This window comes from Agathobaculum sp. Marseille-P7918 (genome assembly GCF_900625105.1).
GTDB lineage: Bacteria > Bacillota > Clostridia > Oscillospirales > Butyricicoccaceae > Agathobaculum.
This window is the reverse complement of the sequence record NZ_UYYD01000002.1, coordinates 57,672-170,850: the sequence shown is the minus strand read 5'-3', so window position 1 is coordinate 170,850 and position 113,179 is coordinate 57,672. Positions and strand designations below refer to the sequence as shown.

Annotated in this window: 113 protein-coding genes, 1 tRNA gene and 1 riboswitch (2 of these 115 only partly in view); of the genes, 74 read left to right on the top strand and 40 right to left on the bottom strand. The window is 59.4% G+C overall.

The features are described 5' to 3' along the window. The 7 genes from EJL02_RS04345 to EJL02_RS04315 all read left to right on the top strand — a co-directional run. Positions 1-394 carry the 3' portion of a valine--tRNA ligase gene (locus EJL02_RS04345; protein ID WP_125115193.1) on the top strand. 2,228 nt of this gene lie to the left of the window's left edge, so 394 of the gene's 2,622 nt are visible here — the last part of the coding sequence; its start codon lies off the left edge, out of view; its stop codon occupies positions 392-394. A 164-nt stretch (positions 395-558) separates the two neighbouring features. After that, a complete protein-coding gene (locus EJL02_RS04340; protein WP_125115192.1) occupies positions 559-1,428 on the top strand; it encodes a hypothetical protein in 870 nt (289 codons plus the stop codon). Between the two features lie 99 nt (positions 1,429-1,527). Then, positions 1,528-2,832: a bifunctional folylpolyglutamate synthase/dihydrofolate synthase gene (locus EJL02_RS04335; RefSeq protein WP_164510283.1), complete on the top strand. Its 1,305-nt coding sequence runs from the start codon at positions 1,528-1,530 to the stop codon at positions 2,830-2,832. Positions 2,833-2,918: 86 nt separating this feature from the next. Beyond that, positions 2,919-3,236: an anti-sigma factor antagonist gene (locus tag EJL02_RS04330; protein ID WP_125115190.1), complete on the top strand. Its 318-nt coding sequence runs from the start codon at positions 2,919-2,921 to the stop codon at positions 3,234-3,236. 22 nt (positions 3,237-3,258) lie between these two features. Beyond that, on the top strand, positions 3,259-3,675 hold the full coding sequence (gene spoIIAB, locus EJL02_RS04325; RefSeq protein WP_125115549.1) for an anti-sigma F factor: 417 nt from the start codon (positions 3,259-3,261) through the stop codon (positions 3,673-3,675). Beyond that, positions 3,672-4,379 (top strand): sigma-70 family RNA polymerase sigma factor, encoded by a 708-nt coding sequence (locus tag EJL02_RS04320; protein ID WP_243114400.1) that lies wholly within the window; start codon positions 3,672-3,674, stop codon positions 4,377-4,379. Before spoIIAB ends, EJL02_RS04320 begins: the two co-directional genes overlap by 4 nt. Positions 4,380-4,490: 111 nt before the next feature. Next, positions 4,491-4,934 carry a DUF5391 family protein gene (locus EJL02_RS04315; RefSeq protein ID WP_125115189.1) on the top strand — a complete coding sequence of 148 codons (444 nt, stop codon included), beginning with the start codon at positions 4,491-4,493 and terminating at the stop codon, positions 4,932-4,934. 57 nt (positions 4,935-4,991) lie between these two features. Here the strand turns inward: EJL02_RS04315 and EJL02_RS04310 are convergent, their stop codons facing one another. The 6 genes from EJL02_RS04310 to EJL02_RS14125 form a co-directional block, all read right to left on the bottom strand. Beyond that, entirely contained in the window at positions 4,992-7,397 is a 2,406-nt protein-coding gene (locus tag EJL02_RS04310; protein ID WP_125115188.1) for an ATP-dependent helicase, read from the bottom strand. Between the two features lie 115 nt (positions 7,398-7,512). Then, positions 7,513-8,340 carry a nucleoside recognition domain-containing protein gene (locus tag EJL02_RS04305; RefSeq protein ID WP_243114399.1) on the bottom strand — a complete coding sequence of 276 codons (828 nt, stop codon included), beginning with the start codon at positions 8,338-8,340 and terminating at the stop codon, positions 7,513-7,515. Positions 8,341-8,382: 42 nt separating this feature from the next. Beyond that, complete coding sequence (msrB, locus tag EJL02_RS04300) at positions 8,383-9,504, bottom strand: peptide-methionine (R)-S-oxide reductase MsrB (protein WP_125115186.1); 1,122 nt, start codon at positions 9,502-9,504, stop codon at positions 8,383-8,385. 39 nt (positions 9,505-9,543) lie between these two features. Continuing rightward, the gene (locus EJL02_RS04295) at positions 9,544-10,134 is read right to left on the bottom strand and encodes a TlpA disulfide reductase family protein (RefSeq protein WP_206426953.1); all 591 of its coding nucleotides are present in this window, start codon (positions 10,132-10,134) and stop codon (positions 9,544-9,546) included. Then, the gene (locus EJL02_RS04290; RefSeq protein WP_125115184.1) at positions 10,131-11,075 is read right to left on the bottom strand and encodes a 4Fe-4S binding protein; all 945 of its coding nucleotides are present in this window, start codon (positions 11,073-11,075) and stop codon (positions 10,131-10,133) included. Before EJL02_RS04290 ends, EJL02_RS04295 begins: the two co-directional genes overlap by 4 nt. After that, positions 11,068-11,214, bottom strand: a complete 147-nt coding sequence (locus EJL02_RS14125; RefSeq protein WP_164510271.1) for a CD1871A family CXXC motif-containing protein — start codon at positions 11,212-11,214, stop codon at positions 11,068-11,070. The genes EJL02_RS04290 and EJL02_RS14125 overlap by 8 nt, the downstream gene beginning before the upstream one ends. Before the next feature lie 145 nt (positions 11,215-11,359). On the opposite strand from EJL02_RS14125, the gene EJL02_RS04285 reads away from it, so the two are divergent. The 12 genes from EJL02_RS04285 to EJL02_RS04230 all read left to right on the top strand — a co-directional run bounded on the left by EJL02_RS04285 (position 11,360) and on the right by EJL02_RS04230 (position 24,842). Further along, complete coding sequence (locus EJL02_RS04285; RefSeq protein WP_125115183.1) at positions 11,360-12,037, top strand: response regulator transcription factor; 678 nt, start codon at positions 11,360-11,362, stop codon at positions 12,035-12,037. After that, on the top strand, positions 12,034-13,143 hold the full coding sequence (locus EJL02_RS04280; RefSeq protein WP_125115182.1) for a sensor histidine kinase: 1,110 nt from the start codon (positions 12,034-12,036) through the stop codon (positions 13,141-13,143). Before EJL02_RS04285 ends, EJL02_RS04280 begins: the two co-directional genes overlap by 4 nt. Then, positions 13,143-13,427 carry a hypothetical protein gene (locus EJL02_RS04275; RefSeq protein ID WP_125115181.1) on the top strand — a complete coding sequence of 95 codons (285 nt, stop codon included), beginning with the start codon at positions 13,143-13,145 and terminating at the stop codon, positions 13,425-13,427. The genes EJL02_RS04280 and EJL02_RS04275 overlap by 1 nt, the downstream gene beginning before the upstream one ends. A gap of 344 nt (positions 13,428-13,771) precedes the next feature. Further along, positions 13,772-15,076, top strand: coding sequence for an ABC transporter substrate-binding protein (locus tag EJL02_RS04270; protein WP_125115180.1), 1,305 nt, complete (start codon positions 13,772-13,774; stop codon positions 15,074-15,076). Between the two features lie 29 nt (positions 15,077-15,105). Then, entirely contained in the window at positions 15,106-16,020 is a 915-nt protein-coding gene (locus tag EJL02_RS04265; protein WP_125115179.1) for a carbohydrate ABC transporter permease, read from the top strand. 46 nt (positions 16,021-16,066) lie between these two features. Further along, on the top strand, positions 16,067-16,894 hold the full coding sequence (locus tag EJL02_RS04260; protein ID WP_125115178.1) for a carbohydrate ABC transporter permease: 828 nt from the start codon (positions 16,067-16,069) through the stop codon (positions 16,892-16,894). An 11-nt stretch (positions 16,895-16,905) separates the two neighbouring features. Further along, positions 16,906-19,023, top strand: coding sequence for a glycoside hydrolase family 36 protein (locus EJL02_RS04255; RefSeq protein WP_125115177.1), 2,118 nt, complete (start codon positions 16,906-16,908; stop codon positions 19,021-19,023). Further along, positions 19,020-20,024 (top strand): aldo/keto reductase, encoded by a 1,005-nt coding sequence (locus tag EJL02_RS04250; protein ID WP_125115176.1) that lies wholly within the window; start codon positions 19,020-19,022, stop codon positions 20,022-20,024. The genes EJL02_RS04255 and EJL02_RS04250 overlap by 4 nt, the downstream gene beginning before the upstream one ends. A gap of 21 nt (positions 20,025-20,045) precedes the next feature. Beyond that, positions 20,046-21,437 carry an L-fucose/L-arabinose isomerase family protein gene (locus EJL02_RS04245; RefSeq protein WP_125115175.1) on the top strand — a complete coding sequence of 464 codons (1,392 nt, stop codon included), beginning with the start codon at positions 20,046-20,048 and terminating at the stop codon, positions 21,435-21,437. Between the two features lie 21 nt (positions 21,438-21,458). Continuing rightward, positions 21,459-22,478 carry an aldose 1-epimerase family protein gene (locus EJL02_RS04240; RefSeq protein ID WP_243114398.1) on the top strand — a complete coding sequence of 340 codons (1,020 nt, stop codon included), beginning with the start codon at positions 21,459-21,461 and terminating at the stop codon, positions 22,476-22,478. A 6-nt stretch (positions 22,479-22,484) separates the two neighbouring features. Further along, positions 22,485-23,339: a class II fructose-bisphosphate aldolase gene (locus EJL02_RS04235; protein WP_125115174.1), complete on the top strand. Its 855-nt coding sequence runs from the start codon at positions 22,485-22,487 to the stop codon at positions 23,337-23,339. Positions 23,340-23,357: 18 nt separating this feature from the next. Continuing rightward, entirely contained in the window at positions 23,358-24,842 is a 1,485-nt protein-coding gene (locus EJL02_RS04230) for an FGGY-family carbohydrate kinase (RefSeq protein WP_125115173.1), read from the top strand. Here the strand turns inward: EJL02_RS04230 and EJL02_RS04225 are convergent. Next, the gene (locus EJL02_RS04225; protein WP_125115172.1) at positions 24,839-25,687 is read right to left on the bottom strand and encodes a PocR ligand-binding domain-containing protein; all 849 of its coding nucleotides are present in this window, start codon (positions 25,685-25,687) and stop codon (positions 24,839-24,841) included. The two genes, EJL02_RS04230 and EJL02_RS04225, sit on opposite strands and share 4 nt — an antisense overlap. 117 nt (positions 25,688-25,804) lie before the next feature. Here EJL02_RS04225 and EJL02_RS04220 point away from each other — a divergent pair, with 117 nt between their 5' ends. From EJL02_RS04220 to galT, 4 genes are all read left to right on the top strand, one after another. Beyond that, positions 25,805-26,917: an ABC transporter ATP-binding protein gene (locus EJL02_RS04220; protein WP_125115171.1), complete on the top strand. Its 1,113-nt coding sequence runs from the start codon at positions 25,805-25,807 to the stop codon at positions 26,915-26,917. 359 nt (positions 26,918-27,276) lie between these two features. Continuing rightward, positions 27,277-28,560, top strand: a complete 1,284-nt coding sequence (locus tag EJL02_RS04215) for a galactokinase (protein ID WP_125115170.1) — start codon at positions 27,277-27,279, stop codon at positions 28,558-28,560. A 51-nt stretch (positions 28,561-28,611) separates the two neighbouring features. Beyond that, positions 28,612-29,610, top strand: coding sequence for a UDP-glucose 4-epimerase GalE (gene galE / locus EJL02_RS04210; RefSeq protein ID WP_125115169.1), 999 nt, complete (start codon positions 28,612-28,614; stop codon positions 29,608-29,610). A gap of 5 nt (positions 29,611-29,615) precedes the next feature. Then, positions 29,616-31,118 carry a UDP-glucose--hexose-1-phosphate uridylyltransferase gene (gene galT, locus EJL02_RS04205; protein WP_125115168.1) on the top strand — a complete coding sequence of 501 codons (1,503 nt, stop codon included), beginning with the start codon at positions 29,616-29,618 and terminating at the stop codon, positions 31,116-31,118. 263 nt (positions 31,119-31,381) lie between these two features. Here galT and EJL02_RS04200 read toward each other — a convergent pair whose 3' ends face one another. The 4 genes from EJL02_RS04200 to EJL02_RS04185 form a co-directional block, all read right to left on the bottom strand. After that, positions 31,382-32,056, bottom strand: coding sequence for an alpha/beta hydrolase (locus EJL02_RS04200; protein WP_125115167.1), 675 nt, complete (start codon positions 32,054-32,056; stop codon positions 31,382-31,384). Positions 32,057-32,295: 239 nt separating this feature from the next. Beyond that, positions 32,296-32,886: a TetR/AcrR family transcriptional regulator gene (locus EJL02_RS04195; protein WP_125115166.1), complete on the bottom strand. Its 591-nt coding sequence runs from the start codon at positions 32,884-32,886 to the stop codon at positions 32,296-32,298. A 20-nt stretch (positions 32,887-32,906) separates the two neighbouring features. Beyond that, complete coding sequence (locus EJL02_RS04190; protein WP_125115165.1) at positions 32,907-33,263, bottom strand: dihydropteridine reductase; 357 nt, start codon at positions 33,261-33,263, stop codon at positions 32,907-32,909. Continuing rightward, positions 33,260-33,487: a hypothetical protein gene (locus EJL02_RS04185; RefSeq protein ID WP_125115164.1), complete on the bottom strand. Its 228-nt coding sequence runs from the start codon at positions 33,485-33,487 to the stop codon at positions 33,260-33,262. Before EJL02_RS04185 ends, EJL02_RS04190 begins: the two co-directional genes overlap by 4 nt. A 247-nt stretch (positions 33,488-33,734) precedes the next feature. Here EJL02_RS04185 and EJL02_RS04180 point away from each other — a divergent pair, with 247 nt between their 5' ends. Further along, a complete protein-coding gene (locus EJL02_RS04180) occupies positions 33,735-35,345 on the top strand; it encodes a recombinase family protein (RefSeq protein ID WP_125115163.1) in 1,611 nt (536 codons plus the stop codon). A 52-nt stretch (positions 35,346-35,397) separates the two neighbouring features. On the opposite strand, the gene EJL02_RS04175 is transcribed toward EJL02_RS04180, so the two are convergent. The 7 genes from EJL02_RS04175 to EJL02_RS04145 form a co-directional block, all read right to left on the bottom strand. Continuing rightward, a complete protein-coding gene (locus EJL02_RS04175) occupies positions 35,398-37,149 on the bottom strand; it encodes an S-layer homology domain-containing protein (RefSeq protein WP_125115162.1) in 1,752 nt (583 codons plus the stop codon). A gap of 136 nt (positions 37,150-37,285) precedes the next feature. Further along, positions 37,286-38,647, bottom strand: a complete 1,362-nt coding sequence (locus EJL02_RS04170) for an NCS2 family permease (RefSeq protein ID WP_125115161.1) — start codon at positions 38,645-38,647, stop codon at positions 37,286-37,288. A gap of 45 nt (positions 38,648-38,692) precedes the next feature. Next, entirely contained in the window at positions 38,693-39,217 is a 525-nt protein-coding gene (locus tag EJL02_RS04165; RefSeq protein WP_125115160.1) for an adenine phosphoribosyltransferase, read from the bottom strand. Positions 39,218-39,478: 261 nt separating this feature from the next. Then, positions 39,479-40,630 carry a YibE/F family protein gene (locus tag EJL02_RS04160; RefSeq protein WP_243114396.1) on the bottom strand — a complete coding sequence of 384 codons (1,152 nt, stop codon included), beginning with the start codon at positions 40,628-40,630 and terminating at the stop codon, positions 39,479-39,481. 178 nt (positions 40,631-40,808) lie between these two features. Further along, positions 40,809-42,725, bottom strand: a complete 1,917-nt coding sequence (locus EJL02_RS04155; RefSeq protein ID WP_125115159.1) for a purple acid phosphatase family protein — start codon at positions 42,723-42,725, stop codon at positions 40,809-40,811. A 135-nt stretch (positions 42,726-42,860) separates the two neighbouring features. Beyond that, positions 42,861-44,024 carry a FeoB small GTPase domain-containing protein gene (locus EJL02_RS04150; RefSeq protein WP_125115158.1) on the bottom strand — a complete coding sequence of 388 codons (1,164 nt, stop codon included), beginning with the start codon at positions 44,022-44,024 and terminating at the stop codon, positions 42,861-42,863. Beyond that, positions 44,021-44,266 carry a FeoA family protein gene (locus EJL02_RS04145; protein WP_125115157.1) on the bottom strand — a complete coding sequence of 82 codons (246 nt, stop codon included), beginning with the start codon at positions 44,264-44,266 and terminating at the stop codon, positions 44,021-44,023. The genes EJL02_RS04150 and EJL02_RS04145 overlap by 4 nt, the downstream gene beginning before the upstream one ends. Positions 44,267-44,440: 174 nt before the next feature. Between EJL02_RS04145 and EJL02_RS04140 the strand changes: the two genes are divergently transcribed. Then, entirely contained in the window at positions 44,441-44,917 is a 477-nt protein-coding gene (locus tag EJL02_RS04140) for an RNA polymerase sigma factor (protein ID WP_125115156.1), read from the top strand. Then, positions 44,901-45,734: a zf-HC2 domain-containing protein gene (locus EJL02_RS04135; RefSeq protein ID WP_125115155.1), complete on the top strand. Its 834-nt coding sequence runs from the start codon at positions 44,901-44,903 to the stop codon at positions 45,732-45,734. The genes EJL02_RS04140 and EJL02_RS04135 overlap by 17 nt, the downstream gene beginning before the upstream one ends. 53 nt (positions 45,735-45,787) lie before the next feature. On the opposite strand, the gene EJL02_RS14555 is transcribed toward EJL02_RS04135, so the two are convergent. Together EJL02_RS14555 and EJL02_RS04125 are read right to left on the bottom strand one after the other, a co-directional pair. Continuing rightward, positions 45,788-47,056: a 2-hydroxyacyl-CoA dehydratase gene (locus tag EJL02_RS14555; protein ID WP_279221165.1), complete on the bottom strand. Its 1,269-nt coding sequence runs from the start codon at positions 47,054-47,056 to the stop codon at positions 45,788-45,790. Then, entirely contained in the window at positions 47,031-49,994 is a 2,964-nt protein-coding gene (locus EJL02_RS04125) for an acyl-CoA dehydratase activase (protein WP_125115154.1), read from the bottom strand. Before EJL02_RS04125 ends, EJL02_RS14555 begins: the two co-directional genes overlap by 26 nt. A gap of 237 nt (positions 49,995-50,231) precedes the next feature. Further along, positions 50,232-50,335, top strand: a riboswitch (SAM riboswitch). An 81-nt stretch (positions 50,336-50,416) separates the two neighbouring features. On the opposite strand from EJL02_RS04125, the gene metK reads away from it, so the two are divergent. Beyond that, on the top strand, positions 50,417-51,601 hold the full coding sequence (metK, locus tag EJL02_RS04120; RefSeq protein WP_125115153.1) for a methionine adenosyltransferase: 1,185 nt from the start codon (positions 50,417-50,419) through the stop codon (positions 51,599-51,601). A gap of 37 nt (positions 51,602-51,638) precedes the next feature. Next, on the top strand, positions 51,639-52,244 hold the full coding sequence (locus EJL02_RS04115) for a sugar O-acetyltransferase (RefSeq protein WP_125115152.1): 606 nt from the start codon (positions 51,639-51,641) through the stop codon (positions 52,242-52,244). 49 nt (positions 52,245-52,293) lie between these two features. Here the strand turns inward: EJL02_RS04115 and EJL02_RS04110 are convergent, their stop codons facing one another. Next, on the bottom strand, positions 52,294-52,947 hold the full coding sequence (locus tag EJL02_RS04110; RefSeq protein ID WP_125115151.1) for a hypothetical protein: 654 nt from the start codon (positions 52,945-52,947) through the stop codon (positions 52,294-52,296). Further along, positions 52,944-53,279, bottom strand: a complete 336-nt coding sequence (locus EJL02_RS04105) for a PadR family transcriptional regulator (RefSeq protein ID WP_125115150.1) — start codon at positions 53,277-53,279, stop codon at positions 52,944-52,946. Before EJL02_RS04105 ends, EJL02_RS04110 begins: the two co-directional genes overlap by 4 nt. Positions 53,280-53,499: 220 nt before the next feature. Between EJL02_RS04105 and EJL02_RS04100 the strand changes: the two genes are divergently transcribed. After that, positions 53,500-54,381: an aldose 1-epimerase family protein gene (locus EJL02_RS04100; protein WP_164510282.1), complete on the top strand. Its 882-nt coding sequence runs from the start codon at positions 53,500-53,502 to the stop codon at positions 54,379-54,381. A 54-nt stretch (positions 54,382-54,435) separates the two neighbouring features. On the opposite strand, the gene EJL02_RS04095 is transcribed toward EJL02_RS04100, so the two are convergent. Beyond that, entirely contained in the window at positions 54,436-54,900 is a 465-nt protein-coding gene (locus tag EJL02_RS04095; protein WP_125115148.1) for a DUF2798 domain-containing protein, read from the bottom strand. Between the two features lie 267 nt (positions 54,901-55,167). On the opposite strand from EJL02_RS04095, the gene EJL02_RS04090 reads away from it, so the two are divergent. The 3 genes from EJL02_RS04090 to EJL02_RS04080 are packed head-to-tail and all read left to right on the top strand — an operon-like array spanning position 55,168 to position 58,597. Further along, on the top strand, positions 55,168-57,693 hold the full coding sequence (locus EJL02_RS04090) for a heavy metal translocating P-type ATPase (protein ID WP_125115147.1): 2,526 nt from the start codon (positions 55,168-55,170) through the stop codon (positions 57,691-57,693). Further along, positions 57,690-57,956 carry a metal-sensing transcriptional repressor gene (locus EJL02_RS04085; protein WP_125115146.1) on the top strand — a complete coding sequence of 89 codons (267 nt, stop codon included), beginning with the start codon at positions 57,690-57,692 and terminating at the stop codon, positions 57,954-57,956. Before EJL02_RS04090 ends, EJL02_RS04085 begins: the two co-directional genes overlap by 4 nt. Next, positions 57,953-58,597 carry a pentapeptide repeat-containing protein gene (locus tag EJL02_RS04080; protein ID WP_125115145.1) on the top strand — a complete coding sequence of 215 codons (645 nt, stop codon included), beginning with the start codon at positions 57,953-57,955 and terminating at the stop codon, positions 58,595-58,597. Before EJL02_RS04085 ends, EJL02_RS04080 begins: the two co-directional genes overlap by 4 nt. A 50-nt stretch (positions 58,598-58,647) precedes the next feature. On the opposite strand, the gene hisC is transcribed toward EJL02_RS04080, so the two are convergent. After that, positions 58,648-59,703: a histidinol-phosphate transaminase gene (hisC, locus tag EJL02_RS04075; protein WP_125115144.1), complete on the bottom strand. Its 1,056-nt coding sequence runs from the start codon at positions 59,701-59,703 to the stop codon at positions 58,648-58,650. A 131-nt stretch (positions 59,704-59,834) separates the two neighbouring features. Here hisC and EJL02_RS04070 point away from each other — a divergent pair, with 131 nt between their 5' ends. Together EJL02_RS04070 and EJL02_RS04065 are read left to right on the top strand one after the other, a co-directional pair. After that, a complete protein-coding gene (locus EJL02_RS04070) occupies positions 59,835-60,143 on the top strand; it encodes a hypothetical protein (protein WP_125115143.1) in 309 nt (102 codons plus the stop codon). An 18-nt stretch (positions 60,144-60,161) separates the two neighbouring features. Beyond that, positions 60,162-61,412 carry a replication-associated recombination protein A gene (locus EJL02_RS04065; RefSeq protein WP_125115142.1) on the top strand — a complete coding sequence of 417 codons (1,251 nt, stop codon included), beginning with the start codon at positions 60,162-60,164 and terminating at the stop codon, positions 61,410-61,412. A gap of 3 nt (positions 61,413-61,415) precedes the next feature. Here the strand turns inward: EJL02_RS04065 and EJL02_RS04060 are convergent, their stop codons facing one another. Further along, a complete protein-coding gene (locus tag EJL02_RS04060) occupies positions 61,416-62,354 on the bottom strand; it encodes a S1 RNA-binding domain-containing protein (protein ID WP_125115141.1) in 939 nt (312 codons plus the stop codon). Positions 62,355-62,473: 119 nt separating this feature from the next. Between EJL02_RS04060 and EJL02_RS04055 the strand changes: the two genes are divergently transcribed. From EJL02_RS04055 to EJL02_RS04045, 3 genes are read left to right on the top strand one after another with little or no spacing between them, the layout of a single operon-like run. Further along, complete coding sequence (locus tag EJL02_RS04055) at positions 62,474-62,668, top strand: DUF951 domain-containing protein (RefSeq protein ID WP_125115140.1); 195 nt, start codon at positions 62,474-62,476, stop codon at positions 62,666-62,668. Further along, positions 62,662-63,423, top strand: a complete 762-nt coding sequence (udp, locus tag EJL02_RS04050) for a uridine phosphorylase (protein ID WP_125115139.1) — start codon at positions 62,662-62,664, stop codon at positions 63,421-63,423. The genes EJL02_RS04055 and udp overlap by 7 nt, the downstream gene beginning before the upstream one ends. Before the next feature lies 1 nt (position 63,424). Next, positions 63,425-64,819, top strand: coding sequence for an MATE family efflux transporter (locus tag EJL02_RS04045; protein WP_125115138.1), 1,395 nt, complete (start codon positions 63,425-63,427; stop codon positions 64,817-64,819). Positions 64,820-65,007: 188 nt separating this feature from the next. Here EJL02_RS04045 and EJL02_RS04040 read toward each other — a convergent pair whose 3' ends face one another. From EJL02_RS04040 to EJL02_RS04020, 5 genes are all read right to left on the bottom strand, one after another. Beyond that, complete coding sequence (locus EJL02_RS04040) at positions 65,008-66,930, bottom strand: ABC transporter ATP-binding protein (protein WP_125115544.1); 1,923 nt, start codon at positions 66,928-66,930, stop codon at positions 65,008-65,010. A gap of 14 nt (positions 66,931-66,944) precedes the next feature. Further along, positions 66,945-68,675, bottom strand: a complete 1,731-nt coding sequence (locus EJL02_RS04035; protein ID WP_125115137.1) for an ABC transporter ATP-binding protein — start codon at positions 68,673-68,675, stop codon at positions 66,945-66,947. Further along, complete coding sequence (locus EJL02_RS04030) at positions 68,672-69,133, bottom strand: MarR family winged helix-turn-helix transcriptional regulator (RefSeq protein ID WP_125115136.1); 462 nt, start codon at positions 69,131-69,133, stop codon at positions 68,672-68,674. The genes EJL02_RS04035 and EJL02_RS04030 overlap by 4 nt, the downstream gene beginning before the upstream one ends. Before the next feature lie 140 nt (positions 69,134-69,273). Further along, on the bottom strand, positions 69,274-69,780 hold the full coding sequence (locus EJL02_RS04025; RefSeq protein ID WP_125115135.1) for an HD domain-containing protein: 507 nt from the start codon (positions 69,778-69,780) through the stop codon (positions 69,274-69,276). Position 69,781: 1 nt separating this feature from the next. Next, positions 69,782-70,090, bottom strand: a complete 309-nt coding sequence (locus EJL02_RS04020) for an MGMT family protein (RefSeq protein ID WP_125115134.1) — start codon at positions 70,088-70,090, stop codon at positions 69,782-69,784. A gap of 225 nt (positions 70,091-70,315) precedes the next feature. On the opposite strand from EJL02_RS04020, the gene gdhA reads away from it, so the two are divergent. The 17 genes from gdhA (at position 70,316) to EJL02_RS03935 (ending at position 83,342) form a co-directional block, all read left to right on the top strand. Beyond that, on the top strand, positions 70,316-71,659 hold the full coding sequence (gene gdhA, locus EJL02_RS04015) for an NADP-specific glutamate dehydrogenase (protein WP_125115133.1): 1,344 nt from the start codon (positions 70,316-70,318) through the stop codon (positions 71,657-71,659). A 284-nt stretch (positions 71,660-71,943) separates the two neighbouring features. Then, complete coding sequence (locus tag EJL02_RS04010) at positions 71,944-72,663, top strand: M23 family metallopeptidase (protein WP_125115132.1); 720 nt, start codon at positions 71,944-71,946, stop codon at positions 72,661-72,663. Further along, positions 72,660-73,223 carry a peptidase M50 gene (locus tag EJL02_RS04005; protein WP_125115131.1) on the top strand — a complete coding sequence of 188 codons (564 nt, stop codon included), beginning with the start codon at positions 72,660-72,662 and terminating at the stop codon, positions 73,221-73,223. Before EJL02_RS04010 ends, EJL02_RS04005 begins: the two co-directional genes overlap by 4 nt. Positions 73,224-73,263: 40 nt before the next feature. Then, positions 73,264-73,743, top strand: coding sequence for a CarD family transcriptional regulator (locus EJL02_RS04000; RefSeq protein WP_164510281.1), 480 nt, complete (start codon positions 73,264-73,266; stop codon positions 73,741-73,743). A gap of 51 nt (positions 73,744-73,794) precedes the next feature. After that, positions 73,795-74,508 (top strand): 2-C-methyl-D-erythritol 4-phosphate cytidylyltransferase, encoded by a 714-nt coding sequence (gene ispD / locus EJL02_RS03995; protein ID WP_164510280.1) that lies wholly within the window; start codon positions 73,795-73,797, stop codon positions 74,506-74,508. Positions 74,509-74,510: 2 nt separating this feature from the next. Beyond that, positions 74,511-74,987: a 2-C-methyl-D-erythritol 2,4-cyclodiphosphate synthase gene (ispF, locus tag EJL02_RS03990; RefSeq protein ID WP_125115128.1), complete on the top strand. Its 477-nt coding sequence runs from the start codon at positions 74,511-74,513 to the stop codon at positions 74,985-74,987. A gap of 352 nt (positions 74,988-75,339) precedes the next feature. Next, on the top strand, positions 75,340-76,506 hold the full coding sequence (locus EJL02_RS03985) for an ABC transporter substrate-binding protein (RefSeq protein WP_125115127.1): 1,167 nt from the start codon (positions 75,340-75,342) through the stop codon (positions 76,504-76,506). 247 nt (positions 76,507-76,753) lie between these two features. Further along, a complete protein-coding gene (locus EJL02_RS03980; RefSeq protein WP_125115126.1) occupies positions 76,754-77,635 on the top strand; it encodes a branched-chain amino acid ABC transporter permease in 882 nt (293 codons plus the stop codon). A 14-nt stretch (positions 77,636-77,649) separates the two neighbouring features. Then, positions 77,650-78,726 (top strand): branched-chain amino acid ABC transporter permease, encoded by a 1,077-nt coding sequence (locus EJL02_RS03975; RefSeq protein WP_125115125.1) that lies wholly within the window; start codon positions 77,650-77,652, stop codon positions 78,724-78,726. A 2-nt stretch (positions 78,727-78,728) separates the two neighbouring features. Then, positions 78,729-79,487: an ABC transporter ATP-binding protein gene (locus EJL02_RS03970; protein ID WP_125115124.1), complete on the top strand. Its 759-nt coding sequence runs from the start codon at positions 78,729-78,731 to the stop codon at positions 79,485-79,487. A 17-nt stretch (positions 79,488-79,504) separates the two neighbouring features. Further along, entirely contained in the window at positions 79,505-80,212 is a 708-nt protein-coding gene (locus EJL02_RS03965) for an ABC transporter ATP-binding protein (RefSeq protein ID WP_125115123.1), read from the top strand. Between the two features lie 12 nt (positions 80,213-80,224). Then, on the top strand, positions 80,225-80,851 hold the full coding sequence (locus tag EJL02_RS03960; protein WP_125115122.1) for a cytidylate kinase-like family protein: 627 nt from the start codon (positions 80,225-80,227) through the stop codon (positions 80,849-80,851). Between the two features lie 150 nt (positions 80,852-81,001). After that, positions 81,002-81,092: transfer RNA gene (locus EJL02_RS03955), tRNA-Ser, on the top strand. Between the two features lie 368 nt (positions 81,093-81,460). Beyond that, on the top strand, positions 81,461-82,027 hold the full coding sequence (locus EJL02_RS03950; protein ID WP_125115121.1) for an SGNH/GDSL hydrolase family protein: 567 nt from the start codon (positions 81,461-81,463) through the stop codon (positions 82,025-82,027). A 2-nt stretch (positions 82,028-82,029) separates the two neighbouring features. Then, positions 82,030-82,440, top strand: coding sequence for a peptide deformylase (locus tag EJL02_RS03945; RefSeq protein ID WP_125115120.1), 411 nt, complete (start codon positions 82,030-82,032; stop codon positions 82,438-82,440). A 12-nt stretch (positions 82,441-82,452) separates the two neighbouring features. Next, positions 82,453-83,166 (top strand): SDR family oxidoreductase, encoded by a 714-nt coding sequence (locus EJL02_RS03940; protein WP_125115119.1) that lies wholly within the window; start codon positions 82,453-82,455, stop codon positions 83,164-83,166. Next, positions 83,163-83,342 (top strand): flavodoxin domain-containing protein, encoded by a 180-nt coding sequence (locus EJL02_RS03935; protein WP_243114395.1) that lies wholly within the window; start codon positions 83,163-83,165, stop codon positions 83,340-83,342. Before EJL02_RS03940 ends, EJL02_RS03935 begins: the two co-directional genes overlap by 4 nt. A 142-nt stretch (positions 83,343-83,484) precedes the next feature. Here EJL02_RS03935 and EJL02_RS03930 read toward each other — a convergent pair whose 3' ends face one another. Next, the gene (locus EJL02_RS03930; protein ID WP_125115118.1) at positions 83,485-84,030 is read right to left on the bottom strand and encodes a sugar O-acetyltransferase; all 546 of its coding nucleotides are present in this window, start codon (positions 84,028-84,030) and stop codon (positions 83,485-83,487) included. A gap of 22 nt (positions 84,031-84,052) precedes the next feature. Then, positions 84,053-84,826, bottom strand: coding sequence for a DeoR/GlpR family DNA-binding transcription regulator (locus tag EJL02_RS03925; protein WP_125115117.1), 774 nt, complete (start codon positions 84,824-84,826; stop codon positions 84,053-84,055). A gap of 255 nt (positions 84,827-85,081) precedes the next feature. On the opposite strand from EJL02_RS03925, the gene EJL02_RS03920 reads away from it, so the two are divergent. The 8 genes from EJL02_RS03920 to EJL02_RS03885 all read left to right on the top strand — a co-directional run bounded on the left by EJL02_RS03920 (position 85,082) and on the right by EJL02_RS03885 (position 94,033). Beyond that, the gene (locus tag EJL02_RS03920; protein ID WP_125115116.1) at positions 85,082-85,924 is read left to right on the top strand and encodes a class II fructose-bisphosphate aldolase; all 843 of its coding nucleotides are present in this window, start codon (positions 85,082-85,084) and stop codon (positions 85,922-85,924) included. Positions 85,925-85,966: 42 nt separating this feature from the next. Then, positions 85,967-86,980 carry a sugar ABC transporter substrate-binding protein gene (locus EJL02_RS03915; protein WP_164510279.1) on the top strand — a complete coding sequence of 338 codons (1,014 nt, stop codon included), beginning with the start codon at positions 85,967-85,969 and terminating at the stop codon, positions 86,978-86,980. Between the two features lie 72 nt (positions 86,981-87,052). Next, a complete protein-coding gene (locus EJL02_RS03910) occupies positions 87,053-88,570 on the top strand; it encodes a sugar ABC transporter ATP-binding protein (protein ID WP_125115114.1) in 1,518 nt (505 codons plus the stop codon). Positions 88,571-88,579: 9 nt separating this feature from the next. Continuing rightward, positions 88,580-89,527 carry an ABC transporter permease gene (locus EJL02_RS03905; protein ID WP_125115113.1) on the top strand — a complete coding sequence of 316 codons (948 nt, stop codon included), beginning with the start codon at positions 88,580-88,582 and terminating at the stop codon, positions 89,525-89,527. A gap of 18 nt (positions 89,528-89,545) precedes the next feature. After that, positions 89,546-90,367: an N-acyl homoserine lactonase family protein gene (locus EJL02_RS03900; protein ID WP_125115112.1), complete on the top strand. Its 822-nt coding sequence runs from the start codon at positions 89,546-89,548 to the stop codon at positions 90,365-90,367. Between the two features lie 38 nt (positions 90,368-90,405). After that, a complete protein-coding gene (locus EJL02_RS03895) occupies positions 90,406-91,914 on the top strand; it encodes an FGGY-family carbohydrate kinase (RefSeq protein ID WP_164510278.1) in 1,509 nt (502 codons plus the stop codon). After that, complete coding sequence (locus EJL02_RS03890; RefSeq protein WP_125115110.1) at positions 91,911-92,969, top strand: zinc-dependent alcohol dehydrogenase; 1,059 nt, start codon at positions 91,911-91,913, stop codon at positions 92,967-92,969. Before EJL02_RS03895 ends, EJL02_RS03890 begins: the two co-directional genes overlap by 4 nt. A gap of 209 nt (positions 92,970-93,178) precedes the next feature. Continuing rightward, positions 93,179-94,033: an EamA family transporter gene (locus tag EJL02_RS03885; protein WP_125115109.1), complete on the top strand. Its 855-nt coding sequence runs from the start codon at positions 93,179-93,181 to the stop codon at positions 94,031-94,033. 60 nt (positions 94,034-94,093) lie between these two features. On the opposite strand, the gene EJL02_RS03880 is transcribed toward EJL02_RS03885, so the two are convergent. Beyond that, positions 94,094-94,858 (bottom strand): 4Fe-4S binding protein, encoded by a 765-nt coding sequence (locus tag EJL02_RS03880; RefSeq protein WP_125115108.1) that lies wholly within the window; start codon positions 94,856-94,858, stop codon positions 94,094-94,096. 15 nt (positions 94,859-94,873) lie between these two features. Beyond that, complete coding sequence (locus tag EJL02_RS03875; protein ID WP_125115107.1) at positions 94,874-95,875, bottom strand: NADP-dependent oxidoreductase; 1,002 nt, start codon at positions 95,873-95,875, stop codon at positions 94,874-94,876. A gap of 187 nt (positions 95,876-96,062) precedes the next feature. Here EJL02_RS03875 and EJL02_RS03870 point away from each other — a divergent pair, with 187 nt between their 5' ends. Continuing rightward, on the top strand, positions 96,063-96,503 hold the full coding sequence (locus tag EJL02_RS03870) for an Rrf2 family transcriptional regulator (RefSeq protein WP_125115106.1): 441 nt from the start codon (positions 96,063-96,065) through the stop codon (positions 96,501-96,503). Positions 96,504-96,603: 100 nt separating this feature from the next. Here the strand turns inward: EJL02_RS03870 and EJL02_RS03865 are convergent, their stop codons facing one another. The 3 genes from EJL02_RS03865 to EJL02_RS03855 are packed head-to-tail and all read right to left on the bottom strand — an operon-like array spanning position 96,604 to position 99,374. After that, on the bottom strand, positions 96,604-97,248 hold the full coding sequence (locus EJL02_RS03865; RefSeq protein WP_164510277.1) for a GntR family transcriptional regulator: 645 nt from the start codon (positions 97,246-97,248) through the stop codon (positions 96,604-96,606). A 60-nt stretch (positions 97,249-97,308) separates the two neighbouring features. Then, complete coding sequence (locus tag EJL02_RS03860) at positions 97,309-98,247, bottom strand: AEC family transporter (protein ID WP_125115104.1); 939 nt, start codon at positions 98,245-98,247, stop codon at positions 97,309-97,311. After that, entirely contained in the window at positions 98,247-99,374 is a 1,128-nt protein-coding gene (locus EJL02_RS03855) for an iron-containing alcohol dehydrogenase (RefSeq protein WP_125115103.1), read from the bottom strand. Before EJL02_RS03855 ends, EJL02_RS03860 begins: the two co-directional genes overlap by 1 nt. 401 nt (positions 99,375-99,775) lie before the next feature. On the opposite strand from EJL02_RS03855, the gene EJL02_RS03850 reads away from it, so the two are divergent. The 6 genes from EJL02_RS03850 (at position 99,776) to EJL02_RS03825 (ending at position 106,303) form a co-directional block, all read left to right on the top strand. After that, the gene (locus EJL02_RS03850; protein ID WP_164510315.1) at positions 99,776-100,501 is read left to right on the top strand and encodes an amino acid ABC transporter ATP-binding protein; all 726 of its coding nucleotides are present in this window, start codon (positions 99,776-99,778) and stop codon (positions 100,499-100,501) included. A 50-nt stretch (positions 100,502-100,551) separates the two neighbouring features. Beyond that, positions 100,552-101,259 carry an amino acid ABC transporter permease gene (locus tag EJL02_RS03845; RefSeq protein WP_243114394.1) on the top strand — a complete coding sequence of 236 codons (708 nt, stop codon included), beginning with the start codon at positions 100,552-100,554 and terminating at the stop codon, positions 101,257-101,259. Positions 101,260-101,335: 76 nt separating this feature from the next. Then, positions 101,336-102,235 carry a transporter substrate-binding domain-containing protein gene (locus EJL02_RS03840; RefSeq protein WP_164510276.1) on the top strand — a complete coding sequence of 300 codons (900 nt, stop codon included), beginning with the start codon at positions 101,336-101,338 and terminating at the stop codon, positions 102,233-102,235. Positions 102,236-102,331: 96 nt separating this feature from the next. Then, a complete protein-coding gene (locus tag EJL02_RS03835) occupies positions 102,332-103,975 on the top strand; it encodes a M20/M25/M40 family metallo-hydrolase (protein WP_164510275.1) in 1,644 nt (547 codons plus the stop codon). Positions 103,976-103,999: 24 nt separating this feature from the next. Further along, positions 104,000-105,283: an aspartate aminotransferase family protein gene (locus tag EJL02_RS03830; RefSeq protein ID WP_125115100.1), complete on the top strand. Its 1,284-nt coding sequence runs from the start codon at positions 104,000-104,002 to the stop codon at positions 105,281-105,283. A 12-nt stretch (positions 105,284-105,295) separates the two neighbouring features. Next, positions 105,296-106,303 (top strand): NAD(P)-dependent oxidoreductase, encoded by a 1,008-nt coding sequence (locus tag EJL02_RS03825; RefSeq protein WP_125115099.1) that lies wholly within the window; start codon positions 105,296-105,298, stop codon positions 106,301-106,303. Positions 106,304-106,373: 70 nt separating this feature from the next. Here EJL02_RS03825 and EJL02_RS03820 read toward each other — a convergent pair whose 3' ends face one another. Continuing rightward, complete coding sequence (locus EJL02_RS03820; RefSeq protein ID WP_125115098.1) at positions 106,374-107,555, bottom strand: Gfo/Idh/MocA family protein; 1,182 nt, start codon at positions 107,553-107,555, stop codon at positions 106,374-106,376. A 46-nt stretch (positions 107,556-107,601) separates the two neighbouring features. Here EJL02_RS03820 and EJL02_RS03815 point away from each other — a divergent pair, with 46 nt between their 5' ends. The 5 genes from EJL02_RS03815 to EJL02_RS03795 are packed head-to-tail and all read left to right on the top strand — an operon-like array spanning position 107,602 to position 111,722. Next, a complete protein-coding gene (locus tag EJL02_RS03815) occupies positions 107,602-107,928 on the top strand; it encodes a hypothetical protein (RefSeq protein WP_125115097.1) in 327 nt (108 codons plus the stop codon). Between the two features lie 47 nt (positions 107,929-107,975). Next, entirely contained in the window at positions 107,976-108,704 is a 729-nt protein-coding gene (locus tag EJL02_RS03810; RefSeq protein ID WP_125115096.1) for a GDSL-type esterase/lipase family protein, read from the top strand. After that, complete coding sequence (locus tag EJL02_RS03805; protein WP_125115095.1) at positions 108,701-109,174, top strand: DUF4358 domain-containing protein; 474 nt, start codon at positions 108,701-108,703, stop codon at positions 109,172-109,174. Before EJL02_RS03810 ends, EJL02_RS03805 begins: the two co-directional genes overlap by 4 nt. A gap of 13 nt (positions 109,175-109,187) precedes the next feature. Next, positions 109,188-110,570, top strand: coding sequence for an MBOAT family O-acyltransferase (locus EJL02_RS03800; RefSeq protein ID WP_125115094.1), 1,383 nt, complete (start codon positions 109,188-109,190; stop codon positions 110,568-110,570). A 15-nt stretch (positions 110,571-110,585) separates the two neighbouring features. After that, positions 110,586-111,722, top strand: coding sequence for a DHHW family protein (locus tag EJL02_RS03795; protein WP_125115093.1), 1,137 nt, complete (start codon positions 110,586-110,588; stop codon positions 111,720-111,722). Between the two features lie 78 nt (positions 111,723-111,800). Here the strand turns inward: EJL02_RS03795 and bilS are convergent, their stop codons facing one another. Both bilS and bilR read right to left on the bottom strand, forming a co-directional pair. Then, the gene (gene bilS, locus EJL02_RS03790; RefSeq protein ID WP_125115092.1) at positions 111,801-112,286 is read right to left on the bottom strand and encodes a flavodoxin family protein BilS; all 486 of its coding nucleotides are present in this window, start codon (positions 112,284-112,286) and stop codon (positions 111,801-111,803) included. Beyond that, on the bottom strand, positions 112,283-113,179 hold the 3' portion of the coding sequence (bilR, locus tag EJL02_RS03785; protein WP_125115091.1) for a bilirubin reductase. It continues 216 nt past the right edge of the window; the window shows 897 of its 1,113 coding nt (coding positions 217-1,113); the start codon falls outside the window, past its right edge; it ends in the stop codon at positions 112,283-112,285. The genes bilS and bilR overlap by 4 nt, the downstream gene beginning before the upstream one ends.

The following is a 113,179-nucleotide window of genomic DNA, read 5'->3' as shown; positions in this document are numbered from 1 at the left end:
GCCGTCCAAGAAGGCCAAGGTGCTCATCCTGACCGAGAAGAAGGACACCTTTGCCGCCGGCGAAGGCTTCTTCCCTAAGCTCGCCTATGCGTCCGGCATTGAGCTGATCGACGCGGTGCCCGCGGACGCGGCCAAGATGGCGTCGGTCGTCACGGGTGACGCGCAGCTGTATATGCCGATGGGCGACCTGATCGACTTCGCCGCCGAGCGCGCGCGCCTCGAGAAGGAGAAGGCCAAGGTCGAGGACGACATCGCGTTCGTCATGAAAAAGCTCGACAACCCGAAGTTTGTCGATAAGGCGCCCGAGAAGGTCGTCGCGGCCGAACGAGAAAAGGCCGAACACCTGCGCGAGCACCTGGCAAAGCTCGAGGAATCCATCGCAGCCCTCGGCTAAAATCAAGTGCAACATGAAAAAAACGGTATGGCTGTGCCATACCGTTTTTCTTTTGTCGGAAAACGTGCTATAATGTCGAAGATTGAAACAATGTGGAAAACCACCGCGCGAAAACAACAGGCTCTCTTATGCGGAGACGCAAAAACCTGAGAGGAGAGATTTTGATGAAAACCCTAAATCCCAATGTCAAGAAATGGATCGCCGTGGCGGCGCTGGTCGTGATCGCCCTGCTGTCCGCGTTTGTGCTGGCGGGCAGGCTGTCCGACCCGGCGTTCCACGCGGCGTCCATCGCGGCGCTGGACGAGAAAAAGGGGACGGTGACCGAGCTGACGGCGGCGGCCGCCGCGGGTTCGGTTGCGGTTTCGGCCATTCCGGGCGACGCGACCACGCCGATCGCCAACCAGATCGCCGAAATGGCGACCTATCTGCTGATCGTGGTGGGCGCGATCCTGCTGGAAAAGTTCCTGCTCACCATGACCTGCCTCGTGACCTTCCAGTACCTCATCCCGGCCGCGTGCGTGCTGACGATCTTCTGGCTGTTCTGCCGCCGGACCGTGCTTGTGCAGCTTGCCGTGCGGCTGGCGGTGTTCGGCCTCGTGATCTGTCTGGTCGTGCCGGCCAGCATACAGGTGAGCCATCTGGTGGAGGAGACGTTCGACACCCAAAAGACGGTCCAAACCGTGCAGCAGGCGACCGACGAGATCGAGCAGGACGACACCGCCGAGCAGACGCAGGACGGCGGCATCGGCGGCTGGCTCAGCGGCATCGGCGAGACCATCACAAACGGGGTGTCCGGCGTGATGGAGCAGGCGGAAAACCTGCTCAGCCAGTTTATCGACGCGGTCGCGGTGCTGATCATCACCAGCTGTGTGCTGCCGATCGCGGTGCTGCTGTTCTTCCTCTGGGTGACCAAGATCATCTTCGGCGTGCAGCTGCCGGTGTCCGCGCGCGGCGCGGCGGGCGCGATCCACGGCCGGTTCCGGCGCAAGCGGGCGGCGCTCAAAGCGGCGTCCGTGCGCGGGCAGGACGACTGACCCATCGGGCGCAGGAAAAGGGGAAACCGCGGTTTCTCCTTTTTCTTTTCGTCAAGGCGTGCTATAATGTTGCTATCTTATGACAGGAAAGGGTTTATTATGGACACCGCAATTCCCAAAACCGCGATCGACTATATTCATTCGCTCGGCCGCTTTTCCGGCAAGGCCGGCCTGCACCGCATCCGCGCGCTGTGCAGCGCGCTGGGCGACCCGCAGGACAAACTGAAATTCGTGCATCTGGCGGGCACGAACGGCAAGGGCTCGACCGCCTGCATGCTGGACTCCGTGCTGCGCGCGGCCGGGTATCGCGTCGGGCTGTACACCTCGCCCTATCTCGTGCAGTTCCATGAGCGCATCCGCGTAAACGGCGCCATGATCCCGGACGCGGATCTGACGCGCCTGTCCGAACAGGTCGCGCAGGCGTGCAAGGGGCTGACGCTGCCCGAGGGTGAGCACATCGGCGAGTTCGAGTTCACGACTGCGGTCGCGTTTCTCTACTTTGCCGAGCAGCAGTGCGACATCGTGGTGCTCGAGACCGGCCTCGGCGGCCGGTGCGACGCGACCAACGTCATCCGTGCGCCCGAGGTGTGCGTCATCACGCCCATCTCGCGCGACCACATGGCTGTGCTGGGCGATACGGTCGCCGCGATCGCCGGGGAGAAGGCGGGCATCATCAAGCCGGCCTGCGCGGTGGTGTGTGCGGACCATCAGCCGGACGAGGCGCTGCCGGTGCTCCGGCGCGCGTGCGACGCCGCGGGCGCGGTCTGGTTTGACGGCATGCAGGAGATGCGCGTGCTGCGGTGCGATATTCTGGGTTCGGCATTTGTGCGCGGGGGACAGGGCTACACCATCCCGATGCCCGGCCGGCATCAGCTGCAAAACGCGCAGACCGCGCTGCGTGTGATCGCCGCGCTGCGCGAGCGCGGCTGGACCATCTCGGTCGAGGCCGAGGTGCGCGGCTTGGCGCGGGCGCGCATGCCCGGCCGGCTGGAGCGCATGCTGGATATGCCGCTCGTGCTGCTCGACGGCGCGCACAACGCCGCGGGCGTGGCGGCGCTCACCCGCACGGTGGACGAAATGCTCAAAATGCGCCGTCTGCTGGTCGTGATGGGCATGGTCAAGGACAAGGAATACGGGGAATGCATTTACGAGATGGCGCGCCGCGCGGATGTGTTTTTCGCCTGCGCGCCCGAAGCGGATGCGCGCGCTCTGCCCGCGCAGACCGCCGCGGCCATTGCCGAGCAGCACTGCGGCGAGGTGTACGACTGCCACACGGTCGAGCATGCGCTGTCGCAGGCGCTGGAAAAGGCCGGACCGCGCGACTGCGTGCTGGTCTGCGGGTCGCTGTATCTGATCGGCGAGGCAGAAAAAATCCTGCGCGCGCGACAGAAAGCGGCAGAATAAAACGGTAAAAAATGGTAAACTAAGGCTTGTACCGAAAGGGTACAAGCCTTTTCGTTTGGACAGAAAAAATGAGGTGAAAGACACATATGCTGCATATCACACAGGCCGAAAGCGGGGGCGTGCTGACGGTTTCGCTCGCGGGCGAGCTTGACCACCATGCCGCGCGCGAGGCCATCGAGCAGAGCGAGGACCTGATGGCGCTCTATCCCTGTCAAAAGCTGGTGCTGAGTCTGGCCGGGCTGACGTTCATGGACAGTTCGGGGCTTGCGGTCGTCTTGCATCTGCACCGCACCTGTGCGCGCAGCGGCTGCGATTTTGTGGTGCGCGGCACGCCGCCGCAGCCCATGCGCGTATTCGAGGCGGCGGGTCTGCCGCAGGTCATGATTTTCGAGAGGGGGGAGTAACTTGCGCGCGGTCATCAACAAAATGAGCCTGAAATTTGAAAGCCATTCGGTCAACGAAGCGTTTGCGCGGCAGGCGGTCGGCGCGTTCGTTTCGCAGCTCGACCCGACCATGGAGGAGCTGGGCGACATCAAAACCGTCGTGTCCGAGGCGGTCACCAACGCGATCGTCCACGGCTACGCGGACAAAACCGGGTTTATCACGGTCACCGTGCGGCTGATGGAGGGGCGCGTGCTCGAGCTCAAGGTCAAGGACGCGGGGCGCGGCATTGAGAACGTCGAGCAGGCGCGTCAGCCCATGTTCACCACGGGCGACGACACCCGCAGCGGCATGGGCTTTACCATCATGGAATCGTTCACCGACAAGCTGCGCGTGCGCTCCACGCCCGGCAAGGGCACGATCGTCACCATGGTCAAGATTCTGCGGGAGCGCGGCGCGTGACCAGCACGATGCGCGGCCTGCTCGAGCGGGCGGCGGCGGGCGACCGCGAGGCCGAGGCGCAGCTGATCGAGCAAAACAGCGGGCTGATCTGGTCGATCGCGCGGCGGTATTACGGGCGCGGCGTCGAGCCGGACGACCTGTACCAGCTGGCCTGCGTGGGCTTTATCAAAGCGGTGCGCGGCTTTGACGCGGCGCTCGGCAACGAGTTTTCTACTTATGCGGTGCCCAAGATCGCGGGCGAAATCCGGCGCTTTCTGCGCGACGACGGCGCGGTCAAGGTCGGGCGCGCGGTCAAGGAGCGCGCGGTGCGCGTGCGGCGCATCCAGGCCGAGCTGGAAGGGCGCACCGGACGCTCGCCCACGGTCAACGAGGTCGCGGCGGCAGCCGGGCTGACGGCCGAGGAGGTCGCGTCCTGCGAGCAGGCGGACGTGACGGTGGACTCGTTTGAGCGCGAGCTGTCCGGCGGCGGACGGCTGGGCGATCTGGTCGGCGACGAGGGCATGGAGGAGCGCACCTGCCTGTATCTGTCGCTGGGGGAGGCGATGCGCACGCTGCCCGAACGCGAGCGGCAGGTGCTCGCGCTGCGGTTTTCGCGCGATCTGACCCAGCAGCAGGTGTCCCGCATCATCGGGGTGTCGCAGGTGCAGGTCTCGCGCATCGAAAAGCGCGCGATCGAGACGCTGCGCAAAAAACTGACCGAATAAAGCGGACTGCATCCGAGGGGCAGTCCGCTTTATTGACGCCTGTGTTTTATCGTTGACAGCCCGCCCGGGGTAGGGTAAACTGAAAGCAGAAACCGAAAAGGGGTGGGCGCGATGCGGAAAACCGTGCGGAAATCGGTGGTTGGCTGGGCTGTGGGTCTGGCCGTGCTTTGGGTGATGATTGTTCTTGCGATCTCGCTTTCCCCCACGATGCAGGGCAGCATCCCGTATTTTGGCGGCTTCGGCAGCCGCACGATGTGGCTGGCGGCGGCGCTGGCCGCGGTGGTGTATCTGCTGCCGGCGATTTTGTACGGCGTGGGGCTGCACTGGGCAAAATATCTGCTCGCGGTGATCAACGGCGCGGTGATGATCCTGACGCTCGTGCTGCTCGGCCTGATGGCGGTGATGGTGATGTTCCAGATCGGCGTCGAGGGCTGGTACGTCATGGGGCTGGACCTGTGGTTCGTTCTGGTGGCGGTGCTGGGCATCGCGGCGTTTGTTTTCGGGTTTTTGTGGTTCCGCGCGGCGTTTCCCGTGCGCGGGTCGGACAAAGTATGACAAAAGAAGCACAAAAGGCGGCTGCCATTTGGCAGCCGCCTTGTTTTGTGCGCGTTTTTAGATTTTCTGCATGAAATTCGCGGCCGCCTTGGCCATCAGGCGCTTGGTGCCCTTCTGGTCGAAGGCGATCTCGAGCAATGCGTCGTTTCCCATCGGCTTGGCGCTCAGGATCATGCCGTCGCCGAAGGCCTTGTGGTGCACGCGGCAGCCCGCCGGGAAGTCCGGCAGCGGCGCGCCCGCCGCCTTGGGCGCTGCGGGAACCGAGGACGCGGCCGAGAACGTGCGCGCCCGGTGGATCTGCGCGCGGGGCAGGCCGGGTTCGGGCTGGGTCGCGGCGGCGAACATGCGGCTCTCCACGATGTTGCTGTCGAGCAGCTCGCGCGGCATCTCGTCGATGAAGCGCGAGGGATGTGCGTACTGCGTGCGGCCGTACAGCAGACGGCGCTCGGCGCAGGTCAGGTACAGCTCTTCCCGCGCGCGCGTGACCGCAACATAGCACAGCCGGCGCTCCTCCTCCATGTCCTCGTCGCGCTCCATCGCGCGGAAGCCGGGGAACAGACCGTCCTCCATGCCCGCAAGGAACACGACCGGGAATTCCAGACCCTTAGCCGAGTGCATGGTCATCATCAGCACGGCGTCCTCGTCCTCTTCGGTCTGGTCGGCGTCGGTGTACAGCGCCATGTTTTCCAGAAAACCGCCCAGCGTGGGCGCTTCGTTCTTCTCTTCGTAATCGACGAGGTAGGACTTGAGCTCCTCGATGTGCTCGAGGCGGCCCTGCTCTTCCACGCCGCCCTTTTCCTCGAGCGCGCGGCGGTAGCCGGTCTGCTCGAGCAGCTCGTCATACAGCTCGGACAGCGACAGGAACGCGCGCTGCTGGCGCAGGTTTTCCATCATCGTGCCGAACTTTTCCATCGCGGACGCGCCGCGCGACAGGGCGGGGAACTGGGAAGCGTTGCGCACCACGTCATACAGCAGCATGCCGTTTTCCAGCGCGAGCTGGGACGCGGTCTCGACCGACTTGTCGCCGATCTTGCGCGCAGGCACGTTGATGATGCGGCGCAGACGCAGCTCGTCCGCCGGGTTTTCCAGCACCCACAGATAGGCGAACATATCGCGCACCTCGGCGCGCGAGAAGAAGTCGCGGCCCTTGTAGACGCGGTAGGGGATGCCCGCGCGGATGAACGCCGCGGCGATGTTATCGCTCAGTACGTTATTGCGGTACAAAATCGCAAAATCGCTCCACCGGCGGCCGGCTTCGACGCCTTCGCGGATGGTGTCCGCGATGTAGGCGGCTTCGCCCTCCTGGCTGTCCGAGCGGTGCAGGTGGATTTTGGAGCCGCCTGCCTGATCGGTCCAGAGCTCCTTGCCCTTGCGGCCGACGTTGTTGCGGATGACCTCGTTGGCGGCGCTTAAGATGTTGCCGGTCGAGCGGTAGTTCTGCTCGAGCCGGATGGTTTTTGCGTTTTTGAACTGCTTTTCAAACTCCAGGATGTTTGCGATCGTCGCGCCGCGGAATTTGTAGATACTTTGGTCGTCGTCGCCGACCACGCAGATGTTTTCGTAATATCCCGCCAGCAGGCTGGTCAGCACATACTGGGCGTAGTTGGTGTCCTGATACTCGTCCACCAGCACATAGCGGAACTGCCGCTGGTACAGCTCGAGCACATCCGGGTTGCTTTGCAGCAGCAGGACGGTTTTCATGATGATGTCGTCAAAGTCGAGCGCCGCGGCTTTGCGCATCTCCTTTTCGTACAGCTTGTAGACCTCTGCCACCTTTTCGCGGAAGTAATCGCCCGCGGCGTCGGCGGCAAACTGCTTGGGGGTCATCAGCTTGTCTTTTGCGCGCGAAATCATGCCGATCACGGTGCGCGGGTCAAAGGTCTTGGTGTCGAGGTTCAGCTGCTTCATCACGTTGGTCACAACGCGCTTTTTATCGTCCTCGTCGTAGATGGTGAACGGGGTGTCGAAGCCGAGCAGGTCGTTATACCGGCGCAGGATGCGCAGGCAGGCCGTGTGAAAGGTGTAGGCCCAGACGTCGTTTGCCGCGGTTTCGTCCGGCAGGGCGGCCAGCAGGCGGTCGCGCAGCTCGCGCGCGGCCTTGTTGGTGAAGGTGATCGCGATCACCTGCCACGGGCGCGCGGGATCGACCGCGCACAAGTGCTCGGCGCGGGCGCGGTTTTCCGGCTTGGGATCGGTCAGGTATTCGGTCAGGAACAGCAGGTCGTCCTCAGTGGCGCCCTCGGGGGCAAATTCGTTCGTCAGGCCCTGCCCGAAGCGCAGGATATTGACGATGCGGTTGATGAGCACGGTCGTCTTGCCGCTGCCCGCGCCCGCAAGGATGAGCAGCGGGCCTTCGGTCGTGAACACCGCTTCGCGCTGGCGGTCGTTGAGGTGCGCAAACGACTGCTCGATGATCGCGCGCCGTACAGCGGCGTATTTCAGGTCAAATTTGGTCGGTTCCATGGGGTTCCTCGTTTCGTTGTGAAGATACGAAATCAGTATATCACAGATGAGACAGGAAAACAAATGTTCTGTTTGTGCGCGCGGGAAAAAAGCCGCCCCGGAAGGGCGGCTTTTGTTATGCAAGGCCGAGGAGCGTGCACATGCCGTGCACGGCAAGACAGAGCGCAAGGCCGAACGCGGTCGGCAGCGCCACGGCGGCGAGCGTCCAGCGGACGCTGCGCGTCTCTTTCCAGATGGTCAGGCAGGTGGTCGAGCACGGCCAGTGCGCCACCGCAAACACCAGCGTGCACAGCGCGGTGCACACCGTCCAGCCGTTGGCCAGCAGCAGCGTGCGGAAGGCCGCAAGGTCGGTCACGTCCGCGATCGTGCCGGTCGCGAGGTAGCCCATGACGATCAGCGGCATCACCAGCTCGTTTGCCGGAAAGGCGAGGAGAAAGGCGAGCAGGATCACGCCGTCCAGCCCCAACAGCCGCCCCGCGGGGTCGAGCCAGGCGGTCAGGTGCGCGAAAACCGACGCGTCCCCGATTTGCAGATTGGCCAGCAGCCAGATGAGCGCGCCTGCGGGCGCGGCCACCGCCGCCGCGCGGCCGAGGACGAACAGAGTCCGGTCAAGCACGCTGCGCACGATCACCTGCCCGAGCTGCGGCGCGCGGTAGGGTGGCAGCTCGAGCGTGAACGAGGACGGCACGCCTTTCAGTACGGTCGCGCTCAGCAGGCGCGAGGCGACAAGGGTGAGCATGACGCTGCCCGCGATCACGGCGGTCAGCAGCAGCGCGCCGCCGGCGGCGTTGCCCGCGAAAAACGTGGCGCACAGGAAGATCAGCAGCGGGAACCGCCCGTTGCAGGGCGCAAACGTGTTGGTCAGAATGGCGATCAGCCGCTCGCGCGGCGAGTCGATGATGCGGCAGCCGGTCACGCCGCAGGCGTTGCATCCGAAGCCCATGCACATGCTTGGGGAAAAGTCGGATGCGGGAGGGGCAAGCGGTCAGTCGTCGAACAGATCGAGCAGGTAACCATAGCCTTCGGCCTGCATTTTTTCATAGGGGATGAAACGCAGCGCCGCGCTGTTGATGCAGTAGCGCACGCCGTTGGGGGACTCGGGATCATTGGTAAAGACATGGCCGAGATGCGAGTTGCCCGCCCGGCTGCGGACTTCCGTGCGGTGCATGCCGAGGCTGTCGTCCGGCAGCTCGACCACCGCCGGGGATTCGATGGGCTTGGAAAAAGCGGGCCAGCCGCAGCCGCTTTCAAACTTGTCCGTAGAGGAAAACAGCGGTTCGCCGGTCACGATATCCACATAGATGCCCTTTTCAAACTGGTCCCAGAAGGCGTTGTCAAACGCGTGTTCTGTGCCGTTTTCCTGTGTGATGCGGTATTGCTCGTCGGTCAGCTTGTCGCGAATGGATTCCGCCGCGGGCTTGCGGTAGTCCCCCGGATCGATGCGCAGCTTGGAAAACAGCGCGATTTCCTCGGTCGGGATATGGCAGTAGCCGAAGGGGTTTTTCTCCAGATAATCCTGATGGTATTCCTCGGCCGGATAAAAATTCATCAGCGGGCCGATTTCCACAAAAAATTCCTCACTGCGGCTGCGTTCGATCGCAGCGATCCGATCGACGGTCTCCTTTGCCTTGTCGTTGGTATAATAGACACCGGTCTGATACTGGGTGCCCCGGTCGTTGCCCTGCTGGTTCTGCACCGTGGGGTCGATGACATAGAAGTACGCCAGCAGCAGTGCGTCCAGACTGACCTGCTCCGGATCGTATTCCACGCGCACGGTTTCCCGGAAACCCGTGTTGCCGGCGCAGACCGCCCGGTAATTGGCATCGGCCTCGCCGGTGCCGTTGGCGTAGCCGCTTTGCGCATCAATGACGCCGGGGATGGACTGCATCAGGTGCTCCATGCCCCAGAAGCAGCCGCCGGCCAGATAGATGACGTTTTCAGTAGAATCCATATACATATTCTCCTTTTCGGATGCGCCGGCAGACTGTCCGGCTGCCGGCGGCGGGGTTTCCTGTTCGTCGGTCGGCTGCGGCGCATTGGGCTGCGCGGCACAGCCGCCCAGCATCAGTACAGACGCCAAAAGAAGCGAAAGAACCTTGCCTCGCATAAAAAATAACACCTCCTGCGTTCCGGGGATACGATGTGCTTATCCCTTGTCCTGGTCGATCGCCTGCTGGATCATTTGCTTGAGGGATTCCATCTGCTTGGGTTCGGTCACCGCCCCCAAAATGGGCTCGCCTACGAGATTGCCGCTGCGGTCTACCACATACGTCGTAGGGTAAGCGTACACGCCCGAGGCAAACGTGCCTGCTTCACTGTCGGAATCAAAATAGACGTTCGTATAGGAGGCACCGGTCTTTGCCAGAACGTCCTTGGCCTCGGCAACCGCCGTTTCATTGCCGTCCAGCGTGAAGGCATTGATGCCGATGAGCCTGCCGTCCTGCTTCTGGAGCTCCTTGTTCAGGGCATCCAGATCGGCCAGCTCCCCGACACAGGGGCCGCAGGTGGTGAACCAGAAGTTGACCACTGTGACGGCGTTTTCGGAGAACAGGTCTTGGCTGTTCACCGCATTTCCGTCCAGATCCTTCCCCTCAAAGGCGGGAAATTGCTGCATGGATGCGTCCGCAGACGGAGCCATGTCTTCGGTCGTGTCCGGTTGGCTCTTTGCGCCGCAGGCTGCCAGAGAAAGCGCGAAAAGCGCGGTCAGCAGCAGCGCGGCAAATTTGGTTCTGTTCATGGTTTTTCTCCTTGCTTGGTAGGGTCGGTTTGCGGGGTCGGCTGTGCGGTTTGTCCGGCGCCGCTTCGGGCTTTGCCGGACGGCGCGCCGCAGCAGAAGCGCACAGCGCCGGTGGGACAGGCCCGGACGCACATGCCGCAGCGGATGCATTCGGTGTGGTCCGGCGTCCGAGTCACGTCCACATCCATTTTGCAGGCCTTGGCGCACTTCCCGCAGGAAATGCATTTTGTCTGGTCCACTTGCATCCGAACCAGTGAAATCTGGTTGAACAGGGCGTAAAACGCGCCCAGCGGGCACAGCCACTTGCAGAACGGACGGAAGAATGCGATGCTGCATAGGATCACAGCCAGCAGAATGCCGCATTTCCAGAGGAACAGATCACCCAGTGTGGCGCGGATGCCGGGATTGACCAGCGCCAGCGGGATGGCGCCCTCCAGTACGCCCTGCGGACAGAGGTATTTGCAAAAGAACGGATCGCCCAAGCCCGCTTGGTTCACCGCCAGCATGGGAAGCAGCACGACCATCCCCAGCAGAACCAGATATTTGAGCCAGGTCAGCGGGTAGAGCGCCTTGGTGGAGCGCTTTGCAAGCGGGATTTTGTACAGCAGCTCCTGAAACCAGCCGAACGGACAAAGGAAACCGCAGATGAACCGTCCCAGCAGCACGCCCAGCAGGATCAGCAGGCCGGTAATATAATAGGAAAAGTGGAATTTGGAGGAACCCACCACGGCCTGAAACGCCCCGATGGGACAAGCGCCGGCCGATGCCGGACAGGAGTAACAGTTGAGCCCCGGAACGCACAAGCGTTTCCCGGGCCCCTGATACAGTCCGCCCCGGAGGAAGTTGGGAAGATGAAGGTTGGTCAGCAGAGCGGCGCCTGCCTGTATCCAACCACGGCAGCGGGACAGCAGGCGGGACACGCCAAAAGGTCTTTTATCCAATGCCCACACACTCCAGACATAGATTGATCGCCTTGTACAGCACGGTATCCGCTTCGCCGCGCCAGACGCCGAAGACGGTCATGGCAATGCCCGCGGCGAACAGGATGAGCTGTGCTGCAGTCCGTTTTGAAAGGAACAACTGCATTCCTCCTTTCCGTTTGCGCTTTTATCATACCGTATGGCAGTTAAGATCTGCGTTAAAAACAGAAATTTAACAAAAACTTTATCCGCCTCTGCTATAATGAATGCATCGGTATGACGAAAACCGGAAAGGAGGAGTGAAAATGCATCTGTTGGTCGTGGAAGATGAACGCGCCCTGTGCCAGACCATCGTCCGGAGCCTGCGGCGGCTGGCTTACAGCGTGGATTTTTGCTATGACGGCGAGAAAGCGCTCGAGCTGCTGCAAACCGAGCGGTATGATCTGGTGCTGCTGGATTTGAATTTGCCCGGACAGGACGGGATGACCGTGCTGCGCAAGCTGCGCCAGACCGACCGGGAGACACGGGTGCTCATCCTGTCGGCGCGCAACGAGGTCGCCGATAAGGTGGAGGGGCTGGACGCCGGCGCCAATGACTATCTGTCCAAACCCTTCCATCTGGCGGAACTGGAAGCCCGGATCCGCAGCCTGACGCTGCGGCAGTTCACCCAGCACGATGTGATGTTGTCCTGCGGGCCGCTGACCTTTGACACAAAGGCGCGCACGGCCGCCGCCCGTGGGCAGACGCTGACGCTCACACGCAAGGAGACCGGGATCATGGAATATCTGATGTTCCATCAAGGACGGCCGGTCAGTCAGGAGGAACTGCTGGAGCACGTCTGGGATAACAGTGTCGATACGTTCAGCAATTCCATCCGGGTGCATATTTCGTCCCTGCGCAAAAAGCTGCGCGCGGCGCTGGGATACGATCCCATCCGCAACCGCATCGGCGAAGGGTATCTGATGGGAGGAACGGAACCATGAAACGGCTCTCCCTTCAGTGGCGGATCACCCTGATGACCGTCCTGCTCATCGGCGTCACCTGTGTTGCCATGAAACTGCTGCTTTGCTCGTCCGGCATCGGCTATATGGACGCCATTGGGCAGTTTGTGCAGGCGCGCAGCGGCGGGGCGGGCGCGGAAACCAGCGCTTTCATCCGCGAAACGCAGGAAGATTTCTGCATGACCAATTGGTATATGACCGCAGGGGTCACGCTGCTCGGCGGCGTGCTGGCGTATTTTGTCAGCGGGCGGGCGCTCCGGCCGCTGCGGCGCTTTGCCGCGCAGGTGGAACAGGTGCAGCTGACCAATCTGGCGGAAATCAAAATCGACGAGGATTTGCTGCCGGAGTTCCGGCAGCTGAGCCGGTCGTTCAACCAGATGCTGGAGCGGCTGAGCCGCGCGTTTGAAACCCAGCGGCAGTTCACCGGCAACGCAGCCCATGAACTGCGCACGCCGCTGGCGCTGATGCAGGCGCAGCTCGAGTTGTTTGCCGCCGAGCATCCGGAGGTGCTGCCTGAAACAGCGGAATTCCTCGGCCTGCTGCGGGAGCAGACCGAGCGGCTGTCCCAGCTGTCCCAGACGCTGCTGGAGATGAACAGCCTGCAATCTGCGCCGCGCACGGACCGCATCCAGCTCGGGCCGATGATCGAGGAGATTTTCACCGACCTTGCGCCGCTGGCAGAACAGCGCGGGATCGCCTTGGAGCGGGAGGGCGACGCCACCATGACCGGCAGCGATCCCTTGCTTTATCGGATGCTGTTCAATCTGACGGAAAACGCCATCAAGTATAACCGCCCTGGCGGGATGGTGGGCGTGGCGGTAGCCCGGGAGGAGTCCGGTTTGCAGATCCGCATTGCCGATACCGGCTGCGGCATTCCAGAGGCTTATCAGCACAGCATTTTCCATCCGTTTTTTCGCGTGGACAAATCGCGCAGCCGGGAATACGGCGGCGTTGGGTTGGGTCTGTCGCTCGTTTGGGAGATCGCCGCGCTGCACGGCGGCTCGGTTTGGGTGGAAAAAAGCTCGGAGGAAGGAACGACCATCGCGGTGCGATTTCCGCCGCAGGCCGTGCTTTCGGCAGATGGATAATGAATTTGCCGGTGCGCCGGCATGACAATATAGTGGGCAGCCACTGGAACGATTGTTCCGGTGGCTGCTTTTTGTCCGAAGCAAGTGCAGTGTCTGGTGGCATTTATTTTTCACCCAATCACGTGCTTGGGGAAAAGTCGGATGCGGTGCGCGGGAAAGCAACACCTTTTGATGCGGAATACTTCATATCAAACAGTGCGTGGTATGGTGCTGTGCAGAAGAGAAGTAGGGCGGGACAGATGGAGAGCCTGTGCAGATACAGTGCTGATATGGATGCGCAGTAAGAGAGAATGCTGCGACAAATTTTCTATTCCGAAGGCGGCGCATCACAGGATGAAAATCAATAAGTTACGAAAAGGGGAAATGGGATTTTTAGGGAAAATATGGACATTATTCTGAAATGACAGGCAGCGCTTTTTAATATAATTGTGCATAACAGACAAAAAGAAGCTGTAAAATTGTAAGCGACTGGATGAAAGAAATTGAAACAAATTTTCTATTTGCGATGGAAAATTCACTATTCTCAAAAAGAATCCTATGGTAAGATTCGTTTGTCGTTAAGGACATGATTCTTATGAAGAGAAGAGTGACAAGGTAATCAGCAGGAATTGAAAAGGAGTGTCAGAAAATGAAAAAACGATTGATTGGTTGGGCGCTTTTGTCAGCGATGCTGGCGGGTTTGGTTGGCTGCGGCCAGACATCCACAGATCAGGATGCGGCAAATTCGGATGCATCGCAGTCCAGTGGCAGCAGCGATGTGATCACGGTTGCCATGTGGGATTCTCCGCAGGAGCCTGGGTTTACCGAAATCCTTAAGAAATTTACCGAAGAAACCGGTATTGAGACCCGCATCGAGGTGACCCCCTGGGATCAGTACTGGACCATGCTGGAAGCTGCAGCGACTGGCGGTTCGATGCCGGATGTATTCATTATGCATTCCAATGAAATTGCCAAGTATGCAGAAAATGATATGCTGCTCGATCTGACCGATTACATTTCCAAGAGCGATAAAATTGATATGAGCAAATATCCGCAGGATATCGTAAGTCTGTATCAGAATGAGGACGGCGCGCAGCTGGGCATTCCGAAGGACATTGATACGGTAGCGCTTTGGTACAACAAGACGATGTTTGACGAAGCCGGTCTGGCGTATCCGGATGATACCTGGACTTGGGAAGACGTTGCGGCAGCAGCCCAGAAGCTGACGAAGGCGGACGGCAGCCAGTATGGTTTCGCAGTCAGCCCGGATAATGATCAGGGCGGTTACTACAACATCATTTACGATTACGGCGGATATGTCCTTTCGGACGACCAGCAGACCTCCGGTTTTGACCAGCCGGGCACCATTGAGGGCCTCACCGTCCTGATGGATATGGAGAAGAACGGCTATATGCCGCCGTACACGACGCTGGTGGAAAACGGCGACTGCACGCTGTTCATGTCCGGCCAGGTAGCGATGACGCTGCAGGGCTCCTGGAAGGTAAACGACCTGACGAACAACGAATATGTGAAGGAAAACTGCGATGTTGTGATCAAGCCGATGGGTCCGAACAATGTCCGCACCACCATTTACAATGGCGTTGCCTGGGCGGCTCCGGCAAACTCCTCTGATCCGGAAACGGCTTGGAAGGTCATTGAGTATCTGGGCTCGCAGGAAGCACAGCAGATGCAGTCCGATCTGGGCGTTATGATGTCGGCTTGGGAAGGTACTTCGGATAACTGGATCAATGCACATCCTGAGTTCAATCTGCAGGCGTATCTGGATGTTATGGATGACACGATGGTGATTTTCCCGCACTCCCGCCGTACGGTCAACTGGGCCAATATGATCAAGGAAGAGATTGGCGCGGGCTTCACGGGTGAAAAGACGCCGGAAGAGACCTGCAAGAACATTGCAGAGCAGATGAATCAGATTTTGAAAGAAACCAATTAACAAAAAATGCAATTCGCAGGAGGAATACCATGAGCGGAAAAAATAAAGCCGTAAGATATTCTGCGAAAAAGCGTAACGAAGCATGGTGGGGATACCTTATGGTGCTCCCCACCATACTTGGTTTAATCGTTCTGAATATCATTCCTATTTTTCAAACCATTTACCAGAGCTTTTTCAAAACAGGCGATTTTGGAAAAGGAAACATTTTCATTGGATTGCAGAATTATATCACACTGATCCATGATTCTTCCGTTTGGCAGGCCGTATGGAATACGATCCGGTATACGATTGTTGAAGTGCCGATTTCGATTGTCATCGCCTTGCTGCTGGCAGTGCTTTTAAACCGCAAAATGAAATGCCGGGTGGCATTCCGCACCATTTATTTCTTACCCATGATTGCGGCACCCGCTGCCGTGGCAATGGTTTGGCGGTGGCTGTATAACAGTCAGTTCGGTTTGCTCAATCATATTCTGGGCATCTTTGGATTCGGGCCGGTCAATTGGATTTCCGATCCTAAGATCGCGATTTACTCGGTGGCTGTGGTTGGCATCTGGTCGGTGATTGGATACAACATGGTGCTGTTTTTGGCGGGCCTGCAGGAAATCCCGAAGGACTATTATGAGGCGGCCCGTATTGACGGGGCAAATTCGGTGCAGCAGTTTTTCAACGTTACAATCCCGCTGCTTTCGCCGACCCTGTTCTTCGTCCTGGTTACACGCCTGATTGCGGCGATGCAGGTGTTTGACGTGATCTATATGATGATGGATCTGAGCAACCCCGCATTGGGAGAAACGCAGTCGCTGGTATACCTGTTCTATAATTATTCCTTCATCGAAGGCAATAAGGGTTACGGTTCAACGATCGTTATTCTGCTTCTTATGATTATTATGGTCATCACATTGTTCCAGAATTACCTGGAAAAGAAATGGGTGCACTATAACTGAGAAAAGAAGAAACCGACGATGGTTTGAACTTGGGAAAGGAGACGTTATGGGCAAAAAACGAAGCAAAAATATTTTGGCGATCTGTTTGCTTTCCATTGGTGCCGTTGTGATGCTGGTTCCCTTTATTTGGATGGTTCTGACGGCGTTCAAATCGGTTACAGAGGCAACGCAGGTGAATCCTTTTGTCATCTTCCCTTCGAAGTGGCTGCTGGACGGCTTTGAAAGCGCGATCGCAAAAATGGATATTCCGCAGCTTTATTGGAACACCATCTGGATGATCGTAGGCCGCGTGGTATGTGCGGTATTGACGGCAACGATGGCAGGCTATGCGTTTGCACGGTTGGAGTTCAAGGGCAAAAAGCTGCTGTTTACACTGGTTATTTTCCAGATGATGATTCCGACGCAGATCTTCATCATCCCGCAGTACCTGATGATCAATGCACTTGGCGCGCAGAACAGTATTTTCGCGCTGATCTTCCCCGGCCTTGTGACGGCATTTGGTACCTTCCTGATGCGGCAGAACTTCATCAATCTGCCCAAGGAGCTGGAGGAATCCGCCCGTTTGGATGGGTGCAATGTTGGACAGACTTTCCTGTTTATCATGCTGCCGCTGGCCAAATCCGGCATGGTGGCACTGGGCATCTTTACTGCGCTGTTCGCATTCAAGGATCTGATGTGGCCGTTGGTCGTCAACACCAATCAGGCAACGATGCCGCTGGCTTCGGCGCTGGCCAAGCTGCAGGGCACCTTCTCGTCTGATTATCCGGAGCTGATGGCGGCATCGCTGCTGGCGTGCATCCCGATGATCGTCATTTACCTGATTTTCCAGAAGCAGTTTGTAGAAGGCATTGCAACGTCCGGCGGTAAACTCTGAGGTGAAAGCGCATGAAACAAATCGAGCTGTATGAAAACGGAATTTATGCGGTCTGGCGGATCTGCGATAATCTGCAGGTGCAGCTGCTGCATTTTTCAGCGCAGGCTTTCCGGGAAAGTGAAATGCCGCAAGAGGGATTTTACACGATGGAAGTACAGGTCACAGGGGAAAACTGTGAACCGGAACGGAATGGCATCCGCCATGCCGTAACCAGCGCTGGTTGGAGACTGCAATATCTCCGCCATACGGATGAAAGAAATGAAAATGGACGGCGCATTACGTTCTATATGCAGGAACCTGTGATGGGCTTGCAGGCACGTCAGGTTTATCAGTTTTATGATGGAGTTCAGACCGTGCGCGCATGGGCCGAACTGGAAAATATCGGTTCCCGCGATTTGGGGATTGAATATGTATCCTCTTTTGCTTTGACTGGTGTGGAAAGAGGTGGATTGTCTGCGCCGGAGGACAAGATGCGCGTATGGATCCCGCACAACACCTGGTGCCGTGAGGCACAGTGGAAATCCTATTCTTTCCCCGAGGTGGGCCTCACCAGCAGCCAGATCCGGCAGCGGCAGCATTCCGCAACCGCGCTGGCCGTCGGCAATACCGGCACTTGGTCTACCAAGTCCTATCTCCCGATGGGTTATCTGGAAAACACGGAAACCGGTGCGGCGCTTCTCTGGCAGATTGAAAATAACGGCTCCTGGCATTGGGAGATCGGAGATCAGACCGGATATTATTATCTGCTGCTGTCCGGCCCCACCGAAAGCGACAATCACTGGTGGAAGTCCCTCAAACCGGGCGAGCAATTTGTTTCTGTTCCGGTGGCAGTTTCCGCAGTCAATGGCAGTTTTTCGCAAGCTGTTGGCGAAATGACCAAGTACAGACGCAGAATTCGCCGCAGTCATCCGGATCATGTAAAAGTAAGTGTGATCTTCAATGATTATATGAACTGCCTGTTTGCAGATCCGACCACAGAAAAAGAACGGAAGCTGATTGACACGGCAGCGGAACTGGGCTGTGAATACTTCGTTGTAGACGGCGGATGGTATTCGTCCGGCTATTGGTGGGACAGCGTCGGCGAGTGGAAGGAAAGCCGGGAACGCTTCCCCAACGGGCTGGTAGAAGTGATGGACTATATCCGCAGCAAGGGAATGATCCCTGGCCTGTGGCTGGAACTGGAAGTGATGGGCATTCACTCGCCGATGGTCGCACAGGTGAAACCCGATTGGTTTTTTACGCGGCACGGCAAAGCGGTGCAGGAACGTTCCCGTTATCAGCTGGATTTCAGAAATCCGGAAGTGATCCGCTATATGGATGCAACCATAGATCGTCTGATTCAAGAGTATGGCGTGGGATATTTCAAGATCGATTACAATATTGAGGCCGGCGTAGGCACAGAGGCCGATGCCGACAGCTTTGGAGACGGTTTGCTGTCCCACAACCGTGCGTATCTGCGGTGGCTGGAATCCATCATGGACCGCTATCCGGATCTGGTGATTGAGAACTGCTCGAGCGGCGGTTTGCGTATGGATTACGCCATGCTGGCGCGCTACCCGCTCCAGTCGACGAGCGATCAGGAGGATTACATCTATACAGCATCCATTGCAGCCAACGCGCCGAGCGCAGTGACGCCAGAACAGGCTGGTGTCTGGTCTTATCCGCTGGCGGACAGCACGGAGGAACAAACCGCATTCAACATGGTCAATGCAATGCTGATGCGGATTCATCAAAGCGGCAGACCGGATGTGATTGCGCCGGCGTGCCGTAAGCTCATCCAGGAAGGCATTGCCTGCTATAAGCAGCTGCGGATGGATGTGCCGCACTTCCTGCCGTTCTGGCCGATCGGGCTGTCGGCACTGGGCGACGAATGGATCAGTCTCGGTATGGAAACGGAAAAGCGTATTTTCCTTGCTGTTTGGAGATGCAACAGCAAAACGGGGACGATTTCGCTGCCGGTTCCTCAGTGGAAGGGCAAGCCGGTCAAAGCAAGTTGCTTTTATCCGCAATCCCTGCCCGCCAAGTGTGAATGGAATCGGGAACAGGGCAGTCTGAGCGCGGTGCTTCCGGCCTCTGTCTCGGCAAGAATTTTTGTATTGGAACGGTTGGATGCGGAGGATGACGCATGAAATATGTGACACTGAGAAACACGGATTTGCGTGTGAGCAATATCAGCATGGGTACCGGATCGTTCGGGGATCGGATTGATAAAAAATCCGCTTTTGAGATTCTGGACCGTTATTGCGAACTGGGCGGCAATTTTATTGATACCGCAAATGCCTACTGCAAATGGATCCCGGGCGCGGGCAACTGCGCGGAACAAATTCTGGGGGAGTGGCTCAAAACAGCCAAGGCCTCGGATATCGTTGTCGCGACCAAAGGCGGTCATTATGATTTCGCAGCACCGCAGGTTTCCCGCATCAGGGAATCCGAAATCCGAAAGGATTTGGAGGAGAGCCTGCAAACGCTGCACCGGGACTGCATCGATCTGTATTGGCTGCATCGGGATGATCCGACAGTGCCGGCAGAAGACATCCTGGCGCTGCTGGAACAACTGCGCACGGAAGGTAAGATCCGTTATTATGGAGCATCCAACTTCACGCTTGCGCGTTTGCGGGAATTTGAAAAGTGTGCTGCGGAAAACCATATACAGGGCTTTTGCGCGGTGTCCAATCAATGGAGCCTTGCAAGGAAAAAAAGCGCCTATGGCGTTGGGAATGACAATACAACGGTTGCAGTGAGCGAGGAGGAATACAAATGGCATGTGCAGACAGGCATGCCGCTGATCCCGTATTCGTCCACGGCCTCCGGCCTTTTTGACAGACTGTATCAGGCTGGTGTTGTGGCGAAAGACGGCAAGGTCATTGCGCCTGCCGGGGACATCAATCTTCCTCAGCCGCTGTTGGATGAATTCCTCAATGAACGCAATCTGTATATTTACGAGGAACTGTGCCGGCGGCATGAACAAGAGGGGACGTCCATTTTCGCGCTGTCGATTGCCTATCTGTTCAGCCAGCCGTTCCAAGTCATTGCGCTTTCCTCGGTGGATGTTCCGGAGCAGGTAGCAGGACTGGTAAGCGCAAGTGAATTGACAATGGATAAGGCGTTTGTCGAGAAATTTGGGAAATGAGATAAAACGGAGGTGTAAACAATGGTTTTTGCATTATATTTTGCGAATCGAGGTTTTTTCCCTGGATCGCTGATTGCAAGCGCGCGGGAGGAAGTCGAACAAGCGGTTAAAAAAGCCGGACATAGCTATATTGAAATGGACCCGGATGCAACCAAGTTTGGCGCAGTGGAAACAGTGGATGAAGGCCGTAAGTATGCGGCGTTTCTGGAAGCGCACCGCGGGGAGTATGACGGCGTAATCATGAGCCTGCCGAATTTCGGCGATGAGAACGGCGCCATCCCGGCGGTACGGGACGCAGGCGTGCCGATTTTCCTGCAGGCGTATCCCGATGAATTCGGCAAGATGGATTTTGCCAATCGCCGGGACGCATTCTGCGGCAAGTTCAGCATTGAAGACATGTTTTATCAGTATAAGATTCCCTACACGATCTTCCCGCCGCATGTCGTACACCCGTCCTCCGATGCATTCCAGAAAAATCTGAACGATTTTGCCGCGGTATGCCGCATTGTCAAGCGCATGAAACGGTATACGATCGGCGGCATCGGTGCGCGTACCACGCTGTTCAAGACCGTGCGGTTTGACGAGCTGGCACTGCAGCGGTACGGCGTTACTTATGAATCCTACGATCTGAGCGAACTGTTCTCCAGAATCCGCAGCATGCCCGATACGCGCGGCGCGGTCAAGGATAAGGTGGAATCGCTCAGGAAATACTGCAATTTCTGCAAGGTACCGGATGAGAAAATGCAGATTCTGGCAAAAATGTCGGTCGCAATTGATGATATGATCGAGCAATACCATTTTGACAGCGTTTCGATCCGCTGCTGGAATGAGATGCATCAGGAATTCGGCATCGCTCCCTGTGTGCTGCTCAGCGAACTGAACGACCGCGGCATTGTGGCGTCCTGCGAGATGGATGTTGCCAACACCATCACGATGGAAATTCTGGCGCAGGCTTCCCAGAAGCCGGCGGCATGCCTCGACTGGAATAACAACTATGGCGACGATGAAAACAAGTGTATCCTGTTCCACTGTGGCTCCACGGCGCAGGGACTGATGGAAGATAAGGGCACCGTTGGCGTGCATAAGATGTTCGCCAAGGGCAATGGCCCGGACTATGGCTGGGGTGTCAACGAGGGCCGTATTGCCGCCATGCCAATGACGTATGCCAGTGCAAGAACGGAAAACGGCTTGCTTTACACTTATGTGGATGAAGGCAGAATGACCGGTGAGCCGATCGAAAAAGAGTATTTCGGCTGCGCGGGCGTTGCGGAAATCAACGATCTCCAGAAGAAAATCCTTTATATGGCCAGAAACGGTTTCCGTCATCACACCACCATTACCGCAGGCCATTATGCGGATGCCATGGAAGAAGCAATGAAAACGTATCTGGGTTATGAAGTAACACGTTTTTGATCGGTTCATGTGCGGAAGGGAGTGGTTTGGTTGGATAAAGCGTATATTGGCCACATGAGTCAGGTATCCGGCGTAGAAGAACACCGCTTGGTCGGCGGCCGCGGAGACGGTATGCGGCTTTTCCTGGTGCGCAACGGCAGAGGACTGGAATTTACCGTCTCGGCCGACCGGTGCGCGGATATTTCCCGGCTCAGCGTTGACGGCGTCAATCTGGGATATTTTTCTCCGGTGGGGTATGTTGCACCATCGTATTATGACGGTGTTGGAAACGGTTTTCTCAAATCGTTTACCGCGGGGTTCCTGACGACATGCGGTCTTTACGCGGTCGGAACCCCCTGCCATGATGAAGGGGAGGATACGCCGCTGCACGGTTCTGTGGGCAACACGCCTGCGGAAAGCATACAGACGCATCAAACAGAGGACGCGATCGTGATACAGGCCAAAATCGATCAATCCGAAATGTTCGGACGAAAGCTGGTTCTGTATCGGACCATTACCTGTTCGACGCAGGACAACTGCCTGAGCATCCGGGATCGGATTGTCAATGAAGGCGATCGGATCAGCCCGTGCATGGTGCTGTATCACATGAATATGGGTTATCCGCTGCTCAGTGAAACCGCAGAACTTGCCATTCCCTCCGAACATGTTTCGGGCAGAACGGCAAAAGCGGAAAAGGGAATTTCCCATTGGCAGGAAATCACCAAACCGCAGCCGCAATTTGAAGAAGAATGCTTCTATCATCAGTTTACTGACAAGGGACTGGCCGGTATTTATAATCCGGCGGTCCAAAAGGGGCTTGTGATATCTTATGATGCGAAGCAATTGCCCTATTTTGTGCAGTGGAAAATGATGGGCGAACGCGAATATGTGCTTGGTCTGGAACCTGGGAATTGCCACCCGGATGGACGGGATAAGATGCGTCAGTCCGGGAACCTAGCACAACTGCAGCCGGGTGAAGAAGTTTCGTACTGCATCGATTTGCATTTTTTCCGGAATGAATCGGATTGGCGAAATGGTTTTACCCGTATCAATCAGGAGTGAGAAAATATGTTAGTAACGTTAAAAGAAGTATTAAAAGATGCAGAAAACAATCAGGTTGCAGTCGGTTCGTTTAATACGCCGAATCTCGAGAGCATTTTAGCGGTTCTGGGTGCGGCGGAGGAGTTGAATGTACCTGTCATCCTGATGCATGCGCAGGTGCATGAAGAGATCATGCCGCTGGATATCATCGGGCCGGTCATGCTGGAAAAGGCTGAGAAGGCACGCATTCCGGTGTGCGTTCACTTGGACCATGGCGAGAGCGTTGATTATATCGCACGGGCGTTCAAACTGGGATTTACCTCGGCAATGTATGACGGATCACTGCTGCCGTTTGAGGAAAATGTGGCCAAAACCTGTCAGGTCGTTGAAATGGCCAAGGCGTATGGCGCATCCGTGGAAGCGGAGATCGGTACACTGGGCAAACGAGAATGCGGCGGTGCGGACGACGGCGAAGGCGCGCAGATCTATACGGATCCGGAAGATGCAGAGCGCTTTGTCAAGGAAACCGGCATCGATGCGCTGGCCTGTTCGTTCGGTACGGCACATGGCCTGTATCTGAAAGAACCCAAACTGGATATGGGCGTTCTGGAAGGGGTGCGGCAGCGTGTTTCGCTTCCGCTGGTCATGCACGGGGGTTCGGGCGTCAGCGAGGATGACTATCGCGCGGTGATCGCCAGAGGCGTGCGTAAGATCAATTATTATACTTATATGGCAAAGGCAGGCGGAGAAGCGGTCCGGGAAATGATGCAGCGATCCGGTGACCAGCCGGTTTATTTCCATGATATTTTCACTGTCGGCATGCAGGCAATGAAGCAGAATGTCAAACGTGCGTTGCAAGTATTCAATATGCAGGTGATGTGATCTGTAGGAGGTGGAAATATGATAGCTGGCATTGATGTTGGAACGACAGGCTGTAAATGCACGGTTTGTGATGTGGACGGCACGATTCTTGCGGAATGTTATGACGAGTATTTTGCCGAGGTGGAGGGGTCCTATGGATCATTGCAGCCTGAGATAGTTTGGCACAGCGTCAAGAAGGTTTTGACCGGCGCCGCCAGAGGCTTCCCGCTGCAGGCGATCAGTGTGACCTCGTTTGGAGAAGCGCCGGTGCTGCTGGATGAAAATGACCGCCCGGTGATGCCGACGATTCTGTATACGGATACACGCGGGCAAGCCGAATGCGAAGAATTGATCCGCAAGATGGGCGCGGATCGGATTGCTCAGCTGACAGGTACGGCGCCGCATTCCATGTATTCTATCTGCAAGTTGATGTGGGTTTCCCGAAATCAACCGGAATTATGCAAAAAAGTATCGCGGATCTTCCTTTTCGCAGATTATATCGTATATATGCTCAGCGGAGTGGCACAGATGGATTACTCCCTGGCTGCGCGTACCATGGCCTTTGATATCCACAAGCTGGACTGGTGCGATGAGATATTGGAGTATGCAGGCATTGAAAAAAACAAATTCCCGCCCACGGTGCCAAGCGGCACAAAGGCAGGAATGATTCGCAAATCGGTTGCGGCCGACCTGGGCCTGTCACAGGATATCATGATTGTGACAGGGTGTCACGATCAGATCGCAGCAAGCCTGGGGACCGGTATTGCAAAAGATGGTATGGCGGTGGATGGTACGGGCACTGTGGAATGTATCACATCGATGTTCAGCCGAAAACCCGACACAGTCAAACTGCAGAAAAACAATTATGCGGTGGTTCCGTATGTTTTCCCGAACAGCTTTGTATGCTATGCATTTTCCTTTACAGGCGGTGCCCTGCTGCGCTGGTACCGGGATCAATTCGGCGCGCTGGAAACGATCGTGGCTAAGCAGCGTGGAATGAATTTTTATGAACACATGAATCAGAAGCTTGGCGATTCACCCTCCAGCCTGTTGGTGTTGCCGTATTTTGCGGGTGCAGCAACGCCGTATATGGATATCGATGCGAAGGGTGCGATCCTGGGGCTGTCCTTGGATACAACAGCGGAAGAGATCTACCGGGCGCTGATGGAAGGCGTGACCTATGAAATGCTGCTCAATCTGGAGCGTTTGCAGGAGGCGGGTGTCTACATCACCGAGCTGCGCGCGACAGGCGGCGGGGCCACGTCCGAGGTGTGGCTGCAAATGAAAGCGGACATTTTGAATTGCAAGATTGTCACGTTGGGCAGTGCCCAATCGGGTACATTGGGATGCATCATGCTGGCGGGCGTTGCGTGCGGCATTTATGAAAATATCCAGCAAGCCCAGGAGAAATTGGTGAAATTGGGAAAAGAATATCATCCGCGGTCGGAGGCGCATGAGATTTATATGCATTACTACAATGTGTATAAAAAGATTTATGCCGCGACCAAATATATCGGGATTTAAAGATCGGTGTTTGCGGAACTGGATGCGCGATATAGGCTGGGGGTTACGCCGGTAGCCTGTTTGAAATATTTCGTGAAATAATTGTAATCATAGATGCCGATTCGGGTTGCGATTTCGCTGATATTCAAATCAGAATCACGCAGAAGTTTTTGCGCGGCCTGAATGCGCAGCTTTTTGATTTGTTTGCCGATACTGCAGCCGTAAAGCTGTTCCGAGATCCGGTAAAGCCGGGAGTGGCTGATGTGGAACTCCTGGCAGATGGAGTCGGCGGTCAGCACTTTATCCAAGTTAGATATGATGTACTGGTTGATCTGGGACGGCAAATCGTTTGAATCCTGCCGAATCAGTTCGGAAAGGTGAATGTATGCGGTACAGGCTTCGATGATATTGGCAGCAGCATGCAGTGTTTCCACAGAAACATATTGCTTTTTGAAAAAAGCCTGTTTCAATGCTTCTATGTCAATGGCGTAGTCTTTACAGCGTTCCCGGATAAACGGCCAGACGGCGTCTTTGTCCGGATAGTTGCAGATCTGGCCAAACATCAGATATGCGATAATCGTGTTGTTGTAATAAATGGGAGAAACCACTTCGGACAGCCCGGCATGACAGGTATACAAATATAATTCGTTGGTATGCTGGCAAACCTTGCAGGCTGCTTCGTCGCATGCAAAACATTTTTGCAGCGCGGTCTCATTGGAGCGGATGAGGGAACAGAAACTGCAATGCTCAAACGGATAGCCCAGAATTTCATGAAATGAATTATCGAAAATGACGATGCGCAGGCCAGTTAAGTGATAAAAACTTTGCAGCAACTTTTTCAGTTTTTCCGTATCTAAATTGGCCATAAGCAATCACCTACGACTGTGGGATGAGATATTAAATATTATAACATATCAAAAAAGAAAAAAGCAATCAAGAAGAGCGTGTATGGCTCTGGATAATCAAGGAAGGAGCAATTGCAAATGGCTAGTATTTCATTGCGCCATATTAAAAAAGTTTATCCTGGTGGGGTAGAGGTTATCAACGATTTGAACCTGGAGATCAAAGATAAGGAATTTATCGTCTTGGTTGGCCCGTCCGGCTGCGGCAAGTCCACCACCCTGCGTATGATTGCCGGCTTGGAGGATATCAGCGGCGGTGAACTGTATATCGGCGACCGTTTGGTCAATGATGTTGAGCCGAAGGACCGCGATATTGCCATGGTGTTCCAGAACTATGCATTGTATCCCCATATGACCGTGTATAAAAATATGGCCTTTGGATTGAAGCTGCGCAAAATGGACAAGAAGGAAATCGATGAGAAGGTGCGTGCGGTAGCAAAGATCCTGGATTTGGAACAGCTGTTGGATCGTAAGCCGAAAGCACTGTCCGGCGGCCAGCGGCAGCGTGTTGCGTTGGGACGCGCCATGGTGCGCGATCCCGCCGTATTCCTGCTGGATGAACCGCTGTCCAACCTGGATGCAAAGCTGCGCACCCAGATGAGAACGGAAATCACCAAATTGCACAGACAGCTGGATACCACCTTTGTCTATGTAACGCATGACCAGACGGAGGCAATGACCATGGGCGACCGCATTGTGGTTATGAAAGACGGCGTGATCCAGCAGGCGGATACCCCGCAAAACCTGTATAACAATCCGTGCAATATGTTTGTCGCCGGCTTTATCGGCTCGCCGCAGATGAATTTTCTGGATGCGAAAATCATCCATCAGGACGGGGCATTTTTTGTCCAGATCGGTCCATACCGGATCTGCATTCCGGAAGGCCGTATGGAGGGCGTCGATCTGCAGCAGTATGTGGATCGCTCGGTTGTGTGCGGTATCCGTCCAGAGGATATGCATGCGGAACCGGTCTTTCTGAACGCAGTGAACGAATCCGAGCAAATCGAAGTGGATATCGATGTAGTCGAAATGATGGGCGCGGAAATGTATCTGCATGGTGAATGCGCTGGCATGCCGGTTGTGGTGTGTACGCCTTCGCGCGTAATGGCCAAGTCGGGTGAGAAGATCCGTCTGGCTGTCGATACCAACAAGATGAAGCTGTTTGATCCGGAAACGACCAATGTCATCCTGTAAATGAACGGAAGGAGAAAAAGTTCCTGCCGGTGCCAGTGATCCGATCAGCAGTTTCGCAACTCCTCCATCGTCACAGTTTTGACCGGGTAAAATCTCGACCTCAGGGGCGCTCCACGACATGATTCGGCCTGCGTGACGCAAATTGCAATAAAGTGAAAAATGGGATGCAAGCAACCGATGTGCACTGCTGAATGTGAAACCACACTGGAAGGCTGCTCTTTCTTTTGTGTTGACCTCCGACGTGGTGTTGTTCCGGACATCCTGCCGGAGGTTTTCTTTGTGGGGAAACGGGTGTTAAGGGATAAAAACGGCATAAGGAATCGCCTGATGCTGGTGCAGCGGAAAGGAAAAATATGAGTATGACAAGGATCTCTGCTTTAAAGAAACAGTTGGCAAGCGGTGGCCTGGATGAACGCTTGCGCGAGGTATATGGCTCACAGGCTGATCTGCCGGCGCTGCATGCACGGCTGCTTGGGTTGATGGATACATATGAAAAGGAATTCGGACAGGACAAAGCGGTCAGGCTGTTTTCCGGGCCGGGCCGCACGGAAATCGGAGGGAATCATACCGACCATCAGCATGGGCGTGTGCTGGCGGCGGCGATTGATCTGGACGCGGTGGCCTGTGTGGCGCCCAACGGTTCCAGCGTGGTGCGGATTCGGTCGGCCGGATACCCTGCGTTGGAAGTGGATTTGCAGGATTTGAGACTGCATGTGGAAGAAAGAACAACTTCGGCGGCATTGGTGCGAGGCGTGGCAGCGCGCATATCCGAAATGGGTTATTCGCTTGGCGGGTTTGACGCAGTGATGCAATCGACCGTGCTTGGCGGGTCGGGGCTGTCGTCCTCTGCGGCTTATGAAGTCCTGATCGGCGTCATCTTTAACGATCTGTTTTGTCACAGGGCATTGACGCCGGTGGAGATCGCACAGATTGGCCAATATGCGGAAAACGTGTTTTTCGGCAAACCCTGCGGTTTGATGGATCAGCTGGCAAGTTCGGTGGGCGGCGTGGTATCGATTGATTTTCAAAATCCGGCGCAGCCGGTGGTCAAGCGGATCGATTACGACTTGGCGCAGTCGGGTTATGAACTGTGCATTATCGATTCCGGCGCCGACCATGCGGATCTGACCGATGAATATGCAGCGATCCCGCAGGAAATGCGTGCGGTGGCGCAGTGTTTTGACAAGGAGTATCTGCGCGAGGTCGATTCGCGGGAAGTGTGGAACGACTTGGCGCAGGTGCGTGAGCAGACCGGAGACCGCGCCGTGCTGCGCGCGATCCATTTCTTTGCGGATAATGCATATGCGTATCGCGAAGCACAGATGCTGGAGGCAAATGATTTTCATGGATTTCTGGAGTATATCAACCGGTCCGGTCGCTCTTCGGCCGAGCTGCTCCAGAATCTTTACTGCATTGCAAAACCGCAGCAGCAGGCGGTGGGGATCGCCATTGCCGCGGCCAGACGGCTGCTGGACGGCGATGGCGCGGTGCGAGTGCATGGAGGCGGCTTCGCCGGGACGGTGCAGGCATTTGTCCCAACGGCCAATATGGAGCGGTTTCAGGCCGGTATGGAAGCGGTGCTCGGCAAAGGATGCTGCCATTTCTTAAAAATCCGGCCGATGGGAGGCACGGCGCTGGTGTAAGGCGGGGAAACGGAGAACGAACGGACAAAATTTTGCGTGGAGGCGATAGAAATGTCAATTTTGGTATTGGGCGGCGCAGGATATATCGGGTCGCACACCGCGCTGGCGCTGGTGAAGGCCGGCCGGGATGTCGTGGTTGCCGATAATCTGGAAACGGGCTTCCGGGCGGCGGTACCGGACGCAGCAAGATTCTATGAGGGTGATATTCGTGACCGCGCCTTTGTCGATCGCCTGCTGGAACAGGAGAACATTGACGGCGTGATCCATTTTGCGGCAAATTCTCAGGTTGGGGAAAGCATGGTAAAGCCGCTGAAATATTATGACAATAACCTGTGCGGCACCAAAACCCTGCTGGAGAGCATGGTCGCACACGGTGTGGATAAAATCGTATTCTCCTCTACAGCCGCGACATATGGCGAGCCGGAACGTGTGCCGATTTTGGAAACGGACAGGACCTGCCCCACCAACTGCTATGGAGAAACCAAACTGGCCATGGAGCACATGATGAAGTGGGTATCCGCGGCGCATGGTTTACACTTTGTTGCATTGCGCTATTTCAATGCCTGCGGGGCGGAGCCGGATGCGTCGATCGGGGAAGCCCACAATCCGGAGACGCATCTGATCCCGCTGATCCTGCAGGTGCCGCAGGGGAAACGCAGCCATATCTCTGTTTTCGGCAAGGATTATCCGACGCCGGACGGCACTTGCATCCGCGATTACATCCATGTTTGTGATCTGGCGCAGGCGCATATTCTGGCACTCGATTATCTGATGCAGGGCGGACAGAATGACGTCTTTAATCTGGGTAACGGTGTGGGCTTTTCTGTGCTGGAAGTGCTGGAGGAGGCGCGCCGTGTCACCGGGCATCCGATTCCCGCCAAGATAGAAGACCGCCGCGCGGGAGATCCGGCGCAGCTGATTGCTTCGAGCGATAAAGCCAAAACTGTGCTGGGTTGGAAGCCGGAATATGACAGTCTGCAAACCATCATTGAAACGGCATGGGCGTGGCACCAGAGCCATCCGACCGGCTATGAACAGGAAAGGGGGTAAAACAAATGGTGGATCGTGCGATTGCCGATTTGATCCGCTATGCGGAAGAGAACGGGTTGATTGCGCGGGAGGATCATATCTGGGCTGTCAATACGATTTTGGACGCGCTGCGGCGGGATACATACACCGAACCCGAAGACACGGCACAGGAACCGGTTTGTCTGGAAGCGGTTTTGCGGGAGCTGACCGATGACGCAGCCGGCAGAGGGCTGCTGGAGCAGGATTCCGTGGTTTACAGGGATCTGTTTGACACCGGCTTGATGGGTCGGCTGACACCGCCGCCGCATGAGGTGGTCTGGAAATTCCGCGCACTGTATGCGGCTTCGCCGCAGCGGGCAACCGACTGGTATTATTCGTTCAGTCAGGCGACCAATTATATCCGTCGGGATCGGATTGCAAAGGATATCCAATGGAAGGCGGATACCGCATATGGTACCTTGGATATCACGATCAACCTATCCAAGCCGGAAAAGGATCCCAAAGCGATCGCGGCTGCCCGCAATATGCCGGCCGCTGGGTATCCCCAATGCCAGTTGTGTGCCGAAAATGAGGGCTATGCCGGCAGAGTCAACCACCCGGCCCGACAGAATCATCGAATGATTCCCATTAACATAGACGGAAATCGATGGTATTTGCAGTATTCGCCGTATGTATATTACAACGAACACTGTATCGTGCTCAATGCCGAGCATGTTCCCATGAGAATCGATCGATCCTGTTTTTGCAAACTGCTCGACTTTGTCGGTCAGTTTCCGCATTATTTCGTGGGCTCCAATGCGGATCTCCCGATTGTGGGCGGATCCATTTTGGCGCACGATCATTTCCAGGGCGGACATTTCACATTCGCCATGGAGAAGGCTCCCGTGGAAAAGGAGATCCCATTTCGCGGATTTGATGATGTTCGCGCGGGAATTGTCAAATGGCCGATGTCGGTGATCCGTTTGACTGCGGCAGATCCGTCACGGCTGATCGAATTGGCGGATCGGATTCTGCGCTCCTGGCGTGGCTATACCGATCGAAACGCGATGATTTTGGCGGAGACAGACGGTGTTTCACACAATACCATCACCCCTATCGCAAGAAGGCGCGGCGATGACTATGAGTTGGATCTGGTCCTGCGCAACAACCTGACGACAGCGGAACATCCGCTGGGCCTGTATCATCCGCATGAAGAACTGCATCATATCAAGAAGGAGAATATCGGCTTGATTGAGGTGATGGGCCTTGCGGTTCTGCCGGCCCGTCTCAAGGCGGAACTATCCGCTGTGGCGGACAAAATGGTGGCGGGACAAGATTTGCGTGGCGATCCGCTGACGGATTCCCATGCAAAGTGGGCAGAGGAGATCGCAGGCCGCCGCAGCATAACGGCGGACAACATCACCCGTGTATTACAGGAGGAAGTGGGGCAGGTTTTTGCCACGGTTCTGGAGCAGGCAGGTGTATATAAGCGGACAGCAGCGGGGCAAAAGGCGTTTGAGCGATTTCTTTCTCAGGTCGGTACCTGTTGATCTGCTCCCACCGGCAGCGGGGGGCAAGTGCGTATAGCTGGAGGACCCCTTGCCTGCCCGGATGAATGTATTTGCGTATCCGCAGGTTGTGAAAAGTCAAAAAAAACGCTTCCAAACGGAGAATGGACGGTCTTTTCCGTCCCTCGGTTAGGAAGCGCTTTTTTGGATTGGTTCAGGTGGAAATCGTTTGTCCATGGGGAGACTGTGCAAGTTATGTTTGCAGCATGGCAACCGCGCGTGCAGTGGAAAGCAACGCCTGCGTTCTATCCGCGCAGCAGCCACGCAATGCCGGCGGCGGTGCGTTCCGATGCATGGTTGTGATGGTTGCCGGGATTGAGCCGGAACACAGTGTCGATGCCCTTTTCCCGATAAAACGCCTGAATCGCTTCGGTATTCTGCCGGACGCTTTGCAGAACCGGGTTGCGGGTCTTGTGCTCCCGGTCTCCCAGAGAAAAGTACATGCGGTCGGGCCGGCAATTGGGCCTGTGAGAAAAAATGTATTCTTTTATGCCGGGAAACCAGAGCGACCCGGATATGCTGCCCACGCGGGAAAATACATCTGTCCGGTAGATAGCATACACGGAGAACAACCCGGCCAGGGAGTATCCGGCGATCCCACGCCACCGTGGGGCTGCGGGCAGAGCGTTTTCCGTCGCCGGGAGGATTTGTTCCGTCAGAAGCCGCAGATATGCGTCCGCCCCGCCCGTGCAAGGCTGTGCGCTTTTGAAGATGGGCGGGCTGTTCCAAGGGGCCATGTCGTGATCCCAGTTCAGCCCGCTGACTGCCGCCAGCGTAAACGCCGGGCAGCCCGCAGCCTGCGCAGCCTCGAATACCTTCTGTCCCTCATCGGCAAAGGTGTTGAGATAGATCACCGGCGCCTTTGGTTCGACGCTGGGGAAAACGGAGATGGTTTTGTCACCGACGGTAAAGACGCGCATCCGGGTTCACCTGCTTTTCGTTTCATGGATTTTGCAGCGGTGTTCCTGCTGGTTCTATTGTACTGAAATAAAAACGGCTTGGCAAGATCCGTCCGGTACTTTTGACAAGGGGACGAAGGCAGCCCTGCCAAACTGGCGGAGCACCATCTCGGAGAGGGCGTGAAAGCTGTGGAAGCGGCAAATGAAAGTCGCGGAGTCGGAACGGGTAAAGCGGGTGAGAGGGGGAGTTCGATACTGACCTACTGTTTCTCCTTTGGCCGTACGCAGGTTTCAATGATGTCGGCAATCATCTTCACATCATCCGCACAGTCCTGCCGCAGCCACTCTTTGATGATGGCGATGATGCCCTCGACATAGTAGGCGATGTAATAAGGGCGATGGACGGTTGGAATTGCAAATCGTTCCAGAATGGGACCGAGGATATGCTGTTTCAGTTCCCCGTATCGGGCATAGGCCTGCATGCCGCCCGGATTGCGGAACGCCGCACGGTAGATCTTTTTGTTGTCCCGGATGAAGCGAAGATAGGGTAAAAGATATTCCCGGGTGACCAGAACCAGTTCTTCCCGCTTCCGGCTGTCCATATTGCCCAGAACCTCTTCTTCCTGCTTGGGGAAATAGGAGAGAAAGCGTTGGTTGATCCGTTCCAGTGTTTCATTCACCAGATCGGCGATGGTCTCATAGTGCAGATAGAAGGTGGATCGGTTCACGCCGGCCTGCTGGCAGAGCTCTTTGACGGTGATGTACTCCAAATCTTTCTGTTCCAGCAGCGTGATGAGTGCTTCGTCCATCCGCAGGGCGGTGTTAAAATATTTGCTTTCGGATTTGTTCATCGGCCGCCCTCCTTTCGTTTTCATTCCGCAGATTCGCTGATTTCTCGGGCGAGCTGCATGATCTCAAAGGCATACTTTTCTTTGCCTGTCCGGAGCAGTTTTTTATAGATGGGGTAGTTTAAACCCACGCCGATGATGCCGAGAATCCCCAGAAGGATTCCGATGCCCGTCATCAGAATGCCGCCGCCGATCACCTGCATGGAAAGGCACATCCCCAGGCCGAGGATCAGGGTCATTCCGACGCCGAAGGTGTAGGCGAAGATGTTGGCCGTGCTTTTTGCTTTTCGGTCCAGCTTTCTCAGGGCGACGACCTTGGAGGTGTCTTTTGGAGCGTATTCATTGGCAATGGCTTCCGCAAAAATTTTATCCGTGTTCATGGTGTGCTTCTCCTCTTTATGATGGATTCTTTGCAGCTGCTGATAAAATCATAGAGGATCTTACGGCGAAAGACAACGACACGGATCAAAATTTGTGCTGATTTCAGGTGATGGTCAAAATTAAAAATGGGAAAGCGCCCGCCTGTGGGTGCGGCTGGCAGCCACTGGAACGATTGTTCCGGTGGCTGCTTTTTGTCCCAAGAAAGCAGCAGGCGGTTGCGCATGCCGGCCCCGAGGAGGAAACGGCCCTTCCGCAGGCAATTTGTGTGGGAAGGACGCATAGGATGGTACCGGAACGGAAAGGAGGCCAACCCATGCCCGTCACTGAGACAACCGCACAGTCGGCGCAGGCCCGCCGCGTCCTGCTCGAGCTGCTCGAGAACGTCATCGCGGCGCAGTTTGAGGAAGAAACGGCCGAGGAACCGGCATAATCCGTCGGGACCGTCTGGGCGGTGACAGGAGGGAAAGAGCATGTCAGCATGCCGTGCGGTTTTGTATCTGCGGCTGAGCCGCGACGATGACAATCCCGGCGAGAGCGAAAGCATTCAGAACCAGCGCAGCCTGCTGCGGGCGTACGCGGCGCGGGAGGGACTGGATGTTGTCGGGGAGTATGTGGATGACGGCTGGTCGGGCACACGGTTTGACCGCCCACGCTTTCAGGCTATGCTCCGCGATATGGAGCGGCACCGGTTCGAGGTCGTGCTGGTCAAGGATCTGTCGCGGCTCGGGCGCGATTATATCCAGACCGGCAGGTATCTCGAGTTGGTATTCCCGGCGCACGGCGTGCGGCTGATCGCGGTCGGCGACGGCATTGACACCGCGCGGGCGGATACCGACCTTGCGCCGTTCCGCAACGTCATCAACGAGATGTATGCCCGCGATACCAGCCGCAAGATCCGCAGCGCGCTGCACACCAAAATGCAGGCGGGCAAGTTCATCGGCAATTTTGCGCCGTACGGATACCAGAAAGACCCGGCGGACAAAAACCACTTGATTCCGGACGAGCGCGCCGCCGCGACCGTGCGGCAGATCTTCACTTGGGCGGCATCCGGCAAGCGCCCGGCCGAAATCGCGCGGCGGCTCAATGCGCGCGGCGAGCCGCCGCCGGCGGCCTATCGCGCGTTGGTGCATCCGGGACTGAACCCCGACCAGTACTCCAAACGCAGGGAATGGACGTCGGCCGGGGTCGGCCGCATGCTGCGGGATGTCGTCTATCTGGGGCATATCGCGCAGGGCAAGACCGATAAAATCAGCTTCAAAAGTAAAAAGACGCGCGAAAAGCGGGCGGACGAGTGGATCATCGTTCCGGATTGCCATGAGCCACTGGTTTCCCGGCAGACCTTTGACGCGGTGCAGCGCCAGCGGTCGGCCCGTCGCTGCGACCGGAAAGGCGCGTTTTCCAACCTGTTTTCCGGGCTGGCCTTTTGCCTCGACTGCGGCAAGGCGATGTCCACGGTCGGCACGCGGCGGAAAAGCTCGGCGGCGAGTCTGGCCTGCGGTGCGTACAAACTCCGGGGCACTGCGGCATGCTCCAACCATTTTATCGCCTATGAGTCGCTCTACCGCTGCGTCTTGGAGGCGGTGCGGCGTTATGTCTGCCTGTCCGAACAGGACTGTGACGAATTATTCGAGCGGTTGCAGCGCCGTTTGCGCTTAGATGAGCGGGGACGGGAAGTGGGCTGCGCGCGTGAACGGTTGACGCAGCAGCAGAAGCAGGTGCAGCGCCTGATCGCGCAGCTGTATGAGGACCGCGCGGCAGGAAAAATCGGGGAGACAAACTTTTATCCGCTGCTCGACCGCTATGAGCGCAAAACGGCCGCGCTGCGGCAGCAGATCGATGCGCTGCCGCCGGATCGCGGGGCGGAACACCAAAAACGGTTGCAGGAACGCCTGTGGGCGATCATTCACCGGTATACGGAGATCGAAACGCTGACGCCTGCTTTGTTGTTTGCGCTGATCGAGCGGATCGAGGTCGGGCAGGGTACATACGAAAAGACCGACAAGGGCAGGGTCAAACGGCAGAAAATCGTGATTCACTTCCGATTCCTGCCCGAACCCTGCCAAATCGACTGGATCGAATAAACGGGACGCACCGAGGTGGATGGTGCGTCCCGTTTGGCTGTTGGTTGTGCGGTCAGGAAAGTGCGGTGAAGCCCGTCAGGATCTTCGCGCCCTCTGCACGGGTCGCGCTGCCCTGCGGGACGAGTGTGGTCGCGGTGCGGCCGTTTACCAGCCCGACGGCAGCCGCCCACTGCATGGCGTCCTGCGCATAGGCGCTGATTTGCGCCGCATCCGTGTACACGGACAGGTCGGCGCGCGCGGTGGTGTCCATGCCGCGGAAGGCGGCGAACCGGCAGAGCAGCACCGCGGTCTGCTCGCGCGTGACCGGGGCGTTCGGGCGGAAGGTGTTGTCCGGATAGCCTTCCACCAGCCCGTTTTGCCGCGCCCAGTAGACGGGCAGGGCATAGTAGGCGTTCGCGTCCACGTCGGCGTACGGATAGCCGAGGTTGTCGCCCACTTCGGGCGCGCCCGCGAGGTTGTAAAGCACCGTGGTCAGCATGGCGCGCGTCATCACGGTGTCGGGCGAGAAGGTGTAATCGCCCGTGCCGTTCATCACGCCCTGCTGCACGATCTCGCCCACGCTGTCATAGTACCAGCTGTCCGCGGGCACGTCGGTGAACAGGCGGCCGTATTTGGTCAGCGTGCAGGTGATGACCGGGCTGTTCCGATGCCCGTCCAGCATGGCGATGCACTGGGTCGTGGTCGTGGGGGCAAATGGTTCGGTGTACAGGGTGCTGGACGCGGTCGGCGTCGAGCCGTCGGTCGTGTAGTAGATGGACGCGCCCGGCGTAGCGCAGGACAGCGTCAGCATGCCGTCTGCATAGGAGACCGTCGGCGCGGCCGTGGGCGGCAGGCCGGACACGGTCTTGGTCGTCACCGGCGTGCGCGTGCCGTACTGGTCGATGCCGACGACCGAGAACGTCGTGTCGCGGGTGATCGTGATCGGGCCGGTGTATTTTTGACTGCCGAGGTGCGGGGTCATGGCGCTGGTCGTGTAGTACAGCGTCACGCCCTTGTCGGGCGAGGAAAACGTGACCGTCACGCCGTTGTCGCCCGGGGTGGATGCAATCGTCGGCGCGGTATACGCGGGCAGGTTGGTACCCTTGTTCGGCGCGCTGGTGTACACCACGCCGTTTTGTGGCGTGACGCCGCGGCGGCGCAGCAGCTCGGCGACGGTCACGAACTCATACCCTTGGCTTTTGAGCGTGTCGATCGCGCGCAGCGCGCCCTGCACGCTGGTCTGGTAGATGTCGTGCACGAGGACGATCGCGCCGTCGTGCGCGCCGCGGACGATGTTGTTGTATACCGTGTTCGCGTTGCGGTATTTCCAGTCGAGCGGGTCCACGCTCCACAGGATGATGGGCGCGGCGACTGTGCTCTTGACCGCGCCGCCCACCGCGCCGCCGGGCGTGCGCACCATGTCGGTGTACGCGCCGCCCATGCGGTCGAACAGCAGGCTTTCCACGCGGCTGACCTCGCTTGCGATGGTGGACGCACCGTATTTGTCAAACGGGATCAGGTGCTGGTAAGTATGGTTGGCCAGCTGATGGCCTTCGTCGCGCATGCGGGTGAGCACGGATTTGTGGTTCACGATGCCGTGCGAGCCGTTGACGCCGTTCATAAAAAAGGTCGCCTTGGCGCCGCGGGCCTTGAGCCCGTCGAGCAGCGTCGGGGTGTAGACCGAGGGACCGTCGTCAAAGGTGAACGCGATCAGTTTGGCGCCGGTGCTTGCGGCCACAGGCATTTGTTCGGCCGCCGCGGCGAGCGGCAGGCTGGACAGCAGCAGCGCAAGCCCCAGCAGCAGGGCGGATAGTCTCTTTCTCATATCGTACCTCCTTTGCGGGATGCGGGTAGGGGTTTATCCCATTGTACCCGACAGGCCGCGTGCCGTCAATTGTGGGTTTGGTGCAAAAAAAGACCGCCGCCCCCGAAGGGGGACAGCGGTCCGTACAGTGATCGGCTTACAGGAAGATATACTTGAGGATGAACAGCACCGCCAGCACATACATGAGCGGGGTGACCTTCTTGCCCTTGCCTGCGGCGAGGTTGAGCAGCACATAGGAAATGACGCCCATCGAGATGCCTTCCGAGATGCTGTAGAACAGCGGCATGGAGATGATGGCGAGGTAAGCCGGGATGGCGTCGGTCAGGTTGTCCAGATCGAAGCGGATCTCGGTGACCGTGCCGACCATCAGGAAGCCGACCATGATCAGCGCCGGCGCGGTGGCAAACGACGGGATCGCGGTGAAGATCGGCGCAAACAGCGTGGAGATCAGGAACAGCACGCCGGTGACCAGTGCGGTCAGGCCGGTGCGGCCGCCGACGGCAACGCCGGAAGCGGATTCGACGAAGGTCGTGGTGGTCGAGGTGCCGAGGATGGCGCCCGCCGAAGTCGCGATCGCGTCGGACAGCAGCGCGGGCTTGATGCCGGGCAGCTTGCCGTCCTTGTCGAGCATGTCCGCCTTGGTGGCAACGCCGATCAGCGTGCCGAGCGTATCAAAGATATCGACAAACAGGAACGAGAAGATGACGACGATGAAGTTGATGATGCCGACCGCGCCGAAATCCACATTGAAGCACTGGCCGAAGGTCAGGCCGAGCTTGGAGAAATCGGTCATGCCGAAGGCCGGGAACAGGGTGTAGAAGCCCGCTTCCGCGTCCGGCACATACAGCCCGACCAGCTGGCAAAGCATGCCGATGATCCAGGTCAGCAAAATGCCGAACAGGATGGCGCCCTTGACCTTATGGATATACAGCACCGCGGTGATGAACAGGCCGACCAGCGCGAGCAGCGCGCAGATGCCGGCGGTGTGGAAGTTGTCGGTGAAGCTCGTGATGGTGACGAGCGTGGAGGAATCGACCGACAGGCCCGCGTTCTGCAGGCCGATGAAGGCGATGAACAGGCCGATACCGACCGAAACGCCCTTTTTGAGCGTCAGCGGGATGGCGTTGAAGATGGCTTCACGCACGTTGGTCAGCGACAGCACGATGAAGATCAGGCCCTCGATAAAGACCGCGAGCAGCGCGACCTGCCAGCTGTAGCCGTAGCCGGCGACGACCGTGTAGGCCATGAAGGCGTTCAGGCCCATGCCGGCGGACAGCGCAAACGGCAGGTTGGCCATGAAGGCCATGCAGATCGTGCCGATGAAGGACGCCAGCGCGGTGGCCAGCAGAACGGCGGTCGTATCCATGCCGGTCGAGCCGAGGACACTCGGGTTGACCGCAAGGATGTATGCCATGGTCATGAAGGTGGTGATGCCTGCCATGACCTCGGTGCGGACGGTGGTATGGTTGTCTGTCAGTTTGAACATCTTTTCAAACATGTTTGTTTTCAGCCCCTTTTGCGTTTCTCTTTTTCCCCTTGCGTATTATTTGCCGTCGTAGGAGACCACGGTGGCGAGCGGGTGATCGGCCAGACGGTCGCGGCCGTGCAGGCCCTTGAGCTCGAGCAGGCACACGATCTTGACGACCTTCGCGCCGAGCGACTCGAGCAGCTTGACGGCGGCCTCAAGCGTGCCGCCGGTGGCGATCAGGTCATCGACCAGCACGATGCGCATGCCCGGGCGGATGTCGTTGCGGTGCACCTCGATCGAGGCGGTGCCGTATTCCAGCTCATACGACATGCCGGCGGTTTCGCGCGGCAGTTTTCCGGCCTTTCGGATCGGAATAAAGGCCTTGTGCAGCTTGTATGCGATCGGCATGCCGAACAGGAACCCGCGCGATTCCAGTCCCGCGATCACATCAAACGTTTCCCCCTCCAGCAGCGCCGCCATTTCGTCCACGGAAAGCTGCAGGCCGTCCGCGTTGCCGATCACGGTGGTGATGTCCCGGAAGATCACGCCCCGTTCCGGGAAATCCGGGATGCTGGTGATATATGGTTCGATTTTGCTCATGCTTCCTCCTTCGTTCAGTTTTGTCTGTGTATGGTGCATGTGGGCGTCTGCCGCGCGGCGGCGACAGATCATACAAAATCATTTTAAGCAAAACACGCACGCTTTACAAGAGTGTTATTGACCGAAATCCGGCGGCATATCCCGTCGATTTTTTGTATTCCCGTGTAGATTGACAGCACTTTCCATACATTTTGTACCAGAGTGTGCGGATTGAGGAAAAACGGCGGCGCCTTTTTGCAAGGACGCCGCCGTTTTGGAAGGTCAGACAGATTGTTTTTGCCAGCCGAGCGTATACAGGAAAACGGCGAGCAGCACGGTCACCGGGACGCTCAGCACGATGCCGAAGCTGCCGGCCAGCCCCTGCATGATCGCAATGCCGATGTTGTTGGAGTTGATGATCTGCTGATAGGGCAGGTCGTAGGCGTAGTCGAGCACGAGCATGCTGATGCTGCCGCCCGCAAAGGCGAGGATGAGCGTGTTGGAATCCGTGCCCATCATGTCGCGGCCGACGCGCATGCCCGCGCGGAACAGCTCGCGCCGGGGGATCTCCGGCGTCTGGGCGTGGATCTCGCTGATCGCGCTGCCGATCGACATGGCCACGTCCATCGTCGCACCCAGACTGGAGATCAGCAGGCCGGAAAACAGCAGGCCGCCGACCTGAATTCCGTTCGTGTTCCACAGCGTCAGCAGGCTTTCGATGTCGCTGACGTTCCAGCCCGTGATGCCCGAGGCCGCGCTGAACGCGGTCGCGGCCAGACCCGCGATGCACACGCCCGCGACCGTGCCGCCGGTCGCGACCAGCGTTTTCATCGTCGGCCCGCCGATCAGGTACATGGTCACAACTGTGGTGATTGTGCAGATGAGCACCGACACCCAGAACGGGGAGTGGCCGCGGTAGACGAGCGGCAGATATACGAACAGGATGCAGAAAAACGTGAACACCAGACCGAGCGCGCCCTTGACGCCCTGCTTGCCGCCTACAAGGCACAGCACGAGCAGATACAGCCCCGCGAAAATATAGATGACGGTTTCTCGGTCCTGCGCGTAGACGCTCGCGACGGTTGAGTCGCCCGACACGCTCTGCATGACGATGACCTTCATCCCTTCGGTGCAGCCCGCGCCGAACAGATAGCCGGACGAGCTGGTCATCTCGAGCGTTTCGCCGGCGCGCTCACCGGTTTTCATCAGGACGCGCACCAGCTGCTCGCCCACGCGGCTGCCGTCCGGCTGCAAGTTGTCCTGCACCACTTCGGTGACGACGCCTTTTTCAAAGGTCTGCCCCTCGCGGGAGACCAGTTCGGTCTTGTCCACCACATTGATGCGCAGCACAAACGCGCAGAACAGCAAGAGCAGCACCAGCGGCGGCGCCCAGCGCAGCAGCAGGCGGCGGACGGGTTGGTTATCGGTATGCAAATCAATCACTCGCTTTACGGAAATGGGTCGTGCCCTGCGCGGCGCAGCGGGCCGGCAAAGCAAAAACAAAGGGGTCGGAAAACCGGAAAAATCTCCGCGGATGCGCTGTCATCCGCGGAGAATCTGCCGGAAAAACGGGAAACAAAGGTTAGGAGAGAAGGAAGATTACTGGGTGGATTTACTTGGTGGTGATGGTCAGCGTGTCGCCGGAAACCGTGCCCTGGATGCCCAGCGTATTGAGCAGGCTGGCCGGGACATAGTAGTTGTCCTTGATGCTGGCGGCGGCCGTGGTCACGGTCTTGCCGTCCACCCGCATGGTCAGGGTCTCCTTGACGCCGGTGGTCTCGGCAGCCGGGGCAAGCGCCGCGGTGTCGTAGCGCTCGCCGGTGATGACGATGACGCCGTCCTTCCACTCGACGTTAAACTGGGCAGCCGTGCCGTTTACCGCAGTGGCAAGGTCGCGCAGGCGGTAGTAGGTCTCGCCATTGACGTCGGCGGTCGCAACCTGCTTGGCTGCTCCGTCCACGGTGACCGCTGCGGCCTGCTCGTCGGTCTTTTTGATGGTGAAGGTGTCGTCGATCTTTTCCACCTTGCCCGCTTCGGTGATCTGGTAGGTGTCGATCGAGAAGGTGTCGGCCGTCAGGTTGATGACCGAGTAGCTCGGCAGCCAGTTCTGGCTGCGCTCGGCAACGTAATCCTGCTGGGACGCGATCAGCTCATAGAATTTGGAGCCCGAAGCCGAGTTTGCGGTCATGTACAGGATGCCCTGCGGGTTGGTGACCGTGTTGCCGTCAACGTCCTCGATGGTGTAGCACTCGTTATCAGCCTGGAAGGCGTCGTGTTTGGTCTGGCCCGCCTCATCCTCGGGGTAGAGCGGGATCTGCTCATCGGTCTGGGTGTTGTACGCGTTGTCCCAGTCGTAGTCCGAGCCGTCCTCGTTCAGGCGGAACTCGTAGGTGCCGTGGGTCTGGCCGTCGCCGTAGAGCAGCTTGGTGCGGCTGTAGGTGTGGTCGTGGCCCTGCAGGACAACGTCGATGTCGTACTCGTCAAAGATCGGGGTCAGCTGGGTGCGCAGGATCATGCCGTCCGTATCCGAGTGGTCAAGGCCCGAGCCGTAGATGTCCTGATGGATGGTGACGATGCGGAACGTGGCGTCCGGATCCGAGGCAATGGCTTCCTGAATGGTCTTTTCATGCTCAGCCACGTTGTAGTTGTTGGTGTTGAGCACGATGAACAGGCCGGAGCCGTAGGAGTAGTAGTAGTCGCCGCCCGCTTCGGTTTCGCCGTAACCGGTCTGGTTCGGATTAAAGAAGTGGTACTGGTAGTCCGCGTTGAGCGAGTCATGGTTGCCGATCGTGGTGGCAACCGGCAGGCTTGCCAGCGCGCTGGCGGAGAGGTAGCCCGCGTACTCTTCTTCCTTGGGCTTGCCGGTCTTGTTGATCTGGTCGCCCGCGGAGATCACAAAGTCCAGGCCGGGGTTCTGCTCGAGTGCGATGTCCAGCGTGCGGTCCCAGGCGAAGCTGTCGTTGCGCGCAGCGGTGTTGGCCGCGCCGCTGTCCCCGGCAAGCGCCTCGCCGTTCTGCGACTGGCCCTTGGAAGCGCCGATCTGCGGGTCGCCGACGTACAGGATCTGCGCGCTTTCAAAATCACCGGTCCGGTAGGTCTTGACTTCGGTCTGCACACCATTCTTTTCCACCGTGTAGTAGTAGGTGGTGTTGGCCTTAAGGCCGGTCACCGTGACGTGGTTGTAGGAATAGGCGGTGCCGTCGGTCAGGCTGGTGTCCACGGCGTCCGCGGTGCCGGTGAACTTGGCGAGGTTATTTTTGTCCGTGCCGAAGTGCACGACCGGCGTTGCGCTCTTGCCGGCCTCGTCCTTGCTGTACCAGGCGAAGTTCAGCTGGGTCTCGTCCGCGCCGGGCGTCATGGAAACCTGCGTGTAGTCGGTCGCGACCGTGTTCCACGCTTCGGTCCACGCCTGCCAGCCGGCGGCGCCGGTGACACTCGAATCGTTATAGTCCGCCGCGGAAGCGAACGGGTAGGCGCCGAGCAGCAGCGTGCTGGTCAGGATGCCTGCCAAAACTCTTTTTGTCTGCATTCGTGATTACTCCCTTTTTGCATGTAATTGCAGGGTGTGAAAAATGACTTTCCCTGTATCCAGAAGCGAGTATAGCACGGTAAAAATGCGTTCTCAACCGCTCTTTCCAAAGCTTATCTTACATTTTAACTGCCTTTAACGTAGATGGAAATTCATCGGATTTCGCATCCGTTTTTGACCCAAGCACATGGTCAGGCTTTGCTTGCCGCAGGCGTGCGCGCGGCGGAAAGCGTGGTCGAGCTGGAAGGCGACGCGCGGCAGATAGCCGGCGTCCTCGAGCAGCGTGAAAAGCGGAAAAAAGATGGCCATGGGCGGCAGCATGACCGAAACGACGGTCGCCAGCACGCGCCACAGACCGTCAACCAGCAGCGAAACGGCAAACGGCGGCAGCCCAAGGGCGGAAAGACCGGCGGCGAACGGCGCACCGAGGCCGAGCAGGTGGTCGCCCAGCCATTCGCTCGGCACATTGGCGCCGAACAGGGTGATGTAAAACACGGCGGCGAGCAGCAGCAGTATGAGCGGCAGCCCAAACCGGCGGCTGAGCAGCACGCGGTCGATGCGCCGGTCGCGCGCATCCGCGTCCGCGGGGACCTGCACGCAGGTCAGCGCGATCTCCTCGGCGCGCAGCGCGGCCGCGGCGGTCATCCGGTCGTCCAGCTGCTGCGGGGTCAGACCTGCGGGCGGCTGCGCGGACAGGGCGGCCAGCGCCTCGGCGCGGGGCAGAGCGGACGCGCGCACCGCCTGCTCGATCTCGGCGGGATAGCGGATCGTCGTCGGATGCGGCACGGTCTCCCCGTCCAGCAGACGGCAGACCGCCTGCGTCAGCTGCGGCAGGCCGCGGCCGCGCCGCGCCGCACACGGCACGACCGGCACGCCCAGCTCGCGCGCGAGCGCGGGCACGTCGATGCGGATGCGCTTTTTGCGCGCCTCGTCCATCAGGTTGAGGCAGACGACCACATTGGGGATGACTTCGAGCACCTGCAAAATCAGGATCAGGTTGCGCTCGAGACAGGTCGCGTCGGCCACCAGCACGGCGGCGTTCGCCTCGCCCGAGACGAGAAAATCCCGCGCCACGCGCTCTTCCGCCGAGCGGGGGCGCAGCGAATAGGTGCCCGGCAGATCGACCAGCGCCACCTCCCGCCCGCCGCAGTGCAGCACGCCGCGCGCGCCCGACACGGTTTTGCCGCTCCAGTTGCCGGTGTGTTGGCGCGCGCCGGTCAGCGCGTTAAAGACGGTAGATTTGCCGACGTTGGGGTTGCCCATGAGCGCCACGACCGGCGTGCGGGCTGCCCCGGTCAAGCGTCCACCCCGATCTCGATCTGCGCCGCGTCATCCGCGCGCAGTGCGATGACCGCGCCGCGGATGCGGTAGGCGGTCGGGTCGCCCGCCGCGGCGCGCTGGATGCAGCACACCCGCGTGCCCGCCACCAGCCCGAGGTCCTGCAAACGGCGGCGCATGCCGCCCGACAGGTGCAGGGCGTGCACGCGCGCCCGGGTGCCCTCCGGCAGGTCGGACAGCGGGGAAAAGGTTTCGTGATTCATGCAATCATTCCCGGTTTGAAAGATTTTGGCCGCACTTCCCGCAGGGAAAGCGGTCGCTTCATGCTATGCGGCGGAGATGCGGCGTGTTATACTGGGAGCGGCAAAAAAATCCCCGCCGCGCTGTAACGAACAGCGGGCGGGGCGGTCTTATCTGTGAGGAAAGGAGGTGGGCGCGTGCAGGATTTCGAGCAGGTGTACCGGATGTATTTCACCGACGTGTACCGCTATGTGCTGTCGCTGTGCCGGAACGAGGACGTGGCCGAGGAGATCACGCAGCAGACGTTTTTCAAGGCGCTTCGGGCGATCGGCGGGTTCCGGGGCGAGTGCCGCCTGTATGTCTGGCTATGCCAGATCGCCAAAAATGAGTATTGCACCTGGCTGCGCAAAAACCGGGGCGGCGAACCGGTGGAAGACCGCGTTGAAGACCTCGAACAGAAATTTCTGCGCAGGGAGACGGCATTCGCTGTCCACAAGGCGCTGCACGCTCTGCCCGAGCCGTACAAAGAGGTGTTTTCGCTGCGGTTGTTCGGTGAGCTGCCGTTTGCGCAGATCGGGCAGCTGTTCGGCAAAACCGAAAGCTGGGCGCGCGTGACCTATTACCGCGCAAGACAAAAACTGAAGGAGGAATTGCGAGATGAAGCTGAGCTGTAATGTAATCCGCGACCTGCTGCCGCTCTATCGGGATGGCGTGTGTGCGGATGAGACGCGCGCGCTGGTCGAGGCGCATCTGGCGGACTGCGCGGCTTGCCGCGCGGAGCTGGAAGCGCTGGATGCGCCGTTTGGACAGACGGCGGAAGAGCAGCATGAGGTGCGTGCGCTGGACGGCGTGGCAAAAACGTGGCGGCGCGGCAAGCTGCGGGCGTTTGCCAAGGGCTGCGCGGTCACGGCGCTGCTGTGCGCCGTGCTGCTTGGGCTGTTCGCGGCTTTGGTCGGCTGGCATGCGTCGGTGCCGTATGACCTGTCGGACATGCGGGTATATGATCAGTGTGTGCTGCCGGACGGGCGCATCGCCTACCGGCTGGACTATCCGGGCGACCGCTATATGGAATACCGCTTCGAGGAAGGGGAAAACGGGGAGAAGTACAAAATCCCTTATCATTCCATCACCGGGCTGGGCGAGCAGGGTAATCGCGACTGGCGGAGCGGCGATTGGCATATCTACGACTGGGAGGAGGAAAACGTCTCCCGCGTGCGGGACGGCGCGCAGACGACGACCGCCTATTACTGGGGCGAAGGGGAGGATGCCGTGCTGATCTGGCGGCAGGGCATGGACTTGCCCCGCGCGACTGACGACCAGCTGGCCGAGATCGCCGCGCGCTTTGGGCTGGCGGAGACGCGCCGCTCGCCCGCCGCGGAGGCTGCCGCGGCCGCGGGCATCACCGTAACAGACTACCCAACGCCCGATGAACTGCTGGCGTATCTTCCGTATTACCTGGACGCCAGCTATCCCGGCTGGCGGAGGGGATAATCCCGCACCCATAAACGCAAAAAACCGGAACCCTTGGGTTCCGGTTTTTTGCGTCATTCCGCACTCGACAGCATCAGCTTGATGCGGTTTTCCTGATTGATTTTGGAGGCGCCGGGGTCGTAATCGACCGCGACGATGTTCGCCTGCGGGTAGACCTCGCGGATCTTGCGGATCATGCCCTTGCCCGCGATGTGGTTGGGCAGGCAGCCGAACGGCTGGGTGCAGACGATGTTGGTCACGCCTTCGGTGATCAGCTCGACCATTTCGGCCGGCAGCAGCCAGCCCTCGCCCATCTTGACGCCCTCGCCGATGATCGCGTGCGACTTTTTGCGCACCTCGTCAAACGGCATCGGGGGACGGAAGTGGCCGTCCTTTTTCATGATCTTGATCAGGTCGGCCTGCTTGCCCAGCAGGAACTGGTAAACCAGCTTATAGATCGCGGCGCGCTTGGCCGAGCGGCCGTACAGGTCATGGTCGATGACCGAGTTGTAGATCGAGTACATGCAGAAATCGACCAGACCGGGCAGCACCGGCTCGCAGCCCTCGGAGAGCAGGAACTCTTCCAGACGGTTGTTGCCGAGCGGGGAGAACTTGACGTAGATCTCGCCGACGATGCCGACCATCTTCTTTTTCTGCGTCTTGTCCAGCCGCAGCTTGCCGAACGCGGTCAAGACATACTTGTACAGGTGCTTGACCTCGCCATAGCGCACCATGCGGTCGCCGGTAAAGCGGGCGGTGACCGCGTTCATACAGATCTCGATCGCCTTGTCGGTCGAGCCGGGCACGACCTCGTACGGGCGGCACTGGTTGGCCACCATCATGATCAGGTCGCCGATCATCAGCGCATAGGCGATCTGCATCACCATGGTCTTGGTCAGCTTGAAGCCGGGGTTTGCGTCCGCTTCCAGACCGGCAAAGTTGAGCGAGATGACCGGGATAAAGCCGTAGCCGTTCTTTTCCAACGCCTTGCGCATCAGGTGGATGTAGTTGGAGGCGCGGCAGCCGCCGCCGGTCTGCGGCAGGATGAGCGCGATCTTGTGGATGTCGTACTTGCCGGACTCGATTGCGTCGAGCAACTGGCCGATGACCAGCAGGGCGGGGTAGCAGGTGTCGTTGTGCACGTTGCGCAGGCCCTGTTCGGCGATGTTCGGCCCGAAGGTGTGCAGCAGTTCCATGTTGTAGCCGAAGTTTTTCATCAGACGGCACATCAGGCCCAGCTGCACGGGCAGCATGTTGGGCACCAGGATGGTGTAGTCTTTGCGCATCTCTTCGGTGAACTGCGCGTATTCATAGGTTTTAGGCGTCGTGTTGTTGTTTTGCAAGTTTTCTGCCCTCCTCTACGGCGGCCAGCATGCTGCGGATGCGGATCTTGGCCGCGCCCAGGTTGCTGATTTCGTCAATTTTGAGCTGTGTATAAAGTTTGCCGCCGTTTTCGCAAATGGCGCGCATTTCGTCGGTGGTGATGGCGTCAATGCCGCAGCCGAAGGACACCAGCTGGATGAGCTGTGCGTTTTCCTTCTTGGTGACGTACTTGGCCGCGCCGTACATACGGGAGTGGTAGGTCCACTGGTTGAGCACATGCACCTGCGGCGCTTCGGTCAGGCGCCAGACCGCGTCCTCGGACACGATGACCAGACCGAACGAAGCGATCAGCTGGTCGATGCCGTGGTTGATCTCGGGATCGACGTGGTACGGACGGCCCGCGATGACCGCGATGTCCAGCCCGTGCGTGTCGGCGTAGGCGATGGCCTTCTGTCCCTCGTCGCGGACCTCCGCATAGTAGTTCGCCAGTTCCTGATACGCGGCGGCGGAAGCAGCTTCCACCTGCTTTTTCTTGAGCTGCGGGTATTTGCCGCAGAAATACTTGGCCGCATGCTGGGTGAACCGCTTGGGATCGACCAGTTCAAAATACGGCATCATAAAGTCAAAGTCGGCAAGCGCGGCGACGTTCGCCTTCAAAAGTTCGGGGTAATACGCCACGACCGGGCAGTTGTAGCAGTTGGTCGCACGGCCTTCGTCCAGATTGTAGGTCATGCACGGATAGAAGATCGCGTCCACGCCCTTCTCGAGCAGGTTTTCGATGTGGCCGTGCATCAGCTTTGCCGGATAGCACACCGTGTCCGACGGGATGGAGTGCTGGCCCTTCATGTACATGTCGCGGGTGGACACGTCGCTCAGCACGGTTTCAAAGCCGAGCGAGCGCAGGAAGGTGGTCCAGAACGGCAGCAGCTCGTAGAAGTTCAGGCCGAACGGCAGGCCGATCGTGGCGATCGGCGCGGGGTTGCCGGACGGTTCGCCGTAGCTGCGGAGCTTTTCCAGCTTCCACTTGTACAGGTTGGGCAGCTCGGTCTTTTTCACGCCGCCGAGCGGGCGCTCGCAGCGGTTGCCCGAGATGAAGCGGCGGCCGCCGCCGAAGTCGTTGATGGTCAGGTTGCAGTGGTTTTCGCACAGGCCGCAGCGCGCGGTGCGCACGGTGTGCGCGAAACCGGCGAGCACGTCCGGGCCGATCAGGGAGGTTTTCTCCGGGCGGTTGTCCTTGGCGTGCAGCGCCGCGCCGTACGCGCCCATCAGGCCGGAAATCGCCGGACGGGTGACGTCGCGGCCGATCTCCTGCTCGAACGAGCGCAGGATCGCGTCGTTGAGGAACGTGCCGCCCTGCACGACGATGTGCTGGCCGAGGTCGTCCGGTGAGTGCGCGCGGATGACCTTATACAGCGCGTTCTTGACAACCGAAACCGACAGACCGGCCGAGATCGCGTCGATGCCGGCGCCGTCCTTCTGCGCCTGCTTGACCGAGGAGTTCATAAACACCGTGCAGCGCGAGCCAAGGTCGATCGGGTGCTTGGCGAACAGGCCGAGCTTGCAGAATTCCTCGATCGAGTAGCCCATCGAACGGGCGAAGGTCTCGATGAACGAGCCGCAGCCCGACGAGCACGCCTCGTTGAGCGAGATATTGTCGATGCACTTGTTGCGGATCTTGAAGCACTTGATGTCCTGACCGCCGATGTCGATGATGAAATCGACGTCCGGGCAGAAGTGGCGCGCCGCGCGGAAGTGCGCGACCGTTTCGACCAGACCGAAGTCCACGCCGAAGGCATTCTGGATGAGCGCTTCGCCGTAGCCCGTGACGGCCGAGGAGACGATATGTACGCGGTCGCCGCACAGCTCGTACAGCCGGGTCAGCTGTTCGCGGATGACGTCCGCCGGGTTGCCCTTGTTGGACTGGTAGTGGTGGAACAGGATCTGGTGATCCTCGCCGATCAGCACCAGCTTGGTCGTGGTCGAGCCGCAGTCGATGCCGAGATAGGCGTCGCCCTCGTACATGGTGACGTTCTGGGTCATCACGTCGTGCACGCCGTGGCGGTGCTTGAATTCCTCGTACTGCTGCTCGTTTTCAAACAGCGGCGGCAGGTAGTTGGCGACCACCGGCGCGCTCGCGGCCTGCTCGAGTGCCTCGAGCAGCGAATCGACGGTATAGGTTTTCTGCGTGTCGCCCGCGTATTCCGCCGCGCCCGCCGCGATCGCGTACGGGGCGAGGTCGGGGAAGTGGGCGTGTTCGTCGTCCAGCCCGAGCGTTTGCTGGAAACGCTGCTGCAAGCTCTTGAAGAAGAACAGCGGGCCGCCGAGGAACAGCACGTTGCCCTTGATCTCGCGGCCCTGCGCCAGGCCCGCAACCGTCTGGTTGACGACCGCCTGGAAAATGGACGCGGCGACGTCCTCCTTGCGCGCGCCGTCGTTCATCAGCGGCTGGATGTCCGACTTGGCGAATACGCCGCAGCGGGACGCGATGGTGTAGATGCGTTCCGCGTGCAGCGCGAGCTGGTCGAGCTCGGACGGGGTCACGTCCAGCAGCACGGCCATCTGGTCGATAAAAGCGCCGGTGCCGCCCGCGCACGAACCGTTCATGCGTTCTTCCAGCTGGCCGGACAAAAAGACGATCTTGGCGTCCTCGCCGCCCAGCTCGATGACGACATCTGCCTGGGGTACATGCACGCCGACGGCCTTGCGTGTGGCAAAAACCTCCTGTACGAAGTCAATGTCCGCCGCTTTGGATACACCCAGACCGGCCGAGCCCGTGATCGCACAGCGCAGTTCGGTGTCGTCCCCAATGACGGCGCGCGCATTCTGCACCAGTTCGACCGCCTTTTCGCGTACCTTGGAAAAGTGGCGCTCATAATGCTTGTGGATGATCTCTCCATCGCGCACAACGACGATCTTGACCGTCGTTGAACCGATATCGATTCCTACATTTACGTTCATATATCCTTTTTCTCTCCTATGATAAAAACAATGCGTCCGCGGGACGCATGGTGGATACGGATAAGAACATACCAAAAAGCCGCACAGACCAGCTGGCGGCAGGGCACATTCTTACATATTTAATATAACGTCGTACCGAGAAAATGTCAATCCGCATACAATATCCTAAACTGCCGAATTTTTCCCTTGACAAATACCCTGTTTTTATATAAAATAGACCGCGTAAGTAAATATATGACCTTATCCAGAGCGGTGGAGGGAACGGCCCAATGAAACCCGGCAACCTGCGCAAAACCATGCGTAAGGTGCCAAATCCGGCGTAGGAACACGAAAGATGAGGGGGCAAAACGGTCTTTTTCGCTCCCTGTCGGGAGCGTTTTTTGTTGCGCCCGACTGTATATCAGAAAGGAATGAATGATATCATGGCACACCACTTTTTCACCTCGGAATCCGTGACCGAGGGCCATCCGGACAAGATCTGCGACCAGATCTCGGATGCAATTCTTAACGAAATCTTAACGCAGGACCCGTATGCGCGCGTAGCCTGCGAAACCACCTGCACGACCGGCATGGTACAGGTCATGGGCGAGATCTCGACCACCTGCTATGTGGACATCCCCAAGGTCGTGCGCGACACCGTGCGCGAGATCGGCTATGACCGCGCAAAGTACGGCTTTGACTGCGACACCTGCGCGGTGCTGACCGCGATCGACGAGCAGTCCGCGGATATCGCGCTGGGCGTGGACAACTCGCTCGAGCGCAAGGAGGGTGCGTCGGACGCCGATCTCGCCATCGGCGCGGGCGACCAGGGCATGATGTTCGGCTACGCCTGCGACGAGACGCCCGAACTGATGCCGCTGCCGATCTCGCTGGCGCACAAGCTCGCCAAGCGTTTGGCCGAGGTGCGCAAGAACGGCATGTTCGACTATCTGCGTCCAGACGGCAAGAGCCAGGTCACCATCGAGTACGATGAGGACAACCTGCCCGTGCGCGTGGACACGGTCGTGCTGTCCACCCAGCACAGCCCGGACGTTTCGCTCCAGCAGATCCGCAAGGACATGATCGAGCAGGTTATCAAGCCGGTCATCCCGTCCCACCTGCTCGACGAGAACACCAAGTACTTCATCAACCCGACCGGCCGCTTTGTCATCGGCGGCCCGCAGGGCGACTCGGGCCTGACCGGCCGCAAGATCATCGTCGATACCTACGGCGGCATCGGCCGTCACGGCGGCGGCGCGTTCTCGGGCAAGGACCCGACCAAGGTGGACCGCTCGGCGGCGTATGCTGCGCGCTGGGTCGCCAAGAACATCGTCGCGGCGGGGCTTGCCAAGCGCTGCGAGATCCAGCTGGCCTACGCCATCGGCGTGGCCGAGCCGGTTTCCATCATGGTCGAGACCTTCGGCACCGGCACGGTGGACGAGGGCAAGCTGGCCGACGCGGTGCGCAAGGTATTTGACCTGCGTCCGGCGGCGATCATCGAGACACTCGATCTGCGCAAGCCGATCTACAAGCAGCTTGCCGCTTACGGCCACATGGGCCGCGAGGAGCTGGGCGTCAAGTGGGAAAACACCGATAAGGTAGATCAGCTCAAGGCCGCGCTCGCGTAAGCGCACGGCAAGAAAGATTGCGGGAGGCGGCAAAAACATGACGGAAGAAGAAAAAATCTTTGCAGGCAAGCTGTTTGACGCGCGCACCAAGGAACTGCGCGACATCAAGCACAAGGCGCACATCCGGTGCCAGAAATTCAACGCGATGGATGAATACGATCCCGCGCGGCTGCCCATTGTGCGCGAGTTCATCGGGCAGATCGGCGAGAAATACTATTTTCAGGGGCCGATCCAGTTCAACTACGGTTCGCACACCTTCATCGGGGAGAATTTCTTCTGCAATTTCAACCTGACCGTCATGGACGACGCGCGCATTTTCATCGGCGACAACGTGATGTTCGGGCCGAACGTGTCGCTCATGGCGACCGACCATCCGCTCATCGCGTCCGAGCGCACCAGCATGCGCTATCCGGACGGGCATGTGTCCATGTCCGAGTTTGCCAAGGACATCCACATCGGCAACAACGTCTGGCTCGCGGCGAATGTCGTGGTGCTCGGCGGCGTGACGATCGGGGACGGCGCGGTCATCGGCGCGGGCAGCGTGGTGACGCGCGATATCCCGGCAAATTATCTCGCGGTCGGCGTGCCGTGCCGGCCGCTGCGCGAGATCACCGAAGCGGACTCCAAAATGGATCTGCTGTGACCCGAAAGATAAAGAAAAGTCCTGCCATTTGACAGGACTTTTTTTGCGTTCAGTCGAGTTTTGCGTCCAGCAGTTTGTACACGGCAAACAGTGCGAGCGGCACGATGAGCGCCGTCCCAAAATGCACGGTCAGCAGCGGCTGTTTGAGGAAAAAGCCAGCGCACAGCGCGGCAAACAGACCGGCAAACAGCAGCACGAACAGCAGAGCACTGACACGCTTGCGCGTCGAGAACGCCGTGCGGCAGATCATGGTCACCGCGGCGGAGGCGACGGCGAGCAGCAGCACCCCGCCGATGACATCCCCGACGGTGACGGTCAGCGCAGGCCATGCCGCGATCCCGGCCGCATATTCGGCCAGCCGGCCGACCAGCCAGATGACCAGCAGCACGACCGCGGCGGGCAGCACGTCGCGCAGCGCGGTCAGCACGCGGGCGCGGCCGGACAGCGGCGGCAGCTCGGCGATCACGCTGTCGCAAAACGCCTGATAGTCGTCCCCGATGACGGCTTTTGCGTCGTCGCCGCGGGCTTCGCCGTCGAGCAGCATGCGCGTGATATCCCGCCGCACGGTCTCCTGCCGGTACATGCTGATCGGCGCCGTGCGCAGGTAGACGACGATGTCGGTCAAAACCTGCTGCGCGGCGGGGGAAAGCTGGGTTTCGGCTTGGTTGTTTTCGTGTAGCAGTGCTTTGGTGCGTTGGTTCATGGCGCTATCCCTCCCGTATCGGTGAGCAGCCGGTCTACCGCCGCGGTCAGCTCGCGGTAGCTGGCGAGAAAGTTCTGCAATTCCGCGCGGCCCTTGTCGGTCAGCGCGTAGTATTTTCGCTTGGGGCCGACCTCGGAGGCGCGGTATTCCGCCTGCGCCAGCCCGTTTTTCTCCAGCCGCAGCAGCAGCGGATAGATCGTGCCCTCGGCGATTGGGCCGAAGCCGTATTGCGCGAGCTGTTCGGTGATCTCGTAGCCATAGGTCGGCGCGCAGCTGAGCACGGCCAGAATACAGCCCTCGAGCGTGCCCTTGAGCATTTGCGATGGAATCACCCCGGCCGCACCCCTTTCCTTAGTATTTTGCATTGCAAGGTAGTGACTATATTGTAATGCAAGATAGCGGCGTTGTCAACCGAATTAGATAAAACCGGCGAAACGACCAAAAGCGGACGGCAAAATCCGGCACAAACGCTAAAAAACGGGCGGCGGATTGACTTTGCAGGGGAAAAAAGCTATGCTTGAAACAACAGAGCAGCAAGAGAGGATGATACGCATGCAGGTATTGGAAAACGAACGCTTCCGGGTGGAGATCAACCCGTTTGGCGCGGAACTGAGCAGTTTTCGGAGCAAAAAGACCGGCACGGAATACATCTGGCAGGCCGACCCCGCTGTGTGGAAGCGGCACGCGCCCATCCTGTTCCCGATCGTCGGGCGGCTCAAGGACAAGACCTACACCGCGGGCGGCACGGCCTACGAGATCACCCAGCACGGTTTCGGCCGCGATCTGGAATGGCAGATCGGCAACAAGGGCGCAAACTGGGTGGAATTTGTGTTGGAAGCGAATGATTTCACCAAAACGATGTATCCGTGGGACTTTGTCTGCACGGTGCGCTATACGCTGACGGATGCGACGCTCCAAAAGGAGCACATCGTCTTTAACCGCAGCGATACCGATATGTATTATGAGGTCGGCGGCCATGACGCCTATACGCTGTGCTGGCAGCCGGGCGAGTCGATCACGGATTATTTCGTCCTGTTTGAAGGCACCGAGGTGCTGCACCCGATCCTGACGGACGAAAACGTGCTGCTGAGCAAACAGCACGGCGACCTGCCGCTCAAAGAATGCTGCCTGCCCATCACGCGCGAGACCTTTCGCCATGACGCGATCATCATGGACGACCTGCCGGTGCGCCGCGCGACCATCGGCAGCACGAAAAACGACCGCACGGTGACGATGACGTTCACGGACTTCCCGTATTTCGCAGTTTGGAGCGCGTATAAGGACTTTGATGTGCCCTATGTGTGCCTGGAGCCGTGGAGCACGCTGCCGGACGGCGGCTACCTCGACCACGCGATCGAAAACAAGGTCGGCGTGCGGGTGCTGCGCCCCGGACAGGAGGAAACGCTCGCGTTCTCCACGACCATCGAGGAATGACAAACAAAAAAAGCCGCACGGTGTTCCGTGCGGCTTTTTGCTGTCAGGCAGCGTTTAATCGTGGAAAATATGGCGGAAAATCAGGCGCACCAGCGGGCCGGCCGCGAAGAATTGCAGCAGCAGCGCCATCGGGAAGTTGAGCACCGTGGTCTGCACCCAGATCGCAATGAACTCGCTTTGCAGCAGGCCGCCCTTGAAGAACAGGCAGGCGAAAAAGCTCATGCAGGGGCACATCAGCCAGACCGACATCGCCGAAATCGCGAGCATGATCGCGGCCGGCGGGGCCGTGCGCGGGTCCACCAGACGGAACGCGAGCTTCTGCGCCAGACGGCCGACGAAGATCAGCTCGAGCAGAACGGCCACCGGCCACATGATCGGGAACTCGTGGAAGGCCGCCAGAAAGACCTCGTTGCGCATGCCGCCGATATTGAGCGTGACATTGTAGCAGATCATGCCGTACACCATGGCGGCGGCCATCAGCAGGGTAAAGACAACATCTTGTTTTTTGTTTTTGGGCATCCGAAATATTTCTCCTTTACTTTTTTTCGCAGCGGCACAAAAAAAGACGCAGTGTAAACTTTCGTTTCACTGCGTCCTTACGAACCACTTCAACTACCATTAATTGTGCTTATTTTACCATTTTCAGGCGAATTCGTCAAGCGCAGCGGCGAAAAACCGGCATTTTCCACAGAGGGTTGACAAAGCAGGGGCGGTGCAGTATACTAACTTGTGCAACAGACCCCCTCCCCGGGGGAGGGGGAGAAGATAGGAAAAGGAGATCCCGGTATGAAACAACGATTTCGCGTCGGCGGGATGAGCTGCGCGGCGTGTTCGGCACATGTGGAAAAGAGCGTTTCCGCGGTGCCGGGCGTGCGCGAGGTACAGGTCAACCTGCTGGCGGGCAGTATGATGGTGGAATACGACGAGGGTGCGTGCGACGCGCAGCGGATCATTCGCGCGGTCGAAGAGGGCGGCTATACCGCTGCCGTGGACAGCGGCACGCGCGCGGCAGCGCCCGCCAAGGGCGCTGCGCCCGAGGACGAGCTGCACGAGATGAAAACACGCATCATCGTTTCTGCGGTGTTCCTCGTGATTCTGATGTACTTCTCGATGGGCCCGATGATCGGCCTGCCGCTGCCCGGCTTTGTCAGCGGCGAGACGCATGCCTTTGCGCTCGCGCTCGTGCAGCTGCTGCTGACGCTGCCCATCCTGGTTATCAACCGCAAGTATTTTATCAACGGCGGGCGCACGCTGCTGCACCGCGCGCCCACCATGGACGCGCTGATCGCGGTCGGTTCGGGCGCATCCGTGATTTACGGCGTGTATGCGCTGTTCCAGATCGGCTATGCGTGTGCCGCGGGCGACATGGCGCGCGTGCATGAATATGCGCACGACCTGTATTTTGAATCCGCGGGCATGATCCTGACGCTCGTGACGCTCGGCAAGTTCTTCGAGGCGCGCGCCAAGCGCAAGACCGGCGAGGCCATCGCCGCGCTCATGGATCTGCGGCCGCAGACCGCGTCGGTCATCCGCGGCCAGCAGGAGGTCGAGGTGCCGATCGAAGAGGTGCGCGTGGGCGATTTCGTCATCGTGCGCGCCGGACAGTCCGTGCCGGTGGACGGCGAGATCGTGGAAGGCCATGCCTATCTGGACGAGAGCGCCATCACGGGCGAGTCCATGCCGGTCGAGAAGCACAAGGGCGACACGGTCATCGGCGCGACCGTGACGAAAAACGGCTATTTTGCGATGAAAGCGTCCCGCGTGGGCGATGATACCACGCTTTCCCAGATCATCCGTCTGGTTGAGGAGGCGGGCGCGTCCAAGGCGCCGATCGCCAAGCTCGCGGATAAGGTCGCGGGCGTGTTTGTGCCGGTCGTCATGCTGATCGCACTGGTCACCGCGGTCATCTGGCTGGTGGCGGGTGAAACGCCCAGCTTTGCGCTGACCCGCGCGATCGCGGTGCTCGTCATTTCGTGCCCGTGCGCGCTCGGCCTTGCCACGCCGGTCGCCATCATGGTCGGCACGGGCGTGGGCGCGAAAAACGGCGTGCTGTTCCAGTCGGCCGAGGCGCTCGAGAATCTGCACAATGTGGACTGCGTTGTGCTGGATAAGACCGGCACGGTCACCGAAGGCCGCCCGGTCGTGACCGATGTGCACTCGTTTGGCGCGGACCCGGAGGATCTGCTGTCGCTCGCGCTGGCGCTCGAGGTCAAAAGCGACCATCCGCTGGCGGATGCGATCGTGCGCTATGCGCGTTCCAAGCATGTCAAGGAGCGCGAGGCGACCTCGTTTGAAATGGTCGAAGGGCAGGGCGTGCGCGCGGTGATCGACGGCGTGCGCTGCATGGCGGGCAACCGCCGCATGCTGCTGGCAAACGGCCTTGCGCTGCCGCGCTCGGCGCAGCAGATGGGCGAAAGCCTGGCCGCCGCGGGCAAAACCCCGCTGTATTTCGCGGCCAACCGGCAGGTCGTCGGCATTTTCGCAGTGGCGGATGTGCTCAAGCCGACCAGCCGCAGCGCGGTCGAGGCCCTGCAGCAGCTGGGCGTCGAGGTCACGCTGCTGACCGGCGACAACAAGGCGACCGCGCAGTCGATCGCCGCCGAGCTGGGCATCCGCGATGTGGTGGCCGAGGTGCTGCCGCAGGATAAGGAGCGCGTGGTGCGCGAAAAGCAGGCGCAGGGCCGCAAGGTCGCCATGGTCGGCGACGGCATCAACGATGCGCCGGCCCTGGCGCGCGCGGATGTGGGCATCGCCATCGGCGCGGGCACGGACGTTGCCATCGCGTCGGCCGACGTTGTGCTGATGAAGAGCGACCTGATGGACGCGGTGGATGCGATCCGTCTGTCGCGACAGACCATGCGCAACATCCGTCAGAACCTGTTCTGGGCGTTCTTCTATAACTGCATCGGTATCCCGATCGCAGCGGGCGTGCTGTGGCTGCCGCTGGGGCTCAAACTCAGCCCGATGATCGGCGCCGCGGCGATGAGCCTGAGCTCGGTTTGTGTGGTTTCCAACGCATTGCGTTTGAAGTTTTTCACGGCCTCTCCCAAGCCGGAGGGCGGCCGTTATGTGGTATTGCCGAAGGAGGAAACAAAGAAAATGGAACAGACCAAAGTGATCAAAATTGAGGGCATGATGTGCGAGCACTGCGTGGCGCATGTGAAAAAGGCGCTTGAGGCGCTGCCGGGTGTGACCGCGCAGGTGGACCTCCAGAGCGGCACGGCCAAGGTCACGGGCGCACAGCTGCCGGACGACGCCAAACTGACCGAGGCGGTCGAGCAGGCGGGATACAAAGTGGTTGGCCTGCAATGAGGGCGGACCGGAAAAAGGTCGAGCCGCTGCTGCGCACTGCGCGCGGCCAGCTCGACGGCGTGCTCAAGATGATCGAGGATGACCGCTATTGCATGGAGATCGTCACGCAGTTGCAGGCGGTCGAGTCGCTGGTGCACAAGGCGCAGCGCGAGGTGCTGCGCGCGCATCTGGCGGGTTGTGTGCAGGATGCGTTCGAGACGGGCGACGAGCAGGCTCGCGAAGGCAAGATCGACGAGATCATCAAGCTGCTCGATAAGTCATGAGCGCGCGTTTGCCCGCGTCGCTCGCGCCCGTGCAGGACGCGGCGGCGCTGCTCATCCGCGCCGCGCGCGATGAGGAAACCGTGGAAAACGTGTGCATCCGTGGAGCGGATCTGTCCGGCACGCGGTACGATGGGCTGCGGCTGCGCGGCGTTCGTCTGGAAAACTGCCGCCTGACCGGCTCCCGCTGGGAGCGCGCAGACTTTGCGGACGTGGTGCTGGACGGCTGCGAGCTTTCCGGCAGCGGCTGGCGGGATGCGTTTTTCGAGCGGGTCGAGCTCACTGGCTGCAAGGCCGTCGGCGCGGATTTTGCCGAAACCGGCTGGCGGGATGCGGACTGGCGGGACTGCCGTTTGTCCGACGTGGTGTTCGACCGGGCGCGGCTGCGTCGGGTGGCGGCTATGGGCTGCGACCTGTCAGGTGCGTCGTTCTGTGACTGCCAGTGGAAGGGCTGGATGCTGACGCGCACCAGCCTGCGCGCGGCGCGTCTGCTGCATACGCCGCTTATGGGGCTGGACTTGACCGGCTGTGAGCTGGACGGCATTGCGGTGTCGGACACGAATGCCGAGCTGCGCGGCGCGGTCGTGACCATGGAGCAGGCGGCCATGCTGGCAAAGCGGCTGGGTGTCGTGATCAAGGCATAACAAAAGAGCGGAAGCGAGGCTTCCGCTCTTTTTCTTGTTACCGTTCTGTCTTACAGGAAGGCGCGCAGTGCTTCGATCATGCGGTCCATCTGCTCATCCGTGCCGACCGTGATGCGCAAATAATTATCAATGCGCGGCAGCTTGAAATACCGGATAAAGATGTTTTTCTGTCTCAAATACTCAAAAATGACCGGGGCTTCCTTTTTGGGATGCGTGACAAACAGGAAGTTGGTCAGCGAGGGGGAGACGGTAAAGCCCAGCTCGCGCAGCGCGTCCGCGGCGCGCTCGCGCGTCGCCATGACCTTGCGGCAGGTGTCCTGAAAATACGCCTCGTCTGCGACCGAGGCCTCGCCCGCGGCCAGCGCGAGCGAATCGAGCGTGTAGGAGTTATAGGAGTTCTTGACCGCCTCGAGCGTCGCGATCAGCGTTTCCGAGCCGAGCGCATAGCCGATGCGCAGACCCGCGAGCGAGCGCGACTTGCTCATCGTCTGCACGACGAGCAGGTTTTCGTATTTCTCGATCAGCGGCACGGCGCTCTGTGCGCCGAAGTCCACATAGGCTTCGTCGATGATGACCACGCAGTCCGCGTTGTGCTGCAGCAGGTCCTCGAGCGACGCGAGCGACAAGCCGCGCCCGGTCGGTGCGTTCGGGTTGGGCAGCACGACGCCGCCGTTCGGCTTGTCGTAGTCGCGGATATCCACGCAGAAGTTGTCGTCGAGCGGCATAGTCTCGTACGGAATGCGGAACAGGTCGCACCAGACCGGATAGAACGAGTAGGTGATGTCCGGATAGAGAATCGGCTCACCCGAGCAGAAGAATGACTGAAACGCGAGTGCGAGCACGTCGTCCGAGCCGTTGCCGAGGAATACCTGCGTCGGCTTGACGCCGAAGCGGCCGGCCAGCGCTTTTTTGGGCGCCTTGCCGTTTGCGTCCGGATAGAGCGCAAGGCGCGACGCGTCAAAGGTGCGCAGCACCTGCTGCACGCCCGGCGCGGGCGGATACGGGTTTTCGTTGGCGTTTAACTTGATGATATCGTCGCTCTGCGGCTGCTCGCCCGGCACATAGGGGTCGATGCGGCGGAGCTTGGCGAGAAAGGGCTTGTCCATGGGGAAACTCTCCTTTATACGTTTTACTGACTGCGGGTAGTTTATCACAGTAAAGCAAGAAAGTCAAGCCCTGTTTGTGCGCCTTTCCAAAGCGTGGTATAATCATGCTATCAAGCCTGGGAGGGATCGGGATGAAAAAGGCGGGATATGTGGTTTGCTATGCAGCGGTGCTGTGGTCGTTCTATGTGATGGTTCTATATGCCCTGACGGTTTTCGATACAGGCGGCTTTCTTGGCCTGTACAGCGGCGCGGCATGGATGTATCAAACGCCCGTATTGTGGCTCGTACTGTTTTCAGCGCTGACCTGTGGTGCGATTGTGCGGTTGTTCCGCGGGCATGCGGGCGGCGCAGAGCGCATTGCTGCGCTGGGGCTGATCCCGCTGTCGCTCATCAGTGTATTCGGCTGGGCAATCATCACCGCGTTGGTTGCCGCAGTCTGATTGGATAAGGAGAAAAAGATGTACCAACCTTTAGCGGATAAAATCCGCCCGAAAACGCTGGACGATGTGGTCGGCCAGCAGCATCTGCTCGGCAAAACCGGCCTGCTGCGCCGTGTGATCGAGTCGGGCACGATCCCAAATATGATTTTTTATGGCCCGTCCGGCGTGGGCAAGACCACGGTCGCGTCCATTATTGCAAAGCAGACGGAAAGAAAGCTATACCACCTCAACGCCACCACCGCGGGCATCGCGGACATCAAGGCGATCATCGACGAGCTGGACACCTTCCTTGCGCCCAACGGCGCGCTGGTCTATCTGGACGAGATCCAGTATTTCAACAAAAAACAGCAGCAGAGCCTTTTGGAGTTCATCGAGACGGGCAAGATGACGCTGATCGCGTCCACGACCGAAAACCCGTATTTCTACGTCTATAACGCGATCCTCAGCCGCAGCACGGTCTTTGAGTTCAAGCCTATCGAGGCTGCGGACATGCAGCGCGCGGTCGAGCGGGCGTTTTCGCTCGCCATCGGGGACAAGGGCACGCCCATCGAGGACGGCGTCGCGGCTTATATCGCACAGGCGGTCGGCGGAGACGTGCGCAAGGCGCTCGGCGCGGTCGAACTGCTCGTGCTGGGCGCGGGCAAGGACGGCGTAACGCTTGCGGATGCGCAGCAGGCCGCGCAGCGCTCCAACATGCGCTACGACCGCGACGGCGACAGCCATTACGATATTCTGTCCGCGCTGCAAAAGTCCGTGCGCGGCTCGGACCCCGACGCCGCGCTGTATTATCTCGCGCGCCTTTTGGAGGCGGGCGATATGATCTCGGCCGCGCGGCGCATGCTGGTCATCGCCAGTGAGGACATCGGCCTTGCCTATCCGCAGTGCGCCGCGATTGTCAAAGCGCTCGTGGACAGCGCGTTCCAGCTCGGCCTGCCCGAGGCACGCATTCCGCTCGCCGAGGCGATCATCCTGATGGCGACCGCGCCCAAGTCCAACAGCGCCGCCGCTGCGATCGACGCGGCCATGGCCGATGTGCGCGCAGGGCGCACGGGCGATATCCCGGCGCACATCAAGGACGCGCACTACGGCGGCGCGCAAAAGCTCGGCCGCGGGCTGACCTATCAGTATCCGCACGCCTTCCCCAACCATTGGGTGCAGCAGCAGTATCTGCCGGACGAGATCAAAGACGCGCATTACTACGACTATGGGCCGAATAAGGTGGAGCAGGCCGCCCGTGCCTACTGGGCGCGCATCAAGGGCACGCCATAACGTTCAGTCGAACACGGTGGCAATGTATTTGCGGTCGCAGCAGGCCGGGGTGTAGATCCATTTGTCGATGTGGCCCTCGGAGACGAAATACTGCGGCGGGTCGGGCGCGCCCGCAGGGGCGAGCACGTCGATCACGGTCAGCTTGATCTTCATGCGCTGCGGCAGGATGGACTTGATGTAAACCGACACGATCGTGCCGGGCGCGAGGTCGTCGCGCGGTTCGGCCAGACCGGACAGGTTGGGCGCCAGCTCGATGAAGATGCCGTATGGCTCGACCGAGCGCACCACCCCGCGCACGGTTTCGCCGGGCGAAAACAGCGCGGCGTTCTGCTCCCATGTGCCGAGCAGCTCGCGGTGGGTGAGCGAAACGCGCCGCGCCGCCCGATCGACCGCGCGCACCGCCGCGCGGATGCGCTGACCGACATGCAGCCGGTCGGCAGGGTGGAAAATGCGCGAAACCGACAGGTTTTCGATGCCGATGAGCGAGGCCACGCCGCAGCCGATATCGACAAACGCGCCAAAGCTCTCCAGATGGGTGACGGCGGCCGGAATGACGTCGCCCGGGCGCAGGGTTTCGAGCAAAAAGTCCTGCGCGCGCTGCTGGGCGATCGTGCGTGACAGCCAGATGAGCGGGGTATCCGCGCTTTCGTCGATCTCGGTGACGACAAAGCAGGTGGGCTTGCCCACGCGGGACAGGATGGCGATTTCGCGGGTTTCGCCTTCGGCCACGCCCAGCGCGCAGCACGCGCGCGGCATGATGCCCTCGGCAAAGCCGAAGTCGAACAGCAGGTCGTGCGCGGCGGTGCACCGCTGCGCGACCGCTTCCAGAATGGTGCCCGCATCCTGCGCCGCCCGCAGCCCGTCAAGGGACGCGAGCGCCTGCTGCACGGCGGGCTGCGCGGTGTAACTGCCCTCGGGCAGATAGCATTCGCTTGTTTTCATAATATAGCAGAGCCTCCTTTGGGGTCTGCCTTACTATATGAAAAAACGGCTGGGATTAGCACTGCAAATGTGGTATGATGAAAGCGGATATCATTCGGTTCGGAAAGGGGGAATGCAGTATGGACGTGCAGGTCGGCGATCTGCTGACGATGAAAAAGCCGCATCCCTGCGGCTCCAAACAGTGGAAGGTGCTGCGCACGGGAATGGATTTCAAACTCAAGTGCACGGGCTGCGGGCATGAGGTCATGCTGCCGCGTGCCAAAGCGGAAAAGAACATCAAACTGATCGAACGGGAGGGGAAACCGGTATGTTGATCGACGGAAAACAGATGCATTTGCAGATCACCAAGGGCGATGTGGGCCGCTATGTGATTTTGCCGGGCGACCCGGCGCGCTGCGCGAAGATCGCGCGCTATTTTGACGACCCCAAACAGATCGCGCAGAACCGCGAGTACACGATCTGGACGGGTACGCTGGACGGCGAGCCGGTCGCGGTGTGCTCGACCGGCATCGGCGGTCCGTCGGCCGCGATCGCGCTGGAAGAGCTGGTCGAGTGCGGCGCGGACACCTTTATCCGCGTGGGCACCTCGGGCGGCATCGTGGACGAGGTCTGCGGCGGTGATATCGTGATCGCGACCGCGGCCATCCGACAGGAGGGCACGAGCCGCGAATACCTGCCGGTCGAGTTCCCGGCGGCGGCGAATTTTGAGGTCGTTAGCGCGCTGCGGGACGCGGCGGTAAAGCTCGGCCTCAAGCACCACATCGGCGTCATCCAGTCCAAGGACAGCTTTTACGGCGAGATCCGCCCGGCGCAGCAGCCGATCGCGGACGAACTGCTTGCCAAGTGGAAGGCATGGAAGGCGGCGGGCGCGCTGACGAGCGAAATGGAGACCGCGGCGCTGCTGATCGTCTCGCAGGTGCTGCATGTGCGCTGCGGCGCGGTGCTCAACGTCCTGTGGAACGCGGACAACGACGAGGCGCCCAATATCCCGCCCGACGCTGCCGAGCGCGGCGTGCGCACGGCGGTCGAGGCGCTGCGCATCCTGATCCGGGAGGACAAGGCGCACTGACATGGAAAAGCAGAACAAACCAAAGCGCGCGGCCGATCTGGGCAAGGACCCGGTCGGCCCGCTTCTCCTGCGCCTTGCGCTGCCGACTGTGTGCGCGCAGGTGGTCAACCTTTTGTACAACATCGTCGACCGCATCTATATCGGGCAGATTCCGGTCGAGGGCAAGCTTGCGCTGACCGGCATGGGCGTGACCTTCCCGGTCATCACGCTGATCTCGGCATTTGCCGCGCTCATCGGCATGGGCGGCGCGCCGCGCGCCTCGATCGCGCTGGGCGCGGGCGAGCACGAGCGGGCAGAGCGCACGCTCGGCACCTGCACCGCCGCGCTGTGGGGGCTGGCGATCGTGCTGACCGTGCTGTTCCTGCTGTTTCAGGAGCCGCTGCTCGTGCTGTTCGGCGCGTCGCAGGATACGCTGCCCTATGCGATGCAGTACCTCAACATCTATGTGCTGGGCACGATCTTTGTGATGACCGCGCTCGGCCTCAACGGCTTTATCACCGCGCAGGGCAAGTCCGGCGTTGCAATGAAAACCGTGCTGATCGGCGCGATTTTGAATGTCGTGCTCGACCCGGTGTTCATCTTTGTGTTCGGGCTGGGCGTGCGTGGCGCCGCGATCGCGACCGTCATTTCGCAGGCGGTTTCCGCCTTGTGGGTGGTGCGGTTTTTGACCGGCAGCAAGACTACGCTGCGGCTGAAAAAAGCGTTTTTCCGGCTGGACAAGCGGCTGTTGCTGCCCGCGATCGCGCTGGGCGCGTCGCCGTTTGTCATGCAGTCCACCGAAAGCCTGCTGACCGTGACCTTCAACGTCTCCTTGCAGCAATATGGCGGCGACCTCGCCGTCGGCGCGATGACCATCCTGACCTCGGTCGCGCAGATGGTGCAGATGCCGCTGATGGGACTAGCGCAGGGCGCGCAGCCCATCCTCAGCTTCAACTACGGCGCGCGGCGGCCCGACCGCATGAAGCAGACCGTGCGGTACAACCTGCTGGCGGCGTTCGTGTTTGCGACAGCCGTCTGGGCGCTCGCGATGCTTGCGCCGCACATGTTGGCGCGCCTGTTCGCGCACGACAGTGCGTTGATCGACGAGACGGCGTGGGCGCTGCGCATCTATTTCGCCGTCGGCTTTGTCGCGGCGTTCCAGAACACGTTCCAGCAAAGCTTTGTCGCGCTGGGCGAGGCCAAGATCTCGCTGTTCCTCGCGCTTGAGCGCAAGATCATCCTGCTCATCCCGATGATCCTGATCCTGCCGTACTTCTTTGAGGACAAGCTGTTTGCGGTGTTCTTTGCCGAGCCGGTCGCGGACCTGCTCGCCGCTGCGACGACCACCACGTTGTTCCTCATCCGCTTCCGGCAGATCGTGCGTGGCATGCCGGATCAAACGAAAACAGCGCCGTAAGGCGTATATAACAGAAAACAGGCTCCCAAATGGGAACCTGTTTTCATAAAAGCCGAGGACATGCGCCTCGGCTTTTATACAAGGAAGAGAAAACATTTCGCGTGTCGGAATGTTTTATCGTTTGGGACGCATCCGCGCTTTTGCGCGGTGCGTCCCTTCTCGATTGCAAGCGTGTCTTGCAATCGAAGTTATTCGAGTTCAAACGCGCCGGTATACAGCTGATAGTATTTGCCGTGTTCGGCGATCAGCTGCTCATGGTTGCCGCGCTCGATGATGTGGCCGAGCTGGAGCACCATGATGACGTCCGCGTTCTGGACGGTGGACAGACGGTGCGCGATGACGAATACCGTGCGGCCGTACATCAGGCTGTCCATGCCGGCCTGTACGATCGACTCGGTGCGGGTGTCGATGCTGCTCGTCGCCTCGTCGAGGATCATGACCGGCGGGTCGGCCACGGCCGCGCGCGCGATCGAGATCAGCTGGCGCTGGCCCTGCGACAGGCTGCCGCCCTCGCCGTCGATGACGGTGTCGTAGCCGTCCGGCAGGCGGCGGATGAAGTCATCGGCGTTCGCCAGCTGCGCGGCCGCCTCGACTTCCTGATCGGTCGCGTCCAGGTTGCCGTACCGGATGTTGTCGCGGATCGTGCCGGTGAACAGGTTGGTATCCTGCAAAACGATGCCCAGCGAGCGGCGCAGATCGGCTTTTTTGATCTTGTTGATGTTGATGCCGTCGTAGCGGATCTTGCCGTCTGCGATGTCGTAAAAGCGGTTGATGAGGTTGGTGATCGTGGTCTTGCCCGCGCCGGTCGCGCCGACGAACGCGACTTTCTGGCCGGGCTCGGCGTACAGCGTGATGTTGTGCAGCACGATCTTATCCGGGTTGTAACCGAAGTCCACGTCGTAGAACCGCACATCACCCTTGACCTGCTGATAGGTGATCGTGCCGTCCTCGTGCGGGTGCTTCCACGCCCAGATGTTGGTCTTTTCCGGGGTTTCGACCAGGTTGCCCTGCTTGTCGTACTTGGCGTTGACCAGCGTGACATAGCCGTTGTCCTGCTCAGGCTCTTCGTCCATCAGCTCGAAGATACGCTCGGCGCCGGCCAGCGCCATGATGATCGAGTTGAACTGCTGCGAGATCTGGGTCACCGGCATGGTGAACGACTTGGTCAGCTGCAGGAAGGAGGCGATAACGCCGATGGTGATGCTGCTGCCGACCACGCCGGACAGCGCCAGCGTGCCGCCGACCACAGCCACCAGCACATACAGCAGGTTGCCGATGTTGGACATGATCGGCATGAGGATGTTGGCAAAGGTGTTCGCGTTCTTGGCGCTTTCGCGCAGCGCGTCGTTGAGCACATCAAACTGTTCTTCGCACTTTTCCTCGTGGCAGAACACCTTGACGACCTTCTGGCCGCCGATCATTTCCTCAATATAGCCGTTGACCTTGCCCAGCGCGGTCTGCTGTTCGAGGAAGAAGCGGGCGGACTGGCCGCCGATGCGCTTGACGACCACCAGCATCACGGCGATGCCGAGCAGCACGAAGATGGTCAGCCAGACGTTGGTCACCAGCATGGCGATGAACACTGCGATGATGGTGATCAGCGAGGAGAACATCTGCGGCACGGACTGGCTGAGCATCTGCTGCAGCGTGTCGGTATCGTTGGTGAAGTGGCTCATCAGATCGCCGTGGGTGTGCGTGTCGAAATAGCGGATGGGCAGCTTCTGCATGCGCTCGAACATTTCGTCGCGCACCTGCTTGAGGATGCCCTGCGAGATCGAAACCATGATGCGGTTATACAGGAAGGTCGAAAGAATGCCCACCAGATAAACCAGCGCCATGAGCGTGATCGCGTGGATCAGGCCGGTAAAGACCGGCGAGGCCTGCAAAAGCAGCGGCGCGATATAGTCGTCGATCAGCACGCGCAGGAACATCGAACCTGCCACGTTCGCCACCGCGGACAACAGGATGCAGATCAGCACCACGGCGAACTGCACGGCGTAGCCGCCTCTAAAGTAACGAAGCAGGCGTGCGAGCGTTTTCTTCGGGTTTTTGCTGCGCTTGCCGCCGGCCATCTGGCCGCGGCGGCCCGGACCGCCCATCGGTCCTCTCATTCCGGGTCCCGGCATTATTCCTCGCCTCCTTTCTTCATCTGCTGGTTGTAGATTTCCTGATAAATGGTGTTGCTTGCCAGCAGCTCGTCATGCGTGCCGACCGCCTGGATGGCGCCGCCGTCCAGGATGACGATCTGGTCCGCGTCCTGCACGGACGAGATGCGCTGCGCAATGATCAGCTTGGTCGTGTTCGGGATCTCCTCCGCGAACGCCTTGCGGATGAGCGCGTCGGTCTTGGTATCGACCGCGCTGGTCGAGTCGTCGAGGATGAGCACCTTGGGCTTTTTCAGCAGTGCGCGGGCGATACACAGGCGCTGCTTCTGGCCGCCGGATACGTTGGTGCCGCCCTGCTCGATGTAGGTGTCGTACTTATCCGGCATCTGCTCGATGAACTCGTCGGCCTGCGCCAGACGGCACACACGCTCGAGCTCCTCGTCGCTGGCGTGCTCGTCGCCCCAGCGCAGGTTTTCCTTGATCGTGCCGGAGAACAGCACGTTTTTCTGCAATACCATCGCGACCTGCTCGCGCAGCGCCTCGATGTCGTAGTCGCGCACGTCCACGCCGCCGACCTTGACCGAACCGGTGGTCACATCATACAGACGCGGGATGAGCTGCACGAGGGTGGATTTTGCCGAACCGGTGCCGCCCAGGATGCCGATGGTCTGGCCGGCCTTGATGTGCAGGTTGACGTCGCGCAGCGCGAGCTTGTGCTCGTCGCCCTTGTAGCTGAAATTGACGTTTTCAAAGTCGATATCGCCGCTTTTCACTTCCATAACCGGGTTTTCCGGGTTATGCAGGTCGGATTTCTCCTCCAGCAGCTCGACGATACGTTCCGCACTGGCCTTGGACATGGTGATCATGACGAAAACCATGGCGACCATCATCAGGCTCATCAGGATCTGCATCGCGTAGGAGAACAGGCTGGTCAGCTCGCCGGTCGTCATGGAGCCGCCGACGATCAGACGCGCGCCGAACCACGAGATGAGCAGCATGCAGGCGTACATGCAGAACTGCATGAGCGGCATAACGCCGGCCATGGTTTTCTGCGCCTTGGAGAACTGGCGGTACAGCAGGCCGGATACGCCCTTGAACTTTTCGGTTTCGTGATCCTCACGCACATAGGCCTTGACCACGCGGATGCCGCGCACATTTTCCTGCACGACCGTGTTCATGCGGTCGTAGGTTTTGAACACGCGCTCAAATACCGGCGCGACGCTCTTCATCAGCAGACCCAGACCGATGGCCAGCACCGGCAGCACGCACAGGAAGATGAGCGCCAGCTGGCCGTTGATCTGGAAGGCCATCACCAGCGCGAACACCAGCATGACCGGGCAGCGCACCGCGATGCGCGTGCACATCTGGAACGAGTTCTGCACGTTGGTGACGTCGGTCGTCAGACGGGTGACGATCGAGCCGGTGGAGAATTTATCGATATTGGAGAACGAGAAATCCTGTACCGCATAATACATGTCGTGGCGCAGGTTGCGGGCAAAGCCCGTGGAAGCCCGCGCGGCATAGGTGCCCGCCGCCGCGCCGAAAACCAGCGCGAGCATAGCGCAGACGATCAGAATGATGCCGTATTTCCAGATTTCTCCCATATTTTGCGCATCAATGCCCTTGTCGATCAGCAGTGCCATCACCGCGGGGATGACGACCTCCATCACGACCTCGAGCACGACGAAAAACGGCGTGAGCAGCGCGTCTTTTTTGAACTCACGCACGCTTTGTAACAGCCTCTTAATCATCCTTGTCCCTCCGAAGCTTTGCGTTGATAATTTTCCAGATTGGCACGGATTTTGTCACAGACACGAAACCAGACGGCCAGATCTTCCGGATCGATGCCCTCTTCCATGAGCGCCTCGGTCTGTACCATGGCCTGTTGGATGCGCTCATACAGCGCTTTGGCCCGGTCGGTCAGCACCAGCCGCTTGAGCCGCCGGTCCTGTTCGACCGGCTCCCGCAGCAGCAGACCGTGCTCCTCCATCAGGTTGAGGATGCCCGTGGCCGTTGACCGCCGGATGCGGAATTGGGTTTCGACATCCCGCTGGAAGCGGGGTTCCGTGGTCTGCATCAAGAACCACAGGATCATGGACTGCATCCCGGTGATGTTTTCCATTTCGCCCTTGCCGGTGGTGCAGATCATTTGCCGTTTGAGCAGGTTACCCAGCATGCCAAGCTCCGTGCCGATACGCTTGTCACACACTTTGTTAGCCTCCTTACTATTAGCTTACTAACACATTATAGCGGGTTGCGGGGCAATGTCAACCATCTTCACAGAATGTTCAAAAAAAGCCTGCCGCATGTCAATACGGCAGGCTGGGACCGGATGGTTTTTGTGCAGTTTTATGGTTGGTAGGGAGGGGCGAGATACAGCGCCTGCAAAAGCGCGCGGCCGGTGCGCGTGCGGAACAGCCGCTCGTCCGCGGTTTGGCAGGCTTCCCGCGCAAGACCGTCCTCATAGGCGTTGACCAGAAAATCCGCTTCCAGCAGGATGCGGAAGTCCGTGTCCTCGGATGCAGCATAGGTGTGATGATGCGCGATCAGCCACAGGATTCGCTCGCTTGCCGCCGGGTCCGCGCCCACCTGCGCCAGCAGCGGCGCGGCGACCGCCGGGCCTTCCGCCTCCTGCCACGGTCCGGCGGACGAGCCGTGTTTGCGTTCGGCCTCGTGGATGCCGATGTCGTGCAGGACGGCGGCGGCTTCCAGCGTGTTCTGCGTGTGCGCGTCCAAGCCTTCGCGCTGCGCGATCAGGCGGCAGAAGGCATGCACCTTAAGAAAATGCTGCACGCGGCGCGCATCGCCTGCGTCATAGGCGATGGCCAGTTCGGTCAGCTTGGCAATGTCTATCATATTAGAAGCCCTCCCATTGGTATTTGCTCATGTCCACGCGGCCGTCCTCCGTGAACGCTATGCCGTCCGCTTCGAGCAGGGCGCGCTGCACATCCGCGCCGCCAAACGCAAAAGCGGGCGAGGTGCGGCCGTCCTTGGTCACCACGCGATAACAGGGGATGCCTTCGGGATCGGGGTTGGCGTGCAGCGCATAGCCGACCACCCGCGCCCAGCGTGGGTTGCCCGCGAGAAATGCCACCTGGCCATAGGTCGCCACGGTGCCGCGCGGGATGCGGCGCACCACTGCATAAATTCGTTCAAAAGTCGTCATTTTGCAAGTTTCTCCTTTTACGGTTTCATTATATCAGCGAAAAGTCACAATTTCCATCCCTTTCGCGAAAGAAAAAAATGTATATTATTAACACGCTAAAGTATTGCGCTCTCCGGCGAAATACTATATAATAGGGGTTGCACTACCGCAAGTATGTGAGTTATTCCGCACCTTTTTCTAAAGATAGGAAAGAGACTGCGGCAGAAATGTAAGGAGGATCATAAAATGGCACTTACCAATTCTTACCTCAAGCGCGTTTTTGAAACCGTTCAGAAGCGCAACCCGAACGAGCCGGAATTTCAGCAGGCGGTTCTCGAAGTTCTCGAAAGCTTTGAGCCGGTTGTCGAAGCCCGTCCCGAGCTGGAGAAGAACGGTATCATCGAGCGCATCGTTGAGCCGGAGCGCATGATCATGTTCCGCGTTCCGTGGGTAGACGACGAGGGCAAGGTTCAGGTCAACCGCGGCTTCCGCGTACAGTTCAACTCCGCGATCGGCCCCTACAAGGGCGGTCTGCGCTTCCATCCGTCGGTCAACGCTTCGGTCATCAAGTTCCTGGGCTTTGAGCAGTGCTTCAAGAACAGCCTGACCAGCCTGCCCATGGGCGGCGGCAAGGGCGGCTCCGACTTCGACCCGAAGGGCAAGTCCGATGCGGAAGTTATGCGTTTCTGCCAGTCCTTTATCACCGAGCTTTCCAAGCACATCGGCCAGTTCACCGACGTACCGGCGGGCGATATCGGTGTTGGCGGCCGTGAAATCGGCTTTATGTACGGCCAGTACAAGCGCCTGCGCAACGAGTTCACCGGCGTTCTGACCGGCAAGGGCCTGTCCTACGGCGGCTCGCTGGCTCGTACCGAGGCGACCGGTTACGGCCTGTGCTACTACATGAAGGAAATGCTCGCTTATAAGGGCACTTCGTTTGAGGGCAAGACGGTTGCCATCTCCGGTTCGGGCAACGTTGCCATCTACGCTTGCCAGAAGGCGACCGAGCTGGGCGCGAAGGTTGTTACCATGTCCGACTCCAACGGCTTTGTTTACGATCCCAACGGCATCAACCTGGATGTTGTCAAGGACATCAAGGAAGTCAAGCGCGGCCGCATCAAGGAATACGCAGAGCGCGTTCCGGGCAGCACCTACACCGAGGGCCAGCGTCCGTGGAGCGTCAAGTGCGATATCGCGCTGCCGTGCGCGACCCAGAACGAGCTGGATGAGAACGACGCCAAGGCTCTGATCGCCAACGGCTGCAAGTTCGTTGCAGAAGGCGCGAACATGCCGTCCACCCCGGAAGCTGTTGCGGCGTTCCAGGCAAACGGCGTATTCTTCGGCCCGGCAAAGGCTGCTAACGCGGGCGGCGTTGCAACCTCCGGCCTCGAGATGAGCCAGAACTCGCTGCGTCTGAGCTGGACCTTCGAAGAAGTCGACCAGCGCCTGCACGACATCATGGTCAACATCTTCAAGACCTGCATCACCGCAGCCGAGAAGTACGGCCACAAGGACAACCTGGTGATGGGCGCCAACATCGGCGGCTTCGAGAAGATCGCCGACGCGATGCTCGCACAGGGCGTATGCTGATTCTCGATTGAAACCACGCTTTCAATCGAATGAACACCCTTGACAGGCTTCGCCTGTAAGGGTTATTGCAGAAAAACAGGCTCGGAATGATGATTCCGGGCCTGTTTTTCTGTTTGTAAAAACCGGTCCGGCAGAGCCGGGCCGGTTTTTGAAACAGGCGGCTTTCGGTTCCCTTCGCCGCCTGTTTCTGATGGACGGCGCGCGGGGCGCGCATGTGGGCGCGGCGGGCATATTCCTGTCCCTCCTTCGCATAAGCTGTACCAAGTGAAAGGAGGCGGCGGAACATGACGGGAAGACGGCCGGTGCGCAAGCGCGCGGGCAGCGGCAAGGGGCTTTTGCTGGTGGTAGCGCTGGTGCTTGCTGCGGGAATCGTCAAATATGCGGATACGCCGTTTGCGGTCGCCGCGCGGGAAAAGGCGGCGGACGTGCTTGCGGGCGCGCCGGGCGTGGACCGGGTGCTCTCGGTATTTGGCGGGGAGGACGCGGACGCGGTGTTCGGCGAGCAGGACGGAGCGGCGTCGGATTACGCGGCGTCCTCGGGCGGCGCGGAGGATGTGCTCGGCCGGGAGCAGAGTCTGTTCCCGGATACGGTGGACCAAACCGTGCACGCGCTGTCCTTCGAGCACGCGCAGCCGACCGAGGGCACGCTGACCTCGGGTTTTGGCAGCCGGCTCAGCCCGACCACGGGCGAACCCGCGTTCCACTACGGGCTGGACATCGCCGCGGATGAGGGCACGCCGATCGCGGCCTTTGCCGACGGCACGGTGCGCGAGGTCGGCGAATCCGACTACGGCAAGTACCTGATCGTCGATCACGCGGACGGCTTTTCGACGTTATATGCGCATTGCAGCAGCATTTCGGTGGGCGTGGGCGATGAAGTGCAGTGCGGCGGCGAGATCGCGCTCGTCGGCCAGACGGGCAACGCGACCGGCCCGCACCTGCATTTTGAGCTGTGGAAGGACGGCATGGCGCTCGACCCGTCGGACTATCTGGAAGCGGCGTGACGCGCGGCCGGGTCGAGGTACGGGACGGGTTTGTCGTGCTGCTGGCCGCGCTGTGGTGCGCAGACCGGACAAACGTGCTGCCGCTTGTGCTGCTGGCCGCGGCGGTGCATGAGGGCGGGCACTTGCTGGTGCTGCATCTGTCCGGCGGACGGCTGCGCCGCCTGACGCTGACCTGCTGTGGGGCGGTGCTGCACTGCGCGCTGCCCGCGGAGCGCTGCGCGCGGGCGGCGGTCTGTCTGGCCGGTCCGGCGGCAAGCTTTGCGCTCACCGCGCTGGCAGAGGGATGCGGCGGGTACCGGCTCGCGGGCGCAAGCATGCTGCTCGGCGCGTTCAACCTGCTGCCTCTGCCGCCGCTTGACGGCGGGATGGCGCTTGCGCATCTGTGCGCGGGCAGCGCGCAGCCTGTGCGTGCCGCGCTCGCGCTGCTGAGCGGCGCGGGCCTGCTGTTTGGCGGATTTTGGCTGCTGCGTACGGGCGGCGGGTGCTGGCTGCTGCTCATCGGTGCGCTGATCGGGGTGAAAAGTGCGAAAAACCTTGCCAATGACATCAAAATGCGGTAAGATAAAAGTAATCACAGAGGCTTGCTGGAACGGAGGCATTATGTATCAGATCGGCGATAAGGTCGTTCATCCACTGCATGGCGCAGGCGTGATTGCAGATATTGTCGAGCGCACGATTGACGGTGTGCCCGCGATGTATTTTGCACTCCGGCTCGCGCTGGACGATACAGAACTGTTCATCCCGATCGATGCGTGTGAAAAGCTGGGCATCCGTCCGGTCTGTTCCCGCGCGCAGGCGGAGGCCTTTTTGCAGCAGCTGGACGACATCGCCCGCAGCGAAAACAAGGGCTGGAACCAGCGGTACCGGGAGAATATGCTGCACATCCGGTCGGGCGACCTGCACGAGGTGGCGCAGGTGGTCAAAAGCCTGACCGCACGCGACCGGGAGCGCGGCCTGTCCACCGGGGAGAAGAAAATGCTGCTTTCTGCGCGGCAGATTCTGGAGTCCGAGCTGTGCTTCGCGCTGGAATGCAGCCCGCAGGAGATCGCCCAGGTGATTGATCAACATTTGAATGGATAACCGCAAGGCTTTGCATCAGGGCAAAGCCTTTTTTCAAAGGAGAAGTTGTATATGCAGGGAAAAAAGAAAAAATCCGCACCCGCAGCGGTGTGCGCGGTGATCGTGGCGGCGGGTTCGTCGCGCCGCATGGGCGGAGAGAACAAGCTGCTGCTGCCGCTCGCGGGCGCGCCTGTGCTGGCGCACACGCTGTCCGCCTTTGAAAAGTGCGCGACCGTGCGCGACATTGTGCTGGTCTGCCGCGAGCAGGACATCATGCCCTATACCGATCTGGCGCGTGCGTGCGGCATTTCCAAGCTGCGCACGGTCACGCGCGGCGGCGACAGCCGCACGGCGTCCGTGCTGGCGGGCATCACGGCTGCGCCCGAGGATACCGTGCTGGTTGCAGTGCATGACGGCGCGCGGCCGCTGGTTTCCGAGGCGGTCATCACCGAAGCGGTGTATGCCGCGGCCGAGTGCGGCGCGGCGGCGCCGGTCGTGCCGGTCAAGGACAGCATCAAGCGCATCGAAAACGGCTGCATCGCGGCCGATGTGCCGCGCGACACGCTGGCGGCGGTGCAGACCCCGCAGGTGTTCCGGCGCGAGGTGCTGCTGCGCGCGCTGCGCGAGGCGCAGCGGCAGGGCCGTTCGTTCACCGACGACTGCGCGGCGGTCGAAGCGCTGGGGCAGACCGTGCGCGCCACGCACGGCAGCTACGAAAACATCAAGATCACCACGCCCGAGGACATTCCGGCCGCCGAGGCGTTTTTGAACAGGGAGGACGACTGACCATGCGCATTGGACACGGATACGACGTACACCGGCTGGTGGAAGGCCGCAAATGCATCATCGGCGGGGTGGACATCCCGCACGAGACCGGGCTGGACGGGCATTCGGACGCGGACGTGCTGGTGCACGCAGTGATGGACGCGCTGCTCGGCGCGCTGGCGCTGGGCGACATCGGCAAGCACTTTCCGGACACCGACCCGCGCTACAAGGGCGCGGACAGCATGGCGCTTTTGCGGCATGTGGCGGCGCTGATCGCCAAGGAGGGCTACCGGCTGGGCAATCTGGACGCGACCGTGCTCGCGCAGGCGCCCAAGCTCGCCCCGCACATCCTGCAGATGCGCGAGAACATTGCTGCGGCGCTCGGCTGCGAGGTGGGGCGCGTGTCGGTCAAGGCGACGACCGAGGAAAAACTCGGCTTTACCGGCGCAAAGCAGGGCATCGCGGCGCATTGCGTCTGCCTGCTCGAGCGGGCGGAATAAGGCGCGGATAAACCGCACACACGGGCAGACCCGGACGCCGTCCGGGCCTGCTTTTTTGCGCCGCGGGCCGCGTCGTCCCGGCGGCGGGTGCGGCGGATGCAAAGAAACCTGCGTGGGACTGAAACCGGTTGCATGATTCCTTGCACGGCGGACAAATGTTTTTCGGAAGAAAGCACAAAATTTACATTTTTGTTCAAAAGATAATCGGTATTTTATCCGAAATTGCCCGTAAATTGAAAAAAACGATGCCAGTTTGGCGGAAACGTAGTATAATAAAAACTAATCTGAACGCTTTACAGAACAAAATATTCTGCGGGGCGGGGGAGATTATACAGTAAAGGAGAAGATTACCATGAAGAAAAGTCTCAGCATGCTGCTGGCCGGCCTGATGCTGGTCGGTGCGCTGGCTGGCTGCGGCGGCGATACCGCGAGCACGGATTCCGGCGACAGCAGTGCATCCGGCACGGCGTTTAAGATCGGCGGTACCGCTCCGCTGACCGGCGACGCGGCGATTTACGGCAACGCGGTTGCGCGCGGCGCGCAGATCGCGGCGGACGAGATCAACGCCCAGGGCGGCATCCAGATCGAGCTGAAGTTTGAGGACGACGAGAACAACACCGAGAAGGCTGTCAACGCGTACAACAACCTCAAGGACTGGGGCATGCAGCTGTCTCTGGGTTCGGTTACTTCCAAGCCCTGTGAGGCCATTTCCACCGATATCAACACCGACCGCATCTTTGCACTGACCCCGTCGGCATCTTCGGTTGCCACCACCGAGGGCAAGGACAACGTGTTCCAGATGTGCTTCGCTGACCCGAACCAGGGCACCGCTTCCGCTGACTACATCTCGGAGCAGAAGCTCGGCACCAAGATCGCGATCATCTGGAAGAACGACGACGTTTACTCCACCGGCATCCACGACAAGTTTGTCGCTGAGGCCAAGGCCAAGGGTCTGGAGATCGTTTCCGAAACCACCTTCACCGACGCTTCCGCAACCGACTTCTCGGTTCAGCTGAACGACGCCAAGAGCAAGGGCGCGGACCTGATTTTCCTGCCGATGTACTACACCCCGGCATCCCTGATCCTGACGCAGGCCAACTCCATGGGCTACGCACCGAAGTTCTTCGGCGTGGATGGCATGGACGGCATCCTGACGGTTGAAAACTTCGACACCAGCCTGGCGGAAGGCGTTATGCTGCTGACCCCGTTCAACGCGGACGCAACCGACGACAAGACCGTGGCTTTCGTTGAGAAGTACAAGGAAGCATACAGCGAGGTTCCGAACCAGTTCGCAGCGGACGCATATGACTGCATCTACGCGTATGCACAGGCGCTTGAGGCTGCCGGCGCTACGCCCGACATGTCCAACGAAGAGCTGTGCGACGCGATGATCGAGCAGTTCACCTCCATGACCTTCAACGGCCTGACCGGCGAGAACATGACCTGGGATTCCACCGGTGCGGTTTCCAAGAGCCCGAAGGGCATGGTCATCGAGAACGGCGCATACGTAGGTATGTAAAACCGGCCTGAGAGGGACGATATCCCTTTCGGAACATGTTAAAATGGTGTGCGCGGCGCGCACCCGAACACAAAAGACGCAAGTGAGAATCAAAGGAGGGCGCCGTATTGATGACGGGCCCTCCTTTGTCCTTCTCCCATTTACCGGCATTATGGGGTGGGGCGACGGCTTGACCGACCCTGCCAAGCCACCGCCCCATCCCACAAACGGACAAGAGAAATGAAAAAGATTTGAGGTGTATGAAACCATGAGCTTTCTCAATCATCTGATCAGCGGCATCAGTCTGGGAAGTATTTATGCGATCATCGCGCTGGGATACACGATGGTCTACGGCATTGCAAAAATGCTGAACTTTGCTCACGGCGATGTCATCATGGTCGGCGGCTATATGTGCTTCTGCGCCACGACCTATCTGGGCTGGCCGCCGATCGCGGGCGTGCTGCTGGCGGTCGTGGTCTGCACGGTGCTCGGCGTGGTCATCGAGCGCCTGGCGTACAAGCCGCTGCGCATGGCGCCGTCGCTCGCCGTTCTGATCACGGCCATCGGCGTTTCCTACTTTTTGCAGAACGCGGCGCTGCTTATCTGGGGCTCGAGCACAAAGAGCTTTACCTCGGTGGTCGGCGGCGACCCGATCCAGCTGTTCGGCGGACAGCTGACCATCACCCGCGTGACCATCGTCACGATCGTGGCGTGCGTCATCATCATGGTGGCGCTGACGCTGTTCACCACCAAGAGCAAGATGGGCACTGCGATGCGCGCGGTGTCCGAGGATAAGGGCGCGGCGCAGCTGATGGGCATCAACGTCAACACGACCATTTCGCTGACCTTTGCCATCGGCTCGGGCCTTGCGGCGATCGCGGGCGTGCTGCTCTGCTCGGCGTATCCGACCCTGCTGCCGACGACCGGCTCGATGCCCGGCATCAAGGCGTTCACCGCGGCTGTATTCGGCGGCATCGGCTCGATCCCGGGCGCGCTGCTGGGCGGCATCCTGCTGGGCGTGATCGAGATTTTCGCCAAGGCGTACATCTCGACCCAGCTGTCGGACGCAATCGTATTTGCGGTGCTGATCATCGTGCTGCTGGTCAAGCCGGACGGCCTGCTCGGCAAGCATGTCAGTGAAAAGGTTTAAGGGGGCGGAACAAAATGAACAAACTGAAAAAATACGCCGCCTCCCGCAGCGGACGCGATACGCTGCTTTCCTTTGGTATTGTCATTGTCGCATTCGTTGTGGTGCAGGCGCTGGTGCTGACCGGCGGCATTTCCAGCTCGATGAAGGGCTTGCTCGTGCCGATCTGCGCGTATATCATCATGGCGGTATCGCTTAACCTGACGGTCGGTATTCTGGGCGAGCTGTCGCTCGGCCACGCGGGCTTTATGTCGGTCGGCGCGTTTTCCGGCATCGTGGTCACCACGAGCCTGGCGGACACCATTCCGTCCGGCGTGGTCCGTCTGATCCTTGCGATCATCGTCGGCGCGATCTGCGCCGCGATCGCGGGCGTGATCGTCGGCGTGCCGGTGCTGCGCCTCAAGGGCGACTATCTGGCGATCGTCACGCTGGCCTTCGGCGAGATCATCAAGAACATCATCAACGTCCTGTACATCGGCAAGGATGCGTCCGGCCTGCACTTCAGCATCCTCGAGCAGAAGTTTACGCTCGATGAGACCGGCAGCATGATTATTAACGGGCCGATGGGCGTTTCGGGCGTGGAAAAGCTGTCCAGCTTTGTTTCGGGCTTCATCCTCATCCTGATCACGCTGTTCATCATTCTCAACCTGATCAACAGCCGTTCGGGCCGCGCGATCATGGCGGTGCGCGACAACAAGATCGCGGCCGACTCGATCGGCATTTCCACCACGCACTACAAGCTGATGGCTTTCGTCATCTCCGCGGCGTTCGCGGGCATGGCGGGCGCGCTGTACGCGATGAACTATTCGACCATCACGGCGGCCAAGTTCGACTTCAACACGTCCATCCTGATCCTGGTATTCGTGGTGCTGGGCGGTCTGGGCAACATCTGGGGCTCGATCATCGCGGCGACCCTGCTGACCCTGCTGCCTGAGCTGCTGCGCGCGGTCAACAGCTACCGTATGCTGATTTACGCAATCCTGCTGATTGCGATGATGCTGTTTAACAACTCCTCGCTCAAGGAGCGCCTGCTGGAGAAGCGCGCCATGAAGCAGATGGAGAAGCTGGAGAAACATGATAAGGAGGGCGCGTGACCATGGCAATGCTGGAAGTTACTTCGCTGGGCATTTCCTTCGGCGGCCTGCGCGCCGTCGATGAGCTGAGCATGAAAATCGAAGAGGGCGGTCTGGTCGGCCTGATCGGGCCGAACGGCGCGGGCAAGACGACCGTGTTCAACATGCTGACCGGCGTATACCGCCCGACCGACGGCGGCATCCGTCTGGACGGCCAGAACCTGATCGGCAAAAAGCCGCACGACATCTGCAAGATGGGTGTGGCGCGCACGTTCCAGAATATCCGTCTGTTCTCCAACCTGTCCGTACTGGACAACGTCAAGACCGGCCTGCACAACGAGGTCACCTACACGCTGGCGGAAAGCCTGCTGCACCTCGGTTCGTATCACAAGAAGGAGCGCCAGATGGATGCGCGTGCGATGGAGCTGCTGGACGTATTCGATCTGGGGAGCGTCGCGGACTATAAGGCGGCCAACCTGCCGTACGGCAAGCAGCGCAAGCTGGAGATCGCGCGTGCGCTCGCGACCGATCCCAAGCTGCTGCTGCTCGACGAGCCGGCGGCCGGCATGAACCCGAATGAGACCGAAGAACTGATGGAGACGATCGAGCTGGTGCGCAAGAAGTTCGGCGTGACCGTGCTGCTGATCGAGCATGATATGAAGCTGGTTTCGGGCATCTGCGAATACCTGTATGTGCTCAATTTCGGCCGCCTGCTGGCCGAGGGCACGCCGAGCGAAGTGCTCAAAAACCCGGAGGTCGTCACGGCCTACCTCGGCGAATAAGAAAGGAGGAAACCAAAATGGCAATGCTGGAAGTCAAGGATATCAACGTGTATTACGGCCTGATCCACGCGCTGCGCGACGTTTCCTTCGAGGTAAACGAGGGCGAAGTCGTTGCGCTGATCGGCGCAAACGGCGCGGGCAAGACCACGACCCTGCACACGATCACCGGCCTGCTGCCGTCCAAGGGCGGCACGGTGACCTTTGAGGGCAAGGATATCACCAAAAAGCCCGGCCACGAGATCGTGCGCCTGGGAATGAGCCATGTGCCGGAAGGCCGCCGCGTGTTCGCGGGGCTGACCGTGCGCGAAAACCTCAAGATGGGCGCGTATACCCGTCCCAAGGGCGAGGTGGAATCCTCGCTGGCCGAGGTTTACAAGCGCTTCCCCCGTCTGGAGGAACGCAAAAACCAGCCTGCGGGCACGCTGTCCGGTGGCGAGCAGCAGATGCTTGCCATGGGCCGCGCCCTGATGGCCAAGCCGCGCATCCTGCTGCTGGACGAGCCGTCTATGGGCCTGTCCCCGCTGTTTGTCGGCGAGGTGTTCAAGATCATTCAGGAAGTTTCGGCGGCCGGCACGACCGTGCTGCTGGTCGAGCAGAACGCGAAGAAGGCGCTGTCGATCGCGGACCGTGCGTATGTGCTGGAAACCGGCAAGATCGTCAAGACCGGTAAGGCGTCCGACCTGCTCAATGATGACGCGATCAAAAAGGCATATCTGGGTGAATAAGGGGGAAAACGTATGAAGCCGTACATTATTACCATCGCCCGCCAGTATGGTTCGGGCGGCAAGACCGTCGGCAAGATGCTGTCTGACCGGCTGCACATCCCGTTTTACAACCGTGAAATCATCACCATGGCGTCCGAGGACAGCGGCATCAATGCCATGCTGTTTACGGATGAGCGCCTCAAACCCGACCTGATTACGCGCCTGAAAAGCCGCTACAAGGGCGACCTGCCGCTGCCGAACGATTCGTCCAAGGCCTATCTGCGGGACGACGCGCTGTTCGACTATCAGGCGAAGATCATCCGCAAGCTGGCCGATCAGGGCCCGTGTGTCATGATCGGGCGCTGCGCGGACTATGTGCTCAAGGGCCGCCCGGATGTCGTGCGTGTGTTCGTGCATGCCGATCCGGACTTCTGCCTGGAGCAGGCGATGAAGGTGGATTCGCTGCCGCAGGACGAAGTCGTGCGCAAGATCGCGGAGATCGACGACTATCGTGCGAAATACTATAAGCATCACACCGGCCACGACTGGTATGATGCGCGCAACTATGACCTGTCGCTCAACAGCGGTGTGCTGGGATTTGACGGCGTGGTCGAAGAAGTGATTCAGTATATGGAAGTGCGCGCTCAGTTCCAGAAGTGATTGTCAAAAGCCCTGCGTTGCAAAACGCAGGGCTTTTTTTCACTACGGGGCGGCGAAATAAAAAATGAAATAAAAGTAAAAAAACACTTGACGGATGCGGATTTGTCGGGTATAATATTTCTTGTCCTTTGTGAGAACAATTCAATATTTGGAGAGTTGGCTGAGTGGTCGAAGGCGCACGATTGGAAATCGTGTAGGCGTGATGAGCGTCTCCAGGGTTCAAATCCCTGACTCTCCGCCAGATAAAAGCACTGAAACAGTTTGTTTCGGTGCTTTTTCTGTTGCCTGATATCAACCAATGCTGTTACACTGAAAATAGTTGGCTTGATTGTGCAATGCAAGTTTTGATTTATCTTTTTTTGAATCGCATGGTCACGAGATGGAAGCTGCAGAGCGGCGCAAAATGCAAGCGGGGGAAGGAAGAAGCCGCTTTTTTCAGAGAAGATTGGATGAACTGAACAGGAATACGGGAAGGTTTGGATACGGTTGATTCGGCAGTTGCCGCTATATGGTTCGCAAGCGAAGCGACGGCGGGAAACAGCCTCTTTTGCAATGCGGGAGAATGCGGTATAATGAAAACCAACAGCAATATGGAAAAGGAGCATCAAGATGCGCATTCTCATGCTGGGCAACAGCTTTATTTTTACCAATGACATGCCGCAAATGCTGGCGGAGCTGACCGGCGCGGAAGTCGTCTGCCATACCCGGGGCGGGGCGCGTTTGTCCGAGCAGTTAAACCCCAAAACCAAGTTGGGGGCAAGGACACAGGCGGCGCTGCGTGAGCAGCGCTGGGATTATGTGGTGCTGCAGGAGATGAGCCACGGGCCGATCACGGCGCCCAAAAGCTTTTTCTCCAGCGTGCAGCAGCTCTGCGGGCAAATCCGGGAGAACGGAGCCGTCCCGATCCTCTATGCCACCTGGGCGTATCAGAGGGGCGGGGACAAACTGACTGCAAAGGGCTGGGACTATGACGAGATGGCACGCGGGCTGTCACAAGCCTATCGCAAGGCGGCCGAGGAAAACCGTGCGCTGCTGGCCGATGTGGGGCAGCGGTTTTACGCGTTGTCCGAGACGCAGAACCTTTACGCCGCGGACGGCATCCATCCCAATGCGCGCGGCTCGCGCATCGCGGCGGAGACCATTGCGGCAGTGATACAGCAACAGGGGGAGAGATAAGGATGATTCGGGAAATTTGCAAAGATGAAGCCTTTCTGGCACAAAAGGCCGAGCCGGCCACGCCGGCCGATTTGGCGGTTGCGGCCGATCTGCTGGAGACGCTCGAGTACCACAAGGCGGGTTGCGTCGGCATGGCGGCCAACATGATCGGGGTAAACAAGCGCATCATCGCCTTTGACAACGAGGGCAAGTACATGGTCATGTTCAACCCGGAGATCGTCAAGAAATCCGGGCCGTACGACGCGGAAGAGGGTTGCCTCTCCCTTGCCGGGACCCGCCCGGCCAAACGCTGGCAGTCCATCAAGGTACGCTGGCAGAACGAGAAGTTTCAGGAACGCGTGAAAACCTTCACCGGCTGGACGGCGCAGATCATCCAGCACGAGATCGACCACTGCGAAGGCATTATCATCTGAGGAGGGACGACCATGTTGGAACGGAAAGTGGCGGTCGTGACCGGCGGCGCCAAGGGCATCGGCAAGGCCATTGCGGACGAGTTCCGCAAAGCGGGCGCGCAGGTGTATATCATCGATTTGCTGGAAAATGACTGCTATGTGGGTGATCTGGCCGATCAGGCGGTTTTGGAGGACTTTGCCCGCAAGGTCATTGCGGACGGCGGGCGGGTAGACTATCTGGTCAACAACGCCCTGCCGCTGATGAAGGGTATCGACACCTGCACCTATGAGGAGTTTAACTACGCCCTGCGGGTGGGGGTCACCGCGCCTTTTTATCTTGCCAAGCTGTTTGCACCCTATTTTGCGCCCGGCGCGGCGATCGTCAATATCTCCTCCTCGCGGGACCGCATGAGCCAGCCGCAGACCGAGAGCTACACGGCGGCCAAAGGCGGCATCTCGGCGCTGACGCATGCACTGGCGGTGAGCTTTGCGGGCAAGGTGCGGGTCAACTCGATCTCTCCTGGCTGGATCGACACGGATTACACCGTGTATGACGGGCCGGACGCTGCTCAGCAGCCCGCCGGTCGGGTGGGCAACCCGATGGACATCGCCAATATGGTGCTCTACCTCTGCTCGGATCGGGCGGGCTTCATCACAGGCGAAAACATCTGCATCGACGGCGGCATGACCCGCCAGATGATCTATCATAACGATTTCGGCTGGACGCTGGCGGGAGATGGGCGATGAAAACCGCGGTTTGCTACTATTCCCGGCATCATGGCAATACCTTGCAGGTGCTGCAAGCCATGGCAAGAGCAGACGCAATGGACTTGATCGACGTGACCGCCCGGCAGATGGTCCGTCTGGAGGACTATGACTGCATCGGCTTTGCATCCGGCGTGTATTTTGGAAAGTTCCATTAAAAGCCTACAGAAATCAAAACCGCTTTCATAAGCAAATCCCCCTATTCCGTGTTTGTAAATCAAGCACAGAATAGGGGGATTTTGTTTTTGTGGGTCGCCTGCCGCACGGCAATGGGGATGTATTCCCGGATGGATCGCTGCGTTATCGGAGCACGCGTGCGGGCACGCCGCCGATCAGCACATCGTCCGGAAAAGAATGCGTTACAACCGCACCCGAGGCGACAACCACGCGGTCGCCCAGTGTCACGCCCGGATTGATGGTGGCATGTCCGCCGATCCAGCAATCGGCGCCAATGGTGACCCCGATGCCGGTTTCGCGTCCGGTGGCGCGTTCTGCTGCGTCGAGCGGATGGTTTACCGCATAAATGCCTACCTGCGGACCGATCAGCGTGCGGTCGCCGATGGTGATGCGGCCGCAATCGGAGAAAACGCAGTTATAGTTGATGAACACATCATCCCCAATGAAAATATTGCTGCCATAATCGCATTGAAACATGGATTTGATGTTGATATTGCGTCCCACTGCGCCGCATAATTGCTGCAAAATGCGGGCACGCGCGGGTTTATCGCTGTTGCTGATGCGGTTGAGCTGATCGAGCAGCGCATAACAGGCATTGCGCATTGCGCGCAGCGCAGGATCGGCGGGATCAAATTGCAGTCCGGCGAGCATTTTTTCTTTTTCTGTCATGAGGGTCTCCTTCGTGCGACGGTTATGAGTCTGCAAAGATGATCTGCGTTCCGAGCGCATCAAAACGTTGGGTGAGGCTTGGATCATCGGGCAGCGCCTCGGTGATCAGGGTATCAATTTCGCTGAAATCAGCAAACAGATTGATGCTTCCGATCGAAAACTTGGAAGAATCCAGAACGGCATATACTTTGTGCGCGGCGTGGATCATGCATTTTTTGATGCTGGCTTCCAGAGGGTTGGATGCCGTCAGGCCAATGTTGTTGCGCACGCCGGTGGCAGAGATAAAGGCTTTGTCTGCTTCGATCTGCTGCAAAAACGCTTCCGCATCCGGCCCCTGTATGGAAATGTTTTGCCCCAAAAACATGCCGCCGACGATGATGACGGTCACGGCGCTCGAGCTGAGCGCGAGCGCGACGGGAAGGGAATTGGTGATCACAGTCAGGTTTTTGCGATCCACCAGAAGTTTGGCGATTTCCGCGGTGGTGCTGCCGGAATCCAGAATGATGCTTTCGCCGTCATTGATTTGCTGCACGGCTGCCTGCGCAATTTTGCGCTTGGCCTCGATGCACAAAAAACTGCGGGCTTCAAATGGCGTCATTTGCAGCCCGTTTGGCGCAATGGCGTGGACTTCGCCATGCGTCCGACGGAGCAGACCGGATTCTTCCAAAAGGGTCAGATCTTTTCGTATGGTGGCGGCGGAAACATCAAACAGCGAAATGATATCACGAACTTTCATAACCGAACGTTCTTTGACCATGTGATAGATTTCGCTTTGCCTGCTGTTGAGATTGATCACAGCAATTCCTCCATATTTTCTCTATTTAACTTAATTATAGTAAAAATGAAATGAAAGTCAATAGTGTTATTCCAAAGTTGGAGAAAAACAAGGAAACCGGCGGTTTGCACAAAAAATATGAGATATTATCTACGTCAGATGTGCGAGAATTCCCTTTTTCTTACTTGCATTCCGGAAAACGTTATGATATTATTCGATCATAAACAAAACAAAATGAAAGTAATTAAAAGCAAATAATACATCTGGAGGTGCTAAATGAAAGTGGATTATAAACAGGCCCTGCTGGATGCGGACGCAAAAGGATATGCCATTCCCGCGTTTAACTGTTCGGACTGCTGGGAGATGCAGGCAGTGGCCGAGGCCGCGGCAGAGAAACGGGCGGTGGTCTATCTGGCAACCAATATGCGTGTGGCGCAGTCGGTCGGGCTGGATTACCTGTATGCCATGGCCGAGGTCGCAAGGCAAAAATCCGGCGGCCATGTCATTCTGCATCTGGATCATTCCAATTCGGTGGACCTGTGCAAGGCGGCGGTGGACAGCGGTTACCAGTCGGTGATGATCGACGCTTCCATGTGCTCGCTCGAGGAGAATATTAGGCAGACGCGGGAAGTGGTCGAATATGCCCATCGGCATGGCGCGATTGTGGAGGCAGAAATCGGCCGCATCCTTGGCAGAGGTGTGGAAGGAACCTATGAGGGGGATGACTATCTGGTGCGTCCGGCGGATGCGGTTGCGCTGGCGGAAAGCACCGGGGTGGACTCGCTTGCCGTTGGGATCGGAACGGCACATGGCTTTTATAAAAGCAAACCGCATATCGATCTGGAACGCTTGCGCCAAGTCAATCGGCTGGTCTCTATTCCGCTGGTGCTGCATGGCGGGACCGGAGTGCCTTTTGAGGTAATAAAGGAATGTATCAAGGAGGGGATGGCAAAGGTAAATGTAGGTACGCAGCTGCACGCCACCTATATCAAAGATCTCAAGACGCGCATCGATGCGGCATCGACCAACATTTCGGATTTGATGGAGCCGGTCAAGGCGGCGATCAAACCGGTGGTCGCTCAGTGGATCGAGGTATGCAGGGCGGCAAACCGGTATTGAAGGATAACGGAAACAGACTGAGAAATGAAAGGAGCAAAAACGATGAACCAGAAAATGCTGAGAAAAAGAATTGTAGCCGGCTTGACGGCATCCCTTCTGTGCCTGACTTTTTCGGCTTGCAGCATGGAGCCTTCGGTCGGCGGAGGGTCGGCGGATGCGCCGGAAAACGGTGATACGATCAAATTGGGGTTCGTGGCAATGGATTTGGCCAATCAGGTGTTTGTCCAGACCATTGAAGGCGCGCAGGCATTTGCGGATGAGCATGGGTACGAACTGAATGTAGTGGACGGCGCCTCCTCGGCGGAAAAACAGGTATCCGGCATGGAGAATCTGGTTGCAATGGGCTGCGCGGCGATCGATTGCCGTGCCATTGACGGTCTGGCGCTGGCCGATGCGGTGCAGAACGCGGAAGCAAAGGGCGTTGCGGTCAACACCTATCCGGATATTGAGGGACGCACCGCCGTGCTCAAGTATGACGACTATGACCAGGGCGTAAAGCTGGCTGAGGCTGCCGCGGAGTGGATCAATGATAAACTGGGCGGCACGGCGGAGGTCGCGCTGCTGACCCAGCCGGCGGTGGACGCGGTCATGGAACGCGTGGATGGGTTCAAGGATGTGCTGGCGGAAAAATGCCCGAATGCAACGATCGTAGCGGAGGAAGAAGGCCATGAGACCGATACCGGCATGAGCGTGACCGAGTCCATTCTGCAGGCGCATCCCGATGTCAAGGTGATTCTGTGCGTCAACGATTCCGGTGCGTTGGGCGCGTATGAGGCACTGCAAAGCTCGGGCAAGAATTTGGACGATATGTTCCTGGGCGGCATCGACGGAACGGATGCGGCGTTGGAGAAGATTCAGGAAGGCGGCGTCTATCGTGCCACCGTCGCAGGCGCCTGGATGTTCCAGGAAATCGGCTATGCTTGCATGCAGAACATCACGAATGCCGCACTGGGCAAGGACTATGAGGAGATCTTCACGGTAGAGGTCATGGCGATCACACAGGATAATGTAAAGGATTATCTGGCCAAGACGCCGGATTATACGCAGTTCCAGTAACGCAGTACTGAGAAAGGATGAATCAGGCCGGCCGCTGCCGCAGCACAGCAGCCGGCCCGATAGGGTGAGCACATGAAGCAAGCATCGTTATCCGTAGAAAATATAAACAAATACTTTGTCGGCATCCATGCTCTCAAGGACGTGAGCCTCACCTTTGTGCCCGGCGAGGTACACGCTTTGCTGGGCGAGAACGGCGCGGGTAAGTCTACGCTGTGCAAAATGCTGTCCGGGGCGAGCAGGCCGGATTCCGGCGTGATTCGGATCGACAGCAGAGAGTATGACGGGCTGACGCCGAATGCAGCCAAAGCAGAAGGCATCGGAATGATCTATCAGGAGTTTAATCTTGTTCCGGAAATGACGGTCTATGAAAACCTGTTTTTGGGCAAGGAGATCAGAAAGGGGCTGGATGTTGACCGGAATGCGATGATCGCACGGTCGAAAGAGCTGTTTGCAGAGCTCGGCGTGGAAGTCGATCCGACAAAAAAGATCAACGAACTGAGCGTGGCTTACTGCCAGTTGGTCGAGATCGGGAAATCCATGCTGGAAAAGGTTCGTTTTCTCATCATGGACGAGCCGACGGCACCGCTGACCACGCAGGAGGTAGAGGCACTGTTTCAGCTGGTGCGAAAACTGAAATCGCAGAACGTAACGATTATTTATATCTCCCACCGAATCGAAGAATTGCTCGAGCTGGCGGACCGCGTGACCATTATGCGGGATGGCGAAGTGATCCAGACGCTGGAAACCGCAAGAACCAACCGGGCGGAGCTGATCCGGCTGATGGTGGGGCGCGAACTGGGAGGAGAATTTCCCGAAAGCATCCGCACGCCCGGCAACATGGAAGAGCCGGTATTGCAGGTCAAAAATTTGAACACACGAGAATTACATGATATCTCATTCTCTTTGTATAAAGGCGAGGTGTTGGGCCTTGCCGGACTGGTCGGTTCCGGACGATCGGAAATCATCCGCGCGATTTTTGGTGCGGACCGTCGGGAGACGGGCGAAATCACGGTCAACGGCAGAGCGGTGCGCATCAACACACCGCGCGATGCGATCGAGCAGGGCATCGCAATGATCCCGGAGGATCGCAAGCGGCAGGGCCTGCATTTGGAATTGCCGATTGCCGATAATATTTCATTGATCAAGATCAATGCGCTGAGCAAACTGCTCACCGTATCGCGTCCCAAAGAGCGCGCTTTGATCGACCGGTTTATCAAAGCGCTGTCGATCAAATTAGCCTCCCCGGAGGCCCATGCCTCCAGCCTGTCCGGCGGCAATCAGCAAAAAGTCGTGCTGTCCAAATGGCTGTCCACCGAAGCGGATATCCTGTTTCTGGACGAACCGACCCGCGGCATCGACGTCGGCGCAAAAAAAGAAATCTATGAGCTGATGGATCGGCTGCGCGCGGAAGGACGATCGATTATTGTGATCTCGTCCGAGATGCTGGAAGTGGTCGGCCTGTGCTCGCGCGTGCTGGTGATGTGTGAGGGCCGCCTCAACGGTGAGCTGCGCGGCGATCAGGTGACGCAGGAAAATATTTTGGAATTGGCTTCCGGCGGAACGCTTCCGGCAGTCAACATCGGATCATGAGGTGAAAAAATGAAACAGATGAAATGGAGTGCCATATACCGGAAATACGGTGTGTTTATCATTCTGGTCGTGGAAGTTCTGATCTTTATGCTGCTCAGCGAGAATTTCCGTACCTTGGAAAACGTCATGACGATCGGGCGGCAGGTTGCAAGCACCGGTATCGCCGCGGTCGGCGCGACCTTCCTGATGCTGACGGGCGGCATTGATATTTCCAACGGCTCCATGCTGGCGTTTTCCGGCGTGCTCGCAGCGCTGCTGTCGGTCAATCTGGGTCTTCCGCTGCCGGTCGCGTTTGTGATTACGCTGCTCTGCGGGCTGGGGTTTGGCTTGATCAACGGCGTGGCATACACCCGGTTTAAGGTGTCGCCGCTGATCGCAACGCTTGCGATGCAGACCATTCTCAAGGGCATTGCCTATCTGCTGACTTCCGCAAAGCCGATATACGGCATCGCGGATGCGTTCAAATTCATTGGGCAAGGCTATTTGTTCGGCTTTTTCCCATTTCCGCTGCTGCTGATGATCATCGCGTTTGCGTTTGGCTTCTGGGTGCTCGATCATACGTACATCGGCCGCTATATTTATGCAGTCGGCGGCAACGCGGAGGCAGCGCGCCTGTCCGGCATCAACACCAACAAGGTGTATATGATTGCGTTCGGTGCGAGCGCACTGTTTGCTTCGATCGCAGGCCTGATGATGGCGGGCCGCCTCGGTTCGGGTCAGCCGGCGATCGGCACGGATTTTCCGATGGATGTCATCACCGCGATCGTGCTGGGCGGCGTCAGCATCAATGGCGGCAGCGGCAAGATCAGCGGCGTATTGTTCGGCGTGTTTATCATGGGCGTGCTCAGCAACGGCATGATTATGGTCGGCCTGAACGATTATTGGCAGTGGGTCATCAAGGGCGTGGTGCTGCTGGCGGCAGTTGCGATGAGCAATGTAGAGGTCCGCAAACGCTGAGAAGAGGAGGCATACCAAATGGAAGGACTTTCGTTTACCATTTTTCAGATCGGGCATGGTGAAAATGACGCGGATTATAATTTCTGCGGATATAGTTTTGGCGACCGGGACCATAAGACCCCGCAGCATGTCTGGATGAAATTTCCCTATCTCTGTGTGCTCATCAAGCATCCCAAGGAGGGGTATCTGCTGTACGACTGCGGACCCGGGCTGGGCGCGCAGGATGGGCGGCGCTCGCCGGAGTCATGCCGGATCAATCCGGCGTTCATCCAGCGCGAGGAATTCATCGACCGGCAGCTGGAAAAGGTCGGCGTTTCGGTCGGGGAGATCCGCCGGATCATTGTTTCGCACGGCCACTGGGATCATTTCGGCGGGCTTGAGCTGCTGCGCGGCGCGCCGGGCTTTCAGGGCGTGATCATGAGCGAAAAGGATTTTGCAAACGGCCTGGTGGCTACCCATCGGGCGGCATGCGGTTACTCCGACACCGGGTATTACCGGCAGGATTTTGAAGTGGGCGCGGATTTCGACCTGATCGACGAAGATATGGAACTTTGTGAAGGCGTAGAGCTGGTGCTGTTTGAGGGGCATACGCCCGGCGTCATCGGCTTGGTGCTGCATTGCGAGGAACAAACCTATATCTTCCCGAGCGATGCCGTGACCTCGTCGATCAACTATGGCCCTCCGGTCGTCTATCCCAGCATGATCGCAGATTCGCTTGGATTTGTGCGTGCGGTCAAAAAGCTGCGCGCGCTGCAGCGCAAATACAATGCGCGCATTATCTTTTCGCATGATCCGTGGCAGTGCAAGGAACTGCGGCTGGCGCCGTATTTCTATCGATGAACGGGTGTGCCGCGCACACAGAAAGGAAGGCGGACAATTTGCAGTATCTGATGGGGATTGATGTCGGCACGACGAATATCAAGGTGGTCGTGTGGGACGAGGAAGGGAATACGGCCGCACAGGCGCGCAGCCCTTCGCCGCTCAGACGCGCTTCCGAAGACAGCGCGGTGTATGACTCGGAAGAGATTCGCGAAATCGTTTTTCACCTGATGAAACAGGCCGCAGCACAGCTGGAAGCTGCGCTGCCGGGGGCGGTCAGCCGCCTTTGCGGGATCGCCGTGACCGGTATGGGTGAGGCGGGTGTGCCGCTCGACCGGGAAGGGCAGCCGTTGTTTCCGATCATTGCGTGGTTCGACCGGCGCACCGAACAATATGAAAGCTGGTGGGCGGAGCGGCTGACGGATGAGGAACTGTTCGCCATCACGCACCTGCGCCGTCAGCATATCTTCACAGCAAACAAGCTGCTTTGGCTCAGAGACAATCGGCCGGACGTGTTTGCACGCATGCATCGCTGGCATTGCGTGCCGGATTATGTGGGGTTCTGCCTGACCGGCGGTTCCTGCATGGATTACACATTGGCGTCCCGTACGATGCTGATGGATTTTTCAAAACGGTGCTGGTCGGACAAGCTGCTGCACATGATCGGCATGGATGCGTCGGTACTGCCGCAGCTGGTGCCGTCCGGCAGCCCGGTCGGCAGGGTGACGGCACAGGCCGCATCACGCTGCGGTGTCGCACCGGGCACGCCGGTTTTTACCGGCGGGCATGACCATATTTGCAGCGCATTGGCGACCGGTGTGGTGGAGCCGGGCGTGGTGCTGGATTCGTCCGGCACCTGTGAGGAATTGCTCATGGCAAAAACCGATGCGGCAAGCGTGGAGACGCTCGGCCGGAAGGGCTTTAACACGGGCTGCCATGTGGCGCCGGAACGCTGGTATGCTTCGGGCGGAATTCCGGCGTCCGGCGCGTCGGTCGATTGGTTTCAACGGGAATTTGCCGGGGCGCAGCCGGATATTGATGCTGCGCCGGGGGCGCATGGCCTGCTGTTTCTGCCGCATCTGCGCGGTTCGAGCTCGCCAGCCCGTGATCTGCAAAGCCGAGGCGCTTTTGCAGGCGTGCAGGCACAGCATACGCGCGCGGATTTCATGCAGGCGGTGTATGAAGGCATTGCGTACGAGATGAAGCGGATGATCGAACGACTGTCGGCCGGCCAGCCGGTGCGCCGGATCGTATCCACCGGAGGCGGAACCCAAAACGCGGTATGGCTGCAAACCAAGGCGGACATGCTCGGCCTGCCGATCGAGGTTTCGGAAACGGCGGAGGCCGCTGCCTTTGGCGCTGCGCTGCTGGCGGGCATCGGGGCAGGCGTTTATGCCGGAGTGGATGAGGCGATACGTCGGGCCGTGCGGATCGTGCGTACGGTTGCGCCGCGCATGGATCACACGGCATATTACCGGCGGGCGTATCCGGTTTTCTGCCAGCTGGAAGGAGCGCTTCGGCCGATCCATACCGCAATGTCAGAATTGGAAAGGAATGAAGTGGAATGAACTGTATGAAGGCGATCGCCGTGCTGGAAAAAGGCGTCGTGCGTGTTGTGGACGATGTCCCGATCCCGGAAATCGGCGAATATGGGGCGCTTTGCCGCAATCATGCCTGCGGCGTGTGCAGCGGCACGGATATGGGCATCATCAACGGGGAGACAACAGAAAAACAGGGCTTTCTCGGCTTCCCGACCGTACTTGGCCACGAGGGTGCGGGCGAGGTCATTCGCGTTGGCTCCAAAGTGCGCAACATCAGGATAGGGGATCGCTTCATCCATCCCAACCTGTGGCCGGACGCGGGCAACGGGTATACCAAAACTTACGGCGGCATGGCGCAGTATGGTGTGGTCGTGGATCAGCAGGCGATGGTGGAAGATGGGGTCTGTACACCGGAGCAGGTGCCGTTTTACAAAAAACAGCACCGCTTTCCGGCGGAGATCGACTGGAAAGACGCGGCGCTGCTGCTGTCGCTGAGCGAATGCCACAGTGCGGCCGTCAACTTCGGCGTGCAGCCGGGGGATCGGGTGCTGCTGTACGGCGCGGGGCCGATGGGCACGGCGCTGGCAATGTTTATGAAACTGCGCGGTGCGGCCGAGCTGACGGTCATCGACAGCGTGCCGGAACGGCTGGCCAATTCGGTCCGTGTGGCACATACCGACCGGACGATCAACTTTGCTCAACAGGATACAGCGGCGCAGATCGGGGACGAGAAATTTGATCTGGTCGTGGATGCGGTGGGCAAAAGCACCGTGCTGCTGGAAGGCGCGCAGTATTTGCGTCAGGGTGGAAAACTGTGTTCGCTCGGTGTGTTGCGCAAGGGAGATACGCAGATCGATTTGAGTCAATTGCCCAATAATATCAGTCTGCATATGCTCAATTTCCCGTATGGGGAATACGATATCATGGATGAGACGATCGCCTATATTTTGCAGGGCAAGGTCAATCCAAAGGATTTTTACTCGCATGTGCTGCCGTTTGAGCAGATTGACGAGGCATTGGCATTGGTGCGGAGTCATCGGGCGCTCAAGGTCGTTTTGGATTTTGAGGACGGCAACTGCTAATTTCATGGGTGGTTTGACCGATGTGCAAAGTCGGCATACCATGGTAGATGCCGCTTTTTGTCCCGCGGCGGCACGGTCAGAGCCGTTGGCCGGTTTGGCTTTCGGCAGGAGGCTGCGTCACATCATCATTCCTCGCCCCGGCTGGTTTGCTCTTGCAACCGTCCGGGGGCGGTTCTATAATAGAGTGGATGCCTGAGGAGGAATGACAGATGTGGATTTTGTTTGCAGTGAGTTCTGCGTTCTTTGCCGGCATTACCGCTGTTTTGGCAAAATGCGGCATTCAAAAGACCGATTCCGATGTGGCGACAGCCATCCGCACCATCGTCGTGCTGGTATTTTCGTGGCTGATGGTGTTTTTGGTGGGCTCCGCGCCGCAGATCGCGGATATCTCCGCCTATACCTGGACCTTCCTGATCCTGTCCGGTTTGGCGACCGGCGCGTCCTGGCTGTGCTATTTTCGCGCGCTGCAATTGGGGGATATCAACAAGGTCGTGCCCATAGACAAATGCAGCACCGTTTTGACGGTGCTGCTGGCGTTTGTGTTGTTGAAGGAGCCGATCCACCTTTGGAAACTGGTCGGCTTGGTGGCGATTGCCGGGGGCACGCTGCTGATGCTCCAGAAAAAAGAGCAGACGGCGCAGACCGCCGGTTATTCCTGGCTGGTTTATGCGGTGTTGTCCGCGGTTTTCGCCAGTCTGACCGCGATTTTCGGCAAAATCGGCATCACGGGCGTGGAGTCCAACCTCGGCACCGCGCTGCGCACCGGCGTTGTGCTGCTGATGGCATGGCTGGTGGTGTTCGTCAAGGGAAAGCAGGGGTCTGTGCGGCAGATTCCGGGCAAGGAATTTGGCTTTCTTGTCCTGTCCGGCATCGCGACCGGCGCGTCCTGGCTGTGTTACTATAAGGCCTTGCAGGACGGCCTTGCCAGCGTGGTGGTGCCGATCGACAAACTCAGTATCCTGGTGACCATTGCGTTTTCCTATGTGGTGTTCCGAGAGAAACTGTCGAAAAAGGCCGGGATCGGTCTGTTGTGCGTCGTGGCCGGTACGCTGCTGATGCTGTAACCGGCATCCTGGCGCGGGCAGTTCCCGTCGGCCGTGCCTCTGCCTGCTTGGACCGGTGCGTCAGGCGAGGAACAGCTCGTTGTCCTTGCGCTGTGCGCAGACCTTTTTCAGCATCAATCCGGCGGCGGACAGCAGCAGCGGATTGACCTTGCGGGCGTCGTGCGGGCAGATGGAGACGCAGCGCATGCAGGAAATGCAGGCTTTGGCGTTTACTTTTTTGGGGTCGTCCGCAGAAATGGCCTGCACGGGGCAGGTTTTGGCGCACGCACCGCAGCGGACGCATGCTTTGGTCGGCTTGGGCACCATGCCGGCGCCGCCCGCCTTTTGATAGGGGCGGTTGCCGGGAATCTGCGGCTCCGCGGCCGAGCCGGCGGTAAGTTTGCCGCGGGTCTGTGCGGCGAAAGCTGCAAGCTGCTGCGCGTCCTGTGCATCCGGACGGCCGGCGGCAAACTGCCGGGCGATGGAATGTTCGGCCACTGCGGCCACCGCCGCGATCGGTCGGAACCCGGCTTGCTTGGCGGTATCCTGCAATTCGGCCAGTGTGTCCTCATAGGCGCGGTTGCCGTAGACGCAGACCAGCACCGCGCGGGCGCCGTTGCCGTGCAGCGCAGCCAGCCGCTCGACCACGGGGGCCGGCACCCGGCCGCCATAGGAAGGCACGGCAAGGACGGCCACATCGTCTGGCGTCAGCGCGATACTGGCAAATGCCAGCGTATGGTCGGTCAGGTCAACGGGGACGATTTCCCCGGACAAGGATTGGGCCAGCCGGTCGGCCACCTTTTGGGTGCCGCCCGTCGGGCTGAAGACAACCTCATAAAGTTTCATGTACGCTTCCTCCTGTCAGATTTGAATGAGCACCTTGCCGCTCAGGCGGCCCTGCGCGACAAGCCGCAGCGCGTCGTCGGCCCGTGCCAGAGAAAAGACATGCGGGTCAACGGCGGGCCTGATTTGGGTTTGCTCGACGATTTTCGTGATTTTTTTCAGCTGCGCACCGTCGGCATGGACAAACAGAAAACGGTATTCCTTGCCCTGCTTGCGGGCGGCGGCGTCATATTTGGCGCCGGCAAGGGTGAACAGCGCTTTTTTCCACGGCGCAGCATGCTGCCGGACGGCAAACGCCTTGTTCGGCACGGCCTTGAGGCTCACCAGCCGCCCGCCGGGTTTGAGCACATGCAGCGCATGGTCGAATTCTGCGGCGCCGAGGGTATCGATCACATGGTCCACCCCGGACAGCACCTCCCAGTAGTTTTCCTGCCGGTAGTCGATGTATCGCTCCACCCCCATGGCGAGAAACTGGTCGCGCGCGCGGTGGTTGCCGGTCACGAAAACCCGCAGTCCGCACGCTTTGGCGATGGGCACGGCCATCTGGCCGAAGCTGCCCGATGCGCCGGTGATGAGCAGGGTTTGCCCCGGCTGGGCCTCAAGTTCTTCCGTGATGGCCTGATAGGCGGTCAGTCCGGTCAGCGGGATCGCGGCGGCGGTGGCGAAGTCATACTCCGCGGGCATGCGGGCGAGCGCGGATTGCGGGACCGCGACATATTCCGCGAACGCGCCGATTTTTTGCTGCGGCAGGCGGGTGTAAACCCGGTCGCCCGGCTGGAAGGCGGTCACATGGCGGCCAACCTGTTCCACGATGCCGGCACATTCGTTGCCCAGCGTCAGCGGCATGGTGTAGTTTTGGATCAGCCGGACGCTGCCCGAGAGGATCAGCAGCTCGAGCGGGTTGACCGCGGCTGCTTTGACTTTTACCAGCACTTCGTCTGCTGCGATCTCCGGCAGGGGAAGGTCGCAAAGACGGGTGCGGATCTCTTTGGTATATTGGTCGATCTGTACTGCTTTCATGTGCCGGTCCTTTCTGTTTCATCGGGATGTGCCGGCCGTTTTCGTGCCGGACGCTTGCATTTTATCGGAAAACCCGATACAATGTGTTGTAACAGATGAAATTACATCTGCTACTATACCACGCGCTTGTTGTAATGTCAATAGTTACATCCGGCGTGTCAGCCAAACGGAAAGAGGGGATCCCATCATGCAGATCAGCACCAAATGCTCGATCGCCGTGCATTGTTTGATATTCATCCATGAAGCCAAGGGCATTGCCAAAGTGACAAGCGATTTGCTCGCGCAAAGCACGGGATGCAATCCCGTGGTCATCCGGAACATCATGGGAAAGCTCAAAAAGGCCGGACTGATTTCGGTCGCGCGGGGCACCGGCGGCGCGGCGCTGTGCGCCGACCCGGCGCAGATCACCCTGTATCAAATTTACAGCGCGCTCGAACCGGACGGCCTGTCCGCCCTGATTGGGATTCACAACTGTCAGGGGCGCAAATGCCCGGTGGCGCAGAATATCCGGCAGGTGCTGCAAACCCCGTATCATCAGATTGAGGACGCGGTCAAGCAGACCATGCAGGGCATCACCTTGCAGTCCATGCTGGATGATTTTCACAAGCGGGTGCAGGCGCCGGAGTGATAACCGGCCGAATCCCCGTTGGAACGCATAGAAAAACCCCGGATGCCGCGGAAAAGCGGTATCCGGGGTTTTGTTGTCGGAGAGATCGGTTGGCAAACTGTCAGCGCAGCATACGGCTGTCCACCTTTTCCAGATGCGAGCGCAGCGCGGCTTCCGCCTGCGGATAGTCCCTGCGCTCGAGCGCGTCCAGAATGGCTTTGTGCTCTTCCACCGCCACCGGCGCGTGCTGCGACAGGGTGCCGGTCAGGGTGTGGAATCGCTGGATGGTCAGATTGCTCCGGCTGACCAGATCATATAGAAAATGGTTGCCGGACAGCTGCGCCAACATCACATGGAACAGCGTATCCTGTTCCAGAAAGGACAGGCTGTCCCCGGTTTCTGCCGCTTCGCGCTGCCGCTCGTTGTAGCCATGCAGCTGGGACAGCTGCCGCGCGGTCAGTCCGCCGCGCTGCGCGATGAGCTGGATGGAAAGCGGCTCGAGATGGATGCGGATGATGTCGATATCGCGCACATCCTGCGCCGTCACTTCGGCGACGACCAGCTTTTTGCCCGAGGATACCACGATCTTTTCCAGCACCAGCCGCTGCAAGGCCGCCCGGATGGGGGTGCGGCTGATGCCGAGCTGCGCGGCAAGGCTTTCTTCCGCCAGCATGGTGCCGGGCGCAAGCTCGTTGGAAATGATGGCCTCCTTGATGGCGGCATAGGCTTTATCAGTGAGCGAAGGCTCTTTTTTCAGATTTTTCAAGACGATGGTCCTCCAAAAGTATACTGCATTCAGTATACCGTTTTGCCTGTGGGTTGTCAATCATGCCAGCACCAGAGTGGTGGCAAGCGACAGCGCGGGGATCACGGCGACCGACAGCAGACTGGTCAGCAGGATGATGCGCGACCCGTATCCGGAATCCATGCCGAGCGACGCGGTCATCAGCACGCTGGACGCGGCGGAAGGGCAGCTTGCGCACAGCATGGTCACCAGTCCGAGTTGCGCGCCGGCCGCGCACCAGTGCGGCACGCGGATGAGGTACAGCAGCCCGAGCAGGCAGAGCGGGCACACCAGCATGCGCAGCAGGGCGGGATAGATCACGTCCTGCCGCAGCAGTGTGTGCAGCCGGCAATGGGCCAGAAACGACCCGATGACCAGCATGGCCAGCGGCGTGTTGAGCGAGGCCAGCGACGAAATGGTGTCCGCAACAATGGACGGCAGCGGCAGCTGCGAAAGATACAGCAGCAGGCCGGTCAGTGTGCCGAGCACGCCCGCATTGCACAGCGCGCGGCGCGGACTCAGCCCCTCGCGGCCGCGCAGCAGATACTGCCCGTGCGTCCACAGGGACAGGTTGAACACGCCGACAAAGGCGCTGCCGTAAAACAGACCGGTGTCGCCCAGCACGCTGGAAATCAGCGGGAACGCCATAAATCCGCAGTTGGAATACACCACACTCATGCGCGCCACCGCGCGCTGATCGCGGTCGCCTTTGCGGACGAGCCCCTGCGCCAAAAGCGCCGACATCAGGTGGAACAGCGCGCCGAGCACGCCTGCAAGCAGCAGATACACGGCCATCTGCGCCTCAAATGGCCTGCTGTATGCGTCGATCAGCAGCGCCGGGGTGACAAACCAGAGCAGAAACTTGCTCAGTCCTTGCGCGACCGTTTCGGAAAACCAGCCGAGCCGGGCGCAAATCGCCCCGATGGCGAGCAGGGCGAGCATGAGCACCACCTGATGCAGGGTGAGCAGTACGGTTTCCATCAGCTGCCGTAGTAAGCGGCGCGCACGATCGGGGCAATGGTTTCCGGTGTCATCGGGATCGGGTTGACCGCGGTCGAGCCCAGCATGGACCCGGCGATGAGCGTTGCTTCATCGCGCTGGAAATCCGCTTCCGCGATGCCGCAGTCCCGCAGGCAGGTCGGGATGCCGACCTGCGCGGACAGCGCGCGCACCTGCGCGACGATGTCGCCGCCGGTCATGCGGGACAGGCGGTCGAGCTCGGCGGCGACCCAGGGGTCCTGCCGGTTGTAGTCCAGCACATAGGGCAGGATGACCGCGTTGGCTAGGCCGTGCGCGGTGTTGTAATGGGCGGAAAACGCATGCGAAATGCCGTGCACCATGCCCAGACCGGCGTTGGAAAACGCCATGCCGGCCATGCAGGAATATTCGTGCATCTTCTGGCGGCTTTCGGGCGTGGCCTGCAAAACCGACTGCGGCAGCCACTGCAAAATACCCGAGATCGCGCCGGCCGCCAGCAGATCGGTGAAGGTCTCCTTGCTGCGGTTGGTGAAGCACTCGATCGCGTGCGTCAGCGCATCCATGCCGGTCTCGGCGGCGATGTGCGCGGGCAGGGACATGCACAGATCCCCGTCCAGAATGGCGATATCCGGGCGCAGCGCCTCGGTTTTGATCGCCAGCTTGTTCTGCTGCTCGGAGAAGGTGATGACCGTGACATGGGTGACCTCGCTGGCCGTGCCCGAGGTGGACGGCACGGCGACAAAGGTGGTTTTACTGCGCTTTTGCGGCAGCGTGGAGTGGAACACATTATCAAAGTTGAGCGAAGGCCATTCATAGAACAGCAGCATGGCTTTGGCGGCGTCGATCGCCGAGCCGCCGCCGATCGCGATGACCAGATCGGGGGCGAAGCGACGCATGACGGCAAGGCCATCTTCTACATCCTCACAGCTCGGGTTGGCGGAAATGCCGTGGTAGACCTCCACCGTCCCGTGGGGGGAGAGCAGCGCCTCGGCGCGATGGATCGTGCCATTGCGGAACATCGAGCTGCCGCCGGTGATCAGAAGCGCGCGGGTGAATTCCAGCCCGCCCAGCGCGTTGAGCGCGCCGGCGCCGGTGATCAGGCGTTCGCCGGTCAAACGAAGATTTTTCATGGAACAGACCTCCTCAGGACAAGTAGTATACTGTATACAGAATACGTCTGCGAGAGTGGGATGTCAATGGGGAAGAACAAGAATTTTCCGTGCGGAAGGGAAGCACGACAAAAGGGCGTTGTGTGATTTTGCTAAAAAAGAAGCGGATTGATTTGTGCAAAATGGAAACAATGCTGAAAACAAAAAAATCGGTTGACAACGCAATTGGCGCGGTCTATAATGAGCGCATCAAGCAGAGACGAGGATGTCCGGCAAGGACAAACCTCGTCTTTTGTTTTATCCGGAACTGATAGGAGGAAGCGGCTATGAAGTTGGGTCATCTGGCATTCGGCCATGAAAAGAGCCCACAATCCAAGAGCTACGGCGTGACAGGACGTGCGTTCAATCCGGAAATTGATCCGCTGATTGCGGTGATTGATTTGCATAAGCGTTTCAAAAGTCTGGAAGTGCTCAAAGGGGTTGAGCTCTATGTGAAAAAAGGCAGCGTGACGGTGCTGATCGGACCTTCGGGTTCGGGCAAATCCACGTTATTGCGCTGCATCAATCAACTGGAACATATCCAGGGCGGCGACATCCAGTTTGAAGGACACAGCATTGCGAACGGACCGGTAGATATTAACCGGGTTCGGCAGAGAATCGGCATGGTTTTCCAACATTTTAACCTGTTTCCGCATTTGACCGTGCTGGAGAACATCACGCTCGGGCCGCGCAAGCTGCACAAGATGCCAACGCCCGAGGCCAACGCTTTGGCGGAACGCCTGCTCGAGCGGGTCGGTCTTTCGGATAAGCGGGACGCGTATCCGAGCCAGCTGTCCGGCGGCCAGAAGCAGCGCATTGCGATTGCGCGGGCGCTGGCGATGGAGCCCGATGTGATGCTGTTCGACGAGCCGACTTCGGCGCTCGACCCGGAGATGGTCGGCGAGGTGCTGGAGGTCATGAAGGATCTGGCGCGCGACGGCATGACCATGATCATCGTCACCCACGAGATGGGGTTTGCACGCGAGGTTGCCAACAAGGTTGTCTTTATGGCAGATGGTATCATTCAGGAATACGGTCCGCCGGAAAAGATTTTCGAGCATCCGCAGAATGAACGGTTGATCAACTTCCTTGGCAAGGTGCTCGCTTAGTCAAAATTGTATACAGTATACGATTTTGCGGGAAAAGAAGGAGGGGTATTATGGATGTCAATGCATGGCTGATGGATGTGGGACAATTCCTGTCCCGCTACTCGGCATTGTTTATCGGCGGCCTGCGCAACACATTGATCCTGTCGATCATCGCAGGCGTGCTGAGTATATTGGTAGGCGGCGGTTTGTGCGTGCTGCGCATGAACAAAATCGCGCCGCTGCGCTGGCTGGCGAATATCTGGATCGAATTTGTCCGCGGCACGCCGGTGCTGGTACAGATTATGATGGTCTATTACGGTCTGCCGATGATCGGCGTAGAACTGCCGGTGCCCAGCTTTTTGGGCAGCGCGGGCGAGCGTTCGATGTACGGCATCATCGCGCTGACGATCAACTCGGGCGGTTATATCTGTGAGATCATCCGCTCGGGCATCCAGTCGGTCGATCCCGGCCAGATGGAGGCAGCGCGGTCGCTAGGCTTTGGTTCGGTCAGCTCCATGCTGCGGATCGTGATGCCGCAGGCGGTCAAAAACATTCTGCCGAACTTCGGCAACGAATTTGCTAACCTGGTCAAGGCGTCCTCGCAGGTCATGGTCATCGGTGTGGCGGAGCTGATGTTCTCGTATAACACCATCAGCGGTACCAGCGGACGGCCGTTCCTGCCGCTGCTCGTCATTGCACTGTTGTATTTCGTGGTGACCTTCGTGATCGGCCTTGGGGTACGCGCGATGGAACGTCACTTCAAAAAGAGCGACCGGTAAACCGGTGCGCCAACCATTCCATAGTTATCATTATTTAATGATAGAAACGTCTGTTTCCAAAGGAGGAGGAAAAGAAATGAAAAACACGGTAAAACGAACGCTGGCACTGCTCATGGCAGCCAGCATGGCGCTGGCGGTATCCGCCTGCGGCAGCTCGGACACGGCAAATGACACGGCGTCCAACGACACCGCGGCGTCCGGCGCGGAAACCAGCGATCTGGGTCCGGTCCTGACGCGCATCAAGGAGACCGGCAAGATGGTCGTGGCCACGGCATCCGGCTACATGCCGTATGAGTTCATCGACATCTCGAGCACCGACCAGAAGGTCATCGGCATTGATATGGCGCTCGGTGACAAGATCGCCGAGAAGCTGAGCGAAAAGCTGGGCGTCGATGTGGAGAAGGAAGTGGAGGACACCACCTTCACCGCGAACCTGGCTGCGGTCGCGGCCGATCAGGTTGATATTATGCTGGCCGGCATGTCCCCGACCGAGGAACGCAAGCAAAACATGGACTTCTCGGATGTTTACCTGCAGGCCGAACAGCGCCTGATGGTCCGTGCGGAGGATGCGGATAAGTATAAGGAACTGAGCGACTTTGACGGCAAGACCATTGCGGTGCAGAAGAACACCACGCAGGAAACCAACGCCAAGGAAGTGCTGACCAACTCTTCGATCACTTCTCTGGAAAAGATCCCGCTGGCGGTCCTCGAACTGACCACCGGCAAGGCGGATGGCGTTGTCATTGAGTCCACGGTGGCGCAGCCGTACCTGATTGCCAACCCGGATCTGGTGCTGTGCGACGCGCAGCTGCCGGATGATCGCCGCTACAAGGATACCGCTGTTGCAGTGCCCAAGGGCAACGAAGACTTTTTGGAAATCATCAACGAGACCATTCAGGAGTGCAAGGATGCCGGCCTGATCGATCAGTGGATCGAGGAATACAGCCAGATCTGCGCGGAGCAGAACGCAAGCTGAGTATCCGTCCCGACGAGAACGCTTCCTCTTGCGGGAAGCGTTCTCCTTGGGGCTAAAATGTATACCGTATACAATACGGAATGAGGAGGAAACACCATGGAGCTGTTGGAAGAAATCAAAGCGCTGACCGAAAAGCTGGTCGCCATTCCCAGCGTCAACGGCACACCGGGCGAACGCGCCATTGCGGACGCGATCGAGGCCTATTTGCGGGATATCCCGTATTTTCAGGCGCATCCGGAGCTTGTCATCACGCAGGAGCTCAAGGACGACCCGCTGCACCGGCACAACGTGATGGCGCTGCTCAAGGGCGGCGACGGCACCGAGCGGGACTGCATCATGCTGCATGGGCACATCGACACGGTGGACGTGGACGACTATGGGAAGTATAAGCCGTATGCGTTTGACTGTGCAAAGCTCGCCGAAGTGCTCCAGTCGGCCGAGCTGCCCGAAGAGGTCCGGCGCGATCTGGCGTCCGGCGACTACCTGTTCGGCCGCGGCGCGTGTGACATGAAGGGCGGAGACGCGGTTTTCCTGGTGCTGGTGTGCCATCTGGCGCAGGCGCCGGAAAAGCTGCACGGCAATCTGCTGCTGTCGTTCAACCCGGTCGAGGAAACGCTGCACCGCGGCATCATTGAGGAGCTGCCGCTGCTGCAAAAGATCCAGCAGGAGCACGATCTGCACTTCCGGCTGGCGATCAACAACGATTTTATCTGCCCGATGTACGCCGGCGACACCACACGGTATGTGTACACCGGTGCGGTCGGCAAGCTGCTGCCGATGTTTTACATCATCGGCCGCGAGACCCATGTGGCGCAGTGCTTCGAGGGCTTTTCGCCCGACCTGACCGCGGCCGAGCTGGTGCGTCTGATCGACCGCAATCCGGATTTCTGCGACGGCTACCAAGGGGAGTACACCCTGCCGCCGACCGTGCTCAAAATGCAGGACCTCAAGCCGAGCTACAACGTGCAGACGCCGCACACCGCCTGCGTGTATTTCAATTACTTTGTGCACAACCGGCAGGTCACCGAAAGCATGGAGCTGTTCAAAAGCGCGGCGCGCACCGCGCTGGACAACGTCATGCAGCAGGCGGACGCGCGCTACAAAACCTACTGCACGCTGTCCGGCAACCGGTATTCCAGCCTGCTGGAACAGACGCAGGTGCTGGATTACCGCGAGCTGTGCGACCGGGCGCGGGCGGTGTACCAAGGCGACTTGGACGCCTTCATCGACCGCACGGCGGACGACTCGATCGCCGCGGGCGACGACATGCGCATCACTTCGCTGCGTATCGTGCAGGCGCTGTGTGAGCTGTGCGGCATCAAGACGCCGACCGTCGTGGTATTTCTGGCCACGCCGTTCTGCCCGCACAACACGCTCAAGCGGGAGGTGCCCGAGGAGGCGCGCGTGTATGCCGAAGTCGAACAAATCGCCGCGGAATTTTCGGCCGAGAGCGGGGAGCAGATGAAATTGCAGCAGTTTTTCCCGAGCCTGACCGACTCCAGCTATCTCAAGATCGACGACGACGCGGACTCGATCGCCATGCTGCAAGCGTGCTTCCCGGGGTATGAAAAGCTGTATCCCGTGCCCTTGGCAACCGCCAAGGCGCTCAACATCCCGGCGGTCAACTACGGTGTGTGGGGCAAGGACTGCCACAAGTGGACCGAGCGCATCTATATGCCGTATTCGTTCGGCCAATTGCCGAAATTCATTCTCAAGACCATTCAGTATTATTTTGCATAAATCATCAGCAGGGAGGGTTTTTCTATGGCAACATTACAGGAACGTTCGGCGGCGGTGATGCCGCCCATGGCGCTGCACGCGCTGCCGTTTGGGATCACGCATGCGCAGGGAAGCTATCTGTATACGGATGACGGCAGAAAGCTGCTCGACTTCGGCAGCGGCATTGCGGTCAACAATCTGGGTCACAACTATCCGACGGTTGTGCAGGCGGCAAAGGACCAGCTGGACAAAATGGTGCACTGCTGCCACAACCTGTTTCATTATGAGGTGGAAACCGCGCTGGCCGAGCGTTTGGTCGGCCTGATGGGCGGCGGCTACAAGGTCTATTTCTCCAATTCCGGCGCGGAAGCGGTCGAGGGCGCGGTCAAGTTGGCGAAATACGCCACCGAGCGCCCGGCCGTTATCGCGTTCAAAGGCTCGTTCCACGGCCGCACCATGATGTGCACCTCACTGACGGCGTCCAACTCCGCCTACCGCAAGCACTATGAGGGCCTGGTGCCGTCCATCTACTTTGCGGAATACCCCAAGCTGTTCGGCACGCCCTATAAGATGCAGGACGGCGCCTGCCCGAAGGAGTATTACACCCAGTTTGACGATATGTTCAAGCACCTGATCGACCCGTATTCGGTCGCGGCCATTCTGATGGAGCCTGTACAGGGCGAGGGCGGCTATGTGGTCCCGCCGCGCGAGTGGGTACAGTATGTGCGCGAGCTGTGCGACAAGTACGGCATCATGCTGATCTTTGACGAGGTGCAGACCGGCTTCGGCCGCACCGGCAACATGTTCGCTTGGCAGACCCACGGCGTCAAGCCGGACATCATGTCCTGCGCCAAGGGCATTGCCAACGGGCTGCCGCTGTCCGCCGTGGTCGGCAAGAGCGAGATCATGGACAAGTGGGTGGCCGGTGCGCACGGCGGCACGTTCGGCGCCAATCCGGTCTCCTGTGCGGCGGCGCTGGCAACGATCGACGCGCTGGAAAACGGCGCGATCGACAACGGCCGCCGCATGGGCGAATACTTTATCGGCGAGCTGAAGAAATTGCAGGAAAAGTATCCGTGCATCGGCGAGGTGCGCGGCCTGGGCCTGATGATCGGCATGGAGCTGGTTTATCCGGACGGATCGCCCAACCGCGAGCTGACCAACAAGATCATTGCGCTGGCGCTCGAGCGCGACCTGTTCCTGCTGGCCTGCGGCTGTGACAAGAACGTAGTGCGCTTTATCGCGCCGCTGACCGTGAAAAAGGAGGAAATCGACACCGCGCTGGGCATCCTGTATCAGGCGTTCGAGCAGGCCATGGACGAGGCGTAAAGAGGGATCGGCATGAAAATCGTCATTGCGGATTATCCGGATGTGCTGGGGCGCGATATCCAAAGGGAATATGCGCTGCTGCGGCAGGAGATCCCGGACGCGGAGATCGTGCTGCATCCGTATACCGACCCGGAAGCGTTTTACCGCGAAATGGCGGATGCGGACGGCCTGCTCACCGCCTTCATTCCGCTGGACCGGGCGGCGCTCGACCGGATGCCGCGCCTGAAGGCCATCTCGATCAATGCAACCGGTTATAACTTCGTCGATCTGGAGGAAACCCGGCGGCGTGATATCCCGGTGTGCGCCATCGGCGAATACTGCACGCAGGAGGTCGCGGATCACACCATGGCACTGCTGCTGGCGCTTGAGCGCCACCTCAAACACTACACTCGATTGATCGACCGGGAGCACCGCTGGCAGTACTATGCCGCGCCGCAGCCGCTGGGGCTTTCCGGCAGCGTTATGGGCATTTTCGGGTTCGGCAAGATCGGCCGCGCGGTCGCGCGGCGCGCGCAGGCCTTCGGTATGCGGGTGCTGGCGGTCGATCCGCACGCGGAGGAGCAGCAGGCGCAGCTGCTGGGCGTCAGCCTGACGGACACGGACACCCTGCTGCAAAATGCGGACGTGATCACCAACCACATGAACCAGACCGCGGAAAACCAGAACTTTTTTGACGAGGACTGCTTTCGCCGCATGCGGAAGCACCCGATTTTCCTCAATGTTTCGCGCGGCGGCAGTGTGGACGAACCGGCGCTGGTGCGCGCGCTCGATGCGGGCTGGGTCCGCGCGGCGGGGCTGGATGTGCTGCGCGAGGAAAAACCCGACCTGACGAACAACCCGCTCATCGGCCGGGAAAACGTGATCGTGACGCCGCACGCCGCGTTTTACAGCGCGCGGTCGATCGAGGCATTGCAGCGGCTGAGCTGCCGCAACCTGACCGACTGCCTGACCGGCCGGCGGGAGCGGGCGTTTCGCATCGTCAACGGGCTGGCGCCCCAGACCGAGGACAAAACAAGCTGATACGGGTTACCCCTATACGAACGAACAAAGGCTGCCTGCGGGCAGCCTTTGTTTGATGGAAAAGAAGATTTCAGTTTACCGCTTCACTTGCGGGAAAATCGAGCGGCAGGGGCGCGGGGCGTTCAAAGGTCGTTTCCGGCTCGCAGAAAATATGTTCATGCGCGGACCGGAGGATGCACTCCATCACTTCCAGCGAATGCAGCGCCATATCGCCCGACGCGCGCGGCGCGCGGTGCTGCGCCAGTGCGTAGACCATGTCCACCAGACCGATGCCGCGCGGGTTTTCCGCATGGCTGACCGAATTGAACGGGTGGTGGTTGGGCACGATCGACCATGGCGTGTTCACATGTTCGGGACGGCGTTCCGGGTCGGCCCAGCGGTATTCCGCGGGCGTGCGCAGCAGCGTGTCGCCGCCGAACAGATTGGGGCCGGAGATCGGGTCCTTTTCGTCGATCAGCACGGTGCCTTCCGTGCCGTACAGCTCCATGCGCGGCAGCTCGGAATCCCAAACGTCAAAGCTGCACGTCAGCGTGACGACCGAACCGCAGTCGAATTCCAGAATGGCGTTGATGTGGGTGTCCACATCGACGGGCAGCACCTGTCCCTTGCTGGGACCGGACGGGACTGTGCGGGTGTCGGCGGCCTTGGTAGCCATCGCACAGACGCGCCGCACCGGACCGAGCAGGCTGAGCAGCGCGGTCAGGTAATACGGCCCCATGTCATACAGCGGGCCTGCGCCGGGCTGATAGAAAAAGGCGGGCGCGGGGTGGTGGAACTCGTGCCCGTGTCCGATGAAGTAGGCGCCGCCGCCCGTGATGCGGCCGAGTTTGCCGCTGTCGATCAGCTCGCGGATGGTTTGCAGCCGGCCGCCCAAAAAAGTGTCCGGCGCGCAGCCGAGCAGCAGCCCCTTTTCCTTTGCCAGCGCTACCAGCTCTTTGCCCTCAGCATAGGTCATGGCAAGCGGCTTTTCGGTATAGACATGCTTGCCGGCCTGGAGCGCCGCCAGATTATACTCGTAGTGCGCCTGCGGCGTGGTCAGGTTGAGGATCAGATCGACCTCCGGGTCGGCGATGACCTCCGCGCCCGAGGCGTACGCCTTGGGGATGCCGTGCTGCGCGGCCTTGCGCTGCGCTTTTTCCAGCCCGCGCGAGGCGCACGCGACGACCTCGACCGCGTCATATTTCTTCAGGTTATTCAGATAGACGTCGCTGATGTCACCAATGCCGATGACGCCGATGCGGATTTTCTCCATAGGGATGCAGCTCCTTTTTATGCCCGGCGTGGGGAGGCGCGCCGGGGTGGAATATGTGCTTGCCGGGTGGGTTTGCCCTTGCCAGACCATTATAAATCATGCGGATAAGCGTTTGCAATCGGTCGCCGGAATTTTCCAAAAACGGACGCGGGAAAACGGGCGGCGCGGCAGCGGTTTTCCCCATCCGCAGACCGCTTTGCGGTGCGCCTGCACCGGTGTGATTTCTGTCGTACAGGAATGGAGAAAGCGGGTGGGGAAAACGGCAAATTTGCAGACCCGGTGGGGAAAACAAAAACGTAAGTTTCATTCCGGTATCAGTATGACAACAATGTTGTTACCTTTGTTGTTTCGGTTCTACATTTGTGGTATATAATTCTTTGCCAGATAATTCGACACAAAATACAGCAATGAAGGGAACGGATGGAAATGAGGGCACAGTCCATAGTGGCCGGTGTTCTGGTGGCATTTTGCCTGGCAGGATGCTCCAGTCAGAAACAGGAAAATGAAGGGACCGAACTGGCAAATACGCCGGACGGACAAACACAAACACAGGTGCAGACGCAGCGCACGACATATGAGGATACCGCGCTGGTCGGCAACTCTTATATCGACAGTTTTTACACCTACGACGCGATACCGAAAGCGTCGTATTTCTATCGGGTGGGCCTGAACGTGAACAGCGTGTTTGAGCAGCCCATGATACAGGGTGCGGACACGCAGACGCCAGTCATCGACCTGCTGGAGGGCAAGGATTTTGCGCATATCGTCTTTTTCTTCGGCGAAAACGAACTCGGCTGGACCAACCGGGACGCTTTTACCGAAGAATACACCAAAGTAATTGAAACGGCGCGTTCGTATTGCCCGGACGCGACCATCTACCTGTCGGCGATTCCGCCGGTGTCGGCGGAGGCGTCCGCACGGAACGAGGACAACACCAATAACGATTCCATTCAGGCGTGCAATGCGGAGATCCGGCAGGTCGCGCAGGAGAATGACGCGGTGTATATCGACGCTTTTTCCGCGCTGGCCGATGAAAACGGCTGTCTGCCTGCGGACGCGGCGGCGGACGGCATCCATCCGGCCAAGGAATACACGGAAAAATGGGCGGCGCTCATTGAGCAAAGCATTGCGGAGGCAGAACAGGCATGAAACAGAAGATGAAGCGGTGTGCGGCAGCGTTTGCTGCCGCCCTTTGTGTGACGGCGGCGGGCTGCGGCAAGCAGCAGGCCGCGATCGACCCGGCGGACGCGCTGGAACAGCTCAAAAGCAGCACGACCTTTACCGACCAGATGAACGATATGGACAGCGCCGGCGCCTGCCGGTTTTACGATGTTTCGGCCGATCTGGTGCAGGACGGCGCGGCCTATGTCGGCAGCGGCGCGACCGCGGAGAGCATGGCGGTATTCCAGGCGACCGATACCGATGCGGCGCAGAGCATTGCCGACGTGCTGCAGACCTTCACGGACAGCTGGATCAAGGGCTATTCGGACTACAAGCCGGAGGAAGTGCCCAAGCTGGAAAGCGCCGTGCTCGAGCAGGACGGTGTGTATGTCGTTTTCTGCGTGACGGCGGACAACGCCGCGGCGAAAACGGCGGTGCAGGATTTGTTGCATCCGTAAAGGCGGTGCGACATTGAGCTTCGCCGGTTTGGCTTTTCTGTTTTTCTTCCTGCCGGTTGTTTTGGTGGGATATTATTGTTTTCCGCGCCGGTGGCGCAACGGGTTTTTGCTGGCGGCCAACCTGGTGTTTTATGGCTGGGGGGAACCTTGGTTCCTACCGGTCATTTTGCTGACGGCGGTCGCCAACTGGTGGATCGGGCGGCGTATCGCTGCCTGCGCCGAAACCGGTCCGCGCCGCCTGTGGCTGGTGACGGCGCTCGTGCTCGATCTGGGGCTGCTTGTGGTGTTCAAATACACCGGCTTTGTGCTGGACACGATCGGGCTGGGACAGGTGCTGGCAAAGCCGATCCCGCTGCCGCTGGGCATTTCATTTTACACCTTTCAGGTGGTGTCCTATGTGGTGGACGTCTATCGCAAAACCGCGCCCGCGGAGAAAAGCGTGGTGTCCTTTGCCACTTACATGACCTTTTTCCCGCAGCTGATCGCAGGGCCGATCGTGCGCTATGAGGAGCTGCGCGGGCAGCTGGGCGGCCGCGAGGAGACCTGGAACAAGATCGCAAACGGATTTTGCCTGCTGCTGATCGGACTGGGCAAAAAGATGCTGCTGGCCAACGCCATGGGGCAGCTGTGGAACGGCCTGCGCGCGCTGCCGGACGGCATCGGCGTTTTGGGCGCGTGGATGGGCGCGGCGGCGTTTACGCTGCAAATCTACTTCGACTTTTCCGGTTATTCGGATATGGCGCGCGGGCTGGGCAGCATGTTCGGGTTTGAGATCCCGGTCAACTTCCGCTACCCCTATGCCGCCGGGAGCGTCAAGGAGTTCTGGCGGCGCTGGCACATTACGCTCAGCCGCTGGTTCCGGGATTATGTGTATATCCCGCTGGGCGGCAGCCGCTGCGGCACGGTGCGGACGTTTGTCAACCTGTTTGTCGTGTGGGCGCTGACCGGCCTGTGGCACGGCGCGGCATGGAACTATGTGCTGTGGGGACTGTATTATTTCGTTCTGCTGGCGGCGGAGCGCCTGATCGGGGAGGCGCGGCTGGCGCGTATCCCGCGCGTGCTGCGGCACATCCTGACCATAGCGCTGGTCATGCTGGGCTGGGTGCTGTTCGCCATCGAGGACTTCGGCGCGCTGGCAGGCTATCTGCACGCGATGTTCTCGCTTTCCGGCGGGCTGATCAGCGCGCAGGCGGCGGTCTGGGTGCTGTCCTATCTGCCGCTGCTTGTTATTGCGGCGCTGGCTTCGCTGCCGCTGGCCGCGGACTGGGTGCGGCGCCGGGAGGACGCCCGCTGGGTGCATGTGGGCGCGCCGGTCTGGTGCCTATTACTGCTCGCGGCGAGCTGCGCGGCGCTGGTGGCGCAGAGTTACAACCCGTTTTTGTATTTTCGGTTCTAAAAGGAGACAACAAACATGCAGTTTCGGCATCCCCGCGCAGTGGCGCTGCTGTTCGGGGGCATTTTGATCGGCATGCAGGCGGCGTTCTGGCTGCTGCCGCACCGGTCCTTTTCGGAGAATGAAAAGCGCGTGTTGGCGCAGCGGCCCGCGGTCAGCGCGGCGGGGCTGGCGGACGGCAGCCTGTTTACCGATATAGAGCAATATCTGTCCGACCATTTCCCGGGGCGCGACGCATGGGTCGGGGTCAACGCCTATCTGGAACAGGTGGAAGGACGCGGCGCCGTTGACAGCATCGTCCGCGGAAAGGACGGCTGGCTGTTTCCCGCGCCGCTGTCGGACGACCGGCAGACCTTGCAGGACAACATGCAGGCGATCACCGCGTTTGCGCAGGCGCAGACCGTGCCGGTCTACCTGATGGCGGTGCCGTCCGCGGGCGCGGTGGTGCAGGATCAGCTGCCCGCGCTGCATCTGGATTACCCGGATGCGGACATGCTGGAGCAGGCGCGGCGCATCGCCGGGGACAGCGTGCACTGGCTGGACGTGCTGGGCGATTTCCAAAGCGCGGACGACCCGGACACGCTCTATTACCGCACCGACCACCATTGGACGACCGCGGGCGCGTACCGGGCGTACCGCCTGCTGATGCAGGAGCAGGGCGAGTCCTCCGTTATGGAGGATACCTTTGAAGTCGAGTGGGCGCCGGATTTTTACGGCACTTCCTATTCCAAAAGCGGCCTGTGGCTGACCCCGCCGGATGAGATCGCGCTCTGGAGCGACCCCGGCCTGCAAGCCGAGACCACGGTGTATGACGGCGACGGCCGCGAGCCGGTCGTGCACGAGGGGATGCTGTTCCGGGAGTATCTCGAGCAGGCGGACAAATATCCGGTGTTTTTGAGCGGCAACCATGCGCGCGTGCATATCCAGACCAATGCGGACACGGACAAACGGCTGCTGGTCGTCAAGGATTCCTATGCGCACGCGCTCGCGCCCTTTCTCGCGGAGGAATACAGCACGATCGACCTGATCGACCTGCGGTATTTCAAGCGGCAGACCATCTCGGACTGGCTGCGGGAAAACCCGGCGGACGACATCCTGTTCGTCTACGGTTTGAGCAGCCTTGCGGAGGACAAAAACCTGCAATGGCTGGCGTGATGCCATACAAAAAGAAAAAAGCCGATGTGCGGATGATCTACACATCGGCTTTTGGTTTGTGTGGGCGGGATTTCTCCCTTATTGGTTTTGCACCGCGTCCTGCAGGCGGGACAGGGCGGCCTCGTCCGGATGGGACAGGGCGGCGTCAAAGTTGTCGAGCATCATCTGTCGGCGCGGGCTGTCCTCCATCTGTTCATAGCGGGCGCGCACGGCCATGGGCATCTTGCCCTGGCACATGTAGCTGCCGCACACGGCCGCGCCCTCCGGCAAGTTGCGCCGCGCGGCGGACAGAATTTTGTCAAAGTATTCCGGCGCACCGCCAAAGCCCGCCGTGCCGAACAGGAACACCTCCTGCGTGGTCACGCGCGCGAGGAATGCCGCGGTGTCCGCGTCGCAGGTGCCCTTGTCCGTCCAGAAGCCGACGTAGATGCGGTCGGCGCGCAGCGCCGCGTCGTCCGGCGCGCCGAAATATAGGCAGTCGGCTGCGGGCAGGGTATCGCGGATGGTTTCGGCCAGCAGGCGGGTGTTGCCGGTCTTGCTGCTGTAAACGATTGCGTAAGTCATGCGTTGTCCTTCCTTTCATAGATGCAGTGAACCCCCTGGTGCGCCATCATGCCGCCCAGGCATTTCTTGTTGCAGCGCACGCAGCGATGGATTTGGGCTGCGTTTCCGGTGCAGACCTTGCGCGGCCAGTCCGGATCGGCGATCAGCTGGCGGCTCATCGCGGCGCAGTCGATGCGGCCGGAGGCCAGCTGCTGCTCGACAAAGTCGGGCCGGGTCAGGCCGCCGACGCCGCAGATGGGCAGTCGGGTCAGTTGCCGCACGGCGTCGCAGAACGGCAGAAAGCAGCCTTCCCCCGCGAAATACGGGTGGTTTGCGGGCGGGATGGTGTCGGTCAGCTCGCCGTGGTTCGCGAGCGTCACATGGAAGCTGGTCACGCCCGCCTGTTCGAGCAGCGGCACGAACACCGGCAGCTCTTCCGCCAGCACACCCGCGTTGCCGTAATGCGGGTTTTCCTGCCGCACGGCCAGCTTGTAGTCGATCGGGATGTCGGGCAGGCGGCGGCGCACGGCTGCGACCGCCTCGGCTGCGAAGCGTGCGCAGTTTTCCGGGCTGCCGCCGTATTCGTCCGTGCGGTGGTTGTAAACCGTGGAGCTGAAGCTGCCGCACATGCGGTCGCCGTGGATCTGCACCATGTCGAAGCCCGCCTTGCGGGCGAGCACGGCGGCCTCGCCGAAGCTCTCGGTGATTTCGCGGATCTTTTTGACCGGCAGGTTGGTGATATACGGCCCGACCTGTGCATTTAGCAGCGGACGCAGGTCGGCCGGGCTGATGCGCTTGGTCAGCACGCCCGGGATATACTTGAGCATCGCCTTGATATTGGAATCCGACTGGTGCAGCTGGGCGCACAGCAGGCAGCCCTCGGCGTGCACGGTTTGGGCGATGCGCTGATAGAG

Excerpts from the sequence above, each read along its gene's own strand:
- EJL02_RS04000 (WP_164510281.1), top strand. The coding sequence starts at position 73,264 with ATGTATCAGATCGGCGATAAGGTCGTTCATCCACTGCATGGCGCAGGC.
- EJL02_RS04245 (WP_125115175.1), top strand. The coding sequence starts at position 20,046 with ATGGTTTTTGCATTATATTTTGCGAATCGAGGTTTTTTCCCTGGATCG.
- EJL02_RS04135 (WP_125115155.1), top strand. The coding sequence starts at position 44,901 with ATGAAGCTGAGCTGTAATGTAATCCGCGACCTGCTGCCGCTCTATCGG.
- EJL02_RS04125 (WP_125115154.1), bottom strand. The coding sequence starts at position 49,994 with ATGAACGTAAATGTAGGAATCGATATCGGTTCAACGACGGTCAAGATC.
- EJL02_RS03835 (WP_164510275.1), top strand. The coding sequence starts at position 102,332 with ATGGAGCTGTTGGAAGAAATCAAAGCGCTGACCGAAAAGCTGGTCGCC.
- EJL02_RS04310 (WP_125115188.1), bottom strand. The coding sequence starts at position 7,397 with ATGGAACCGACCAAATTTGACCTGAAATACGCCGCTGTACGGCGCGCG.
- EJL02_RS04020 (WP_125115134.1), bottom strand. The coding sequence starts at position 70,090 with ATGACGACTTTTGAACGAATTTATGCAGTGGTGCGCCGCATCCCGCGC.
- EJL02_RS04090 (WP_125115147.1), top strand. The coding sequence starts at position 55,168 with ATGAAACAACGATTTCGCGTCGGCGGGATGAGCTGCGCGGCGTGTTCG.
- EJL02_RS03950 (WP_125115121.1), top strand. The coding sequence starts at position 81,461 with ATGCGCATTCTCATGCTGGGCAACAGCTTTATTTTTACCAATGACATG.
- EJL02_RS04235 (WP_125115174.1), top strand. The coding sequence starts at position 22,485 with ATGTTAGTAACGTTAAAAGAAGTATTAAAAGATGCAGAAAACAATCAG.
- EJL02_RS04275 (WP_125115181.1), top strand. The coding sequence starts at position 13,143 with ATGAATTTGCCGGTGCGCCGGCATGACAATATAGTGGGCAGCCACTGG.
- EJL02_RS04230 (WP_125115173.1), top strand. The coding sequence starts at position 23,358 with ATGATAGCTGGCATTGATGTTGGAACGACAGGCTGTAAATGCACGGTT.
- EJL02_RS03795 (WP_125115093.1), top strand. The coding sequence starts at position 110,586 with ATGCAGTTTCGGCATCCCCGCGCAGTGGCGCTGCTGTTCGGGGGCATT.
- EJL02_RS04220 (WP_125115171.1), top strand. The coding sequence starts at position 25,805 with ATGGCTAGTATTTCATTGCGCCATATTAAAAAAGTTTATCCTGGTGGG.
- hisC (WP_125115144.1), bottom strand. The coding sequence starts at position 59,703 with ATGGACAAGCCCTTTCTCGCCAAGCTCCGCCGCATCGACCCCTATGTG.
- EJL02_RS04270 (WP_125115180.1), top strand. The coding sequence starts at position 13,772 with ATGAAAAAACGATTGATTGGTTGGGCGCTTTTGTCAGCGATGCTGGCG.
- EJL02_RS04040 (WP_125115544.1), bottom strand. The coding sequence starts at position 66,930 with ATGAGAGGACCGATGGGCGGTCCGGGCCGCCGCGGCCAGATGGCCGGC.
- EJL02_RS03965 (WP_125115123.1), top strand. The coding sequence starts at position 79,505 with ATGGCAATGCTGGAAGTCAAGGATATCAACGTGTATTACGGCCTGATC.
- spoIIAB (WP_125115549.1), top strand. The coding sequence starts at position 3,259 with ATGAGCCTGAAATTTGAAAGCCATTCGGTCAACGAAGCGTTTGCGCGG.
- EJL02_RS04145 (WP_125115157.1), bottom strand. The coding sequence starts at position 44,266 with ATGAATCACGAAACCTTTTCCCCGCTGTCCGACCTGCCGGAGGGCACC.
- EJL02_RS04025 (WP_125115135.1), bottom strand. The coding sequence starts at position 69,780 with ATGATAGACATTGCCAAGCTGACCGAACTGGCCATCGCCTATGACGCA.
- EJL02_RS04180 (WP_125115163.1), top strand. The coding sequence starts at position 33,735 with ATGTCAGCATGCCGTGCGGTTTTGTATCTGCGGCTGAGCCGCGACGAT.
- metK (WP_125115153.1), top strand. The coding sequence starts at position 50,417 with ATGGCACACCACTTTTTCACCTCGGAATCCGTGACCGAGGGCCATCCG.
- EJL02_RS03855 (WP_125115103.1), bottom strand. The coding sequence starts at position 99,374 with ATGAAAAATCTTCGTTTGACCGGCGAACGCCTGATCACCGGCGCCGGC.
- EJL02_RS03810 (WP_125115096.1), top strand. The coding sequence starts at position 107,976 with ATGGAAATGAGGGCACAGTCCATAGTGGCCGGTGTTCTGGTGGCATTT.
- EJL02_RS04065 (WP_125115142.1), top strand. The coding sequence starts at position 60,162 with ATGTACCAACCTTTAGCGGATAAAATCCGCCCGAAAACGCTGGACGAT.
- EJL02_RS04330 (WP_125115190.1), top strand. The coding sequence starts at position 2,919 with ATGCTGCATATCACACAGGCCGAAAGCGGGGGCGTGCTGACGGTTTCG.
- EJL02_RS04315 (WP_125115189.1), top strand. The coding sequence starts at position 4,491 with ATGCGGAAAACCGTGCGGAAATCGGTGGTTGGCTGGGCTGTGGGTCTG.
- EJL02_RS04225 (WP_125115172.1), bottom strand. The coding sequence starts at position 25,687 with ATGGCCAATTTAGATACGGAAAAACTGAAAAAGTTGCTGCAAAGTTTT.
- EJL02_RS03910 (WP_125115114.1), top strand. The coding sequence starts at position 87,053 with ATGAAGCAAGCATCGTTATCCGTAGAAAATATAAACAAATACTTTGTC.
- EJL02_RS04110 (WP_125115151.1), bottom strand. The coding sequence starts at position 52,947 with ATGAACCAACGCACCAAAGCACTGCTACACGAAAACAACCAAGCCGAA.
- EJL02_RS03945 (WP_125115120.1), top strand. The coding sequence starts at position 82,030 with ATGATTCGGGAAATTTGCAAAGATGAAGCCTTTCTGGCACAAAAGGCC.
- EJL02_RS03820 (WP_125115098.1), bottom strand. The coding sequence starts at position 107,555 with ATGGAGAAAATCCGCATCGGCGTCATCGGCATTGGTGACATCAGCGAC.
- EJL02_RS04175 (WP_125115162.1), bottom strand. The coding sequence starts at position 37,149 with ATGAGAAAGAGACTATCCGCCCTGCTGCTGGGGCTTGCGCTGCTGCTG.
- EJL02_RS04055 (WP_125115140.1), top strand. The coding sequence starts at position 62,474 with ATGGACGTGCAGGTCGGCGATCTGCTGACGATGAAAAAGCCGCATCCC.
- msrB (WP_125115186.1), bottom strand. The coding sequence starts at position 9,504 with ATGCGAGGCAAGGTTCTTTCGCTTCTTTTGGCGTCTGTACTGATGCTG.
- EJL02_RS04115 (WP_125115152.1), top strand. The coding sequence starts at position 51,639 with ATGACGGAAGAAGAAAAAATCTTTGCAGGCAAGCTGTTTGACGCGCGC.
- EJL02_RS04060 (WP_125115141.1), bottom strand. The coding sequence starts at position 62,354 with ATGAAAACAAGCGAATGCTATCTGCCCGAGGGCAGTTACACCGCGCAG.
- EJL02_RS03845 (WP_243114394.1), top strand. The coding sequence starts at position 100,552 with ATGGATGTCAATGCATGGCTGATGGATGTGGGACAATTCCTGTCCCGC.
- galE (WP_125115169.1), top strand. The coding sequence starts at position 28,612 with ATGTCAATTTTGGTATTGGGCGGCGCAGGATATATCGGGTCGCACACC.
- gdhA (WP_125115133.1), top strand. The coding sequence starts at position 70,316 with ATGGCACTTACCAATTCTTACCTCAAGCGCGTTTTTGAAACCGTTCAG.
- EJL02_RS04045 (WP_125115138.1), top strand. The coding sequence starts at position 63,425 with ATGGAAAAGCAGAACAAACCAAAGCGCGCGGCCGATCTGGGCAAGGAC.
- EJL02_RS04185 (WP_125115164.1), bottom strand. The coding sequence starts at position 33,487 with ATGCGCAACCGCCTGCTGCTTTCTTGGGACAAAAAGCAGCCACCGGAA.
- EJL02_RS03915 (WP_164510279.1), top strand. The coding sequence starts at position 85,967 with ATGAACCAGAAAATGCTGAGAAAAAGAATTGTAGCCGGCTTGACGGCA.
- EJL02_RS04200 (WP_125115167.1), bottom strand. The coding sequence starts at position 32,056 with ATGCGCGTCTTTACCGTCGGTGACAAAACCATCTCCGTTTTCCCCAGC.
- EJL02_RS03885 (WP_125115109.1), top strand. The coding sequence starts at position 93,179 with ATGTGGATTTTGTTTGCAGTGAGTTCTGCGTTCTTTGCCGGCATTACC.
- EJL02_RS04190 (WP_125115165.1), bottom strand. The coding sequence starts at position 33,263 with ATGAACACGGATAAAATTTTTGCGGAAGCCATTGCCAATGAATACGCT.
- EJL02_RS03825 (WP_125115099.1), top strand. The coding sequence starts at position 105,296 with ATGAAAATCGTCATTGCGGATTATCCGGATGTGCTGGGGCGCGATATC.
- EJL02_RS04085 (WP_125115146.1), top strand. The coding sequence starts at position 57,690 with ATGAGGGCGGACCGGAAAAAGGTCGAGCCGCTGCTGCGCACTGCGCGC.
- EJL02_RS04035 (WP_125115137.1), bottom strand. The coding sequence starts at position 68,675 with ATGATTAAGAGGCTGTTACAAAGCGTGCGTGAGTTCAAAAAAGACGCG.
- EJL02_RS04340 (WP_125115192.1), top strand. The coding sequence starts at position 559 with ATGAAAACCCTAAATCCCAATGTCAAGAAATGGATCGCCGTGGCGGCG.
- EJL02_RS03890 (WP_125115110.1), top strand. The coding sequence starts at position 91,911 with ATGAACTGTATGAAGGCGATCGCCGTGCTGGAAAAAGGCGTCGTGCGT.
- EJL02_RS03985 (WP_125115127.1), top strand. The coding sequence starts at position 75,340 with ATGAAGAAAAGTCTCAGCATGCTGCTGGCCGGCCTGATGCTGGTCGGT.
- EJL02_RS04070 (WP_125115143.1), top strand. The coding sequence starts at position 59,835 with ATGAAAAAGGCGGGATATGTGGTTTGCTATGCAGCGGTGCTGTGGTCG.
- ispF (WP_125115128.1), top strand. The coding sequence starts at position 74,511 with ATGCGCATTGGACACGGATACGACGTACACCGGCTGGTGGAAGGCCGC.
- EJL02_RS04305 (WP_243114399.1), bottom strand. The coding sequence starts at position 8,340 with ATGGGCTTCGGATGCAACGCCTGCGGCGTGACCGGCTGCCGCATCATC.
- udp (WP_125115139.1), top strand. The coding sequence starts at position 62,662 with ATGTTGATCGACGGAAAACAGATGCATTTGCAGATCACCAAGGGCGAT.
- EJL02_RS04250 (WP_125115176.1), top strand. The coding sequence starts at position 19,020 with ATGAAATATGTGACACTGAGAAACACGGATTTGCGTGTGAGCAATATC.
- EJL02_RS04165 (WP_125115160.1), bottom strand. The coding sequence starts at position 39,217 with ATGAGCAAAATCGAACCATATATCACCAGCATCCCGGATTTCCCGGAA.
- EJL02_RS03900 (WP_125115112.1), top strand. The coding sequence starts at position 89,546 with ATGGAAGGACTTTCGTTTACCATTTTTCAGATCGGGCATGGTGAAAAT.
- EJL02_RS03980 (WP_125115126.1), top strand. The coding sequence starts at position 76,754 with ATGAGCTTTCTCAATCATCTGATCAGCGGCATCAGTCTGGGAAGTATT.
- EJL02_RS03920 (WP_125115116.1), top strand. The coding sequence starts at position 85,082 with ATGAAAGTGGATTATAAACAGGCCCTGCTGGATGCGGACGCAAAAGGA.
- EJL02_RS03875 (WP_125115107.1), bottom strand. The coding sequence starts at position 95,875 with ATGAAAGCAGTACAGATCGACCAATATACCAAAGAGATCCGCACCCGT.
- EJL02_RS04260 (WP_125115178.1), top strand. The coding sequence starts at position 16,067 with ATGGGCAAAAAACGAAGCAAAAATATTTTGGCGATCTGTTTGCTTTCC.
- EJL02_RS04280 (WP_125115182.1), top strand. The coding sequence starts at position 12,034 with ATGAAACGGCTCTCCCTTCAGTGGCGGATCACCCTGATGACCGTCCTG.
- galT (WP_125115168.1), top strand. The coding sequence starts at position 29,616 with ATGGTGGATCGTGCGATTGCCGATTTGATCCGCTATGCGGAAGAGAAC.
- EJL02_RS04335 (WP_164510283.1), top strand. The coding sequence starts at position 1,528 with ATGGACACCGCAATTCCCAAAACCGCGATCGACTATATTCATTCGCTC.
- EJL02_RS03860 (WP_125115104.1), bottom strand. The coding sequence starts at position 98,247 with ATGGAAACCGTACTGCTCACCCTGCATCAGGTGGTGCTCATGCTCGCC.
- EJL02_RS03940 (WP_125115119.1), top strand. The coding sequence starts at position 82,453 with ATGTTGGAACGGAAAGTGGCGGTCGTGACCGGCGGCGCCAAGGGCATC.
- EJL02_RS03930 (WP_125115118.1), bottom strand. The coding sequence starts at position 84,030 with ATGACAGAAAAAGAAAAAATGCTCGCCGGACTGCAATTTGATCCCGCC.
- EJL02_RS03870 (WP_125115106.1), top strand. The coding sequence starts at position 96,063 with ATGCAGATCAGCACCAAATGCTCGATCGCCGTGCATTGTTTGATATTC.
- EJL02_RS04010 (WP_125115132.1), top strand. The coding sequence starts at position 71,944 with ATGACGGGAAGACGGCCGGTGCGCAAGCGCGCGGGCAGCGGCAAGGGG.
- EJL02_RS04100 (WP_164510282.1), top strand. The coding sequence starts at position 53,500 with ATGCAGGTATTGGAAAACGAACGCTTCCGGGTGGAGATCAACCCGTTT.
- EJL02_RS04215 (WP_125115170.1), top strand. The coding sequence starts at position 27,277 with ATGACAAGGATCTCTGCTTTAAAGAAACAGTTGGCAAGCGGTGGCCTG.
- EJL02_RS04195 (WP_125115166.1), bottom strand. The coding sequence starts at position 32,886 with ATGAACAAATCCGAAAGCAAATATTTTAACACCGCCCTGCGGATGGAC.
- EJL02_RS04285 (WP_125115183.1), top strand. The coding sequence starts at position 11,360 with ATGCATCTGTTGGTCGTGGAAGATGAACGCGCCCTGTGCCAGACCATC.
- EJL02_RS03960 (WP_125115122.1), top strand. The coding sequence starts at position 80,225 with ATGAAGCCGTACATTATTACCATCGCCCGCCAGTATGGTTCGGGCGGC.
- EJL02_RS04295 (WP_206426953.1), bottom strand. The coding sequence starts at position 10,134 with ATGAACAGAACCAAATTTGCCGCGCTGCTGCTGACCGCGCTTTTCGCG.
- EJL02_RS03840 (WP_164510276.1), top strand. The coding sequence starts at position 101,336 with ATGAAAAACACGGTAAAACGAACGCTGGCACTGCTCATGGCAGCCAGC.
- EJL02_RS03970 (WP_125115124.1), top strand. The coding sequence starts at position 78,729 with ATGGCAATGCTGGAAGTTACTTCGCTGGGCATTTCCTTCGGCGGCCTG.
- ispD (WP_164510280.1), top strand. The coding sequence starts at position 73,795 with ATGCAGGGAAAAAAGAAAAAATCCGCACCCGCAGCGGTGTGCGCGGTG.
- EJL02_RS03830 (WP_125115100.1), top strand. The coding sequence starts at position 104,000 with ATGGCAACATTACAGGAACGTTCGGCGGCGGTGATGCCGCCCATGGCG.
- EJL02_RS04255 (WP_125115177.1), top strand. The coding sequence starts at position 16,906 with ATGAAACAAATCGAGCTGTATGAAAACGGAATTTATGCGGTCTGGCGG.
- EJL02_RS04265 (WP_125115179.1), top strand. The coding sequence starts at position 15,106 with ATGAGCGGAAAAAATAAAGCCGTAAGATATTCTGCGAAAAAGCGTAAC.
- EJL02_RS03935 (WP_243114395.1), top strand. The coding sequence starts at position 83,163 with ATGAAAACCGCGGTTTGCTACTATTCCCGGCATCATGGCAATACCTTG.
- EJL02_RS03975 (WP_125115125.1), top strand. The coding sequence starts at position 77,650 with ATGAACAAACTGAAAAAATACGCCGCCTCCCGCAGCGGACGCGATACG.
- EJL02_RS04155 (WP_125115159.1), bottom strand. The coding sequence starts at position 42,725 with ATGCAGACAAAAAGAGTTTTGGCAGGCATCCTGACCAGCACGCTGCTG.
- EJL02_RS03905 (WP_125115113.1), top strand. The coding sequence starts at position 88,580 with ATGAAACAGATGAAATGGAGTGCCATATACCGGAAATACGGTGTGTTT.
- EJL02_RS04080 (WP_125115145.1), top strand. The coding sequence starts at position 57,953 with ATGAGCGCGCGTTTGCCCGCGTCGCTCGCGCCCGTGCAGGACGCGGCG.
- bilS (WP_125115092.1), bottom strand. The coding sequence starts at position 112,286 with ATGACTTACGCAATCGTTTACAGCAGCAAGACCGGCAACACCCGCCTG.
- EJL02_RS03805 (WP_125115095.1), top strand. The coding sequence starts at position 108,701 with ATGAAACAGAAGATGAAGCGGTGTGCGGCAGCGTTTGCTGCCGCCCTT.
- EJL02_RS03880 (WP_125115108.1), bottom strand. The coding sequence starts at position 94,858 with ATGAAACTTTATGAGGTTGTCTTCAGCCCGACGGGCGGCACCCAAAAG.
- EJL02_RS04170 (WP_125115161.1), bottom strand. The coding sequence starts at position 38,647 with ATGTTTGAAAAGATGTTCAAACTGACAGACAACCATACCACCGTCCGC.
- EJL02_RS04095 (WP_125115148.1), bottom strand. The coding sequence starts at position 54,900 with ATGCCCAAAAACAAAAAACAAGATGTTGTCTTTACCCTGCTGATGGCC.